The organism is Acetobacter sp., assembly GCF_047721705.1.
In the GTDB taxonomy this organism is placed as follows: Bacteria; Pseudomonadota; Alphaproteobacteria; order Acetobacterales; family Acetobacteraceae; genus Acetobacter.
Map to the genome: position 1 here is coordinate 1 of NZ_JBDNXK010000002.1, position 94,458 is coordinate 94,458.

The 94,458-nt window shown below is 57.4% G+C and carries 79 protein-coding genes and 1 riboswitch; of the genes, 54 read left to right on the forward strand and 25 right to left on the reverse strand.

Annotated elements, in window-relative coordinates; genetic code table 11:
- Positions 1-28: 28 nt before the first annotated feature.
- Together groL and ABF824_RS00425 are read right to left on the reverse strand one after the other, a co-directional pair.
- Entirely contained in the window at positions 29-1,672 is a 1,644-nt protein-coding gene (groL, locus tag ABF824_RS00420) for a chaperonin GroEL (protein ID WP_415485829.1), read from the reverse strand.
- A 56-nt stretch (positions 1,673-1,728) separates the two neighbouring features.
- On the reverse strand, positions 1,729-2,022 hold the full coding sequence (locus ABF824_RS00425; protein WP_010669365.1) for a co-chaperone GroES: 294 nt from the start codon (positions 2,020-2,022) through the stop codon (positions 1,729-1,731).
- Positions 2,023-2,314: 292 nt separating this feature from the next.
- Between ABF824_RS00425 and ABF824_RS00430 the strand changes: the two genes are divergently transcribed.
- Entirely contained in the window at positions 2,315-2,575 is a 261-nt protein-coding gene (locus tag ABF824_RS00430) for an usg protein (protein WP_415485830.1), read from the forward strand.
- 65 nt (positions 2,576-2,640) lie between these two features.
- Here the strand turns inward: ABF824_RS00430 and ABF824_RS00435 are convergent, their stop codons facing one another.
- On the reverse strand, positions 2,641-3,810 hold the full coding sequence (locus ABF824_RS00435) for an L-dopachrome tautomerase-related protein (protein WP_415485831.1): 1,170 nt from the start codon (positions 3,808-3,810) through the stop codon (positions 2,641-2,643).
- Positions 3,811-3,840: 30 nt separating this feature from the next.
- Positions 3,841-4,044, reverse strand: a complete 204-nt coding sequence (locus tag ABF824_RS00440) for a cold-shock protein (protein WP_415485832.1) — start codon at positions 4,042-4,044, stop codon at positions 3,841-3,843.
- A gap of 86 nt (positions 4,045-4,130) precedes the next feature.
- Here ABF824_RS00440 and arsC point away from each other — a divergent pair, with 86 nt between their 5' ends.
- Positions 4,131-4,487, forward strand: a complete 357-nt coding sequence (gene arsC / locus ABF824_RS00445; protein WP_415485833.1) for an arsenate reductase (glutaredoxin) — start codon at positions 4,131-4,133, stop codon at positions 4,485-4,487.
- A gap of 10 nt (positions 4,488-4,497) precedes the next feature.
- Here the strand turns inward: arsC and ABF824_RS00450 are convergent, their stop codons facing one another.
- Entirely contained in the window at positions 4,498-4,623 is a 126-nt protein-coding gene (locus ABF824_RS00450; RefSeq protein ID WP_415485834.1) for a hypothetical protein, read from the reverse strand.
- A gap of 22 nt (positions 4,624-4,645) precedes the next feature.
- Positions 4,646-5,107, reverse strand: a complete 462-nt coding sequence (locus ABF824_RS00455) for a flavin reductase (protein ID WP_415485905.1) — start codon at positions 5,105-5,107, stop codon at positions 4,646-4,648.
- A 181-nt stretch (positions 5,108-5,288) separates the two neighbouring features.
- Between ABF824_RS00455 and ABF824_RS00460 the strand changes: the two genes are divergently transcribed.
- Positions 5,289-6,347 (forward strand): enoyl-CoA hydratase/isomerase family protein, encoded by a 1,059-nt coding sequence (locus ABF824_RS00460; RefSeq protein ID WP_415485835.1) that lies wholly within the window; start codon positions 5,289-5,291, stop codon positions 6,345-6,347.
- Between the two features lie 17 nt (positions 6,348-6,364).
- Here ABF824_RS00460 and ABF824_RS00465 read toward each other — a convergent pair whose 3' ends face one another.
- Complete coding sequence (locus ABF824_RS00465) at positions 6,365-6,700, reverse strand: hypothetical protein (RefSeq protein ID WP_415485836.1); 336 nt, start codon at positions 6,698-6,700, stop codon at positions 6,365-6,367.
- 198 nt (positions 6,701-6,898) lie between these two features.
- On the opposite strand from ABF824_RS00465, the gene ABF824_RS00470 reads away from it, so the two are divergent.
- From ABF824_RS00470 to der, 3 genes are all read left to right on the forward strand, one after another.
- A complete protein-coding gene (locus tag ABF824_RS00470; protein WP_415485837.1) occupies positions 6,899-7,588 on the forward strand; it encodes a hypothetical protein in 690 nt (229 codons plus the stop codon).
- A 74-nt stretch (positions 7,589-7,662) separates the two neighbouring features.
- Complete coding sequence (locus ABF824_RS00475) at positions 7,663-9,054, forward strand: PQQ-binding-like beta-propeller repeat protein (RefSeq protein ID WP_415485838.1); 1,392 nt, start codon at positions 7,663-7,665, stop codon at positions 9,052-9,054.
- 49 nt (positions 9,055-9,103) lie between these two features.
- A complete protein-coding gene (gene der / locus ABF824_RS00480; protein WP_415485906.1) occupies positions 9,104-10,606 on the forward strand; it encodes a ribosome biogenesis GTPase Der in 1,503 nt (500 codons plus the stop codon).
- A gap of 100 nt (positions 10,607-10,706) precedes the next feature.
- Here the strand turns inward: der and ABF824_RS00485 are convergent, their stop codons facing one another.
- Positions 10,707-11,813 (reverse strand): radical SAM protein, encoded by a 1,107-nt coding sequence (locus ABF824_RS00485; protein ID WP_415485839.1) that lies wholly within the window; start codon positions 11,811-11,813, stop codon positions 10,707-10,709.
- Positions 11,814-12,224: 411 nt separating this feature from the next.
- Between ABF824_RS00485 and ABF824_RS00490 the strand changes: the two genes are divergently transcribed.
- Positions 12,225-13,535, forward strand: a complete 1,311-nt coding sequence (locus tag ABF824_RS00490; protein WP_415485840.1) for a lipopolysaccharide biosynthesis protein — start codon at positions 12,225-12,227, stop codon at positions 13,533-13,535.
- A gap of 2 nt (positions 13,536-13,537) precedes the next feature.
- Here ABF824_RS00490 and ABF824_RS00495 read toward each other — a convergent pair whose 3' ends face one another.
- Together ABF824_RS00495 and ABF824_RS00500 are read right to left on the reverse strand one after the other, a co-directional pair.
- Positions 13,538-14,536: a glycosyltransferase gene (locus ABF824_RS00495; protein ID WP_415485841.1), complete on the reverse strand. Its 999-nt coding sequence runs from the start codon at positions 14,534-14,536 to the stop codon at positions 13,538-13,540.
- A 40-nt stretch (positions 14,537-14,576) separates the two neighbouring features.
- Positions 14,577-15,608, reverse strand: a complete 1,032-nt coding sequence (locus ABF824_RS00500; RefSeq protein WP_415485842.1) for an ELM1/GtrOC1 family putative glycosyltransferase — start codon at positions 15,606-15,608, stop codon at positions 14,577-14,579.
- A gap of 237 nt (positions 15,609-15,845) precedes the next feature.
- On the opposite strand from ABF824_RS00500, the gene ABF824_RS00505 reads away from it, so the two are divergent.
- Positions 15,846-16,982, forward strand: coding sequence for a sensor domain-containing protein (locus ABF824_RS00505; RefSeq protein ID WP_415485907.1), 1,137 nt, complete (start codon positions 15,846-15,848; stop codon positions 16,980-16,982).
- A gap of 7 nt (positions 16,983-16,989) precedes the next feature.
- Here the strand turns inward: ABF824_RS00505 and ABF824_RS00510 are convergent, their stop codons facing one another.
- Together ABF824_RS00510 and ABF824_RS00515 are read right to left on the reverse strand one after the other, a co-directional pair.
- Positions 16,990-18,069 (reverse strand): glycosyltransferase, encoded by a 1,080-nt coding sequence (locus ABF824_RS00510; protein WP_415485843.1) that lies wholly within the window; start codon positions 18,067-18,069, stop codon positions 16,990-16,992.
- A 156-nt stretch (positions 18,070-18,225) separates the two neighbouring features.
- Positions 18,226-19,653, reverse strand: coding sequence for a helix-turn-helix domain-containing protein (locus ABF824_RS00515; protein ID WP_415485844.1), 1,428 nt, complete (start codon positions 19,651-19,653; stop codon positions 18,226-18,228).
- A 135-nt stretch (positions 19,654-19,788) separates the two neighbouring features.
- On the opposite strand from ABF824_RS00515, the gene aceA reads away from it, so the two are divergent.
- Together aceA and ABF824_RS00525 are read left to right on the forward strand one after the other, a co-directional pair.
- Positions 19,789-21,123: an isocitrate lyase gene (gene aceA / locus ABF824_RS00520; RefSeq protein ID WP_415485845.1), complete on the forward strand. Its 1,335-nt coding sequence runs from the start codon at positions 19,789-19,791 to the stop codon at positions 21,121-21,123.
- 75 nt (positions 21,124-21,198) lie between these two features.
- Entirely contained in the window at positions 21,199-23,427 is a 2,229-nt protein-coding gene (locus ABF824_RS00525) for a malate synthase G (RefSeq protein WP_415485846.1), read from the forward strand.
- 76 nt (positions 23,428-23,503) lie between these two features.
- On the opposite strand, the gene ABF824_RS00530 is transcribed toward ABF824_RS00525, so the two are convergent.
- The 3 genes from ABF824_RS00530 to ABF824_RS00540 form a co-directional block, all read right to left on the reverse strand.
- Positions 23,504-24,799 (reverse strand): MFS transporter, encoded by a 1,296-nt coding sequence (locus ABF824_RS00530; protein ID WP_415485847.1) that lies wholly within the window; start codon positions 24,797-24,799, stop codon positions 23,504-23,506.
- A gap of 75 nt (positions 24,800-24,874) precedes the next feature.
- Positions 24,875-26,572, reverse strand: coding sequence for an alpha-keto acid decarboxylase family protein (locus tag ABF824_RS00535; protein ID WP_415485848.1), 1,698 nt, complete (start codon positions 26,570-26,572; stop codon positions 24,875-24,877).
- A gap of 30 nt (positions 26,573-26,602) precedes the next feature.
- Complete coding sequence (locus ABF824_RS00540) at positions 26,603-28,474, reverse strand: hypothetical protein (protein WP_415485849.1); 1,872 nt, start codon at positions 28,472-28,474, stop codon at positions 26,603-26,605.
- Between the two features lie 138 nt (positions 28,475-28,612).
- Here ABF824_RS00540 and ABF824_RS00545 point away from each other — a divergent pair, with 138 nt between their 5' ends.
- From ABF824_RS00545 to cbiB, 5 genes are all read left to right on the forward strand, one after another.
- Positions 28,613-29,347: a TetR/AcrR family transcriptional regulator gene (locus ABF824_RS00545; protein ID WP_415485850.1), complete on the forward strand. Its 735-nt coding sequence runs from the start codon at positions 28,613-28,615 to the stop codon at positions 29,345-29,347.
- Positions 29,348-29,446: 99 nt separating this feature from the next.
- Complete coding sequence (locus tag ABF824_RS00550) at positions 29,447-30,577, forward strand: efflux RND transporter periplasmic adaptor subunit (protein ID WP_415485851.1); 1,131 nt, start codon at positions 29,447-29,449, stop codon at positions 30,575-30,577.
- The gene (locus tag ABF824_RS00555; protein WP_415485852.1) at positions 30,577-33,636 is read left to right on the forward strand and encodes an efflux RND transporter permease subunit; all 3,060 of its coding nucleotides are present in this window, start codon (positions 30,577-30,579) and stop codon (positions 33,634-33,636) included. The genes ABF824_RS00550 and ABF824_RS00555 overlap by 1 nt, the downstream gene beginning before the upstream one ends.
- Positions 33,629-35,086: an efflux transporter outer membrane subunit gene (locus ABF824_RS00560; protein WP_415485853.1), complete on the forward strand. Its 1,458-nt coding sequence runs from the start codon at positions 33,629-33,631 to the stop codon at positions 35,084-35,086. Before ABF824_RS00555 ends, ABF824_RS00560 begins: the two co-directional genes overlap by 8 nt.
- A 137-nt stretch (positions 35,087-35,223) precedes the next feature.
- Complete coding sequence (gene cbiB / locus ABF824_RS00565; RefSeq protein ID WP_415485854.1) at positions 35,224-36,159, forward strand: adenosylcobinamide-phosphate synthase CbiB; 936 nt, start codon at positions 35,224-35,226, stop codon at positions 36,157-36,159.
- Positions 36,160-36,162: 3 nt separating this feature from the next.
- Here the strand turns inward: cbiB and ABF824_RS00570 are convergent, their stop codons facing one another.
- On the reverse strand, positions 36,163-37,608 hold the full coding sequence (locus ABF824_RS00570) for a cobyric acid synthase (protein ID WP_415485855.1): 1,446 nt from the start codon (positions 37,606-37,608) through the stop codon (positions 36,163-36,165).
- 143 nt (positions 37,609-37,751) lie between these two features.
- A riboswitch (cobalamin riboswitch) is annotated at positions 37,752-37,990 on the forward strand.
- Between the two features lie 94 nt (positions 37,991-38,084).
- Between ABF824_RS00570 and ABF824_RS00575 the strand changes: the two genes are divergently transcribed.
- From ABF824_RS00575 to cobD, 5 genes are read left to right on the forward strand one after another with little or no spacing between them, the layout of a single operon-like run.
- A complete protein-coding gene (locus tag ABF824_RS00575; RefSeq protein ID WP_415485856.1) occupies positions 38,085-38,441 on the forward strand; it encodes a DUF1636 family protein in 357 nt (118 codons plus the stop codon).
- Position 38,442: 1 nt separating this feature from the next.
- Positions 38,443-39,507, forward strand: a complete 1,065-nt coding sequence (gene cobW, locus ABF824_RS00580) for a cobalamin biosynthesis protein CobW (protein WP_415485857.1) — start codon at positions 38,443-38,445, stop codon at positions 39,505-39,507.
- A gap of 5 nt (positions 39,508-39,512) precedes the next feature.
- Positions 39,513-42,752: a cobaltochelatase subunit CobN gene (gene cobN, locus ABF824_RS00585; protein WP_415485858.1), complete on the forward strand. Its 3,240-nt coding sequence runs from the start codon at positions 39,513-39,515 to the stop codon at positions 42,750-42,752.
- Entirely contained in the window at positions 42,749-44,059 is a 1,311-nt protein-coding gene (locus tag ABF824_RS00590) for a cobyrinate a,c-diamide synthase (protein WP_415485859.1), read from the forward strand. Before cobN ends, ABF824_RS00590 begins: the two co-directional genes overlap by 4 nt.
- Positions 44,060-44,076: 17 nt before the next feature.
- Entirely contained in the window at positions 44,077-45,156 is a 1,080-nt protein-coding gene (gene cobD / locus ABF824_RS00595; RefSeq protein ID WP_415485908.1) for a threonine-phosphate decarboxylase CobD, read from the forward strand.
- A 50-nt stretch (positions 45,157-45,206) separates the two neighbouring features.
- Here cobD and cobO read toward each other — a convergent pair whose 3' ends face one another.
- Positions 45,207-45,815: a cob(I)yrinic acid a,c-diamide adenosyltransferase gene (gene cobO / locus ABF824_RS00600; RefSeq protein ID WP_415485860.1), complete on the reverse strand. Its 609-nt coding sequence runs from the start codon at positions 45,813-45,815 to the stop codon at positions 45,207-45,209.
- Between the two features lie 253 nt (positions 45,816-46,068).
- Here cobO and ABF824_RS00605 point away from each other — a divergent pair, with 253 nt between their 5' ends.
- The 7 genes from ABF824_RS00605 to ABF824_RS00635 all read left to right on the forward strand — a co-directional run bounded on the left by ABF824_RS00605 (position 46,069) and on the right by ABF824_RS00635 (position 54,781).
- Entirely contained in the window at positions 46,069-46,704 is a 636-nt protein-coding gene (locus ABF824_RS00605) for a TetR/AcrR family transcriptional regulator (RefSeq protein ID WP_415485861.1), read from the forward strand.
- 41 nt (positions 46,705-46,745) lie between these two features.
- A complete protein-coding gene (locus ABF824_RS00610; protein WP_415485862.1) occupies positions 46,746-47,798 on the forward strand; it encodes an efflux RND transporter periplasmic adaptor subunit in 1,053 nt (350 codons plus the stop codon).
- Positions 47,776-50,895, forward strand: coding sequence for an efflux RND transporter permease subunit (locus tag ABF824_RS00615; protein ID WP_415485863.1), 3,120 nt, complete (start codon positions 47,776-47,778; stop codon positions 50,893-50,895). Before ABF824_RS00610 ends, ABF824_RS00615 begins: the two co-directional genes overlap by 23 nt.
- A complete protein-coding gene (locus ABF824_RS00620; protein WP_415485864.1) occupies positions 50,892-52,307 on the forward strand; it encodes an efflux transporter outer membrane subunit in 1,416 nt (471 codons plus the stop codon). The genes ABF824_RS00615 and ABF824_RS00620 overlap by 4 nt, the downstream gene beginning before the upstream one ends.
- 109 nt (positions 52,308-52,416) lie before the next feature.
- A complete protein-coding gene (gene hslV, locus ABF824_RS00625; protein WP_415485865.1) occupies positions 52,417-53,007 on the forward strand; it encodes an ATP-dependent protease subunit HslV in 591 nt (196 codons plus the stop codon).
- Between the two features lie 2 nt (positions 53,008-53,009).
- Positions 53,010-54,323, forward strand: coding sequence for an ATP-dependent protease ATPase subunit HslU (hslU, locus tag ABF824_RS00630; protein ID WP_415485866.1), 1,314 nt, complete (start codon positions 53,010-53,012; stop codon positions 54,321-54,323).
- A complete protein-coding gene (locus ABF824_RS00635; protein ID WP_415485867.1) occupies positions 54,323-54,781 on the forward strand; it encodes a SufE family protein in 459 nt (152 codons plus the stop codon). Before hslU ends, ABF824_RS00635 begins: the two co-directional genes overlap by 1 nt.
- A gap of 22 nt (positions 54,782-54,803) precedes the next feature.
- Here ABF824_RS00635 and ABF824_RS00640 read toward each other — a convergent pair whose 3' ends face one another.
- Positions 54,804-56,246, reverse strand: coding sequence for a PLP-dependent aminotransferase family protein (locus tag ABF824_RS00640; protein ID WP_415485868.1), 1,443 nt, complete (start codon positions 56,244-56,246; stop codon positions 54,804-54,806).
- A 78-nt stretch (positions 56,247-56,324) separates the two neighbouring features.
- On the opposite strand from ABF824_RS00640, the gene ABF824_RS00645 reads away from it, so the two are divergent.
- Positions 56,325-56,966, forward strand: a complete 642-nt coding sequence (locus tag ABF824_RS00645) for a pyridoxamine 5'-phosphate oxidase family protein (protein WP_415485869.1) — start codon at positions 56,325-56,327, stop codon at positions 56,964-56,966.
- Positions 56,967-56,970: 4 nt separating this feature from the next.
- Here ABF824_RS00645 and ABF824_RS00650 read toward each other — a convergent pair whose 3' ends face one another.
- The 5 genes from ABF824_RS00650 to ABF824_RS00670 form a co-directional block, all read right to left on the reverse strand.
- Positions 56,971-58,908, reverse strand: coding sequence for a response regulator (locus ABF824_RS00650; RefSeq protein WP_415485870.1), 1,938 nt, complete (start codon positions 58,906-58,908; stop codon positions 56,971-56,973).
- On the reverse strand, positions 58,905-60,683 hold the full coding sequence (locus ABF824_RS00655; RefSeq protein ID WP_415485871.1) for an ATP-binding protein: 1,779 nt from the start codon (positions 60,681-60,683) through the stop codon (positions 58,905-58,907). The genes ABF824_RS00650 and ABF824_RS00655 overlap by 4 nt, the downstream gene beginning before the upstream one ends.
- On the reverse strand, positions 60,680-61,780 hold the full coding sequence (locus ABF824_RS00660) for a response regulator (protein WP_415485872.1): 1,101 nt from the start codon (positions 61,778-61,780) through the stop codon (positions 60,680-60,682). The genes ABF824_RS00655 and ABF824_RS00660 overlap by 4 nt, the downstream gene beginning before the upstream one ends.
- A 278-nt stretch (positions 61,781-62,058) precedes the next feature.
- Positions 62,059-63,567, reverse strand: a complete 1,509-nt coding sequence (locus tag ABF824_RS00665; RefSeq protein WP_415485874.1) for a Ppx/GppA family phosphatase — start codon at positions 63,565-63,567, stop codon at positions 62,059-62,061.
- A gap of 194 nt (positions 63,568-63,761) precedes the next feature.
- Positions 63,762-65,384 (reverse strand): ABC-F family ATP-binding cassette domain-containing protein, encoded by a 1,623-nt coding sequence (locus ABF824_RS00670; protein ID WP_415485875.1) that lies wholly within the window; start codon positions 65,382-65,384, stop codon positions 63,762-63,764.
- A 316-nt stretch (positions 65,385-65,700) separates the two neighbouring features.
- Between ABF824_RS00670 and ABF824_RS00675 the strand changes: the two genes are divergently transcribed.
- Positions 65,701-67,446, forward strand: a complete 1,746-nt coding sequence (locus ABF824_RS00675) for an oleate hydratase (RefSeq protein WP_415485876.1) — start codon at positions 65,701-65,703, stop codon at positions 67,444-67,446.
- A gap of 73 nt (positions 67,447-67,519) precedes the next feature.
- Here ABF824_RS00675 and ABF824_RS00680 read toward each other — a convergent pair whose 3' ends face one another.
- Positions 67,520-68,278 (reverse strand): YoaK family protein, encoded by a 759-nt coding sequence (locus ABF824_RS00680; protein ID WP_415485877.1) that lies wholly within the window; start codon positions 68,276-68,278, stop codon positions 67,520-67,522.
- A 210-nt stretch (positions 68,279-68,488) separates the two neighbouring features.
- Here ABF824_RS00680 and ABF824_RS00685 point away from each other — a divergent pair, with 210 nt between their 5' ends.
- From ABF824_RS00685 to ABF824_RS00760, 16 genes are all read left to right on the forward strand, one after another.
- Positions 68,489-69,049, forward strand: coding sequence for a phosphate-starvation-inducible PsiE family protein (locus ABF824_RS00685; protein ID WP_415485878.1), 561 nt, complete (start codon positions 68,489-68,491; stop codon positions 69,047-69,049).
- A 69-nt stretch (positions 69,050-69,118) separates the two neighbouring features.
- Positions 69,119-69,274: a hypothetical protein gene (locus ABF824_RS00690; protein ID WP_010667872.1), complete on the forward strand. Its 156-nt coding sequence runs from the start codon at positions 69,119-69,121 to the stop codon at positions 69,272-69,274.
- 600 nt (positions 69,275-69,874) lie between these two features.
- Positions 69,875-70,300 (forward strand): NADH-quinone oxidoreductase subunit A, encoded by a 426-nt coding sequence (locus ABF824_RS00695; protein WP_415485879.1) that lies wholly within the window; start codon positions 69,875-69,877, stop codon positions 70,298-70,300.
- Entirely contained in the window at positions 70,297-70,932 is a 636-nt protein-coding gene (locus ABF824_RS00700) for a NuoB/complex I 20 kDa subunit family protein (protein ID WP_415485880.1), read from the forward strand. Before ABF824_RS00695 ends, ABF824_RS00700 begins: the two co-directional genes overlap by 4 nt.
- Positions 70,933-70,937: 5 nt before the next feature.
- Positions 70,938-72,698 carry an NADH-quinone oxidoreductase subunit C/D gene (nuoC, locus tag ABF824_RS00705; RefSeq protein WP_415485881.1) on the forward strand — a complete coding sequence of 587 codons (1,761 nt, stop codon included), beginning with the start codon at positions 70,938-70,940 and terminating at the stop codon, positions 72,696-72,698.
- Positions 72,685-73,176: an NADH-quinone oxidoreductase subunit NuoE gene (nuoE, locus tag ABF824_RS00710; RefSeq protein ID WP_415485882.1), complete on the forward strand. Its 492-nt coding sequence runs from the start codon at positions 72,685-72,687 to the stop codon at positions 73,174-73,176. The genes nuoC and nuoE overlap by 14 nt, the downstream gene beginning before the upstream one ends.
- On the forward strand, positions 73,173-74,477 hold the full coding sequence (gene nuoF, locus ABF824_RS00715; protein WP_415485883.1) for an NADH-quinone oxidoreductase subunit NuoF: 1,305 nt from the start codon (positions 73,173-73,175) through the stop codon (positions 74,475-74,477). The genes nuoE and nuoF overlap by 4 nt, the downstream gene beginning before the upstream one ends.
- Entirely contained in the window at positions 74,474-77,209 is a 2,736-nt protein-coding gene (gene nuoG / locus ABF824_RS00720; protein WP_415485884.1) for an NADH-quinone oxidoreductase subunit NuoG, read from the forward strand. Before nuoF ends, nuoG begins: the two co-directional genes overlap by 4 nt.
- The gene (gene nuoH / locus ABF824_RS00725; RefSeq protein WP_415485885.1) at positions 77,206-78,162 is read left to right on the forward strand and encodes an NADH-quinone oxidoreductase subunit NuoH; all 957 of its coding nucleotides are present in this window, start codon (positions 77,206-77,208) and stop codon (positions 78,160-78,162) included. Before nuoG ends, nuoH begins: the two co-directional genes overlap by 4 nt.
- Positions 78,163-78,187: 25 nt before the next feature.
- Positions 78,188-78,700: an NADH-quinone oxidoreductase subunit NuoI gene (nuoI, locus tag ABF824_RS00730; protein ID WP_415485886.1), complete on the forward strand. Its 513-nt coding sequence runs from the start codon at positions 78,188-78,190 to the stop codon at positions 78,698-78,700.
- 5 nt (positions 78,701-78,705) lie between these two features.
- Positions 78,706-79,206 (forward strand): NADH-quinone oxidoreductase subunit J, encoded by a 501-nt coding sequence (nuoJ, locus tag ABF824_RS00735; protein ID WP_415485887.1) that lies wholly within the window; start codon positions 78,706-78,708, stop codon positions 79,204-79,206.
- A 1-nt stretch (position 79,207) separates the two neighbouring features.
- A complete protein-coding gene (nuoK, locus tag ABF824_RS00740; protein WP_415485888.1) occupies positions 79,208-79,519 on the forward strand; it encodes an NADH-quinone oxidoreductase subunit NuoK in 312 nt (103 codons plus the stop codon).
- Positions 79,520-79,524: 5 nt separating this feature from the next.
- Complete coding sequence (gene nuoL / locus ABF824_RS00745) at positions 79,525-81,492, forward strand: NADH-quinone oxidoreductase subunit L (RefSeq protein WP_415485889.1); 1,968 nt, start codon at positions 79,525-79,527, stop codon at positions 81,490-81,492.
- On the forward strand, positions 81,489-83,000 hold the full coding sequence (locus ABF824_RS00750) for a complex I subunit 4 family protein (protein WP_415485890.1): 1,512 nt from the start codon (positions 81,489-81,491) through the stop codon (positions 82,998-83,000). The genes nuoL and ABF824_RS00750 overlap by 4 nt, the downstream gene beginning before the upstream one ends.
- Positions 82,997-84,454: an NADH-quinone oxidoreductase subunit N gene (locus ABF824_RS00755; RefSeq protein WP_415485891.1), complete on the forward strand. Its 1,458-nt coding sequence runs from the start codon at positions 82,997-82,999 to the stop codon at positions 84,452-84,454. The genes ABF824_RS00750 and ABF824_RS00755 overlap by 4 nt, the downstream gene beginning before the upstream one ends.
- Positions 84,455-84,499: 45 nt before the next feature.
- Complete coding sequence (locus ABF824_RS00760; protein ID WP_415485892.1) at positions 84,500-85,000, forward strand: CBS domain-containing protein; 501 nt, start codon at positions 84,500-84,502, stop codon at positions 84,998-85,000.
- Between the two features lie 210 nt (positions 85,001-85,210).
- Here the strand turns inward: ABF824_RS00760 and ABF824_RS00765 are convergent, their stop codons facing one another.
- On the reverse strand, positions 85,211-86,122 hold the full coding sequence (locus ABF824_RS00765; RefSeq protein WP_415485893.1) for a LysR family transcriptional regulator: 912 nt from the start codon (positions 86,120-86,122) through the stop codon (positions 85,211-85,213).
- Positions 86,123-86,241: 119 nt separating this feature from the next.
- On the opposite strand from ABF824_RS00765, the gene ABF824_RS00770 reads away from it, so the two are divergent.
- From ABF824_RS00770 to ABF824_RS00810, 9 genes are all read left to right on the forward strand, one after another.
- Positions 86,242-87,093, forward strand: coding sequence for a transporter substrate-binding domain-containing protein (locus tag ABF824_RS00770; RefSeq protein ID WP_415485894.1), 852 nt, complete (start codon positions 86,242-86,244; stop codon positions 87,091-87,093).
- Positions 87,094-87,170: 77 nt separating this feature from the next.
- On the forward strand, positions 87,171-87,476 hold the full coding sequence (locus ABF824_RS00775; protein ID WP_415485895.1) for a (2Fe-2S)-binding protein: 306 nt from the start codon (positions 87,171-87,173) through the stop codon (positions 87,474-87,476).
- Complete coding sequence (locus tag ABF824_RS00780; protein WP_415485896.1) at positions 87,473-88,999, forward strand: FAD-dependent oxidoreductase; 1,527 nt, start codon at positions 87,473-87,475, stop codon at positions 88,997-88,999. Before ABF824_RS00775 ends, ABF824_RS00780 begins: the two co-directional genes overlap by 4 nt.
- Positions 88,983-90,128, forward strand: a complete 1,146-nt coding sequence (locus ABF824_RS00785; protein WP_415485897.1) for an NAD(P)/FAD-dependent oxidoreductase — start codon at positions 88,983-88,985, stop codon at positions 90,126-90,128. The genes ABF824_RS00780 and ABF824_RS00785 overlap by 17 nt, the downstream gene beginning before the upstream one ends.
- Positions 90,125-90,838, forward strand: a complete 714-nt coding sequence (locus tag ABF824_RS00790) for an ABC transporter permease (protein ID WP_415485899.1) — start codon at positions 90,125-90,127, stop codon at positions 90,836-90,838. The genes ABF824_RS00785 and ABF824_RS00790 overlap by 4 nt, the downstream gene beginning before the upstream one ends.
- 2 nt (positions 90,839-90,840) lie before the next feature.
- On the forward strand, positions 90,841-91,524 hold the full coding sequence (locus tag ABF824_RS00795; RefSeq protein WP_415485901.1) for an ABC transporter permease: 684 nt from the start codon (positions 90,841-90,843) through the stop codon (positions 91,522-91,524).
- A gap of 30 nt (positions 91,525-91,554) precedes the next feature.
- Positions 91,555-92,370 (forward strand): ABC transporter ATP-binding protein, encoded by an 816-nt coding sequence (locus tag ABF824_RS00800; protein WP_415485902.1) that lies wholly within the window; start codon positions 91,555-91,557, stop codon positions 92,368-92,370.
- Between the two features lie 81 nt (positions 92,371-92,451).
- Positions 92,452-93,375 carry an arginase gene (rocF, locus tag ABF824_RS00805; RefSeq protein WP_415485903.1) on the forward strand — a complete coding sequence of 308 codons (924 nt, stop codon included), beginning with the start codon at positions 92,452-92,454 and terminating at the stop codon, positions 93,373-93,375.
- A 1-nt stretch (position 93,376) separates the two neighbouring features.
- Positions 93,377-94,447 carry an ornithine cyclodeaminase gene (locus ABF824_RS00810; RefSeq protein WP_415485904.1) on the forward strand — a complete coding sequence of 357 codons (1,071 nt, stop codon included), beginning with the start codon at positions 93,377-93,379 and terminating at the stop codon, positions 94,445-94,447.
- Positions 94,448-94,458: the final 11 nt, after the last annotated feature.

A 94,458-nucleotide genomic window follows, 5' to 3' on the forward strand; every position in this document is an offset into this window, starting at 1 on the left:
GCAATATACTGTGCCAGAACTGGCTGGATTAGAAATCCATGCCGTCCATGCCACCCATACCGCCGCCACCTGGCATCGGAGGAGCCTTCTTTTCCGGCTTCTCTGCAACCATGGCTTCCGTGGTGATCAGCAGACCAGCAACCGAAGCTGCGTCCTGCAGAGCCGTGCGAACAACCTTCATCGGGTCGATGATACCGGCCTCGACGAGATCCTTGTATTCACCAGCCTGTGCGTCGAAACCGAAGGTGTAGGTGCTGTTTTCCAGAACCTTGCCCGCGATGACAGCGCCGTCTTCACCCGCGTTGTGCGCGATCTGACGCAGCGGAGCCTGAAGAGCCTTGCGGATGATTTCACCGCCGACCTTCTGGTCTTCGTTGTGGTAGTGCAGATGGGCAAGAGCCGTGGAAGCGCGTGCCAGAGCCGTGCCACCACCCGGAACGATGCCTTCTTCGACAGCGGCGCGGGTTGCGTGCAGCGCGTCATCAACGCGATCCTTGCGCTCCTTCACCTCAACCTCGGTGGAACCACCGACGCGGATGACAGCAACGCCACCGGCGAGCTTCGCAAGACGCTCCTGCAGCTTCTCACGGTCATAGTCAGAGGTGGTTTCCTCGACCTGAGCGCGGATCTGGTTACAGCGACCCTTGATGTCGTCCGTGTTGCCAGCACCTTCGACGATGGTGGTGTTCTCTTTCGAGATATGCACCTTCTTCGCCGTACCGAGCATCGGCAGCGTCACGTTCTCGAGCTTGATGCCGATGTCTTCGCTGATGACCTGACCACCGGTGAGGATGGCGATGTCTTCCAGCATGGCCTTGCGGCGATCACCGAAGCCCGGAGCCTTCACAGCAGCGATCTTCAGACCACCACGCAGCTTGTTGACGACGAGCGTAGCCAGAGCCTCACCGTCGACGTCTTCCGCGATGATAACCAGCGGACGGCCGGACTGCACAACGGACTCAAGCAGCGGAAGGATCGGCTGCAGGGAAGACAGCTTCTTCTCGTGGATGAGGATGTACGGGTTGTCGAGGTCAGCCGTCATCTTCTCCGCGTTGGTCACGAAGTACGGGGAGATGTAGCCGCGATCGAACTGCATGCCCTCGACGACGTCGAGCTCGGTCTGGATGCCCTTGGCTTCCTCAACCGTGATCACGCCCTCGGAGCCGACCTTCTGCATGGCCTGCGAGATCATCTCGCCGATCTCTTTCTCGCCATTGGCGGAGATCGTGCCGACCTGAGCCGTCTCGGACGGAGACGTCACTTTCTTGGCGTTCTTCTTCAGCTCTTCAACGACAGAGGCAACAGCCTTGTCGATGCCGCGCTTCAGATCCATCGGATTCATGCCAGCAGCAACGGCCTTGTGGCCTTCGCGGACAATCGCCTGAGCCAGCACGGTGGCCGTGGTAGTGCCATCACCGGCCACGTCGTTGGTCTTGGACGCAACTTCGCGCACCATCTGGGCGCCCATGTTCTCGAACTTGTCGGCAAGCTCGATCTCTTTTGCGACCGACACACCGTCCTTGGTGATACGGGGCGCGCCGAAGCTCTTGTCGAGCACGACGTTACGGCCTTTCGGGCCGAGGGTCACTTTTACGGCGTCGGCAAGAATGTCGACACCACGCAGCATGCGCTGACGCGCTTCACCGCCGAACTTTACGTCCTTGGCAGCCATTGGGAATTCTCCTTGAAAATGAAAACGAACGTTTAAGGGGGATCAGAAGCCGGTGATCAGCCGGCGATCACGCCCATGATGTCGCTTTCCTTCATGATCAGCAGTTCTTCACCACCGATTTTGACTTCGGTGCCGGACCACTTGCCGAACAGCACGCGATCACCAGCCTTCACATCGAGAGCCACAACCTGACCCTGCTCGTTACGTGCGCCGGGACCAACGGACACGACCTCGCCTTCCATCGGCTTTTCCTTCGCCGTGTCAGGGATGATGATGCCACCAACAGTCTTTTCCTCGCCGTTCAGGCGACGGACCACCACACGATCGTGCAGGGGACGGAATTTCGTCATTATGGATTGCTCCACATTCTATCTTGGGGCGACGCCCTCGTTTTTTAAAGCAACGTCGCCGCGTGCCACGCGCTCTACGCCGCGGTGCGTTAGCACTCCCACCCCGGGAGTGCCATGTATGGAGATAGGTGGCCTCAATGGGAGTGTCAAGAACTGGCAGCACTTTCAGAGCTAGAGTGCTAATCTTCTGATTTACAAAGAATTTTCTTGAATTCGATATTTTTCATCATCAAAATTTTTTCTTAGACGCCTTGAGCCTTACAGGCGTCCGCGCATCATATCGGGAGGACGCATGAGCATCGCACGCCAGCTTCGCGACTATCGTCTTACGACGGCTGAAATCCTTTACAGGATGCCCGATCATCAGGCGCTACTACAGAGTTACATCTGGCAGGAATACGATATTCCTCCCGATTTCCCTGAGCTGAAGCGGTTTCTGGCCTTCTGGCACAAGAAGCTTGATGGACCGATCCATTCTGTTCGCGTGGTGCATATCCCCCTCATCACCGTGCCCACGACAGGCATGATCGGGACCGAATTCACGTTGCACTGAAGCCGCGATCAGCCTCTTTTCATGTCACCATGAAGGAGGCTGATTTTACAAAATCGTTATAAAACTCACGGAACATTGATCCTTACAATAATGTAAGGCAGTTCCTGCTTGTCCTCACCATTGTGAAAAGCTGGCAGGCGCGACCACTGCCCTACCGTGAGATAGAGCCGCCGGACGGTGTGTCCCGGCTTTCCGTCAATCGCCAGACTGTCTGGCGCAATCAGATGGGGATCATGGGCGATAAGAGAAAGCCGACCATCCGGTGTGCGGCGGATCACCCCATGCCGCTCCTCGTCCGCCATATATAGGCTGCCATCCGGTCCCGTGATGATTCCATCCACGACACCGACTTCCCCTTCATCATGGACTGCTTTTTTGAGAGCGTCCTCAGAGGCTGAAGGGTCCGCCAATAGGGCTGTCGGAGCGCTATAAAGGCGGCGAGAAGAAAAGGGCGACCAGTAGAGGCGAGAAGAATCCTTACTCAGCCCGATTCCGTTAACCCCTCCCTGCGGCATTGCGGGATGCTCGGGATCATAACGAAACAGTTGGCCATCGACCTCCATGACGTGTCCCGGCGCAGCGCTGACAGTCGCATCATCAGCCAGAAGACGGCGCGCCTGCCCACTGGCAATATCCAGCGCAATCAGCGCGGGATGCACGGTCTGGGACGTATCCGAGATAAAGGCGGTGCCTTCTTTCCCATGCGTCAGATCCACGCGGATGTCATTCACATGACTGTCGGGTCGCACCGCAGGCGCTTCCAGCGGATAACGACGCACAATGCGATTGGAAGCAGGATCGATCAGCAGAATGGCGGGAGTCTGCGCGCCCGTGACACCTGCCACGTTTCCCTCGTCGACAACCCAGAGACGTCCACGGGCATCAACAGTCATGCCCAGAGGTGATTTCATCTGCTTCTGGCTGTCAGAATTTGGAAACGGCCGCAGTATCGCGCCACCTTCCCAAAGGGCCAGCACCGGCCCGGGATGTGTCTGCGCGCTGGTCGGGAATGAGAGGATCATCCGACCATCCAGCAAGCGGGCTATACCGGATGGCTGTCGGTCATAAAAACGCGCAACAACAGTGACATTTCCAGAAGGAATGGACCCAAGTTCCACGCTGTCAGCCGCGTAGCCTGCCATCGGAGAAACTCCGATGCCTATCAGCCCGAACAGGAATGCTTTCAGAGCAAAAGAACGAAAAACATCCTGCCGGACCGTGTTGCAGGCCTTCATTACGCGATCTCCTGAAAATGTCAGCTTTGCTTAGATTTTCTTCAGATTGGTTGCTGCCTGCCGTCCCCGTTCATCAACGAGATCGAAGCTCAGACGCTCACCGTCCGCCAATCCGTTCCAGCCTGCCGCCTGCACGGCGGTGATGTGAATGAACACATCTTTCTCGGCGTCATCTGGTTTAAGGAAACCATAGCCTTTCGTAGTGTTGAACCACTTCACTGTACCAGTTGCCATGGTGAATTTCCTTTTCCACAGTGTTCGCCCAAACAGGACGCTGTGGCTATAAGACCCCCAGATCACATTCTTGTCGAGGATCGCTCATGCAGGCCACCCTCTATCACAACCCGCGTTGCAGCACTTCACGAAAGGCGCTCGCCCTTCTCGAAGAGCGGGGACTGGACATTTCCATTGTCGAATATCTGAAAACACCTCCGGATCGGCAAACAATCCTCCAGTTGGCACAAGCCAATGGCGGCGGAGCGAAAGCACTGCTTCGGACAAAGGAAGCGCTCGCTGGAGAGCTGGGGCTTCTGGAAGCGGACACAGCTGACGCAACGATCATTGATGCAATCGCCGCTCACCCCATCCTGCTCAATCGCCCCATTGTCGTCACGCCGCTGGGAACGCGTGTGTGTCGCCCGATAGAACGTCTGGAGGAGATTCTCCCGGCTTCCTGAAAGGAAGAACTCAGTCAGGAAGTGACCAGTCAAGCCACGCCATCAGCACGATGAACAGGAGGAGGCAGATGTGGGAAATGATCAGCGCCCGCACCGTTATGACGGGCACTTCCTGTTTTGGACGACAACTGGCCATGAAATTCTTTCTCCTGAAAGACTTAGGTTAGATCGGCGTGCGGCAGATGATGATAGGCGCGATTGAAATAAACCAATGCGGCCGCCGGATTGCCCAAACGGATTGCCTGAACTTTCCCGAATAACACGCTGTGGGTCCCAACCTCGACAATTCTGTCGAGAATACAGTCAATGGACGATACAGCCTCTTCCAGCGCGGGCGCACCGGTTTCTAGCGTCGTCCAATGCCCTGCTGCGAATCGCTCGATATTTTCCAGCGGTCCCGCGAAACGATTGGAAAGGTCCTGCTGTGCCGAAGCCAATACATTCACACACATGGGGCTCCCCTCATGGAACGCCTCACGCGCACGGCTGGAGCGCTTGAGACAGACCAGCAGCGTCGGCGGATCATCCGTCACAGAGCAGACAGCCGAAGCCGTAAAACCAACAGGATTCTCAAGTGTTCCCGTCGTCACCACCGTTACAGCCGCGCCAAGACGCGCCATAGCCTCCCGGAAAATCTGTCCATCAACGCTCAATCGACTATCCTTTTCTCACGCGCCTTTTCTCACGCGGTCGTGCTGTGCGCCATTACTTACAGGTGAGTGGTTAGCGATTAAAAGCATTGTGACAAGAACATATAAATCGCCCCTGAACACAGAGGCATCTCATCGCAAGGAACGCAGCATGACGGAAGCCCCGCCCCCCATCCGGCTGGAACGCTGTGGCTATGTCGGTCGGATCACCCTCGACACACCCCGCAAGCTCAACGCCATCGACGCCGCCATGGCTGAAGCGATCATGGCTGCGCTTGAGGACTGGCGGCACGATCCGGACGTGCGGCGGATCGTGATCGATTCGTCGTCCGAAAGGGCTTTCTGTGCAGGCGGAGACATCAAACGGCTCCATACTCTGGTCGCAGCGGGAGAAGCCAAAACCGCACATCACTGTATGCAGATTCCTTATCGGGCGATGCTGATGATCGCGCATTACCCAAAACCCGTGGTGACGCTGATGGACGGCATTGCCATGGGTGGCGGCATCGGTATCGGCGCCCATGCTTCACACCGCGTCGTCACCGAACGCTCTGTGTTGGCGATGCCGGAAAACATTATCGGCCTCACCCCGGATGCTGGCGGCTCGTGGCTTCTCGCCTGCGCCCCTTCCACGCATGGGCTTCGTTACGCTCTCACGGGCGAGCGCATGTCGGGACCACTCTCGGTCGTTATGGGATTTGCCGACACTCTGATCTCCTCCCACAAGCTGGATGCTCTTCGTAAAGCATTGAATGATTGCGCGACTGGAGAAGAAACCTCTGTTCTGCGTGACATGTCCGAGCCCATGAACAGCGCAACCGACGATTTGTTCGCCTCTGGATCAGACGACATTTACGCGTTGGGTGCGCTCGACCCGCACGACGGCATTCCTCAGCTGATCGACCGACTGAAAGACGTGGCAGGAAAAGAAGGATATGACTGGGCGACAAGCGATCTCGACGCCCTGGAACGCGCCTGTCCTTTTTCTCTCTGTGTCACCTGGCGCATGAGACAATTGCTTCATAGTGCGGCGCGCTCACTGGATGACGCTTTCGCTTTTGAAACACACGCCGTCGGTCATCTGATCGCCAGACCCGATTTCGCGGAAGGCATCCGCGCCCGCGTAATCGACAAGGACAACAACCCGCGGTGGTCTCCTTCCGCCATTGCCAACGTCAACTCCGCCGAGGTGGAGCACTGTTTCAGCTGAAACGCGACGCTAAACGGTCAATAGCTGTACTGACTGGAAGGCGGCGTGTTGGTGTAGGATTTGTTCAGGCGCACCGCGTTCTGTTCGGGCGTGAGGCCTGTTGGTCCTTCCGCCACTGACCGGGCGACATTCGGCATGAGATCCGGGCGGCTCCAGCAATCCACACCACTCCATCCCTGCGTGCAGTAAGGCTGTGGCGGCGGGGGCGTTTCCGGTGGAGAGCACCATCCTGCTCCCTTCAGCAGTTCCGCAGTGGAGCAGTCCCGCCCCATTGCGAAGGAACCAATCTGCGGCGGTGTGCATCCGGCCAGAAGCGGCAACAGACATAAAGCAAAAAGGCGGGTCTTGTGCATGAGCGCATCATGACGTCATCCCGTGAATAAAGACTTACTTTCGGAGGCTGAGGCACCGCCCTCTCACAACGGGTTTGCCGCCGCCTCTCCGCCCCGCTATTGTCCGAACACATTTTAAAGATTGCCGTTCCGCCTCGCCTCCCGGTTTTCATCGGAGCGGGAAAAGCCGTGATCTGTTGCAGGGAGTAACGACCGCCCGTGTCCGACGAGATTTTCAAGGAAGTGGATGACGCTCTACGACTTGAGCGCCTTCGCCAGAATGCGCGTCGATTCGCAGGAGCCGGGCTCGGAGCGATCATTGTCGTCTGTCTCGGTATTGCTGGCTGGGAATATCACCAGAACAGCCTGAGCAAAGCAGCCGAGCAACAGTCCGCCGCCTATATCAAGGCGCTGCACGATCTCGGCGCGGATACCTCTGTGGCCGGACTGAGCGTGCCCCTTACGAAAGAACAGGAAAAAGCCCTTTCCGCGCTGCAAGGCGTTGCGCAGAACGGCCCATCGGGCCTCGCTGCTCTTGCCCGCCTGCGGACAGCCTCGTCCGACGCCGCGCACGGCAAGCTGGCGGATGCCCTCACGCTCTGGGACAAGGTTCAGCAGGATCGTCAGGTTCCGGCAGAACTCCGCAATCTGGCGTCACTGCTCTGGTGTCAGTGGCAAATCGACACGGGTGATATCGCGGCCATCCGCTCCCGTCTGTCCGTGCTGACCTCCGAGAGTAAGCCTTTCGCTGCCTTGGCCAACGAACAGCTTGCAACACTGGACATCCGGGCGGGCGATATGAAATCCGCCAAGCAGCGGCTGACAGCGCTGTCGCAGGATTACAATGTCCCCAATGGAGTGCGCATGCGTGCTGGCGCCCTGCTCCAGACGCTGGACCAGCCCAGCTAGCCTACGCAACAGATATTCTGATCCGTAAATATTCCAGTTCAATCTCCACTTTGCTCACTCCGAGAGTTTCACCGATGTCCCAGTTTCCACTCAAGAGCCGACGCCGTTTTCTTCGCACGCTGCTGACGGGCGCGGCCGCCGCGCCGCTTGGGGCCTGCCATCTGTTCGATGATGACAAGAAACCTGTGCTGGTGGGACATCGGGTGCCCGTACTGCCCTCTCACGGTGGTCTTGTCGTAACACGCAACAAGGACGCGCTCGCCACCTCCATCACTCTTCCGCCACCCATCGCGCCGACAGAATGGCCTGTCAGTGGGCGTGTTCCCTCTCACATGGGGGCAAACTACGCTTGGAACGGGCTCAAGCATCGCTGGAGCCGATCCATTGGTCACAGCACATCCGAACCTGATTTTCTTGCATTCGCGGCCCTTGGCTCCAATGGTCAGAGCGTGCTTCAGGCGTCTCCCGTCATTCATGACGGACGGATTTTCACAGTGGATGCGGCGGGTGACGTGCGGGCCTTTACGTGGCCTGACATGAAGCATCTCTGGACCTTCAATCCGAAAACACGCCGGATGAAATCCAGCAATCTCGGGGGTGGCCTCGGGGTTGATGGCGATACACTCTATATCGTGGACGGTGTGGCGCAGACGGTTGCAGTGGACACCGCCACCGGCAAGGTGAAATGGCGCGTTGATCTCGACACGCCGGGCCGTTCGGCTCCCACCATCGCCAATAACCGCGTATTTTTCACAACGCTCGACGGCAGCCTTTTCGCCATCGATGCCACGACAGGCCATCGTCTCTGGGCCTATACGGCCAGTTTCGCACCAACCGTGATGTTCGGACAGCCAGCGCCAGCGGTGGTGAACGGCATCGTTCTGGCAGGCTTCGGCTCAGGCGATATCGTGGCACTTCGTGAAGAAAGTGGCGAAGTCGTCTGGAGTGACACGCTCGGCGCTGGCAATGGCCTGTCTTCTGCGGCCGATCTCGCATGTATCCGCAGCCTGCCCGTCGTGGCCAATGGCATCGCCTACGCCATGAGCGTCGCATCCTCGATGGTTGCTTTTGATATGCGCTCGGGCCGTCGCCTGTGGGAACGCGCCATTGCGGGTGCGAACCCCATCCTCGTCGTCGGGGACTGGCTGTATCTGATTTCACTCGACGGGCAGGTTGCCTGTATCGATCGCGTAAGCGGTGACGTGCGGTGGATCACGCAGTTGCGGCAATTCAAGAATGTCGACGCCAGAAAGGACGGCGTGGCGTGGACCGGGCCGGTCATGGGGAATGGCAAGCTGCTGTGCGTCAGCACACTGCCTGAGAACGGCATTGTATCTCTCGACCCAATAAGCGGGAAGATTCTCGCTATCGACACGCTTCCCGCCCCCACGACAGTGGAACCAATTTTCTCCGATGGCCAGATGCTGCTCATCGACAACCGAGGCTCTCTCAATTCTTATGGCTGAACGCAATCGTCCCGCACGTACTGGTGGAAAACGTGGACAGAAACACCAGATGCTGCGCCCAGAAGCACCGCTTCCCGCCTCCGGGCTGCCGACGGTTGTCATCGCCGGCCGTCCGAACGTGGGCAAATCCACGATCTTCAATCGGCTGACGGGTCGCCGCAATGCGCTTGTGGCGGATTTCCCCGGCGTCACGCGTGATCGCAAGGAAGGCGAAGCCCTTCTCCGTGGACGCACGGTGCGTGTGATCGACACGGCCGGACTGGAAGAAGCAGCGCCTGACACGTTGTTTGGCCGGATGCGTAATTCGTCCGCTCTGGCGGTCGAACAGGCCGACGTGGTGCTGTTCTGCGTCGACGCGCGCGCGGGTATCACGCCTGCCGACCAGCATTTTGCATCTTGGTTGAGGCGCCAGAACCGCAAAGTGCTGCTGGTCGCCAACAAGGCTGAAGGCAAGTCTGGCGCAGCCTCTGCCATGGAAGCGTTCTCTCTCGGGCTTGGCACACCGATCGCTATTTCTGCCGAACATGGCGAAGGCATTGCCGATCTGATGACGGAAATCGTCAATGCGCTTCCTTCCACAGCGCCTGTCCAAACCGAGCCGAAGCCGGCCCCCAAAAAGAAGGCGCCCCCAAAGGCCGAAGAGTCTGTTTCCTTCGCAGGTCTGATCGGCGAAGAGGAAATCCCCGAGGAATTCGCGGATGAAGCCGCATTCATTGAGGATGAAACGGCTGAACCGGGACTGCTGAGAATTGCCTTTGTGGGCCGTCCAAACGCGGGCAAATCCACGCTGATGAACCGCATCCTTGGCGAAGAGCGGATGATCACGGGTCCGGAACCGGGTCTCACGCGGGATTCGATCGCCGTTCTGGTGAAGGACGAACAGGGTGAGGTGCAGGTCGTCGATACCGCCGGCCTTCGCAAGAAGGCACGTATCGACGAACATCTGGAAAAGATGTCCACCTCCGCGACCATCGAAGCCCTGAAACGGGCCGAAGTGGTGGTGCTGGTGGTCGACGCCACGCTCGGTCTCCATGAGCAGGATCTCCAGATTGCCCGTCTGATCGAACGGGAAGGACGTGGCTGCGTTCTCGCGCTGAACAAATGGGATGCTGTCGAGGATCGGGAAGCGACACGGCAGGCAATTTACGACCGGCTCCAGACTTCCCTCGCCCAGATGCGCGGGATCGAGGTTGTCTCTTTCTCCGCCAAGACCGGCGCGAACATCCAAAAGCTTCTGCCAGCTGTGCGCCACACGGCGCGGATATGGAACAGTCGTGTGCCCACTGGCGAACTGAATCGCTGGTTCGATCTCATGCTGGATCGACACGCTCCGCCACTGGTGGGCGGTCGCCGTCTGAAACTACGCTATATCACGCAGGTCAAGACGCGGCCCCCGACTTTCCTGATTTTCGGAACGCGCGCGGAGCAGTTGCCTGAAGATTACAAGCGCTATCTGGTGAACGGTTTGCGGGAGACTTTTGGCCTTGATGGCGTGCCGATCCGTCTGCATCTGCGGGGCACGAAGAACCCCTATGCAGACGAACGTGACTAGACAGCCTCTTCTTTGATAACGCTGCCTTTTAACAAGGAATGGGGAATTGCTCTTCTTCATTCCTGTGAAGGCCATTGTTATTCAAAACTGATAAAAAGTTTTATCTTTGGCCGCTCCCCTTGCTAAGCCGATAAAGCAATACGGCCTCCTGCAGCGAGGAAGCGGCTGACTCCATCACATTACGATTGAACAGTGTCTTCAGAGCATCTGTCGGCTTGGCATGAGCCAGCAGATCAATCGCCCGGCTGGCAGCAAGTGGCGCATACATCAGAGCGCTGGAATCACGATAGCAGGACATCATACAATTGGTGCAACGCGTCCTGTCCTCTGGAAGCTCCGCGAAATCAAACACCGATCCCATCGGTTTATCCCATGCTTCGCAGCGCCAGACATTCAGGTTCCAGTCCATATAAAAATATTTATAGCCCCCCACACACGGGAAATGCTCTTTCTGCCCGCGTATGTGTCGCTGAATATCCTCCACGGATGCCGTCGGATTCAGAACAGGAAAGCTTTTTTTCATCTCCAGAATGTTGTCCAGCACTGCCACCAGCTCATCGTCAGTAAAGTCGATGAGGCCACTGTCCTCGTTGAACACCAGAGATGAAGAATCAAACGCCTCCCGCCGTGGATAGGAAAAGGTGACACCGCTGAATCCGAAAGAACCCAGCGTGTCAGGCAGCTTCTGGAAATCGACCAGACGCGACACGGTAACGGACGCCATGACAGGCACCCCAAACGTGCTCATGATGGCAATACCATCCTTGATCCGTTCAGAGACGCCTTTCAGACCACGATTCTTTTCATGCTTCTCCATGTCGTCGCTATCGATGGAGATGAAAAGTGTGTGCAAACCAGCTTTCGCCAAAGCGCGGGCATGCGTCGGCAGTGACCAGCCATTGGTGATGAGATTCGGCTTCATCCCCTCCTTTTGCACAGCGGAAATCATACGAAGGATGTCCGGATGCAGCAGCGGTTCCCCTCCCTGGAAATCCACGAAGGAAACCCCTCGCCGCGTCAGGATAGGAAGCGCCTGTATAAACTCATCGGCATTTATGAAATGCCGCGGTTTGCCCTTCATCCGTGATTTGGCAAATCCACAGAAATCGCAGTCGGCGTTACAATAATCTGTAACGGACACATCGATCGCAACGGGGAGCAGAGACGCCGTCAAAGCGGCGAGGCGGGAAACGGAAGATGATGACACAGTCACTGGCTCATTTTTCTCCCAACAGAAGGGTCAGAATTTGCCTTCTGTTACAAAAAGAAACTCTTTGTGTTACAACTCAAAAAAATGCATGAGGGATATGCCATCACATCTACATGCATGATCATTCCTGTTGTCCATGTCAGGGAAAAAGCGCAAAACCACTACAATGAGCGTTGCTTGACATCGGCAAGAAATCCGCAGCCAGACGCCAAAAACACTCTCTCGTGATGACAGAAAACCACGCAATGTCGCTCGGGACTTGACACTTTGCTCTCCTGTGAGCCACCCAACGGGACCACCAGACAAGGGGAAATCGCCTGACATCCCCGCCTCCAATGGCTCTGGCTGGTCAAGACCTTCGGGCCTTGCCCCTGTAACCAAAAACGCTTTGGTGGTCAGAAAGTTCTCATGTCCGGCCACTCCTTCGTCTTTCGTTCGATCTTCCGGAATGTCAGCGTGCTGGCGCTTGGTCGCATTGCCTCGGCACTCTGCAGCTTTGTCTATATTGCCTTTTCTGTACGTGCTCTTGGACTCACTGACTTCGGGCTGCTCATCCTCATCCATTCCCTGAGCATGACCGGTTCAACGCTGTCACGGATGCAGAGCTGGCAGACCCTCATCCGCTTCGGCAGCGAGGCCTATCGTAAAGACGATCACGCGCGCCTGAAAGATGTGACAGGCTTCTGCATTCGTCTGGACACTTATTCAGGACTGGCGGCTCTCATTTTCAGTCTGGTCGCCGTACAGATTTACGCGGCCTCAGCCGGTTGGTCCGCCCGCACCCAGACACTGGCTGATCTTTACGCCTGCGTGGCCCCGTTCATGTATACGGGATGGTGCAATGGCGTCCTCCGCATGGCGGGGAAATTTCATCTGGTGCCAATCAACGACGGCAGCACGGCAGTCGTGCGTACCGTAGGTGTGTTGATCGGCTATATCTTCCAGCTGCATCTGGCCTATTTTCTCGCCGTCTGGGCGGCCACGGTATTGCTTGATTACGGCCTTTTCGTTTTTTTTGGCCTGCGCACTCTCAAGCGTAAATGCAACTTCAGTTATTTCGAGTCATTCCGTCACTGGCGTTGGGCCGAAAACGGAATGTGGCGCTTTACATGGGGGGTCAGCGCCAATCAGACGCTTGGTTCAGTCTCCAACCATGTGGCGACACTTCTTGTCGGCAAAGGCCTTGGTCCGGCGGAAGTGGCGGTATTCCGTGTCTGTCGACAGATCGCATCCGGCATAGTCACCCCTGCCCAGTTGATTTCCCCTGTGCTCTACCCAGAACTTGTCAAAATGCGGGATCAGAAAGACTGGCGTGGGTTGAAACGGGTAACAGGACGCGTATTCGCCATTCTGCTGGCCATTTCAGCGGCTCTCCTCCTGACGGCTGCGATAGCAGGCAGAAAACTTTTCCGTCTGATGCTTCATATTCATGTGCCACACACATCTTTTTATATCGCCATCCTGCTCCTTGCCGCCGTTATGAGCCTGCTGATCGTTCCGCTGGAACCGCTCCTGATTGTCGTGGGACAACTCAAGCTGCTGGTCCGCGCCCGCACCATCATCACGCTGCTTTATTTCCCTGCCCTTTATTTTGCAGGAATTGACTACGGTTTGACGGGAGCGTGCATCGCAACGGCTGCCAGCAGTCTCGCCGTTTTCCTCACATGCGCGATCGGTGTGTGGCGGTTTACACGGAGCAGTCACACTTTTGAAAAGTGATCCTAGTTACTCAAACCTTCCCTGATGGCACGTGCAAGCAAACCAATACGCTGACGCAGAAAGCCGCCGGAAAGAAATGTTTTCGGAGCCCGCAATACAGTAAGACCCGCAACCTTCACTGTGCAGTAGCCGATAATATTGAGACGGTACAACCAAGGGCGCACCACAGAAGGACGTTCAAGCCATATCCTGTTTCTGACCGTATAAAAGACGCGCCTGTCTTCACTGCTTTTGGCCAACCAGGGATGCGGCATCTTTTTGCGATCACTCTGTGCGGTATTAGCCTGCCATGACTGATCGATATCGTGAAGACGACTTTCGGGACACAGCCATATGCAGCCGCCATTTTGCGGAATCTGTTGCGAAAACGCATAATCATCGAAGTAAAGATAAAACTCGGTCGGAGGCAATGTGATGCGATCCAGCCATGAGCGCGCGAACCAGATGCCGCCATAGGCTGCCACACCCAGTTCGATGCACCCGCCCTCCAGACGCGCACGACGCTTGCCGCCATTCCAGATATGCCCGATGTTGAAATCGAAAAACGCATCCGGCTCGATCCAGTGAAGAAATTTTCTGGCCACAACTTTCTGATAGGCGCGCTTATCAGCACGATAGCTCATTATCGCATTGTCGGCTGACCCACCGAGACGCTTCCATGCAGCTTCCAATGCCGCCAGAGCACCCTCTTGCGGCACTGTGTCGTCATCCAGCACCCAAAGGAAATCAACATTCTGTCGGGAAGCAGCTTCTTTCAGGCCGGCATGAAAGCCCCCTGCCGACCCCGTGTTCTCAGGCAAACGAACGATCTGTAGAAAATCCGCGCCCATTTCTTTCTGCAAAAGTGCGAGCTTTTTCTGAGCCGACAGCGGCGTTCCATTATCAACAATAATCGCGCTACCTGCCCCGCATTCCCGTGCCGCCGCCAATACCTGCGCCAGAAGATGCGTCCGTTCGCCATACGTCACTGTCACAACACAGGTGGTAAAAAACGCCATCATCAAATACTTTTCTTTCATTCAACCGCGTTTCTAAAAATCACTATAAAGAAACTTCCAGTCGTGCATTCTCATGTTTTTCAATTACAGTAAGAACCCTATCCCGGCACAAAACCAGTTCATTGTCCGGCATCGGATCAGTCCGGCGCCAGTCTGGTTCGGCAAGATCTGCCCCATTCAGGGCTCTGACCAATCCCTCTTGCAACAGAACCTCATGCCAGCGCAGAAAATCCGTTCCTCCAGCAAGCCAGCCTCGACGGATCAATGCATAGCGAAGCGCGGGAGCGGTACGATTGAAGGCGATTTTCAGCCTCTGCACTGGTGGAAAAAGTGGTTTCAGTCGATAGAGCCATGTCGGGCATCCACTGCGCCAGGCATCTGCGATCAGTGAAGCACTGTCGGCCGTTACCACCAGCCGGTTACTGCTTTCGAGAATATCTTTCAATCGCCGGAAATCGACAATCTCGGGGCAAGCCGCATAGCGTGACAGTAGCAGGGAACGAATATTTTCAGGCGTTCGTGGACCGGGAACAACTCGTAGAATCTCACCATTCAGACGAGCAAGTTTTTCTGCCTCATCCAGCATGCACACGACATCTTCCCGGTCATAGGCGAAATGACGCGTCGGTCCCCCTAGTAGAACTGTCGTGCTTCGCCCCGGCTGGGTTGGCCGTGGCATAACGAATGGATGCTGGAGACCTGCACCATTCAACGGCATGGTAAGCTGAATGACATTCCCCGCTGGCGGAAAATCATCCTGTGGCATGAGGATGATCAGATCCAGCCTCGACAGCGCAATCAACCGGGGACGACCAAACTGCACGATGCGCGGGCGACCCCCGAAAGTTTTCTGCAACAGCAAAGCCCGCGGCACAGCTGAACCGAAGGAGAAGATAAGCGCAGGTTCAGTCTCTGGAAGCGCGTTTTCTTGCGTAAACTGATACGGCAACCCCGTCGCCTGCGCGAGCGCTTCGCACTGACCCATCTCCCCTTTTCGACGGGTATCGACAATCAGGATTGAGGGCATGTTTTTTGTAATGGGCGTTACTCGCTGATCGTGCTCATCTGTTAACATGGATACAGCTTTATCAGGGTGATCCACGATATGAACCCGATCAAGTTCTGTTTCCCATTTCCCGAAAATTCTGACAAAACCGGGTTTAACCACGTTTTTCTCACAAAACCAGACCTCACGAAGAAGAAGCGCCTACAGCTGCTCTGGCGTGACAGAAGAACACGAACAGACTACATCGGGCGCATCGGTACCTGAGCCAGAAGCTGGTCGTATCTTCACTGGATGTTATGCCGAATGTTGAGAGTGGTCTTTCCCTTTATCGCTCAACCTCACCAGACACTGCACTCTCTGCCAATCGCCTTTGAAATGGCGCTACGCCATCCCGAAATCGACGTGCATGTCGCCTGCCTTACTCCTCAGCACCTCTCTTATATCCAGTCTCTTGCCGCACTGTATCCGCCTGCCTTCATCACATACGAATTGCTGAAGATGCCAGATTTTCTGCGTCGCAGAATTGAAAGCAGAGGCCCTGAACCGCTCACAAAACTTCTGGTTCTACTTCTGAACCGTTCGTATTTTTCACACTTTCAGGCGATTGTCGTGCCTGAACGGACCTCGCTGTATCTCAAACGCATGGGCCTCCGTAACGTCCGTTTCATCTGGACAAGGCATGGCGCAGGAGATCGGGCAATCGGTTTTGCAAAGGATGTAAAACTCTTCGATTTTGTGCTTCTTGCCGGCAAGAAAGTCGAAGAACGCCTTCTGGCTCAGGGGGCCATCAAGCCGGGTCATTATCATCGTGGCGTTTATGCGAAACTCGATATCGTGCGACGCATGAGGCAGGATGACAGCCACCTGTTTTCCAATGACCGGCCAACAATCCTTTACAATCCGCACTTTTCATCATCGCTTTCCTCATGGCCAACTTTCGGAGAGCGTATCCTTCAGTATTTCGCAAATCAGGATAAATACAATCTGATTTTTGCCCCACATTATCGGCTGTTCAATCATGACGAAGAAACAGGTGAGGCTCTGATCCGTCAGTTTGAGGATTATCCTCACATGCTGATTGATCCCGGCAGCACCCGTAGCATTGACATGACTTACACCATGGCGGCCGATCTTTATCTTGGCGACGTCAGCAGTCAGGTTGCGGAATTCCTGATCCGGCCCCGCCCCTGTCTGTTTCTCAATGCCCACAACGCCAACTGGCAAAACAATCCGAATTATGCGTTCTGGCATCTGGGAGAAGTCATAAACGATCCCCTGCTGCTGCCAGAAGCACTTGATCGCGCTTTCAGCCTGCACCCGCAGTTCGAGGCGCAACAGAAGGCTTATGTAGCCGAAACATTCGAGTTCCCCGATGACGGCCCGACCGCACCCGGCGCAGCCGACGCCATCGTCGATTTTCTCAGACGACCTTCACACGTCTGAAACCGCTTTATCTACCAACAATTTCCTCAACACGGCTCATCACATTCTTTCCCGTCTGCTCAAAGTGAGCCTCTCCGAAACGCTCCAGAACGACACGCCGCGCTTCCGCTCCCATTGATGATAGCGATTCCGGCTTTTCGAGCAGTTCTTGCAAAGCATTTGCAAAAGCCTCTGGATTTTCAGGTGGCACGATCCGGCCCGTCTTGTCCGTAATGGTGAATGGCATTTCTCCCGCCCTGGAAGCGACCACCGGCAGCCGCGCAAGCATTGCTTCGTGGGCTCCGAGACAAAACCCTTCCCACAGAGAAGGCTGGGTATAAAGATGCAGTCCAGCCAGAAAAGCAGGGGGATCACTCACATATCCGACAAGCCTTACAGGTAGATTATCCCGGGCAATCATGGCTTCCAGCCGCGCTCTTTCCTCTCCTTCGCCAGCAATCAGCACCTCAAAAAGCGGTAAAGTGCTTTTGCCATGCAACAATGAAATTGCAGCGCAAAGCGTGTCATAACCTTTCACAGGATGCAGCCGTCCCAGTGTGCCAATCCTGAGAGTTTCACCGGGTTTCCAAGGGGATGCCTGAGGAAAATCCTCATGTGCGCAGAAAATGGGCCAACGCAGGATCCGATCCGGCGCGATCCCCAATGTTCTTCGCGTCATCTGTTCGACACAGGCAGAGTCTGCAATCCACAAAGCAGACCGATTGCGAAGCAGCCGCAGAAGCCGCGCATTCATTGGCTTCAAGCGCGCCGAATGCTGCCAGCTCACCACGGGCACACGGAGAAATTTTCCCACAACTTGCCCGAGCAAAGTCGCGCGCGTGAGCGAGGTCCAGATCACATCAGGTCGATAGGCCGCCATCTCACGCTTCAACCACAGAAAGGCTGAAACATGATCCGTGCGGCTCCCTTCTCGGACATGGACACGCAATCCAGCGCGTTCCATTGGGGCAATCGCTTTGCCGTCACGCCGGGCCAAGGCAAATATCTCGACATGATGACCCAGTTTGCGCATCACGCCGGTCACGTCAGGAACCGGTAACGCTGCCCCTCCCCCTTCTACAGAATTGATGACATAGGCAATTTTCATGAGAATTTCTTACTTTCTGAATGCCATAAGTCTTCATGCAGGCAGGAAGTCTATTGCTCAAAGAGCGACTTCTGTCGGATAGCGCCTCAGGGTTACAGGCGCAATCGTACTAGCCTTCGGAAAAAGAAACTTTCATGACATTCACATCTCCTCACCTTATCCCACCTCATCAAATGGGATGGGGCGAGAGACACGCTGATTGACGTCCGGTGTCAGGCGGTGGGCAACGGGAGGAAAAGCGCGAGAACGACATTCAGTCCAGTCGCAGAGGTGACAGGAGATCCCGATTGGCGTTGGAGTGGATGTCAGATTGATAAAATCAGAATACACAATTTCATCTGCCCGTGAGATATCACACCCAATGGTCACAACATGCACCGGCCGCACTTCGCCCCACTGGGTCACAATGCCCGAAACAGTGCGAGCGACAGACAGAAATTTCATCCCGTTTGTAAATTCCGTGAGTTGAACCTGTATGTTTCCAGGAGTGGAAAAAGCCATGCAGGCGTTCCAGTTCGGACAGGGGTTGCCCTGTTTCGGGATGGGAAAACCGCAAGCGGAAAAACTTTTGGTGATGTTTCCAGCCGGATCCGTCCTCACGAAAAAAAACGATACACCTCTGGCGCCCGGCCTCTGCAAACTGGCTACTCTCTGCGCAGCCTGCTGATAGGAGACACCAAACTTCATGCAAAGAATATCAAGATCGTAACGGCAGGAAACCGCAGCTTCCAGAAAAGATTCGTAAGGCATCAACAGAGAGGCAGCCGCATAATTGGCCAGACCGATGTGCAGAAATGTTCTGGCCTCTTCTGAACTGGGTTTTTCCTCATCGATGATATTTTTTATGACATCTGCCGCTTCAAACAGCATCAACTGAAAGGCCATCTGGAAGCCACGACTTTCGCGAGGCAGCAGATAGGAGAGTGTCAATGTTTTATGTGCCGGATCATATTGCCTGAGCATATCATCGACCGGCTGCACCTGCACGATAACACCGTGTTTGAGGCGAAGGCGTGTCGCTATGGCATGGTTCAGTTCTGACTGTGGGATATCCGTGGAAAACCCAAGATCTTTTGCCATATCATGTCGCAGGATCTCAGCGGCGCTTTCCAGAGTGGGAAAGTAATTCAAACGCTCATCATAAATACGTCTGATTTCCTCCTTGGGCAGGATAACCCTTCGGCCACCCGGCAACGCCATTCCTTCTGCCTCATGTCGGGCAGCCAGCCATGCCTGATGCAACGCCAGAATAGCACGCGCTACATTCGGCTGAGCCGCAACGGCGGACAACTCATGTCCAGCCCCCTCCAGACTGGTGCCCAGTTCAGGGTGTGCAAGGGCTTCCCGCAATTGCGCTTCCAGCTTCTGTTCTTCCGTTCCGGACAGAACCTCGATACCGACATCCAATGTCCGGGCCAGCTTGATCAGCAGGGATGCAGTGATGCTGCGCTGATCATGTTCGATCAGATTGAGATAGCTGGCCGAAATTCCGAGACGCGTGGACAGTCCCTGCTGCGAGAGATTTCTCTCCTGCCTCAGGCGCCGGATAATATGCCCGATCCGTGTGGAGGAAGCCTTCACCATGACAAGTTTTACAAATACAGATTCTTAATTGTAAAGAAATTTACAACATTCATCTGCGATCTGCCTTTCTCTATAGAAATAAAAATCGAACTCATCTTAACTGAACATGTCGCACAAAAGAAGAAAGAGACGAACATGTCAGTCAGTGCCATTGAAAAATTCATCTCCGACCCGAAGAGATTCGCGGGAATCCGTCGCGATTTCACAGCTGCGGATGTGGCGCGTCTCTCTGGTTCATTCCGGATCGAGCATACGCTTGCCCGTATGGGAGCAGAACGGCTGTGGAAGCTTCTGCACGAAGAGCCTTACATCAATTCTCTGGGAGCCCTGACAGGCAACCAGGCGATGCAGCAGGTCAAGGCAGGGCTGAAAGCCATCTATCTGTCAGGCTGGCAGGTCGCTGCGGACGCCAATCTGGGGGAACAGATGTATCCCGACCAGTCGCTCTATCCCGCCAATTCGGTGCCTGCGGTGGTCCGGCGCATCAACAACGCCCTGCGTCGCTGTGATGAGATCGCGACCATGGAAGGGAATAAGGACAAGACCTACTGGATGGCGCCGATCATTGCTGACGCGGAAGCCGGCTTCGGCGGTTCGCTCAACGTGTTCGAACTGATGCGCTCCATGATTTCCGCTGGTGCGGCAGGCGTTCATTTCGAGGACCAGCTGGCCTCCGAAAAGAAATGTGGTCATCTGGGAGGGAAGGTTCTCATTCCGGTCTCCCAGCATATTCGGGTTCTGAACTCGGCGCGGCTGGGCGCTGATGTCGAAGGCGTTCCGACGGTGCTGATCTGCCGCACGGATGCGCATTCCGCTCAGCTTCTCACCTCCGACATCGACGAGCGGGATCATCCGTTCCTGTCGGGAGAGCGCACGCCGGAAGGCTTCTTCCGCATCAAGGAAGGTCTGGGCGTTGAATATGCGATTGCCCGCTCCCTCGCCTACGCGCCCTACGCCGACCTTCTGTGGTGGGAAACGTCCGAGCCCAATCTGGAGGAAGCGACGCAGTTCGCCGAAGCCATCCATGCCAAGTTCCCCGGCAAGCTTCTGGCCTACAACTGCTCACCGTCCTTCAACTGGAAGAAGAAGCTCTCCGAAAAGGAGATCGCCAACTACCAGAAGGAACTGGGCAGGCTCGGTTACAAGTATCAGTTCGTCACGCTCGCGGGTTTCCATGCCTTGAATTACTCCATGTTCAAGCTGGCGCATGGCTACGCATCGCACGGCATGGCGGCTTACTCCGAGCTACAGCAGGCCGAATTCGCGGCGGAAGCCGATGGTTACACGGCCACCCGCCACCAGCGCGAGGTCGGAACCGGCTGGTTCGATATGGTGGCCACAACGGCCAGCGGCGGCCAGTCCTCCACCACGGCCATGCATGGCTCGACGGAGCATGATCAGTTCCACGACAAGCCCCACGGCACGCCCGATAGCCACCAAACGAAACCCAGTCCTGAACTCACTGCGTGAGAATAGAAACTCTCTCAGCATCCGCACGCTGTCCTGCCTTTCATGAGGCAGGACAGTCTTTTCCGGAGACACACAATGACAACACGTATCCAGACAAACGGTCTCAACGTGCATCCCGCACTCCACGCATTCGTAGAGAAGGAACTGCTTCCCGACACCGGCGTGACTTCCAGGGATTTCTGGGCTGGTGTTTCCGGGCTTGTCAGAGATTTCTCGCCGAAAATCCGTGATGCGCTTCAGGAGCGCAGCCGTCTCCAGTCAGAAATCAACAAATTCCTGACGCAGCACCGTGACACCGATACGGAAACACAGACGCATTTCCTGCGCCAGATCGGCTATATCGAAGAGCAGCCGGAAACTTTCTCCGTGACGACCGGTAATCTCGATCTCGAGATCTGCCAGATCGCCGGACCGCAGCTGGTGGTGCCGGTGAATAACGCCCGTTATGCCCTGAACGCCGTCAATGCCCGTTGGGGCAGCCTGTACGATGCGCTTTATGGCACGGACGCCATCCCGCAGGACGCACCTCTCGCGCCGGGCGCCACATTCAACCCGCAGCGTGGTCGCGCCGTTGTCCGTCGCGTGCGTGTGTTTCTGGATGAAACGGTTCCGTTGGCATCCGGTAGTCATGACGAAGTTCGCCGTTATTACGTCCAGAACGGTAAGCTGTTGGCGCAACTGACAAACGGGCAGGAAACCGGCCTGAGCACTGTTTCGCAATTTGTCGGCTACACCGGTTCCGAGGAAAATCCAGAACGGATCGTGCTGGTCAATAACGGGCTGCATATAGAACTGCGCATCGACCGCTCCACACCTGTCGGCAGCACGGATCCGGCCGGTATCAGCGACGTGCAGATTGAGTCCGCTCTCAGCACGATCATGGATTTTGAGGACAGTGTCGCGGCGGTCGATGCCGTGGACAAGGTCCTTGTCTACCGCAACTGGCTTGGTCTCATGCGCGGCACGCTGCTGGCCCGCTTTGCACGTGGTTCATCCATTGTTGCGCGTGAAATGAACAAAGACAGACGCTACACCGCGCCTGATGGTTCAACGCTTTCGCTTTCGGGCCGCAGTCTCCTCCTAGTGCGCACGGTCGGGCATCACATGTTCACCGATGCCATTCTGGACGGGGATGGCCGGGAAGTGCCGGAAGGCGTGCTCGACGCCATGATCGCCGCCGTAGCTGCTCTCCATGACCTGCGTGGAACAAACAAAGGAGGAAACAGCGCGAGCGGATCCGTCTATATCGTGCGTCCGAAAATGCACGGATCGAAGGAAGTCGCGCTTTCACGGGAGATTTTCGCCCATATCGAAGACCTGCTGGCTCTTGAGCGCAACACCCTCAAAATGGGCATCATGGATGAAGAAAGACGCACCAGCATCAACCTGGCCGCCTGCATCCGCGAAGCGAAAGAGCGCGCATTCTTCATCAACACCGGCTTCCTCGATCGCACGGGAGATGAAATCCACACCTGTATGCGCGCCGGTCCTGTCGTTCGCAAAGGAGAGATGAAAAACAGCCGCTGGATCAAGGCCTATGAACAGCGCAACGTGGCGATCGGTCTGGCCTCCAACCTGCGGATTGGTCCCGACGGACATGGACAAGTCGGCAAGGGCATGTGGGCCATGCCGGATCGCATGAACGACATGATCGAACAGAAAGGCGCGCAACTACGGGCGGGTGCCAGCACGGCATGGGTGCCGTCGCCGACAGCGGCCACCCTGCACGCGCTGCACTATCACGCCACCGATGTTGCTTCTGTGCAGAAGGATCTTTCACAAAGACCGGCAGCACCTCTCGATGAGCTTCTGACGATGCCGTTGGCGGCAGGCGACGAGCGCTGGTCGGAAGAGGAGATCATGCATGAGCTGGACACCAACCTGCAAAGCATCCTCGGCTATGTCGCCCGATGGGTGGATATGGGGGTTGGCTGCTCGAAAGTGCCTGATCTCAATGATGTTGGCCTGATGGAGGATCGCGCTACGCTACGCATCTCGTCCCAGCATGTCTCCAACTGGCTGATGCATGGGATTGTCACCGAAGAACAGGTGGAACGTGCGATGGCCCGTATGGCCCGGCTGGTGGATGAACAGAACCGCGATGAACCGGGCTATGTGCCGCTTTCCACGCACCAGCACGGGCCAGCCTACCTCGCCGCACGGGATCTGGTGTTCGCCGGTGCTTTCCAGCCCAACGGCTATACGGAAGCGATCCTGCATACCCGTCGGCGGGAAGCGAAAGCGCAGCATGTGGAATGCGAACTACATCTGCATGAGGACACACCGCTGCGTTACGCAGGATAAGTGATCCAGTCGCAAAAGGGGCGATCAACCCATTGATACGGGTTGATCGCCCTCTTCATTCAGAAATCACACAAAATCAGTTTTTTCTGACAGCCCAGCCCGTCTCTTTCAGCGGAAAGGACAGCAGGATGGCTATGACAACACCAATGAGGAGCGGCAGGAACGCATGCTGGTATCCTTCCATTGTCAGATCGGTGCTTTTACCCATCAAGGCGGAAACCAACGGAGACATGATTCCTGTGGTTCCGAACACGAGGAAATTCATCACACCAGCGGCAGTACCCTTCACCTCCGGCGGATTGGCTTCCTTCATGGTCGAAAAAGGGATCATGGCGGCGCCAGATGCAATGCCCATGACAAGTGCAACCATGTATTTCGGCATGACGCCAACCGGCACGTAAACCGCACAGACGGAACAGGCGAGAAGAACGAGCGCGCCGCCGATGAGCACAGGCTTGCGACGGCCGATCTTGTCGGAAATCCAGCCCAGCAGCGGGCAGCCGATCACCCAGCCGATCGGAACCATGGACACATCGGAAGCCGCGAACGCCATGGATGTGTGTTCCCCACCGCTCAGCATGGAAGCACCCCAGCCAAGCGCGCCGATGGTTGTGGGAACGAACAGAAGCCCACCGATCAGACCCGCATACCAACTCTGAGGGTTGGAGAAGATGATTTTGAAAGGCTTGATCAGATTGCCCACAGTGAGGTCACCATGATGGTGGGCGCTGTCACCGGAATCGCGAGGCATGATGACCCACACAGCCGCGGCGAGCACCAGTCCAAGCACACCAAATCCCAGCCACACATGCGGCCATGCTACATGGAATGACCCATTGGGATCAATGAGCATGCGGGTTGGCTTGGACCCGAACGCAGCGCCTGCCATACCGAGACACTGTGTCAGACCAACGAAAAGAGCGAGTGTCCGAGCGGGAAGATAGCGGGCTGCGACATAGGATGAACCGACAAAGGCGCAGATCGCACCGATGGCCTGAATGACATAGCCACCGACGCCGGCGACTGCACTTCCCTGCGCAAAGATCAAGCAGCCCACAGCAGTGATTCCGATGAAGCCCGGCAGGATGGCATGCGCGCCATAGCGGTCCAGCAGCACGCCAACGACGAGCGCCATCAGAGCGTAAACAATGTAGTAGGATGCAATCATCAGGCCGAGATGGCTGTTGCCCCATGCGGCCGCCAATTCATGCTGCATGATGCCCGGCGCTGACCGGATTGCATATTGATAGAAATAGAACAGCGCACAGAGAAACCATGCCAATACGTAAAGCGGCTGGAGTTTCTGGGGCTGTCCGGCGGGGGCGGCAACTGGCTCGGCGGACGCGCCTGCAGGAGGTGCTGTTGGCGGCATGAAGTCTCCGTTGGAGATGATATTCAGACGAAACAGGCGACCCTGAGGCCGCCTGTCGAAGAAGGTCGAACCGACTTATTTCGCGGGTGGCCGACCGTTGGCAGTCGCCACGTGTCGTCCCCATGAAATGAGTTCGCTTGTGCAGTCATCACGAGGAATCACGCATTCGATCAGCACTGGTCCGCCTTTGTGGGCCACAGCGGCTTTCACAGCATCGTCAAGCTCACCGATGGAAGTGGCGCGGAAACCCTTACCCTTACCATCCTGTGCGTTGAACGTGTCGATGATACCGGCGTAATTCCAGTTCTTGATGTTGTTGTAAGGACCGTCGTGGATTTCCACTTCGATCGTGTAACCCGCGTTATTGATCAGGAAAATGATCACCGGCAGGTTCCGGCGCACCATCTGCCCAACTTCCTGCGCCGTCAGCTGGAACGACCCGTCACCGACCATGAGGATGTTGCGACGTTCTGGCGCAGCTACGGCGTAACCGAACATGGACGGTACGGACCAGCCGATATGCCCCCACTGCATTTCATATTCCACACGTGCGCCACGCGGAAGTTTCGTGCGGGCGACGTTGAACCATGAATCACCAGTCTCGCCGAAGATGGTGGTGTCAGACGTGACAATGGACTGAAGCGTGCGCTGGATATGTTCGCGCGTCAGTTTGCCATCTTTCTTTGCGTTTTCAGGCGCGGTTTCCGTCACACCACCACCGATACGCTTATATTCGACCATCGTGGCGTCTTTCTTTGCCTTGCCAGCAAAGTATTTCGTCACGCCATCCAGAACATCACGCAGGTGGATGTTGTCGAATGTCTGATCACCGACCTTCGTAATATCCTTATCGGCATTCACGACATTTGCGCCCCGGGGCCATGCCGTCCAGCCTTCGGTGGAATAATCGTTGAAGATACAGCCCAGTGCGAAAACACTGTCCGCCCAGTTGAAGATATCAGCGACTTTTGGCGAACTCGCGCTTCCCCAGAAGGTGCCGATATAGTTGGCATGATCTTCGGGGAAAAAGCTTTTCGCCGCGCCCATGGTTGCAACACAGCAACCCAGCGCATCAGCGAGACGAATGGCAGCCTCTTCAGCCCCTGCGGCACGAAGCTTGCTACCGACAAGAATGACTGGCTTCTGCTTGCTCTCGATGAATTTGGAAACAGCTTCAACAGCAGCTTTCAGCGTTTCCGGATCTGAAGCAGGTTCGTTCAGCAAAGAACTGATCGGACCCGGAGCACGACAAGGCTGAGCGGAAACATTGCAGGCGATTTCGATATAGGCAGGCTTCTTCTCGCGAAGCGCCGTCCGGATGGCATGATCGATCTTTTCCGGTGCATCTTCGGCAGAGATGATGGAAACAGCAGCACAAGTCAGTTCTTTTGCGATGCGCAGCTGGTAGCCGTAATCCGTAGTGCCAATGGTGTGATGCAGGATGTGACCGCTGGCGTGATCGTTGGAGTTAGGCGCGCCGGAAACAAGGATGACCGGCAGGTTCTCAGCGTAAGCACCACCGATGGCATTGAGGGCGGAAAGGGCACCAACACTGAAGGTAACGATACAGGCGCCAGCTCCATTGGCGCGTGCATAGCCTTCTGCCGCGAAACCACAGTTCAGTTCGTTCGAGCAGTAAACCTGTTCGCAATTCTTGTTTTCAAGAAGCTGGTCGAGCAGGACGAGATTGTAATCGCCAGCCACAGCAAAGTGATGCTTCAGGCCGATCTGGGCGAAACGTTCCGCGAGATATGTACCGACTGTATAAGACATGTCTTTTTTATCTCCTTGTGTCCCGACCCGTTATTGCTGGAAAGGCAGATAACGGAACGTGGCGTAAACCGTGTTTCCTGTCGTTGTCGGATTGACGCTGTCGCCAAAACCGTCATCGCCCTTGAAAGCGAATTTGCGGATGTAGGTGTATTGCAGGCCGCCCATCACGCTGCCGTAATGGCCGTCCAGAAAGTGCCACCATCCGCCGACAGTGAACGAGGCAAGTGTTCGGGTCTGCGCATTGCAGGTTCCGAATTCGATATCGCACCCGGCAAGATTCTGGTCGGTCACACCGTATCCATACTGGTTGCCATCAGCCGCGACGAAGCGCTTCTTTCCGGCAGCCTCGACACCGCCGTAAAGATACAGCAGCACCGATTTGTTAGGATGACCGATCAACCCGAGCGATCCCCTGATCTCGGGGATTGGAGCCATTTGGCCACGACTGTTAAAAGTTGTATCAGGAATCAGGGTCGGACCATATCGCCCGATCCCCTCGCCCGCGATCACATTTCCCGCGAGCTGTAGCTTCGGGGTCCCAAGCGGCACCGTCATGCCACCGCCAACACCGCCACCGAACCGTGTGTCCTTATGGGTGTGCGCCGCGCCCGGAGACTGGATTACGGAGCGGAACCAGCGCGCCAGACCAAACACTTCGTAGTGCCCGACAGACGTATCGACTGCCCCTTTAAGCACCACATCCGGCGCAGGATTATCCGTATAATTTGTTTCCGGATTAAGCAGTGCACCGCCGCTATTCTGATAATACACACGAGCACCGACTTTTTCGTTTCCCACAGCCGGCAGATAACCTCCTGAGGACATTGCCGAGGAAAAGCCCACGGTTGCCTGCGGATCTTCGATTGACAAGGAGAGCCAGTATTTTTCGGCCCAATCTTTTGTCAGACGAATCTGGGGAACGCGAGTGAACGTAATGCCGGGAATCTGGTTATTATCGGTGACAGCAGGAAGCTGTTCACTTCTGGCCAGCACTCCCTTGGCATAGTTCGTGGTCAGGCTCCATGCCTGCCCCATGAGAACATGGAAGCCCAACTCCTTGTCGGCAAACGTGAAATACCCCTGACGCAGTCGGGGAACATATCCACTGATCTGCACGCTGTTGGTGCTGCCACCAGAGCCACCAAAATCGGTTTCGATATAGGCCTGAAGACGAATGGCACTCGTCGGATTTGCTTCAAGCAATGTGGAAAAACGGCTAAGCTGGGCGGAAAGACGCTCTTCGCTCAACCCGTGGTTCGGACTATTGGCATAAGGGAAATTGTTCCACGCGGTCGCTGGACCACTCGCCAAGTCTGAATCACGCCAGATATTGGACAACTCAAGAAAGCCACCTAGCCTGACGGAAATATTACCAATACTGAACACTGGCGGCAGATGATCCACCTCCGTCTGGGTAATGGCCAGAGGGCTGGAGGAACTCAGATCGATTGATGAGTTCTTTTCTTCAGACGCCGCTGCAATTGGTTGGCCCCCATTGTCATCAGGCCCACCAAGATGAAGGAATGGCCGCGCACGCTGGGCCCGCTGAGGATCATCTGAAAAGAGAGGCTGCGGTTCGACGGGGGTGTTGTCAGAACTGGACGCAATGACGCCAACTCCGTGACCAGACATCGCACTGTTCGCATGAACCGCAGACGCACGGCCTTTAACAGCGTCTTTATGCGCTGAAACGATCCGACCAGGATGACGATGCTGCTCTATAACCAGCACTTTCTGTTCAAGTCGTTTGATCTGCTCCTTGATGGCCGCCAGATCCGCGTCATCGTCCGCTTTTGCCGGGGACACATATGCCACAGTCAGCCCCACCACCCCGGCGCACATTTTGGCAACACGGGATGACTTTTCCAGTCTGATGAAAGGATAGACAAAAAGTCGTGACATCGCGCGCTCTTGTAGAGGCAATGTCTTTGCAATGGTTTGACAAAAATCAAACGGAGAATAAATTTTTTTTTAGAATACCTGTTTTCGACAGTTTACCGCCGATCTCGCACAAAGAAGCAGCGGGAACTTTGTCCATCTATGCAAAAAATTTCAATCGGAAAATATCACATTTCTGCAACATATCCAGCCGCTCTGCATAAACATCCTTTGCTCCAAAAACATAATCCTCCCTCCCCTCAACAGCAAAACCCACTTTACAAACATACCGTCTGGACGGTATGTTTCAGTATGAGCCAAGGAACGAAGCGCACAAAACGACCCGAAGCCGTTAAAAGTGACGTCCTGAATGCAGCCGCCCGCATTCTGACAACTAAAGGGATTCAGTCTTTCACACTGGACCTCGTGGCGAAGGAAGCAGGTGTAAGCAAGGGTGGATTACTCCATCATTTCGCGAATAAGAAATCCCTGCTGGACGGTCTGTTTCTGCGGGAAATGGAGGTCTTTCGGGAGGACATCATTTCTTCCATGGCAAAAGATCCTGTGAAAGAAGGCCGAGCCGTTCGGGCTTATATAGGGCTTGGTCGGACGGAAACCCTACAAGACGATGCTCCGCCGTTATTACGGCACTTACTGGCGGTTATGCTTCTGGAACCCCAGTTCTGCACTGACTGGACACATCATTACTGGGAAACGATCAAATCAGTCGGATTGTTTGATGAGATCACCACTCCGGGCCTTTTGTCCTGCCTTGCTGCGGACGGTCTTTCACTCTGGAATATTCTGGGTGTGAACATCATTGAACAGACCTCCCGAGATGATCTGTACAAATTGATCGCGCAGTTAACATCTCCATCAAAAGAATCAGAACAATAAAATGTTCTTGTCACAATTAAAAATAACGGATTCCCGAAAACTCAACACCCAAGATTTTGACTGCACACATCCCGTCATCGTCATGGAATCTATCCTACGTTGAGAAATATCCGTTTCCCGGAATATACCATGTATTATCATTCATTTTCGAAATACTTACTACATTGTGCAGCTCTGGTGCCATTGCTTTACTGCACAGCGTGTAAACCAGCATCGAATACGTCAAAAAAGACGTCGTCCACACCCGTCGAAGCAATAAAAACAGTCGAGGAAAGGCAAAATCTTTCCATTTTTACCGGCACTTATAGTATGACGCGCAGCATGCCCCTTGCTTCCGCTCAGGCTGGCCGCATTGCCTCTACGTTGGTGACTTCAGGGCAGTTTGTCCGAAAAGGGCAAGCCCTTGTCACGTTTGATAACACGGCCGCACTTGAAGGCGTCGCGCAAGCGGAAGGTGAATTGGAAGCAGCCCACGCTGACGCAACACAAAGCGCACTGTTGTCCAAAAGAAGCCGTGGTCTGGATACCGTCGGCGGTCTGTCGACCGAAATGGTTGAAGCACGCGCTTTTTCGGCAAAGGCGTCCCATGGGAAAAGGAGTGCTGCCTTGGCGTCCCTGCATCAGGCTCAAATACAGGCAGCAGAAACCGTGGTTCGCGCACCCGAAGATGGGTTGATCACCAGCGTTTCAGGCGTTCCGGGTAGCGTGACAGACGCGGGAAGAGAAGTGGTGCGTCTGGCCTCAGGCGATCCAGAAGTGCGTATATATGCTTTATCGACTTCGCCCATGAAAGTGGGCGATGAAGCCTGGGTCAATACATTACCAGACCCCGCCCATCATTTCGTCCATGCGGTCATTCGTGAAATTGACGGTGCCGCTGATGTGACAAATCAGATGCGCGGTATCCGTCTCACACTGGATAAGCCTCTACCTGTCGCTGTGAACACTGCCGTCAGAGTAACCTTTACTTCTCCGCAAGATCGATTTCTCGCGCGTGTGCCTCTGACAGCACTGATCGACAATGAAAATGACACTGCCCATCTTTGGGTTATTACAAAAACCGACGAAAAATCACGGACTGTTTTACGCCAGGTGAATGTCATCGCTCTGCGAGGCGCAGATGCGCTGGTCAAGGGGCTTCAGTCTGGAGAAATAATCGTTGCCAGTGGTGCGGATACTCTCAAATCCAATCAAATTGTAAAAATAGCTGACCTGTTAAGTGAACAGTGATGATGGAACGATTTAACCTTTCACGGTGGGCGGTTCATCACCCGGCCCTTATCGGCTTTCTCATGGTCACGCTTTTTCTGGCGGGCGGCTATGAATTCAATCACCTAGGCCGCGCCGAAGATCCTGCTTTCACCCTCAAGAATATGATCGTTTCCGCCCAATGGCCGGGCGCGAGCGCCGAGCAGATGCAGAAACAGATCGCGGCTCCTCTCGAACAGGGGCTGCGCAATGTCGAGGCTATTGATACGCTCAGCACCTATTGCATCGCATCTGCTTGCGTCACGCAGATTTTTTTAAAAGATGACGAACTGAAGGAACGTGTCCCTGCCATCTGGCAACAGATCCGCAATAAAGTTTCGGATATCGCGCCAGATCTTCCTCCCAACGCTGTACTCGCGGCGAATGATGACTATGCCGATGTCTATGGCTACGTTTTTACGTTAACAGGAAGCGAAAATGCTACACTGGTCAAAACGGCAGAGGCCCTTCAGAAGACATTTCAACGCATACACGATGTAGGGAAAGTTCAGATCATTGGGGCAATGCCCCAACAGATCCATGTTGATGTGGACCCGCAGCAGCTTTCCACGACGGGCCTGAGTATCGACCAAATTTCTCAGGCCCTTCGTCAGCGCACAGGCCTGGCCCAGGCAGGCGTTGTGGATTTCACAACGGAGATTCCCTTAAGTGTCTCTGGAACGCTTGACGGGGTTTCGTCCATTGAGAATGCCCCTGTGCGAGGACAGCCCGGTATTGTACGGGTGCGTGAAATAGCAGAGGTTGGCAGGGATTATTCTGATCCGCCTCCTTCTCTTGTCCGTTATGGCGGCAAACCGGCCGTTGTTATTGCCGTTGCCATGACACAGGGCGGGGATGGGCTGACGCTCGGAAAATCATTACGTCAGGCTGCGGCGCAGGCGGCAGCAGAACTTCCCGCAGGCATGAAACTCACTCAGGTGGAAGACCAGAGTCTTGTCATACAGGAAGCGGTCAACACCTTTCTGATTAAATTTCTTGTTGCCCTGACAGTCGTTTTGCTGGTTGCTTTTGTCAGCCTCGGCTGGCGTGCGGGTATCATTGTTGCTCTCTCTGTTCCTCTGACACTGTCGGGGGTCGCTCTCTACATGGGCGCAAAAAATATTGGTCTGGACAGAATCTCTCTGGGTGCGCTGATTCTGTCTCTTGGACTTCTGGTTGACGACGCCATCATCAGCATCGAAGCCATGGTGGTGCAGCTCGAACTGGGCCGCAGCAGGGAGGAAGCCGCGTCCTATGCCTGGACCCATACCGCTTTCCCCATGCTTACCGGCACTTTACTGACAGTTGTCAGCTTCCTTCCGATTGGTCTGGCGAACTCGACAACAGGTGAATATGCGGGAGAAATTTTCTGGGTAAGCGGAGCGGCTTTGCTGTTCAGCTGGATTGTTGCGGTCGTCTTTATTCCATTTCTGGGGATGCATCTGCTCCCTGAACCGAAACGCGCGATGCCTGAAGACACCCCGTCCCCAACTCCCCGTCACAAGCTTTCAGAAAAATTCCAGAATATTCTTCACGAGACGCTACACCATAACCGCCTTGTCGTAGGGATCACCCTGCTTCTGGTAGCCATGGCTGCTGGCGGCATGTTTCTGGTGGATCAGCAGTTCTTTCCCCAGTCTGACAGACCTGAACTCCTTGTTGATGTAGCAATGGAGCCCGGTACGGCAATCGGGCGGACAAGCGCCGTTGTCAGTCGGTTGGAACACCAGCTTACTGGACAAAAATCACTCCGTCATATGGAAGCGCATATTGGTGATGGTGCGCCCCGTTTCTATCTACCTTACGGCCCCGCCACGCCGAGTTCCGCACACGCAACCCTTCTGCTCGTTGCCCAGAATATCCATGCCAGAGAAGAGCTGATTGGAAAGATCAATGCAATCACACTGCCTGTGGGGGTGCATCTTAATATTCAGCGTCTGTCACTTGGACCGACTGCCGATTTTCCCGTTCAATACCGTATCATTGGTTCCGATCCGGAACGCCTGCGCTCGATTGCCCGTGACGTGGAAGCTGTTTTACGCGACACAAATGGCGCTATCGCTGTTCAGTCGGACTGGGGTAATCGCACGCCGACACTGACTTTCGATGCTGACCCGGACCGTCTGGCGACATTCCAAACCGACCGCACGAACGTTGCCTCCCAACTGCAATCCGCACTTTCCGGCGAGATCGCGGGGGATATTCCTGATGGGCATCGACATACAGCCATCATAGTCCGTGCAAATGCGGCCTTCCGGTCTGATCCCGGACGGTGGACAGACATTCCCGTAAACACTGGCGCTGGTGTTGTGCCTCTGGGGCAATTAGGGGCGATAAGAACCACAAGTGCCTTTCCAATTCTTTGGCAGCGAAATGGCGAACTTTGCATGACGGTTCAGTCGAATGTCGAGAATGGCATTCAACCCTCCCGTATCGTACAGGTGGCAGCCTCCGGCATTGCCACTATCCAGACGCACCTCCCCGCTGGCTATCGGATCGAAATTGGTGGCGATGAGGAACTGTCCTCTACTGCTGATAACGCGATTTTTTCTCTTCTTCCCCTCACGGGCGCAGTGGTGCTGCTGCTGTTGATGGTTCAGCTACAAAGTCTGAGCCGCTCTTTGCTTGTTATTTTCTCGGCTTTGCTTGGACTGGTCGGGTCTGTAGGAGCCCTGCTTGTTTCCGGTGCTCCTTTTGGTTTTGTCGCATTGCTGGGCCTGATCGCTCTGGCCGGCATGATCATGCGCAACACCATTCTGCTGGTTGATCAGATTCAGCAAAACCATCGTGCAGGCATGCTCTCTGAAGACGCCGTTATCCACGCCACCATGACCCGCGCGCGTCCTGTTATCCTGACGGCCATCTCTGCCATGCTGGCTTTCATCCCTTTAAGCTTCAATGTTTTCTGGGGCCCTATGGCCATCACCATGATCGGTGGGCTGGCTGGTGGCACTCTGCTGACCCTGATAGCCCTGCCCGCCTTTTACACGCTCCTGTTTACCCAAGCGAACAACCAACCAGGGAACTCGCTCCATGCCTGATGTACGTTCCCTCTTCAGGTATGGAAGCAGGCTGCTCATTGCCCTCTCTGTCAGTCTGTCCAACTGCACGATGGGTCCGGATTTTGTGCCACCCAAGCCAGCATTACCAACCCAGTGGCAAAATAGCAGTCCCTCTGTCTCATCCCGCCCAATCACGCCCGAATGGTGGAAAATGTTCAATGACCCAGCATTGGACAGCCTTATGAGGCGGGCTGCGCTGGGCAATCCAGATATGGCAATGGCCATTGAACGGATTAAGGCTGAGCGTATTCAGCGCGGAGCGGTTTCCGCAGAAGGCATGCCAAAACTGAATGCACAGGCGAGTTACAGCCGCGAACGACTTGGCACCGCCGGTGTTGGCGATGTTCTGAAACCTCTCCTAGGGATTGGTTCAGATGAAGGTGGAAGCGGACCTGACGGTGTAACCTATTCCAATTACAGTCTGGGCGGTGCCGCATCCTGGGAACTGGATCTCTGGGGACGTCAGCGTCGTATGCAGGAGACCGCCGATGCCGAATACACTGCCGTGCAGGCTGATGGTGATGCCCTGCGTCTTTCCTTGCAGGCAGAAATTGCACGCACCTATTTTCAGTGGCGTTACCTTAATGATGCCTTGAACAGGACCGAGACGAAACTGGATATTGCCCAGAAGACCTTGAATATTGCCCACGCTGTGCAAAGTCGTGGACTTCTCGCACCCGTCGATCTAGATGACCAAAAAACCCTGTGTCACAGATATCTTGCTGAACGCTATGAACTCGATACGAAACGGGTTTCCCTTCAGCGCGCCTTGGCCACATTGGTTACAGGGCGCCCGGACACCGTGCTGCCGGAACTCTCCCATCCAGCACCTTTGCAAAGTCAGAAGATCCCGCATATCACCCCCGACATTCCTTCTGAAATCGCCAGAAATCGTCCTGATATCCGTGCAGCAGAGGCGCGTCTGCATGCTGCAACAGCAGCGATCGGTGTTGCCAAGGCCGATTTTTATCCACGTGTTCTTCTCACAGGGCAATTCAGCGTGGATGCCCTGACTGTCGCGCAACTTGGCTGGAACGCCCGCAACACATCGTTTGGTCCTTCCATTTCACTTCCCATTTTCAATGGGGGCCGCCTTTCCCGCCAGCTTGAACTCCGTCACTCGCAGGAACGCAGCGCGGGTATTGCCTATCAAATGACCGTCATGAACGCCTGGCGCGAAATCGAGGACATTCTCGCAAAACAACGTTTTTTCAACTCCCGTCATGAAGATCTTCTGCAAACACTGGAGGAAAAGAAAATGCACACCAATGCACAAAGGCAGCGCTACAATCATGGTGATGTCGCCAGAACCGATGTTCTTGCAACAGACCTGTCTGAATACGAGACAGAGGCCGACATTGATCAAGTCGTCATGGCGCTCCTCATCAATGATGTCGATCTGAGCGCGGCGCTGGGCAATCGTCGATGAGTCATTATGCCGGTTGATTAAATCCCGTGCCGTTAGCCGAAACGAGCACAAGCTGTTATCGCAAAAGACATCATGACAAATCTTTCCATCAATTTTCATAAAAACCCGCCGTGCTGATCAAGGAATCCGCAGCAGCAATGCTGATCGCCTTTGCGCTTGATGCCGCCGTTGGCTGGCCATCAGGTTTGTACAAACGTATTGGTCACCCCGTAACGTGGCTTGGCAGACTGATCGGTTTTGGAGATCACGCTCTCAATCAGGAACAATCCAGCAATCTTGCGCGCCGGAGCGCCGGCACATGTTTCGCGCTTTTCATCATACTGCTGGTCGCAAGCGTGACTCTGGACATAACCCGTTTACTGCCAAAAGATTTTACAGGCGTTATCCTGACCGGCGTGCTGGCATGGCCACTTGTGGCAACGCGCTCCCTGCATGATCACGTCGCCGCCGTGGCAAAACCTCTTGTTGCGGGCGATCTTGCTGGCGCACGATACGCCGTCTCCATGATCGTCGGTCGCAATCCAGACCTTCTGGACCGTGCTGGGATCGCGCGGGCAGCTGCGGAAAGTCTTGCCGAGAACACGGCTGATGGCATCGTCGCCCCCTTGTTCTGGGGCGTGCTATTCGGGCTACCGGGCATTGCTACCTACAAAGCCATCAACACAATGGACTCAATGATCGGCCATAGATCTCCCCGTCACGAGGCCTTTGGATGGGCTGCTGCCCGGATTGACGATCTGGCCAATCTGATCCCTGCACGACTGACGGGTTTCCTTTTCGCACTGGTCTCGCATAATCCTGCAACAACCGTGCAGATCATGCTGCGCGATGCCCATGCGCACCGTTCCCCCAATGCTGGCTGGCCCGAAGCGGCTTTTGCTGGCGCTCTCGGCATCCGTCTTTCCGGGCCGCGTGTGTATGACAATCGCATCGCGAACGAGCCGTGGCTGAATGGCACCGCACCAGACCCGCAAGCAGAAGATCTCTTACGAGGACTAAGACTATATCAACGAGCGATGATTGCTCTGGCCATCATACTGCTCGGAATCATTCTCTTTGTAGAAGCGATCTGATCTCTATCGTGCCGTTGCTAACAGTCCGCCAACATCACAATGCGCTTCGAGATGATCCGCGAGTGAGTCAAGAGTGCTTTCTACCGCATTGCCATAGTTCAGCATCGAGGATGCTGCCCCAAGCTGCCGCAGAAAGGCGCTGCGAAAAGCATCATCAGCGAACATGCCGTGAAGATAACTCCCCAGGATGCGTCCGTCAGAGGAAAGCGCGCCTTCCGGCTCACCGTTCACATAAGCGAAGGGGTGACAACGCGCCTCTCCCGTAGTCGTGCCGATATGGATTTCGTAGCCGGACATCGGCGCGCCAGTAGCAGCATGAACCGCCTTCACTCGTGAAAGACGTTTGTCCGCCTGCATTGTCGTAACAACATCGAGCAGACCTAGGCCGGGTGTGTCGCCTGCCCGACCTTCAAGCCCCTCCGGATCGTGGATCATCGTGCCCAACATCTGGTAGCCACCGCAAATGCCGAGCACATATCCGCCTCTCCGCACATGAGCCTGAATGTCGATATCCCAGCCCTGAGCACGCAACCATGCGAGATCCGCGCAGGTTGATTTCGTTCCCGGCAGAATGATGAGGTCCGTATCACCGGGAATGGCCTGCCCCGGTCCGATCATTGTGAGCGTGACCTGCGATTCCTGTTTGAGCGGATCGAGATCGTCAAAATTGGCGATGCGAGACAGGACCGGCACCGCGATCTTCAAAGGCCCGTCTTCGGCGGTTCTGCGCAGGTCCAGAGCGTCTTCCGCAGGAAGGCGTGCGGCATCGGCAAAATAGGGCACCACCCCGAAACCACGCCAGCCCGTCTGCTGTTCGATCAGCGTGTAGCCATCATCAAACAGGCTTGGGTCGCCCCGAAAGCGGTTTACCAGAAATCCGATAATCTGACCGGCATCCGCAGGATCGAGCACAACCTTGGTGCCGACAATCTGGGCGATTACTCCGCCTCGATCGATATCACCCACCAGCACGACAGGGACATCGGCTGCGCGAGCAAAGCCCATATTGGCGATATCATGCGCGCGCAGATTGACTTCGGCAGGGCTTCCCGCCCCTTCAACAATGACAAGGTCAGCACTTTTCCGTAGGCGTTCGAAACTCTCAAGAACGGGAGCCAGTAGATTCGGCTTCAGTGCGGCATAGTCACGCGCCTGCACGGTTGAGAGACGCCGCCCTTGAACGATCACCTGCGCGCCTCTGTCCGTTTCAGGTTTCAGGAGAACGGGATTCATGTCCGTGTGCGGCGCGCGACCACAGGCCAGCGCCTGAAGCGCCTGCGCCCGCCCGATTTCGCCGCCATCCTCGGTAACCGCCGCATTATTCGACATGTTTTGCGGTTTGAATGGCGCAACCGATATCCCACGTCGCAACGCAGCCCTGCACAGTCCCGCCACAAGCAGTGACTTGCCGACGTTCGAGCCGGTGCCCTGAATCATCAATGCGCGCATCAGTATCCCCGGTGGTCCCAACTCGTTCGCAAGACCCCACTCCTGTCGTGAAAAGCTGTCACACGCTGCTTTCGGACCACATTTAGCGGCATGTCAATGCGGCGACCGGACAGGCGTATCGCTTGACATGGAGCGCCCCTTGCAGCAACAGCGAGACGAATGGTTCCGCTCTGCAAGCATGTCTTCAGAGCGGCTAAGAGGGAATGTGAAAGGATATCCCGCAGGGATTTCCAAGACACAGCCGCCCCCGCGACCGTTACCGGAAAGATCGCCCAACGCCACTGACCTGTGTCGGGAAGGATGAGCGATCACTGGGATGCCTTCCACGAAGGGAGCCCTGAATCCGGGAGCCGGGAGACCTGCCACCAGAGAAACAACGGGCAGCCGGGGTGCGCTGCGACCGGCAGACAGTTCCGTTGCCGTATTGCGGTCATGGGCTGACCGCGGGCACCCCAGTTGCATATCAGGGCTGGGACATGACCGCGAAACTCTTCGTTTGCACAACCTGCCGCGCTGGCGAGCCTGTCACCGAGGGACAACCCGTCGCGGGCGCGCGCCTTTATGCCGCGTTGGCCGCTGCTCCCACACCTGAAAACGTCACCATCGTGCCTGTCGAATGTCTGTCGGCCTGTAGCAACGGCTGTGCCGTGGCGCTGAGCGCACCAGACTGCTGGAGCTATGTCTATGGTCGCCTCAGCGCGGATGACGCCGCCGACATTCTGGCGGGAAGCGTTGCCTACGCGGCCACCGCCGATGGGCTGGTGCCATGGCGTGAACGTCCGCAGATTTTCCGCAAGCAGAGCCTCGCCCGAATTCCTCCAATGGAGCGCTGAGATGATCGCAACCACGCCTTCGCTTGAAAAAATTCCTGTCACTGTCATCACTGGCTTTCTCGGCGCGGGGAAAACCACGCTCATCCGTCATCTGATGACCAACTCGCAGGGGCGACGGCTTGCCGTTCTGGTGAACGAATTCGGCACGCTTGGGGTGGACGGTGATATCCTCAAATCCTGTGCGGACGAGAATTGTCCGGCAGAAAACATCCTCGAACTGGCCAATGGCTGCATCTGCTGCACCGTCGCGGATGATTTCATTCCTACCGTCGAAAAACTGATGGCCCTGCCGCAGCGACCAGATCATATCCTCATCGAGACTTCCGGCCTTGCCTTGCCTAAGCCGCTGCTCAAGGCGTTTGACTGGCCGAGCATCCGCTCCCGTATCACGGTCGATGGCGTCATCACTGTCGCGGATGCGGAAGCCGTCGCCGAAGGGCGTTTCACCCCGGATCAGGAGGCCGTGGAAGCACAGCGACAGGCTGACGAAAGTCTGGATCATGAAACCCCTCTCGCCGAGGTGTTCGAGGACCAGCTTTCCTGTGCCGATATCGTGCTTCTGTCGAAGGCCGATCTTGTGGATCAGGCGTGCCTCGACCGCGCACGCGACACCATTGTCTCCCTCTCTCCGCGTCCGCTTCCGATTGTCCCCATGAGCGACGGAGCGATCGACCCACAGGTGATCCTTGGCCTCGGCGCGGCGGCGGAAGACGACTTAGCCTCCCGTCCCTCGCATCACGATGGCGAGGACGAGCATGAACATGAGGATTTCGACAGTGTTGTCATCGACCTGCCTGAAATCTCCGATCCGGAAACACTTGTCGCCGCCGTCCGCAGACTAGCCCGCGAGCAGCAGATCCTGCGCGTGAAAGGCTATGTCGCTGTCAAGGGAAAACCGATGCGGATGCTGTTGCAGGCCGTGGGCGAGAGAGTGCGCACGCAGTATGACCGCCCGTGGGGCACGCAGTTGCGTCAGACCCGTCTCGTCGTCATTGCCGAGCACGATCATGTCGACGCCGGGACGATCCGTGCCGCCCTGACGGACGGAACCACGCCGGAGAAATAATCACCGTGCATGTCATCTTCCGCGAAAGTCACGGTTTGGACGAGACAGAAACGCCCGTCGATCTCGGGCAAAGTCCGGCAGATCTTGTCGTGCTGTCTTTCTCGGACAGCGACCTGGGGGCTTTCGCGGCTGGCTGGCATGACGCCAACGGAACATTGCCCACCTTACGGTTGGCCAATCTGGCGGCTCTGCGACATCCCCTGTCCGTCGATACCTATATCGAAGCCACGCTCACACAGGCAAAAGGCATTCTCATTCGGCTGATCGGGGGAGCCAGTTACTGGCAATATGGACTGACGCAGGTCAATTATCTGGCCCGCCAGAAAGGCATTGCTCTGGCTGTGATTCCAGCGGATGGACGGGACGATCCGCGTCTCAGCGCCGCTTCCACTGTTCCGGAGAACACGCTCAAACGGCTGGCCACGCTCTGCGACATGGGCGGCGCGATGGCGGCCCGGGCAGCGCTGGTGGAACTGGCAGATGCCGCTGGCCTCGACGCAACGCCCGTGGTCGGATTACAGCCTCTTTCCGAATACGGATGGTACGATCCGAAGGAAGGTGTCATTAGCACCGTTCCTGATGGCGACGCACCGTTGGCCGTAATCGTTTTCTATCGCTCCTACCTGACGGCAGCGGACACCGCTCCAATCGACGCCCTGATCCACGCCATGCGCGAACGCGGCTTTCGTGCTGTAGGACTGTTCGCCGCCTCGCTGAAAGCACCAGAAGCCGCTGAGTGGGTTCGTCAGGCTCTGCACAACAGCCATGCCAGCGTCATCATCAATGCCACGGCGTTTTCCTCGCGCGGCAGAGATGGAACGTCCCCTTTGGATGCGCCAGGCTGTCCTGTGTTTCAGGTCGCCCTTTCCACCGCCCGGCGCTGTGACTGGGCTGCTTCAGATCGCGGCCTCTCACCCGCCGATCTCGCCATGCATGTCGTGCTGCCTGAAGTCGATGGACGGATCTTTGCCGGGGTCGTCAGCTTCAAATCCACGGATGTACTTGATCCTCAGCTTCAGTTCTCACGACAGATCCATCAGCCAGATACCGAATGCGTCGCCGCAGTGGCAGACCGTGTGGCGGCGTGGCACAGGCTCGCCATTACACCTCCGGCTGAACGACGACTGGCGCTCATCCTGTCCACTTATCCCGGCCGACCGGACCAAATGGCGCATGCTGTCGGGCTGGATGCGCTGGCCTCAACAGATACCATCCTGACTGATCTGAAACAGACCGGTTATACGGTATCATCAAATACGCAGACTGTTGCTCACGCTTTGCAGAGTGAAACGCAAAGCTGGCCATTGACAGCCTATCGCGCGGCCCTCGCGCGTCTCCCTGAAGAACTCCGTGCAGCGTTGGAAGCCGCATGGGGCAACCCCGAACACGATCCTCTCGTGCAGGATGGTAAATTTCATTTTCCTGCTGGGTGGCGTGGCAAGATGCTGATCGCCCTGCAACCTGAACGTGGCGATGTGCAGGAACGGGACAGCGATTATCACGATCTGCTTCGTACGCCACGCCACAGCTATGTCGCCTTCTATCTCTGGCTGATGAACCAGCAGTTCCACGCCCTCCTCCACGTCGGTGCCCACGGAACACTGGAATGGCTACCCGGCAAGTCGGTGGCTTTGTCCCCCGCCTGCTGGCCTGCGACATTGATTGGAAGCCTGCCCGTTATCTATCCTTTCATCGTCAACGATCCAGGCGAAGCCGCACAGGCCAAACGGCGGATCGGCGCGGTCACGCTCGGTCATTTGCCGCCACCCCAATGCGCCAGCGCTACACCGGAAGGTCTGTTGCGGCTGGAACGACTGCTCGACGAATATTCCACCGCGGAAGGACTGGACCCGGCCCGACGTGATCGTCTGATCACCACGATCCGCAGCGAGGCACAGGCCACGGGCGTGGAACAGGATCTCGGCATCCAGCAGGACGCCAGCGCGGCCGAAGCCATCGTGCGGATTGACCGTTTTGTCTGCGACATCAAGGAAAGCCAGTTCGGTGATGGGTTGCACGTCTATGGACAGGGTGCTGGTGAACGCGAAGGACTGCTCACCGCCTTGGCTGGCCGCAAGGTAGAACCGGGTCCGGCAGGTTCACCCTTTCGAGGCAGACGCGATGTGCTGCCGACAGGACGCAATCTCTATACGGTCGATCCACGCAGCGTTCCCAGTCGTGTCGCTTACGCACAGGGCGTGAAACTGGCGGAAGAATTGCTGCGTCGTCATCTACAGGATCACGGTGACTGGCCGCGAGGACTGGTCGTCGATCTGTGGGGCTCGGCCACCATGCGCACCGCTGGCGAGGAATTCGCCATGGCCCTGCATCTCGCGGGTGTGGCGCCACAATGGGACATCGATTCAGACCGTGTATGCGGCTTTGAGATTCTCCCACCTGCCCTGCTCGGTCGTCCCCGGATTGATGTGACATTGCGGGTTTCGGGCCTGTTCCGCGACGTTTTCCCCGGCATGGCGCAGATGTTTGAAACAGCGGCGGCAGCGCTGGCCGAACGGGATGAGCCTGTGGAGGAAAATCCATACGCTACCCGTGGGCCACGGGTTTTCGGCCCTCGCCCCGGTCATTATGGCATCGGCCTTGGAACGGCCCTCGAAGATTACACGCCCGAGGGCCGGAATGATGCAGGCGAGGCGTGGCTCAGTTCTTCGGAATGGACGATCGGTGCAAATGGCGACATCCAGCGCAACCGCGAAGCATTGGAGACACGCCTCCGGGCAACAGACAGCGTCGCCCATGTGCAGGATCTGGCCGAAACCGATCTGCTGCTTTCTTCCGATTATGCCGCCCATGAAGCTGGTCCCGCAGCCGCCATCGCCTTCCTTGGCGGAACGGCGCCAACTCTCTATCACATCGACGCAACAGAGACCGGCTCACCGCGAGCGCGCCTGCTCCGCGAAGAACTGGCGCGTGTCGTACGAGCGCGGGCTGGTAATCCAAACTGGGCGAGCGGCATGATGCGCCATGGTTTCCGTGGTGCAGCGGAAATCACGGCGACGCTCGACAATCTCGCCGCCTTCGCCCAACTGACGCGCGATGTGCCAGCCCATCTCTTCGATATTTATCATGACGCCACATTGGGGCGTGACGATCTGGTGACATTCATGGAACAGGCAAACCCCGGTGCGCTCGCCGCCCTACGGGATCGTTTCCGCGCACTTGCCGACGCAGGCCTGTGGGTCACGCGCCGCAACGCCATTGCCGCCAGCCTGAGAGACGATCCATGACCTGTCGCGGCCTCATCATTTCCGCGCCGGCTTCTGGCGCGGGCAAAACCACGATCATGCTGGGACTGCTGTCTGCGTTGCGGGCACGCGGATTGACGGTGCAACCATTCAAGAATGGCCCTGATTACATCGACCCTGCCTTTCATGCCGTCGCATCCGGGCGGTCTTCCCTCAATCTCGATAGTTGGGCCATGTCCAGGGAACAGCTTGCCGGTCTGATTGGCTCGCATACGGATGTGGACCTGATGATTGCCGAAGGGTCGATGGGACTTTTCGATGGTGTGGCGTCAAAAGGTGAGACGGGTAACGGCGCAAGCGCCGATCTCGCGGTGCTGACCGGATGGCCCGTGGTGCTGGTGCTGGATGTGTCCGGACAGGCTCAATCCGCCGCTGCCATAGCCCACGGTTTTGCAACCTTTTCACCCAAGGTCCGGCTGGCTGGCGTGATCCTCAACCGGGTTGCCAGTCCACGCCATGAAGCCCTGATCCGGAAGGGGATGGCGGAGGCCGGGCTACGGGTGCTGGGTGCCCTCCCCCGTCGTCAAAGCATGGCGTTGCCGGAACGGCATCTCGGCCTCGTGCAGGCGGAAGAGCAGCCGCAACTGGTGGCACTGTTGGGCGAACTGGGAGAGTTCATCAGCACGCATGTGGATCTGGAGCAGATTCATACATTGGCATCAGGCACTCTCGGTCATGACGCTTCTCCGGTTGCCATCGCGCCGCCCGGTCAGCGAATAGCGCTGGCGCGGGATGCTGCTTTTTCTTTTATCTATCCCCATCTGCTCGAAGGATGGCGTCGGGCCGGAGCAGAAATCTCCCTATTTTCACCTCTCGCCGACGAAACGCCTGATCCAGATGCAGATGCCTGCTGGCTGCCGGGAGGGTATCCCGAACTTCATGCTGGCCGACTGGCTGCAGCCGCCCATTTCCTTGAGGGATTACGACGTTTCGCTGCGAACAAACCGGTGCATGGCGAGTGTGGAGGCTACATGGCGATGGGCGCGGGATTGATCGACGCTCAAGGCACGCGGCACGAAATGGCGGGGCTTCTGGGCCTTGAGACCTCTTTCGGCACAAGACGGATGCATCTGGGTTACCGGCTGGCGACACTCTTAGCCCCCATACCCGGTTACGAAACTGGACAACACCTGCGGGGACACGAGTTTCATTACGCCACGATTGTCCAACAGCCCGATGATAAGCTCGCATGCGCCGTCGATGCCAACGGTGCTTCCGTTACCGAAGCCGGGTCACGGCGCGGGCTGGCCACAGGGACTTTCTTTCACCTGATCGCTCCTGCGACATGATGGAGAAAACAGACAGGATGGAAAAGAAGGATTTCCCGATAGTGTCTGATGAAGACATCAGTTTTCGACCGCTTTCCATTCCCGCGCATGGCGGACAGGTTCGCACGATCATGCGTCATTTTCCCGATGCACCACGTCCCTATATCGACCTGTCCACCGGCATCAATCCGAATGCTTATCCTTTCATCATGCCTTCCTTCCACAGCCTGACGCGCCTGCCCGAAGCGGATGAAGAGAAAGATCTGCGCGTGGCTGCGGCGATTGCCTATAGAGCGGCTGATCCAGACATGGTTGTAACCGGCCCGGGCAGCCAAAGCCTGATTTCGCTTCTGCCGCGCATACTGCCAGCCTCGCAGGCGTGCATCTGGGGCCCAACCTATTCAGGCCATGCCACTGCATGGAAACTATCGGGAAAAACCGTCGCGCAGGTTTTCGACTGGGAAAACCTCTGGCAGAAGGCAGCCCATCCGGGAACCGTCTGTATTCTGTGCAATCCCAACAACCCGGACGGGCGCATTGTCTCGCCGGCACTCCTAAAGGAACTGGCCGACCGCTGCGCATCGTACGGAAATCATCTTGTCATTGATGAGGCTTTCGCAGATTTCGATTGTGAAAGTCTGATACCGGCACTTCCGCATCCGGGCCTGATTGTGCTGCGCTCGTTCGGTAAGACTTATGGATTGCCGGGAATACGTCTGGGCTTTTTACTTGCGTCTCCAGACATGGCGGAACATGCTCGCAATCTGGTGGGAGCATGGCCTGTCAGCAGCATAGCCATTGCGGCCGGGAAAGAGGCCCTGCGAGACGATGATTGGTTGGAACAGGCGCGTCTTACGGCGTTACGTGCGAAAAAACGCCTTGTCACCCTTCTGGATCGGGCTGGCCTGCGCCACACCGGGCAAGCGAGCCTCTTCACACTTGTTCAGACGCATAACGCGGAAACCTTCTGGACCCACCTGTGCGAAAATGGAATCGTTTCTCGCATATTCGCCGAACGACCCGATACGCTGCGTCTGGGCCTTCCGGCGAATGAAGAAGCATGGACACGTCTGGAAACCGCGATTGAATACTGGCGAGAGCGGATGATGGCCGTCTGATACCAGAGTTTTTAAGATTTATTTCCGCTGCTTTTTCATATCAGAAAACCTCAGAACTCGATCCCTTCCTGCGCCCGCACGCCTGCCTTGAAGTGATGTTTCACCAACGTCATCTCCGTGACCATATCCGCCGCTTCGATCAGTGCCTGTTTGGCATTCCGCCCCGTCACCCAGACATGCTGACTGGCCGGGCGTCGGGCGATATCCTCCAAAACGCGATCCAGCGAAAGATAATCATAGCGCAAGGCAATATTCAACTCGTCCAGAATGACCAGATCGACATCGTCAGAAAGCAGTGCGGCCTTTGCTACTTCCCACGCCCGCTCACAGGCTGCGATATCCTTCTCCCTGTCCTGCGTCTCCCACGTAAAGCCTTCGCCTAGCGCGTGCCACTCCACCTGATCACCAAAACGCTCAAGCGCGTGACGCTCGCCCGTATCCCATGCCCCCTTGATGAACTGCACGACGACAACTTTCTTGCCGCGCCCCAGCATCCTGAGCGCCATTCCGAAGGCCGCCGTGGATTTGCCTTTTCCTCCGCCCGTATGAACGGCCAGCAATCCCCGCGTCTCGGTTTTTGACGCGACTTCACGATCCTGAACTGCCTTGCGCTTCGCCATCTTTTCCTTGTGGCGTGCGTTGTCGTCCGTCTGCGTCATGTCCTGCTTTCTCCTGCGTCAGGTCGTATTGCACCATTCAGGTGCCGAGCACTGCACTCCCGTATCGGAAAACAGGGCACTCTGACGAGTCATTGCACTTCAACCCGCCCTTTCACGTGAAAAATCGGCCTTCCCTCAATTATTCCTTTGCGAGACGATACCGTCTCGACTACTTAGCACACAAAGAGATCATGGCGTTTTCCGGAGGACTGACGTGGAGACAAAGCGGCGTGGGGGACGCCCGGACACCAGAATGTCCGAGGAACTGGATAAACTCATCCTTCACACGGCCAGTCGACTGTTTGGTGAACAGGGCTACGCCGCGACTTCGGTCGAACAGATCGCGGCCGTCGCCAAGGTCGGAAAGCAGACGATCTACCGGCGATACGCGTCCAAGGAAGCTCTGTTCAAAACAGTCATTACGGATCTTGGACAGAGCTTTCTGGCGGCTGCCACACCCTCGGATGATAGCGTTTCCCTCAATCCGCTGCTTGCCTTGCAACAGACAATGAGAAAGCTGCTGGATCTTGTTCTCGCCCCCGAGACGGTCGCCCTCAGTCGCACCTTTATTGGCGAAGCATGGCGGTTTCCCGATCTGGTGGAACATGCGGGAGCCAGCATATTCCTGCCCCTTGAACAACTGACGCATGAATTGCTGACAGCCGTGGAAAAAACGGGCTTTCTGAAACTTCAGGAAAGTCTGGAACTGACCAGCCGTGCCCTCACGGGCCTGCTGCTGGGCTGCCCGCATCAGCACGTACTGTTCGGACGGGACTTTCTTCAAACAGCGGAAGAACGTGATCGCTATCTTGAAATAAGCTGGCGCAACTTCATGACAGGTATCCTGTCGGAAAAAGGTCTGGCCGCGCTGGAAGGCAAATCCTCATGAAACATTCCATACGGCCATTTCCCCTTCTAGCGGTCTGCAGCATGGCCACGTTCCTGACCGGCTGTCACAAGAAAGCGCCTCCGCCAGAAGAAATCCGACCTGTTCGGTCTATGGTGATACGTCCCACCACGGCTTCCAACGATGAATTTCTGACTGGCCAGATCACGGCACATCGCACGGTGAACCTGTCTTTTCGTCTTGCGGGAAAGATAGTCGAACGCACCACTCAGGTGGGTGAAACCGTGCATGCCGGACAACTGCTCGCACGTCTGGATGATGCTGTGGCGCGTCAGGCTCTGCGCGCCGCCACTGGCGATGCTCTGGCAGCCAGAGCATCGTTGGCCCAAGCGACGCCCTTGCAGAAACGGGCCACCGCCCTCCTCCCTGATAACGCTATTTCCCGCAATGACTACGACGAAGCGATCCTGCGTTACCGCACGTCGCAGGATGCCGTGCAATCCACGGAAGCGCGCGAACGTATCGCCCGGGAAGAACTGGACCACACCCGGCTTGTTGCAAATACGGATGGGGTGATTACGGAACGCATGGCCGAGGTCGGTGAAGTGGTCGCGGCGGGGCAACCCGTCCTGCGGATGGCTGAAGCGGCCGGCCGGGATGCCGTGTTTGACGTCTCAGGCGAACTCCTGCGCGCCGGTCTGGAAACCGGCACGATCCTGACCGTCTGCCTTGATGCAAACCGTCACGTCTGCGTCGATGGCACACTTTACGAACTGGCCCCCGACGCTGATCCGTTGACACGCACCTACCGGGCAAAAGTGCTGCTGCGGAACCCGCCTGCCGCCATGACACTCGGCGCGGTGGCCGTCGGGCGTATTTCCGATTCATCGCGTCCCGACATTCATCTTCCCGCTGCGGCATTGACTGCACAGGACGGGAAACCGGCGGTGTGGATCATCGCACCCGATACGATGAGAGTCACACTCCGGCAGGTTGGCGTCACGCGTTACAGCGCTGATGATGTCACCATCACGTCTGGACTGAATACAGGTGAGCGTGTCGTCACCGCCGGTGTGCAGGCCCTGCACCCGAACCAGAAAATTTCCCTGCTGGATGATGCCGATGTCCGTCCCTGAAGAAAAAGAACGTCAGGGACTGAATCTTTCGGACTGGTCGATCCGCCACCGGGCGCTCGTCCTGTTCTTCATGATCCTGATCGCGGTCGCGGGTATCCGGTCCTATTTCAACCTTGGCCGGAACGAAGACCCCCCTTTTACCGTCAAGACAATGGTCGTTCAGGCCATGCTGCCGGGTGCGACTGTTGAGGAAACGACTCATCAGCTCACGGACAGGATCGAAAAGAAGCTTCAGGAGACGCCATATTTCGATTATGTCAAAAGCTATACCATTGCTGGCAAGACTACCATTCTGGTCAATCTCCTTGGCAGCACACCAAAGGCGCAGGTCGCAGATATCTGGTATCAGGTCCGCAAGAAAGTTGGGGATATCAAACCCTATCTGCCCAGCACGACGGTCGGACCGTTTTTCGATGACGAATTCGGCGATACATACGGCATCATTTACGCTTTTACCGCCGATGGTTTTTCGCACCGTGATCTGAAGGATTACGTCGAAACTGTCCGCGATGAACTGTTGCATGTGCCTGATGTCGCCAAGATCGAAACACTGGGTGCGCAGGATGAGAAAATCTATGTTGATTTCTCCAGTCGGCACTTAGCCCGACTTGGCATCAATGGCGCAATGATCGCTGCGTCTCTTCAGGCGCAGAACGCCCTTGTTCCCTCAGGCACGATCGACACCGGCAAGGAGCAGATCCTCGTTCAGCCGACAGGAAAGTTCAATTCTGTCGAAGATGTCGCGAACGTCACGGTCTATGCGGGCAACCGCAAGATACGGCTCGGCGACATCGCCACCATCACCCGCGGCTATTCCGACCCGCCAGAAACGATGTTCCGCGTAAACGGACATGATGCCGTTGGACTGGCGCTTTCCATGACCAATGGTGGCAACGTGCTGGCATTGGAAAAGAATGTCTCCGCGAAAATGGCGGAGCTTCATGCACGGATGCCTGTTGGCATTGAAGCCCACCTTGTCGCCAATCAGCCGGAGGTCGTGAAAGAGGCGGTCGGCGATTTCACGGAAGCCCTGTTCGAAGCGATCGCCATTGTGCTGGGGATCAGCTTTCTCAGCCTCGGTGGACGTGCGGGCACGGTCGTCGCATTCTGTATTCCCTTCGTGCTGGCCGTCGTTTTCACCTGCATGGAAATGCTCGGCATCGACCTGCAACGCGTCTCTCTGGGGGCGCTGATCATTGCGCTCGGCCTGCTGGTGGATGACGCGATGATCACTGTCGAGAGCATGGTCAGCAAGCTGGAAGAAGGCTGGAGCCTGACCAGAGCAGCGACCTTTGCCTATACATCCACGGCCTTTCCCATGCTGACCGGAACACTCGTGACGGTGGCCGGCTTCGTGCCGGTCGGTTTCGCCCATAGCGTCGCCGGGGAATATACTTTTTCCCTGTTCGCCGTGGTCGGTCTGGCCCTGATTGTCTCATGGTTCGTAGCGGTGCTTGTCGCCCCGCTGATCGGCGTGACCATTCTGCGCCCCAAGCCGAATGCTTCCAGCGAGACTGCCAAGGAACCGGCGAAGGAGCCGCCTAAAGGCAGGATCATGAGGTCTTTCGAACGCCTTCTGCTCGTCACCATGCGTCGTCCCCGCATGACCGTCCTGCTGAGCATTGGAGCCCTGCTTGTTGCGCTGGTTCTTTCGCCTCTCGTGCCAAAGCAGTTCTTCCCCGCTTCCGATCGCCCCGAGCTTCTGGTCAACCTTTCTCTCCGTCAGGGATCTTCCATCAAGGCGACAAGCGATATTTCGCGCAGGCTCGACGCCATGCTGCGGAACGATCCGGATATCGACCACTGGAGTTCCTACGTCGGGCGCGGCGCGATCCGGTTCTATCTGTCGCTCGACGAGCAGCTCCCGAATGATTTCTTCACCCAGACCGTCATTGTCGCCAAAAGCGCCGTCGCCCGCGAACGGGTGCGTCATCGCCTAGACGATAAACTGAGCCGGGAAATGCCAGAAGTCGTGCATGGCCTCTTCCCTCTGGAACTGGGGCCACCTGTCGGCTGGCCAGTGCAGTATCGGGTGTCCGGCCGCGATCCTGAGAAGGTCCGTCATTACGCTCAGGATGTGGCGCAGATGATGGCGGCAAGCGGCAATCTGCGGCTGATCAATTTCGACTGGGGCGACCCGGCGCGCAAACTGCGAATTGACGTCCGGCAGGAAGAGGCGCGCCGTCTGGGCCTCTCTTCCGCCGCCATCGCACTGGCCATCAATTCGACCGTCACAGGCATGAGCGCCACACAGATCCGAGACAGCATCTATCTCGTGGATATCGTTCTGCGTGCGAAAGAGGAGGAGCGTCTTTCCATCGAAAGCCTCCGCAATCTGGACATTCGCTTGCCCAACGATCTCACCGTGCCGCTCTCATCGGTCGCGACCGTTTCCTATGTGGAAGACTATCCGTTGATCTGGCGGCGTAACCGCCTGCCAACCATGACGGTTCAGGCGCAGCTTCGGGAAAAAGTTCAGGCTGATACGGCTGTTGCGGCACTGGCCAGCAAGATTGCCGATTTCAACGCCCATCTTCCTCCCGGTTATCAGGTAACCGTTGGAGGCACGGTCGAGGAAAGCGCGAAAGCCCAGAACTCGGTGATCGCCGTCATGCCTGTCATGGCGCTCATCATGATGGCTGTCCTGATGATCCAGCTTCAGAGCTTCAAACGACTGGCGCTCGTGCTCAGTGTGGCGCCTTTCGGGCTGATCGGTGTTGTCATCGCGTTGCTCGTCACCCAGAACCCGATGGGCTTCATCGCCCTGTTGGGACTTGTGGCTCTGGTGGGTATGATCATCCGCAACTCAGTCATTCTCGTTCATCAGATCGAAATCGAGCAGCAGGACGGCAAGACGGAATGGGATGCTGTGGTCGCGGCCGCCATGATCCGTTTCCGTCCCATCATGCTGACGGCCGTTGCTGCCATTCTTGGCATGCTGCCCATTGCCTCCAGTGTGTTCTGGGGACCCATGGCGGATGTCATCATGGGCGGACTGGCCGTTGCCACGGCGCTGACGCTAATCTTCCTCCCCTCCCTTTACGTCATCTGGTTTCGTGTGAAGGAGCCTTCAGCATCGGCAGGGACAGCATCATGAAACGATCTTTTCTTGTTCTTGCCCTGCTTCTACCGGGCTGCGCCTGGCTGGCGCCCGATTACAAACGGCCGACAGTGGACCTTCCGGAAAAGTGGAGTGACGCCAAGCCAGTTGTTCCACGGGATGACAGCGCATGGTGGCACCAGTACGGCGATCCGGTGCTTGACCAGCTGGAGGCGGACGCCGCGCAACATTCCGACGATATCGCGCTGGCCAAAAGCAGCCTGTTACAGGCGCAGGCGCAGTACAGCTACGCTTTCGCCAACCAGCTTCCTTCCCTGTCCGTTGCCGGAGGCGACGCCTACGGGCAGTTCGCCAACGGCAATGTCCGGGCACTCAACCAGAGTTTCCATTTTCCAAACAAGACCAGCAATCTGGGCTTTGTTGGCGGCGTCCTGAATTACGAACTGGATTTGTGGGGTAAAAACGCCAGCCTCAGCAATGCCGCCAAGGCTGGCGTCAAAGCCGCGACCTATGCCGAGGATGCCGCACGCCTTTCCGTGGCGGCAGGCGTGGCGAAACTGTATTTCAGCCTGCGCGCTCTGGATGACAATGTCGCCATCCTGAAAGACAGCGTGCGCACGCAGGACGAAATACTCGCTCTCGTTCAGCATCAGTATGATGTCGGCGCGGTGGATGCGTTGCTCCTTCAGGATGCTACGGAACGGCGGGACGCCATTCACGCCGCGCTCCCCGATATGGAGGATCAGCGCAACAACGCGGAAAGCGCTCTGGCTGTTCTGGGGGGGCGTTCACCGCGAGACATCGTGCAGACAGGTGTGACCAGAGGCAAAACTCTCGAAGACCTGACGATCCCTGAACCAACTCCTTCCGTGCTGCCATCCGAACTTCTTGAACGGCGACCGGATATCGCCATGCACGAACAGATGCTCATCTCCAGCAACTTCAACATCGGATACGCGCGGGCAGCTTATTTCCCGAGCATTTCCCTTGCTTCTCTGGCTGGGGTGAACAACATCGACATCGACAATCTCTATAAGGCGACCAGTCGTTCATGGACACTCGGTGCGGCCATGGCAGCGCCTGTCCTTGATTTTGGCCGGACAGAAAGCGGCGTAAAGCTGGCGAAAGCGAACAGGAACCAGCAGATCGTCCTGTATCAGCAGGCCGTGCGTGCCGCCTTCAAGGAAGTCAGGGATGCGCTGCTATCCCAGGGCACGGCCTCTGAACGGGATACAGACAACAGCAGCCGGGAAGCCGCCGCCCAACAGAAGCTCCGACTGACCACGCTCCGACTGAAACATGGTTACGCCAGCCAGTTGGACGTTCTCGCCGCACAGTCAACATTGCAGCTGGCAGAGCTTTCCAATGTGACAGCCCGGCTGCAACGTCTCGATGCGTCGGTCGATCTCTACAGAGCGATGGGCGGAGGCTTCCATACCGCCCATTGAGCGGACGGGAAAGATCGAGGGGCGCGGCTGCAAACGCGGCACATGCCGCCTGCCCTCCTGCCGCATGCGCCCTCTTGAGATTGCAGCCAAAAGGCTTATCTCTTGAGCCATGAACACATATCAGTCCTCCCCTCATGACCCTGTCGGCTGGCATGGCACCACCATCATCTGCGTGCGACGCGATGGGGAGGTCGCCATGGCGGGTGACGGGCAGGTTTCGCTTGGCTCGACCGTGGTGAAGGGCAACGCCCGCAAGGTCCGCCGGATTGGCCCGAAAAAGCAGGTTCTGGCTGGCTTCGCTGGCGCGACCGCCGATGCTTTCACGCTGCTGGAACGGCTGGAATCCAAGCTCGAACGTTTCCCCAACCAGCTTGAGCGCGCCTGCGTGGAACTGGCGAAGGACTGGCGGACGGATCGTTACCTGCGCCGACTGGAGGCAATGCTGATCGTCGCGGATGAGCAGGGCTCCTACACCGTGACCGGCAATGGCGACGTGCTTTCCCCCGAGGACGGCATCATCGCCATCGGCTCGGGCGGCAACTTTGCGCTCTCCGCGGCTCGTGCGCTCCTGCCGATCGACGGTCTAACGGCATCAGAAATCGCGCAACGCGCCATGAAGATCGCGGGGGACATCTGTGTTTACACAAACCATTCGGTGACGCTCGAAACATTGAGCGCGAATGACGGAAAGGCGGTCTGAGCATGACGATCAACCATTTTTCACCCGCCGAGACCGTCGCCGAACTCGACCGCTACATCATCGGCCAGAAGGACGCGAAGCGCGCCGTCGCCATCGCCCTGCGCAACCGCTGGCGGCGTGCACAGCTGCCGGAAGGTATGCGCGAAGAGGTTGTGCCAAAAAACATCCTGATGATCGGTCCGACCGGCTGCGGCAAGACCGAAATTGCCCGGCGCCTTGCCAAGCTGGCGCAGGCACCGTTCATCAAGGTCGAAGCGACGAAATTCACCGAAGTGGGTTATGTCGGGCGCGACGTCGAGACGATCATCCGTGATCTGGTCGAAAACGCCATCGTCATGCTGCGCGAAGTGCGTCGCAAGGATGTGCTTCAGCGGGCACAGGAAGCAGCCGAGGAACGGCTGGTAGGCATTCTGGCGGGCGAACATTCCTCGGCGGACACCCGGTCGCATTTCCGCAAGCTGCTTCGGGGTGGCTCACTGGACGACAAGGAAATCGAGATCGCCATCACCCCGGACCCTGCGGCGCAGGCCACGCCCGAAATGCCGGGCATGATGCCAGGTGCGTCGATGAATTTCGGCGACATGATGAAGAATATCCTCGGTCGCACGCCTCAGACACGTCGTCTGACAGTGGCCGCAGCACGCGAACAGTTGACCCGGGAGGAAGCGGACAAGCTGGTCGATAACGATGCTCTTAACCGGGATGCAGTCCAGCACGTTCAGGATAATGGCATCGTTTTTCTCGATGAGGTGGACAAGGTCTGCGCCCGTTCCGAAGGCGGTTTCCGAGGTGCTGATGTCTCGCGTGAGGGTGTGCAGCGCGACCTGCTGCCGCTGATCGAAGGCACGACCGTTTCAACCAAATATGGATTGGTGAAGACCGATCATATTCTCTTCATCGCCTCGGGTGCATTCCATCTCTCCAAGCCTTCCGATCTCCTGCCAGAGCTTCAGGGGCGTCTACCGATCCGCGTGGAACTCCAGCCTCTGAGCCGCGCCGATTTGCGGCGTATCCTCACAGAGCCGGAACATTCGCTGTGCAAGCAGTATATTTCGCTGATTGGCACGGAGAATGTGAAGCTGGAATTCACGGATGCCGCCATCGACGCACTGGCCGAATTGGCTGCTGATGTGAACGAGCAGATCGAGAATATCGGTGCCCGCCGTCTGGCGACCGTGATGGAAAAGCTGCTGGAAGATGTGTCCTTCACGGCATCCGAACATGAAGGGGAGACCATCGTCATCGACGCCGATCTCGTGCGTGAACGTGTCGCGCCCCTTGCCCGACAGGGTGATCTGAGCCGGTTTATTCTCTGATGCTGGACAAAGCTTTCGTTCGTCCGGAGGACGACACCGCCGCCGATGCTATTGAGGCCATCGGCGATGAACTGGCTCTGTTCGATGACTGGATGGACCGTTATCAGTACATCATCGAACTGGGAAAGAAGCTCCCTCCCTTCCCCAAAGAATGGGAAAACGATGCGCACCGCGTGCCCGGCTGCCAGAGTCAGGTCTGGCTGGAAGGCCGTGTGGACGATAACGGCGCCATGTATTTTGCCGGGGCGTCGGATGCGGCCATCGTCATGGGGCTCGTGGCGCTTCTGCTGCGCGTCTATTCCGGACGTGAACCGGAAGAAATCGTAGCGACGGACTCATCCTTCCTGAGCGATCTGGGATTGGTGCAGGCTCTTTCCACCAATCGCGGAAACGGAGTGGAAGCCATGGCCCGCGCCATTCGGTCCGCCGCTGCGCAGGAAATGGGAAAAACCGACTGACGGAGGAACGTCCGGAGCGGCTTCACCGCGCTCCGGACTGTTCAAGCACTCTCTGCATAATCTCTCGGAACGACTGAATATTCGCATCGGTTGCGTCCGCAAAACCGACGACCAGCCCTTCTCTTTTTTCCGCAAGGCACAACGCGGAGAGACGGGCTGGACGGAAGCCTTTCCGGGCCAGAGCGCCCATTGCGGCATTCTCCAGACCGCTCCGCATGAAAGTCACGGCAAGCTGGACACCACCATCCGGCGGACGCACCCGTACATCCGGCAACGTTGTGAGAGCGTGGTATAAAGCGTTCCCGCGTGCTTCATAGGTTTTTGCAATCCGTCGCAATTGGGCCCGGTAAAGCCCTGTCCGCATCGCCTCTGCCAGAGCAAGCTGGGCATGTAGTCCCGCCATCATGCCAAGATTGCGTAGAGCGATACGCAACGGGGCAACAAGAGAAGGCGGAACCGCCATCCAGCCAACACGCAAGGCTGGCATAAGAGTTTTTGCAGCCGACCCCACATAGATGACCTCATCCTGTTGGGCATAGGCAGCAAGAGCAGCGATTTCCCGACCGCGCCAGAGAAATTCACTGTCGTAATCGTCTTCCAGAACAAGAACCCCTGTCTGTCGCGCCTTTTCCAGAATCTGCATTCTTCTTGCGAAAGACAGACGTGTTCCCAAAGGATATTGATTGGAAGGCGTCAGATAGATCAGCCGTGCCTTCTCCGGCACCATTTCCGGAATCATCCCCTCTTCATCGACGGGAACGGGTGCCAGCTTCAATCCTGCTCCGAGAAAAGCCGTGCGGGCTCCCGGATAAGCCGGATCTTCTAGCGCAGCACACTCACCGGGATCTGTCAGGAGTTGCGCAATCAGTGCCAGAGATGCCTGTGTGCCTGTCGTGATCAGGATCTGCTCTGATGAAACACTTACGCCGCGATCCGAGAAAAGACGCTCAGCAAGACATTCACGCAGAGAAGCAATACCAAATGGCTCGTCATAACCGCACACATCTCCATGACGCTGGCGTGCCACACGCCGAAGAATCTGTCCCCACTCCGCTGCGGGAAACAATGTTTCGTCTGGCACACCGGGCGACATGCGCCCTTTGCTCACGGCATAACCCGGCGAACGGACATCGCTGGCCAGCGTAACTCCTCGATGCGAAATCATCACATTACGCGCGATGGACTGCTGTTTGACGCCTGTCTGGAGCGCAACAATTTCAGGCGCGGCTCCCGCATTTACATGAAGCACGCCTTCTGCCCGCAACAGGTCATAAGCATCATTGATCGTGCTGCGCGAAACACCCAGCATGTCTGCCGCCTTCCGGCTAGAGGGCAGTTTCGTGCCTGATGCGATCTGTCCGGCACGGATTGCCCGCAACAGATCACGATAGATCTGAACAGGCATGGTTTCGGGGTGAGCCGGATCAGGAAGCGTATAGGTTGGCAGAAAAACTGGTCTGGGCATTTCGTCTCAAACTGGACATCGCTCCAATCCAGTTCAGCATGTATCGAAGGAAGAAATCAACTTTCGCCGGAGACTGTCATGCGCCCCGATTATGCGCGCGCGCGCCAGAGCAAACGCGCTTCTTACGATGAAGCTACTATCCACGCCATTCTTGATACAGGGCTTGTGGGGCATGTCGGATTCATCGCCGAAAATAGGCCCATGGTCATTCCGATGGCCTACGCCCGCATCGGTTCCACAATTTATCTACATGGGGCTTCAAAAACACGCATTGCACTCCTGCACGATGCTCCTCTGAGCATGACGGTCACTCACCTGACAGGCATCGTTGCGGCGCGTTCGGCATTTCACCACTCGGTCAATTATCGCTCTGCCGTGGTTCATGGCACGGCACGCGCAGTGACAGGAGAAGAATTCGATCAGGCCCTGAACGCCATTACGGAACATCTTCTCCCGGGTCGCATTGCCGAACTTCGCCCCATGTCGGCGTTGGAACGCAAGGCGACAGGGGTAATCGCCCTCGATATCGCTCATGCCAGTGCGAAAATCCGCACTGGACCTCCGGTAGATGACGAGGATGATCTCGATCTTGGTTTATGGGGTGGTGTCATTCCCGTGGTTACAGCACTTGGTACAGCGGTGCAGGACGGACACACACCAGAAGATGCCATTCTCCCTGCATCCATTCCTGCCGCACGGCGAAAGTTCGCCGTCATATAAATAACTATTTCGCCGGGATGAGCTCTTCCACATTCGAGAGAAGAGCCTCCCGTGTGAACGGTTTGGCGAGAATATGCGCATCTGACGGAAGGATTGCCCGATCGGCAAAGCCGGTTACGAACATCACCCCTAGATCGGGACGTATGACGGCAATCCGACGGGCACATTCATCGCCATTCATTTCCGGCATCAGCAGATCCATCACCACCAGCCCGATATCGGGACGGTCCCGCACAAGTTCCAGCGCCTGTATGCCGCTATGGCATTCCAGCACCTTGAAACCCGCCTTCACCAGAAAACCGACGGTAACAGCGGCAACATTCGGATCATCGTCCACGACCAGAATACTGCGCTGGGTGCCATGTGTGAGGTGACTACCGACAGACCCCGAAGAGACTATTTTCCCCTGCCCCCCAGCATTCGCAGCCGGTAGCCAAAGTTCAATCAACGTTCCTTCACCGGGCGAACTGGCGACGCGGACATCGCCTCCATTACGCTGCACGAAGCCATAGACCATAGGCAGCCCAAGGCCGATGCCTGCCCCTACTGTTTTCGTGGTGAAGAATGGCTCGAAAATTCTCGCCTGCGTCTCCGGTGTCATACCTACACCGCGATCACGCACGCTGATCACCACATATTCACCTGGCGACAGCGGACGACCGGAGCGACCGACAATTGTCTGACCGCCCTTCGAAATCGGTGTCACCGTTTCTCCACGGGCGGAGATGATGATTTCACCACCTTTGGGCTGCGCATCTCTCGCATTCAGGCAGAGATTGACCAGCGCCACTTCAAGTAATGAAGGATCGGTGGAAGCCTGAGACAAAGCCTCTTCCGGTAATTCAAGACGCACGGGAATCGCACGAGAGCCACCGCCGCCAATGCTCTGCGCCAGCAATCCCTGCATCTGTCCCAGAAGCTGCGGCACATCGACTGCCCGGCGGGTAAGATCGCGGGGACGGCTGAAATCAAGCAGCTTCTGCGTCAACACCGCTCCACGCCGCGCCGCATCCATCGCGTTTGTGAACAGACGGGCGATGTTCGGGTCCGTGGGTGGCTGCAAATCCTGCACCAGTTCCAGCGAACCAAGTACGGCCGTCAGCAGGTTGTTAAAATCATGAGCGATGCCACCGGCCAGCGTGCCTATGGCCTGCATCTTGTCGGCCTGCCGCGCCCGCTTCTCCATCTCCATCAGATCAGTCACATCCTGATCGATCACCACAGAAGCACCTGCCTGCGGAGGACGCTCATGTGTCGCTGCAAGAGCTACACGGGAAATCCGATGCCAGTGTTCGCGCCCCTCCTCATCCACACGCTTGATGATCGGCGTTTCACCTTCTTCACCAGACAAACTTTCATCTTTTCCGGAAGTGAGTTCCGGCAAAACGTCCTGCTCAGTGAGACGGAGACATTCAGTAGGAGAACAGCCGAATGCATGTGCTGCGCGCGCATTGAGGCGCGTTATCCGGCCTTTCTCATCGATCAGCGCGAGGCCAAGCGGCAGGCTCTCAAACAGGCTCCTGAGAAGTGCACGCTCGCTGGCGAGCTCACGGCGTGTCCGGCAGGAGGCGGCAGCTTCCCGCACCATGGCCAATAGGCTTTCCGGCTCCCACGGTTTCGCCGCATAGAACGTGATGGCGCCGCGGTTCAATACATCGACGACCGTGTCGAGATCGGCAAAACCGGTCAGAAGAATTGTGCCCGCGTCGGACATCGCGCGTGCCCGGGCCAGCAGGGCATCTCCTGTCATGTCGCGCATACGCTGATCGGATATGATCACCGCAATGTCAGGATTGGCCTTGAGCAGCGCCAGCGCTTCCTCTCCGCCGGCAGCGGGCAGCACATCGAACTCGGCATCGAGAAGATCGGTGAGAGCAACCAGTATTTCCGGCTCATCATCGACAAGAAGAACACGGCTTCGGGGCACAATGCTGTCGTTCATATCACGTTCCCCGCCGCCGAAATCAGACCCATGTCTGGGCGGAACATTTCTGCATCACACTTACGTGATTCATGCTCATACGGCACGGCGATGGTGAAACAGGCTCCGCCTTCCTCTCCCGAAGACACGTCGATTACCCCTCCATGCGCCTGCACAATTCCATAGGCCGTGGCGAGGCCAAGCCCCGTTCCCTCGCCCACCGGTTTGGTGGTGAAGAAAGGCTCAAACACACGTTCACGCATGAGGGGAGGAATACCGGGTCCATTGTCGGAAATGACGATCACGTAGTCCTGCCCTTCCCCCTGCCGTGTCTGTTCGAGCCGCGTCGCAATACGGATGAAAGGCTGACGATTATCGTTTCCGGGAACCGTGGCAAGAGCATCCGCAGCATTGCTGATGACGTTCATGACAACCTGATGCACCAGCGCCATCTGGCATCGCAGAACGGGAGGCGCCTGAAAATCCCGCCGGACTTCCACCTGATCGACAAGTTTGGGAGCCAGCAGCGAGATGACCGTTTCGATCGCATCCGGCATGTCGACGTTTTCAAACGCGCCCTGATCGAGCCGGGTAAAGCGCCTCAGGCTGGACACAAGATCCCTCATCCGCCCCAGACCTAGTGCTGTAGCGGCCAGACGATCGCGCCCTTTTTCAAGAGCGACCTGAACCGCTGCAGTATCCCCCGCGTCCAATGCCGTCATTGCCCCTTCGAGCAGACGCGACACCGTATCTTCATGGGCGAGAACGAAAGCGAGCGGGTTGTTGAACTCGTGTGCAATGCCCGCCACCAGTTCACCCAACGACGCCATTTTCGCCGACTGGACGAGCTTTGTCTGCGCCTCGATCAACTTGTGGTTCGCTGAAGCCAGTTCGTCGTTCGCATGCTCCAGGGCGTCCGCCAGAACTGTCTTGGCGCGCGCACCTTCCATCGCGACGTCACGGGCCATACGTTCCGCTTCACTCCGCAGATTCTCGTCGAGCAGCACCTTTCGCCGGAGCTGGACACGCACACGCAGCATGAACAGCCCCATATCCCTGAGAACATCCGTGAGAAAATCGTCGACACCAGCGCGATAGGCATCGGCCGCAGACACTCCGCCACCTTCAGCAAAACCGATCAGCCGTGCAGGCGTCTGGGAGGCTATGAAGGTCCGGTGACGCAATCGGTCGAACATGCGGCAGAGCGCCAAACCATCATAATCGGCACTCGCAAGATCGATGATCAGGCAATCCACACCCGGAAACCAGAAATCTGGAGAAGCCAATGCGTTGGCGTCCAGCATCAGCACATCCAGCCCTTCTTCCCGCAACCGATGCAGGAAGCACGGCGGCTGGCTGGAGGTCGTGGCAACCGCGATCGTCGGGCGGCGGAAGCGCTCACGAAGCGCAGCCTGCGTCACCGTCTGCGCCCCGCGCAGAAGCCCGTTGATCCGCAGGATCAGCAGATCGGACGGAATGTCAGCCTCTACCACAGCGTCGATGCCAGCCAGAAGTGCTTCACGGCTGACCGCCTCATCCTCCGTGATGGCAATGATCGGCAGCATGCGCGTGGTGTGATTCAGGCGCAGATGGCGTGCAAGCTGGGCACCCGGCATACCCGGCAACGCCATATCCATGAGCACAATGGCTGGCATCTGTTCATCGAGGCTGTCCAGCACGTCTCTGGCATTTTTTGCCATCGCCACCATGAAGCCTGCTTTTTCAAGCGGCACGCGGCGCTGGAGGATCGCCCCCTCGTCCCCAACGAGCAGAATGAGAGGCTTGCTGTTACTCATCGCCCCTCCGTGGAAATCATCGCCGCCAGTTCCGCAACTGACCCCACGCCCTGTCCGGCCTCGGTCATCAAGGCCACCTGCGCAGATGTGGCGAATGGGCAGAAAGGCGGCTGTTCCAGCAGCGTCTGACCACCTGCCCGCCGCACAGCCAGCAGCCCCGCAGCGCCGCCTTTACCCATATGCCCGAACAGAACCACCAGCAGGGCTTTGGCCATTTCTGGTGGTGCCGACATCAGCAGGATGTCGAATGCGCTACTGCCCATGGACGCCGGAGCCAGTCCGGCAGGCAGATCCGGCATGCCGGCAACACACACGGAACCGTTTTCGCCCGTCACCAGACGCGGCATGGAGGCCGCATTCGCGACATTGACCCCACCTGCAATCAGTGGAGCGGCAGTTGTCAGATTGACCTTACGGGCGCCCTGTTCCAGCGTTTCGTCCAGCCATGTGACGAACGCCCCAAAGAGCGAAGGCGCAAAATCAACGGCCAGCAGCACGGGCAAAGCGGAAGGCAATACGTCCGAACTCAACAGACGCAATGCCGAGTTGAGCGCGCCTTTTCCCGCCACGAGCACCAACAGCCCAGCCTGATGCAGGACCGTAATTGTCTGAGTATCGGCCCTGTCATCTTCAGAAGACCGCTTACCAGCACCCCGGGCAATAGCCGTTATGCGGGAAATCGTTTCGGAAGACGCCAGATCCTTGCTGTCTCTGGAAATAATATCGAGTGCCCCCGACCTCAGGCACTCGAAAGCCGTGTCACAGTCCGCTCCATTCAGATCGGCCATGATAATAATCGGCACGGGCCGACGCAGCATAAGGGCGCGTGTCAGTTGCAACCCACTCATCCCCGGCAGGTCATCGCGGAGCAAAATGACATCGGGTGCCGCCTCACCCACACGCGTTTGCGCGTCCGAGGCGCAGGTCGCTTCCCCCACGAGCACACACTCACCTGACGTCGCGAAACTTTCCCGGAGGGCACCACACACAGACGCCTCATCGTCGATGACAAAGACTTTCACCGATGTAGCTGGAATGTTTCCAGCATCCGGCGTCGGCATCGACGGACAAGAGAAGATTTGTTCGCGTGTGGTCACCAGAGCCTCCTGCCGGGGAAATATGATCTCCAAACCGACTCGATATTGCCTCCGATGCGCTCCATCTCCTGCCGAAGGCTGGACATGACGACCGAAAGACGTGACCCGAAATTACGTCGGATCACCACCATACGGCGTCAACAGAAGGATCGATCTTCGCAAATGCGTGTACAGCACGCCCGCTCCCTGCATCCCGTTCCAAATGGTCCGACAGACAGGGAAAGGCATGTTTGATTTACACTAACACATCGTAAACAAACGGAAAGTATCTCTCTGCTTCAGGCAGGAAGAGAGCAGGCTCCCGCAGATATTTCCTCCATCTGCGTTTCAAGTCCCATCGCGTGTCCAAGCCGTTGCAGGCGCCGTTTGACCGCGTCACCGCGCATGGCAACTCGCGCGGATGTGAAGTACAGATAGAGTTCCTGTTGCCGTATCTCCAGCGAAGTGCCTTCGAGCAGCGATTCTGTGCCCCCACTCAAGGCCGACGCCAGTCGCAATGTCAGGCCGAGACGGTTCGCCCATGTGAACGCGTCTGCATCCAGAAGCGCCCGGGCAGGAGCCAGCCATTCCGCATCGGTCTCGGCTTCGTAACGCACTGCAAGAGCAAGCGCCAATGCGGCGCGGGACGAATGATCGATCCCCGCTCCCTGCATCCAGAGAATACGCAGGAATGTTTGTTCGGCGCGATATTCCGGATGGTCATGGCTCCCGACATCGGACAACCAGCAGGCGACATGACGCAACCGCCGCTGATGTGCCGTTTCATCCGGGAAAACCGAAAATGTCCAGTTGATCAGTGCTTCAGGAAGCGTCGTGCTGCGTCCGAAACGGAAGCACATCGACTGCGCGACGGCTTCCAGCGGGTCCTGCTGTTGCAGATGCGGCGCGACATTGAGGGCATACCACCCTTCCCGCAGTCCATCGACGCAGAACACAATCCGGTCCGGCTCAAGTCTCTTGAGCAACCGTCTGAGAACTGTCGCGGCAAACGGCACATCGTCGAGGCGTTTGCGGGGGGCGCTGGGCAACCGTTCCAGCACGCGCCGATTGCTCTGGATAAGCCAGCCGGTCATCTCCCGCGCCGTGGAAGGAGAAAGCGTGTAATAATGCAGGATATTGAGCGGGTAACTTGTGCGGGCGATCTGTAGGCGACCCAAAGCGCGGAACGCTCCTCCTACCAGATAGAGCGTCCGTCCTTTCATGCGATCCAGCCATTTAACATTGGCAAGGTCGCTATCAGTGATGGTTTTGGCCTTTGCAAGATCGCCATCAGCTCGATCACTGAGCCGGATCACACCAAGAGGAAGGGTGTCAGCATCATGCCGCCCTTCCGCATCGATACGGATCAGTTCGAGAGAGCCACCCCCGATATCCGCCACGATTCCATCCGCCTCCGGGATGCCGCACAGCACACCCAGCGCGGAATGATCGGCTTCTTCCACGCCTGAGAGAATGCGGATAGGCACATCAGGCATCACTTCACGCAGGGAAGCCACGAACTCGGGTCCATTGGACGCATCACGCACTGCGGCAGTCGCGAGAATCTCGAACGGATCGGCATTCATCCCACGCGCAATGGCGTGGAAACGGCGCAGGACGTTGACCGCCATCGCCATGCCTTCCTCGTTCAGCCGACCTGTCTGGGTCAGCCCACGACCAAGCCGGAGAACTGCCTTTTCATTGAAGATCGGCATCGGATTACGGGAGATGCCATCAAAAACGACCATCCGGACTGAATTCGAACCCAGATCAACAACGGCGGAGCGAGCCGGAGCGTCAGCCTGCATGCATGGTCTCCGTAAGGACGACGACAAACGACCACAACGCTTCCCGGCGGGCGCTGCGATCAGGGATGAGGCACGAAACGATGTGCCCAACCGCTATAACCGATGAGATGGAAATTACCCAGTGAAGAAATCCCGCTCTTTTCCATGGGGCCTCACCACTCTCGGCTCAGCCGTTTTTCCCACCTGTCCGGGTGTCATTCATGAAGTCCCGGCGCCTCACGCCCTGTCCGCGCGACATATTCCGTATAGCCGCCATCATACCGATGCAGGCCTTCGGGGGTCAGTTCCAGCACGCGGTTCGAGAGGGCTGCGAGAAAATGTCGGTCATGCGAGACGAACAGCATCGTCCCCTCATAATCCGACAGGGCCGCGATCAGCATCTCTTTCGTCGCAATATCAAGGTGATTGGTCGGCTCATCCAGAACCAGAAAATTTGGCGGATCATACAGCATCAGCGCCATGACCAGACGCGCTTTCTCACCCCCGGACAGAACCCGACAGCTTTTATCGACATCATCGCCGGAAAACCCGAAACCACCCGCCAGCGCGCGAAGGGAGCCCTGTCCCGCCAGAGGAAACGCATCATTCAGCATCTCGAACACCGTCCGGTCGCCATCGAGCAGGTCCATGGCGTGCTGGGCGAAATAGCCCATCTTGACGCTGCCGCCGAGCGTCACTGTCCCTGCATCCGGTTCGGTCGTTCCCGTCACCAGTTTCAGCAAAGTCGATTTGCCCGCGCCATTGACGCCCAGCACGCAACAACGCTCCTGCCGACGGATCAGCAGGTCCAGCCCCTGATAAATCACCCGACTGCCATAACGCTTGTCGACGCCGCGCAGATTGACCACCGCATCTCCCGATCGCGGGGCTGGCGGAAAGGTGAAAGACAATGCCTGCCGTCGCTTCGGTGGCTCAACACGGTCGATTTTGTCCAGCTTCTTGACGCGGCTCTGCACCTGCGCCGCGTGAGATGCACGCGCCTTGAACCGCTCGATGAAGGCGACCTCTTTCGCGAGCATCGCCTGCTGACGATCGAACTGGGCCTGCTGCTGCTTCTCGTTCAGCGCCCGCTGCTGCTCGTAAAACTCGTAATCACCAGTAAAACTGGTCAGAACGCCACCATCAATCTCGATCACCTTGTTGATGATCCGGTTCATGAAGGCCCGGTCATGGGACGTCATCAGCAAAGCGCCGTCATACCCGGCGAGAAACTGCTCCAGCCAGATCAGGCTTTCGAGATCAAGATGGTTGCTCGGCTCATCGAGCAGCATCACGTCGGGTTTCATCAGCAGGATGCGCCCCAGCGCCACGCGCATTTTCCATCCACCGGACAGACGCCCCACATCGCCGTCCATCATTTCCTGACTGAACCCAAGCCCGTGTAGAACTTCCCGGGCCTTACCTTCCAGCGCATAACCACCGAGTTCCTCGAACCGCGCCTGCACTTCGCCAAACCGCTCCAGAATGGCGTCCAGTTCATCGAACCGCTCCGGGTCCGCCATCGCGGCTTCCAGTTCCGCCAGTTCGGCCCCGATCTCGGCCACGGGCCCGGCACCATTCATCACCTCAGCAACAGCGCTTCGCCCCGACATCTCCCCGACATCCTGATTGAAAAATCCAACCGTTATGCCGCGATCCGTCAGCACCTGCCCTTCGTCGGGCTCCTCCTGTCCTGTAATAAGCCGGAACAGGGTGGTCTTGCCCGCGCCATTCGGCCCCACAAGACCGATCTTCTCCCCTTTCTGCAACGCAGCCGACGCCTCGATGAAAATCACGCGATGGCCATTATGCTTGCTGATGTTGTCGAGCCGGATCATGGAGCCTCAGGTCTGAAGGGGAGCGGAAAACAGTCGCGCCCTTATTACGCAGAGCGCTCACCCCGTAAACCACGGACATCCGCCTGTCGCTCGGACACAGGGCGCCTTCACTGTCATATTCTTGAGAGCGGCAAAACGAGCCTGCAAAAGCAGAAACGCCCGAGTGACTTGAAAAGATGTCATGCCTGAAATGTCGTTTTCGTGAAATTGACACACATCAACGACACCGATCCCCATGACGCCGTGTATACTAAGCAGAACTCTCTTTTCGTCATATCGATCGGGCCGCTATCGGCTCTGAAAGACACAGCACGCCATGAGATACGCCCACAGCAATTTCGAAGCCTTCGCCCGCCCGGTAAAACCGGAAGGCGTGGAAAACCGATCCGCGTGGATCATCGGCGGCGGACTGGGCGGCATGGCGGCGGCGGCGTTCCTGATCCGCGACGCCCAGATGACGCCTTCAAAGATCACCATTCTTGAAGCATCAGACGCCGACGGCGGAGCACTGGACGGCGCAGGCAATGCGGAAACCGGCTGGCTGATCCGTGGTGGCCGGGAGATGGAGGAACAGTTTCAGTGCCTATGGGATCTGTATCGTTCGATCCCTTCGCTGGAAGTGCCGGATGCTTCTGTTCTCGATGAGTTCTACCATCTCAACCGCGTCGATCCCAGCAGCAGCCCTGTCCGGGCGATGTGCGGAAAGGGCCAGCCTCTGCCGGATCGGGACAGCCTGACGCTGACCGGAAAGGCGCGGAGGGAGATCATCGCGCTCATTCTCGCTGATGAAGAGAAGCTCGCAGGCAAGACCATCACCGACATGCTGTCCGCCGACTTCATGAAATCGAATTTCTGGCTGTTCTGGCGCTCGATGTTCGCTTTCGAGCCATGGCACAGCGCGATCGAGATGAAGCGCTATCTCGCCCGTTTCGTGCATCAGATCCTCGGATTGAAAGATCTGCACACTCTGAAATTCACCAAATACAATCAGCAGGAATCCCTCAGCAAGCCGCTGGCCACATGGCTCACCGATCAGGGCGTCGTGTTTCGTCATGGGGTGCAGGTGACGAATGTCGCTGTCGACACTTCGGGTGGAAAGAAAGTCGCAACCCATATCGACTGGCGGGAAAGCGGCACGGAAGCTGGCGTCGATCTTGGTCCGAATGAGCTGGTTTTTGTCACCAACGGTTCGATGGTGGAAAATTCCAGTTGGGGCGACCATCATACCCCCGCACCGATTGATACGACCATCAAGGATGGCAGCATCTGGCAGTTGTGGTGCAACATTGCCATGCAGGATCCGGCGTTCGGGCGTCCGGACGTATTCTGCGGCGACACCACAAAATCCCGCTGGTTGTCAGCAACTGTCACAACACAGGATGCACGCATTCCCGACCTCGTGCATACGGTGACGGGGCGTGATCCGTTCTCCGGACGCACGGTCACCGGTGGCCCGATCACCATTCAGGATTCCGCCTGGCTGATGAGCTGGGTCGTCAGCCGTCAGCCACATTTCAAAGGCCAGCCAAAAGGCCAGATGGTGGCATGGCTCTACGGGCTGTTCAGTGATGTGCCCGGAAATTACGTCAAAAAGCCGATGCAGGAGTGCACCGGCGAGGAAATCACACGGGAGTGGCTGTTCCACATGGGCGTGCCCGCCGACCAGATCGACGACATGGCGGCGACGGGCGCGATCACGCATCCCTGCATGATGCCCTTCATCACAGCGCAATTCATGCCGCGTTCCCCCGGAGATCGCCCGAAAGTGGTGCCGGATGGCAGCGTCAATCTCGCCTTTCTCGGTCAGTTCGCCGAAACACCGCGCGACACCGTGTTCACCACGGAATATTCCGTCCGCACGGCGATGGAGGCGGTCTACACGCTACTCAATGTCGATCGTGCCGTGCCGGAAGTCTTTGGCAGCGTCTACGATATCCGCATGCTATTGCAGGCGGCGGCGGAATTGCGGGACGGGAAGAAGGTGCCCGCCTCCGGTCTGCTGCATCATCTGACGGATGGAACCGAGATTGATGATCTACTGGAGCGTTATGGGCTGATCTGAACGAACTTTTTCCATCTATGTAATGGCTGGATAAGTTCAACAAATCGCAGGCCGGGGGAGTATCGAAAGGAAATTACACATCCGAGCTGTTCTCCCGCGCCACAGTTCCTGCTGACGTCAGCACTTCTGGTCGTCGAACAGTGCCGGGAAGTGACAGACAGGCGAGCAAACCCGCGAGCAGCAGCAAAAAACGGCCAGACCACCACCCATAAAGGAACGCGCCAGCAATACCCCCAGCTGTAAAGGACACAACAATCGCCCCGTGCAGCCACAGCCGCTCCCGCGTGCGGGCAAGCTGCGCCAGATCGGCGGGATGACGAAAGGAATCCAGCCAGTCCGCCAGTTCGATGCCGACATCGGTCAGCATTCCCGTCATATGCGTGGTCCGCACGCGGGCGCCGGATATGCGCGTGACAGTGGCGTTCTGCAGTCCCATCAGAAAACTCAGCCCATAAGCCAGCATCACGCCGCGGTGTACGCCCGGCAGCAGAATATCCACCAGCGCCAGAACACCAAGCAGACAGGCCTCCAGCAGAATGCTCCACGCATAGACGGACGGAAGAACCCGCCGTCGCCCTGCATTGACCAGAAGTGTGGCCAGCACCGCACCTGCGACAAAAGCGCCGATCAAACCGATACAGGACATAAACAGACTCACATGTCCCGCATGTAGTCCCGTCGCCAAGGTGGAGACATTCCCCGTCATGTTGGCGGAATAGTACCCGACCGCCAGAAATCCGGCAGCATTGACGGCTCCGGCTACAGCAGCGAGCGAACAGCCAAGACGCCGGTCAACCACCGCATCCCGCTCCGCCCCTTCATGTACGAGCACTCCGCCCTCCTACGTTCCCCGCTCCGCCATACTCTTGCAAGCAGTTCACTATACCACGGCCATCGAAAGCGGGGGAAAGGAAGCAGACATACGCGCCTCTCATTCCCGGCTGGACCTGCCGCACGATGCCTGCGACACTTGGGACGAAGCGGACAGATTGTCCCAGCCCGCGCCCCAAAATAGACGCGCATTGATGAAGGAAAGTCGGAAATGGACGGTTCAGGGGACGGAAAAGAATCTCATGATCCCTTCTCGCGGGAAGCCCTGCGCCTCGGACGCAGCTTCCGGGAAATGAACCTTTACGAAGGGTTCGAACTTCTGATCATGCTGATCCTGACGGCACTGATCATGATCATTACGGCTATTGCGACGTGGAGCCTCACAAAAGAAGTCTGGCGCCTCGCATGGTTCGGTCAGATCAGCCCGGACAACGCACCGACTTTCCAGAGCGTGTTTGGCAATATTTTCACCGTCATCATCGCCCTGGAGTTCAAAAGCTCGCTCCGGATCAGTCTCTCACACAACAAGGACGTTGTGCGCGTCCGCACAATCGTACTGATCGCGCTTCTCGCCGTCTCCCGGAAATTCATTATCCTCGACCTCAACGAAGTACGTCCCATGGAAATGATCGCCTTTTCCGCGGCTGTGCTGGCGCTCGGCGTCGTGTACTGGCTGATCCGTGAACAGGACACGCGCGTCGCTGCCCAGGCCGCCCGTTTCTCTGCCGCCGAAAAAGCCCCGCACGACCAACCGTCTCACACACAGGAATAATTTCGCCTTACCGGACCGCCATTGTTCGTATACAGAACTGCACCCATTGAGAAAGAATCAGCAGGTATCATGAAACGCAACATCCTCATTCTCACGGCGTTCGGCATCCTTCTAACTGCGTGCTGTCCCAAGCCTGACCCGAACAACAGCCCCGTGGACGGCAGCATTTCCTGCAATTTCGATCATCTGCCCGGTGAGAAAACCACCTGCCCTCTGCACCACTGACGAGATTCAGCGTAAAGCCTGAAATATTTCGGCATGGACGGCAACTGTCTCGGGTTTTGCTCTGCTTCCCAAAGAATGCAACTTCTTTGATCCCTGTTTGTAAATTTTAAAGAAAGCAGGACAGCTTTCCGTCCAGAGGCGGCGGGGCTGGATGATGGACGGTTACACGATTTCCGCCACTCCTTCGCCTCAGATGTGCAGTGTCACTGGGACATTACGCACACCGAGGATTTGTCCAGAACATTCAGCGCGGCGCAGCCGCAATCTCGGTCTCCCTGCACTTCGAACAGGCCATTTCCAGTCGTATCCTGTGATTACTTTCTGTCCATACTCACCCGATACGAAAAACAGAAAATTGAGAGAAGAAAACTTCTCATAACAGGCCATCCCATTTCGTGAAAAACTTGCACGATGGAACCGCAACTTCCCTCTTCTTGCCGCGTATAGGCGACTGATAACGCATTCTGACGTTTCCTTCAGTGAACCGAATGCGTCAGAGGACACACTCCTCCTCGGACCGCAGCCGCCTGTCATCCGTCACGACCAACAGCACTACACAAATAGCCTCCGTTCAGAACAAACAGAAACGGAATTGCCAGTATGGAAAATGTTTCCAGTATATGGTCTATTTTTACCTATGCACTTGTCATAGGAATAGTGCTGGCCGGTATGATGGGGCTGTCCGCCATAACCGGCACCCGACGAAGCGGCAGAGCCATGGGTCGCTCCATGTCCATGCCTTTTGAGTCCGGCATCATACCCACGGGCTCAGCACATCTGCGGTTACCTGTGCAGTATTATCTGGTGGCCATGTTCTTCGTCATTTTTGATGTCGAAACCGCCATTCTCCTGACATGGGCAACCGTTGTGACCGAAGTGGGTTGGATTGGCTATGGCGCGGCGCTCGCCTTTATTGTCTTTCTGGCAATTTCCCTTGCCTATCTGTGGCGAGCCGGAGCGCTGGACTGGGGGCCGCAGGTTCACCCACGCCGTGTAATGGACACACGAAAGGACCTCGCATCATGAGTTGGTCTCTTTCTTCCCCCGGTGCGTCCAGAGACGCGCAGCCCTCACCCAGTTTCAGTGAAACTCTCCGCCGCAATCTGGTCATGGGCCGGTTGCAGGATTTTGTTTCATGGGGGCAGAAAAATTCGATCTGGCCGCTGAATTTCGGCCTGTCATGCTGTTATGTGGAAATGGCGACAGCGTTCACCAGCCGCTTCGACATCGCCCGCTTCGGGTCTGAAGTCCTGCGCGCCACACCACGCGAAGCGGACCTGATCGTTATTTCCGGCACCGTATTCGTCAAAATGGCTCCGGTTATCCAGCATCTTTACAATCAGATGCTGGAGCCGCGCTGGGTGATCTCCATGGGATCATGCGCCAATTCCGGCGGCATGTACGACATCTACAGTGTCGTGCAGGGTGTAGACAGTTTTCTGCCCGTGGACGTGTATGTGCCCGGCTGTCCTCCGCGTCCCGAAGCCCTGCTGGAGGGGTTGCTGCTCTTGCAGAAATCCATCGGCACACAGCGCAGACCCCTGAGCTGGATGGTCGGACCGCAGGGCGTGGAACCTGTGACACCGCCCAGTCTGCGCGATGAAAAGCGCGACCAGCGCCGGGCCATGCGCGACCTGCGCACACCCGACGGGATCTGACGCCCATGACGATGCTCCTTTCTCCCGCCCGTGAACAGAGTCTTGCGGAAAGAATTTCGGAGCATCTCCCCAACGGTTTGCTGGCTACACAGACTGGATGCGACGGGGTCTCCATCCTCTGGATCGCGGCGACCGATCTGCGCCCCACCTTTGCCGCACTGAAGGCTGCTGCATCCCTCATGCTGCTGGACCTGACGGCCATAGATGAACGTGATCGCGCCCACCGCGACGGGCAGCCAAAATCGGCATTCACGGTTGTCTATCACCTGATTTCGCTAGCCACCCGTACCGATGAAGTGCGGATCAAGGTGCCTCTCGACGCAACAGTCCCCACCCTCCCCACCATCTGTGATCTCTGGCCCAACGCCAACTGGTATGAGCGCGAGGTCTGGGATTTGTTCGGTATCCATTTCCAGAACCATCCCTCCCTGCGCCGTATCCTGACCCCGCCCACATGGACCGGGCATCCCCTGCGCAAGGACCACCACGCCCGCGCCACGGAAATGCCGCCCTACAGCCTGACGGAAGAACACGAAGCGCAGGAGCAGGACGCCCTGCGCTTCGACCCTTCCGCGTGGGGCATGCGGCGACACAGTGACCACAGCGACTTCATGTTTCTCAATCTCGGCCCCAATCATCCCAGTGTGCACGGCGTTTTCCGCATCGTGTTGCAACTGGAAGGAGAGCGGATTGTCGATGCCGTGCCCGATATCGGTTTTCATCATCGCGGCGCGGAAAAGATGGGAGAACGCCAGTCATGGCATACCTACATCCCCTACACCGACCGGGTGGATTATCTCGGCGGCGTCATGAACAATTTCCCCTATGTGATGGCGGTCGAGACGCTGGCCGGGATTACCGTGCCACCACGCGCACAGATGATCCGCGTCATGCTGGCGGAACTGTTCCGCATTGCCAGCCACCTCGTCTTCTACGGCACCATGGTGCAGGATGTCGGACAACTTTCGCCTGTGTTCTACATGTTTACCGACCGCGAGCGCGTGTTCGGGATTATCGAAGCGATCTGCGGCTTTCGCATGCATCCGGCGTGGTTCCGCATTGGCGGAGTGGCTATGGACCTGCCCAACGGATGGGAAGGACTGATCCGCGTCTTTCTCCACGATCTTCCTCTGCGGCTGGACGAATACGATGCGATGGTCATGCGCAATCCCATTTTCCGCGCCCGGACGAAAGGCATTGGCGCCTATACCACCGCAGAGGCAGTCGAATGGGGCGTTACCGGACCGGGGCTGCGCGCTACAGGGCTGGAATGGGATTACCGCAAACATGCGCCCTATGCCTGTTATGACCAGCTCGAATTCGACATTCCCACTGGTACTAACGGCGATTGTTATGACCGGATTGCCGTGCATGTGGAGGAAATACGTCAGAGCCTGCGCATCATCCGCCAGTGCGTGGACAACATGCCCGCAGGTCCGGTCAAAGCCGACCATCCACTGACAACCCCACCGCCCAAGGCGCGGACGATGCATGACATCGAAACCCTGATCCATCACTTCCTCAGCGTAAGCTGGGGACCAGTCATTCCCCCGGGAGAAGCTCGGGCCAGCATCGAAGCCACGAAAGGCGTGAACACCTACACTCTGATCAGCGATGGAGGCACAACGTCCTATCGCACGCGCATCCGCACACCGTCCTTCGCCCACTTGCAAATGATCCCCCTGCTCAGTCGCGGCATCATGGTGGCGGACCTGATCGCGATCCTGGGCAGCATCGATTTCGTGATGGCCGATGTCGACCGCTGATCTCCCCCTCCCAGCGCCCATGCGCGCGGAAATCCTTGCCCTTGCGGCGCAGGAACTGCACCCGCGCGGCGCGAGTGTCGCGGCCCTGCGGCTGGTGCAAGCTCACTTTGGATGGGTCAGCACCGCGCATCTGCGCGAAGTGGCCGATCTGCTGGGCATGTCGGCGGATGATCTCGATGGCGTCGCGACCTATTTCAACCTGCTGTTCCGCAGGCCGGTCGGACGACATGTCATCATGCTGTGCGACAGCGTTTCATGCTGGATCATGGGACGCGAACCGCTCTGCGTCCATCTGTGCCGAAAGCTCGGCATAAGGCCCGGAGAAACTACGGCGGACAACGCCATCACGCTGCTCCCCACCGTCTGCATCGGACACTGCGATCACGCTCCGGCCATGCTGGTTGACAACACGCTACATGGGGATGTGACCACTGAAAGCCTCGATCACCTGATCGATACGTTGAGGGACACGCCATGACGGCCGCCTCCGAACGTCCCCTGACCGCCATGATCGATCCTGCCGTGGGTCCGCCCGACTGCGCGGCATACGAACGCGCTGGCGGCTGGCAGGCCGTGCGACTGGCGCTGGGCACCCTTTCCCCGGCTGAGATCATAGACAGGGTGACACGCTCAAAGCTGCGCGGGCGTGGAGGCGCAGGCTTTGGGACCGGGCAGAAATGGAGCTTCGTACCCAAGGAACCCGCGTCTGAACGCCGCAAATACCTGATCGCCAACGCGGACGAGATGGAGCCGGGCACCTTCAAGGACCGCTGGCTGCTGGAAGGCAATCCTCTCCAGCTGGTCGAAGGCATGATCCTTGCCGCCTACGCCGTGCAGGCCGGGCATGGCATCATCTTCCTGCGTGGGGAGTATCAGGAAGCCTGCGTCCGCCTGCACCGTGCAATCGGAGAGGCAAGGCAGCAGGGCTGGCTGGGCGAGAACATTCTCGGCTTAGGCTTCAGCTTTGACATCCACGTACATTCCAGCGCCGGACGCTACATATGCGGCGAGGAAACCGCCCTTCTGACCGCACTGGAAGGTCGTCGCGCCACACCACGCAGCAAGCCGCCCTTTCCGCAGACCGGCGGCCTGTGGGGCGCGCCAAGCGTGGTGAACAATGTCGAGACGCTGTGCAACCTGCCCCATATCATCGCCAACGGACCGGAATGGTTCGCGGGCCTCGGGCTGGGCGAGGATGGTGGCACCAAAATCTATGGTGTCAGCGGGCGCGTAGCAAAGCCGGGCGCATGGGAACTGCCGATTGGCACTCCGCTGCGTCAGATCATCGAAGACCACGCAGGCGGCATGCGCCCCGGCTACCAGTTGCGCGCCCTGCTGCCCGGTGGAGCTTCCACCGCCTTTATCGACGCCACGGCCCTCGACGTCGCCATGGATTACGGATCGGTGGAAAAGGCGGGCAGCAGGCTTGGCACCGGCATGGCCATCATTCTGGACGATCGCACCTGCCCCATCGGCATGATCCGCAACCTTGAACATTTCTTCGCACAGGAATCCTGCGGCTGGTGCACGCCATGCCGTGATGGACTGCCATGGGTGGAGCGCCTGCTGGACGCGATTGAAGACGGGACGGGTCGTGATGAAGATTTGGAGCAGCTTGACCGTCATGCCCGCATGCTGGGCGCTCCGGGGCGGACCTTCTGCGCCCATGCGCCGGGAGCGATGGCGCCACTGGCCAGCGGACTGAAGCTTTTCGCCGCCGATTTCGCCGCCCACATCCAGCAGGGCCGTTGCCCGCATCAAGCCGGAGCAGGACCATGACCACCATCCGCATCGATGGACGGGATTGCCAGACCCGCAGCGACATCAACCTGCTTCAGGCCTGTCTGGAGGCGGGAGCCAACCTGCCCTATTTCTGCTGGCATCCCGAACTCGGCTCCGTCGGCGCTTGCCGGCAGTGCGCCGTCAAACAGTTCAGCGGGCCGGAGGACAGAAAGGGCCGCATCGTGATGGCTTGCATGACTCCTGTCAGCGAGAACGCCATTATCTCCATCGACGATCCGGAAGCCCGCGACTTTCGGGCCAGCGTTATTGAATGGATGATGGTCAATCATCCTCATGACTGCCCTGTCTGCGAGGAAGGCGGCGAATGTCACCTGCAGGACATGACGGTCATGACCGGGCACAACACCCGTCGCTACCGGTTTACGAAGCGGACCCATCGCAATCAGGATCTCGGGCCGTTCGTAAAACATGAAATGAACCGCTGTATCGCCTGCTATCGCTGCGTGCGGTTCTACCGTGATTACGCGGGCGGCGATGATCTGGCGGCCTTTGCCTCGCATGACAATGTCTATTTTGGTCGTGCCGAAGACGGCACGCTGCAAAACGCGTTCAGCGGCAATCTGGTGGAAATCTGCCCGACCGGCGTGTTTACCGACAAACCCTTTTCCGCCGTCTACACCCGCAAATGGGACATGCGGGGCGCGCCCTCAGTGTGCGTACACTGCGCAGTGGGCTGCAACACCATCATCAATGCCCGCGAGGAAACCCTCCGGCGTGTGCTGAACCGCTACAATGCGGACATCAACCGCTACGTGTTGTGCGACCGGGGGCGGTTCGGTCATGGTTTTGTCAATGCGCCGACACGGATCCGCACGCCGCTGCGCGCCATTGACGGACAGCAGGTGCCCGTCCCCATGGCGGACGTCCTGACCGCCTTCGCGCGTATGGCGACGAAGGGGCGGATTGTGGGCATAGCCTCACCCCGCGCAGCATTGGAGACCTGTTTCAGTCTGCATGCGCTGGTAGGGCCAGAGCGTTTTTCCACCGGCCAGACGCGACAGGAACAGGAATGCGTGGAACTGGCCCGTACCCTGCTCTCCCGGCATTCCGGCACTCTTCCCACCCTGCATGAAATGGAAAGTGCCGACGCCGTGCTGGTGCTGGGCGAAGACGTCTGCGTCACAGCTCCCCGGCTGGGTCTGTCACTACGGCAGTCGGTGCGACAAGCCTCTTTCCATACGGCGGACAACGCGAAAGTGCCACGGTGGATGGATGCGGCGGTCCGTACGTTGGGCAGCGAGTGTCCTTCCGCCCTGTATGTCCTGACTCCTGCGCCGACCGATCTGGATAATGTGGCTGCTGAAACCTTTCGCGCATCACCCGATGATATCGCACGACTTGGCTTTGCTATCGCCCACGAAATTGATCCCTCCGCTTCACCCGTCACGGATCTGACGCCGGATGATTCGGCGCGTGCCGCACGCATTGCGCAGGCGCTGATGGCAGCACAAAAACCGCTGGTCGTATCCGGCATGCAGTATGGCTCTCTGGCACTGATGCAGGCCGCCGCCAGTATTGCCGCAGCTCTTGCCCGCGTCACACCTGCCGCGGGCCTGTCGCTGGTTCTGCCGGAATGCAACAGCATGGGGCTGGCCATGATGGGCGGACTGCCGCTGGAAACAGTGATGGAACAGGCCCGGGCAGGCGAGATTTCCACCCTGATCATCGTGGAAAATGACCTGACGCGCGCCCTTGATCCCGCCGATGTAGCGGAACTTGTGGCGACTGTTCCCAACATCGTTGTGATCGACCATACGGTGACACCACTGTGCCAGCACGCCAGTCTTGTCCTGCCCATTGCGGCCTTCAGCGAATGCAGCGGCACACTGGTCAGTCAGGAAGGCCGGGCGCAGCGCTTTTTCCAGGCGGTCTTTCCCCCTGCCCCGATACAGGCCGGCTGGCGGTGGATACAGGCACTTGCCCGAAGCCTTGACTCGTCCATGCACCCCATAACGGGTCTGATCGACTGGCGGGATCTCGATGATGTTCTTGCCGCGCTGGCAACGGCATTTCCCGATCTGGCTGCGGCCGTTATAGCTGCGCCCGAAGCAGATTACCGTATCAATGGTGAGAAACTTCGCAGCCAGACCTATCGCGCCAGCGGGCGGACCGTCATCCGTTCCTTCGTCAGTGTGCGTGACCAGCCGCCACCCGCCAGCCCGGACACACCATTCAGCAGTTCAATGGAAGGAGCCTATGAACCGGACATGCCCGGCGCACTGGTTCCCTACTATCAGACGCCCGCATGGAATTCGGTGCAGGCGCTTAACCGTTTCCAGTCCGAAATCGGTGGGCCCATGCGTGGTGGTCCCTCGGGTATCCGGCTGTTAACCCCAGCGGAAAATCAAAACACGGAAGCGCAGCCCTACGCTTACAGCACGGATATTCCATCCCCCTATGTTCCACAGGCGGATACTGTGCTGGTGCTGCCCGATACACACCTGTTCGGCAGCGAGGAACTGAGCATGTTCTCGCCTCCCATCATGGCGCGATCCAGTGCGCCAACGCTGGGGCTGCCCGCCAGCGCGATCAGATCCGACCGTATGGTGCTGCATCTGGAAGATGGACCATACGTTTTGCCCGTGGAATTCGTGCCCGGTCTCCCCGAAGGCACTGTCCTATGCCCCACGCACAGGGTCGCACGCGCGTTCCGTTTCCCCCGCATGGCCCGGCTTGAGAGTTTGCCAGATGAAGGAGAACAATCATGACTTCTTCAGCACTCTTCACCATCATTCTTACTCCGCTTCTCCTCCTTGCCCTTGCGACCGTGCTGACATGGGTCGAACGGCGACTGCTGGGCTTATGGCAGGACCGGCATGGTCCCAACCGCGTAGGACCGGGCGGCATGTTTCAGGCCGTGGCGGACGGCATCAAGATCCTGTTCAAACAGGACTGGATTCCTCCCTTTGCTGATCGGGGTGTTTTCATTCTTGCTCCTGCTATCGGCATGATGACGGTCCTGCTATCCTTTGCCGTCATTCCGGTCACGATGGGCACGGGCATTGCTGGCGACCTGAATGTCGGGCTGCTGTTCATCCTCGCCATGATGGGGCTGGGTGTCTATGCGGTGGTGCTGGCCGGGTGGTCCTCCAACAGCAAATTCGCGCTGCTGGGCGGCATGCGGGCAGCAGCGCAAATGATCAGCTACGAAGTCTTCATGGGACTTTCGCTGCTGGGCGTGGTCATGATGGCTGGATCATTCAGCCTGCACGACATCGTGACGGCGCAGGCGGGGTTATGGTTCATCATCCCGCAATGCCTCGGCTTTGGTGTGTTCCTGCTTGCAGGCATTGCGGAAACACACCGTCTCCCCTTTGATCTTCCCGAAGGGGAGAACGAACTGGGCGCAGGTTTCCATACCGAATATTCGGGCATGAAATTCGGTATGTTCTTCATTGCCGAATATGCCGGGATCGTTTTGGTCTCAAGCCTTGTGACCACGCTTTATCTTGGAGGCTGGCGCGGACCACTGCTGCCCCCTGCCCTGTGGTTCATGATCAAGACCGGCGGCATGGTGGCGTTTTTCATTCTGTTGCGCGCAAGTCTCCCCCGCCCGCGTTACGATCAGTTGATGGCGTTGGGCTGGAAAGTCCTGCTGCCGCTTTCACTTTTAAATATCATGGCGACCGGAACTATTCTTATGTTGCGTGCGTCTTTGTAGCACGCCCGATGCAAAGGCATCTCCCATGTTCCATACATTGCGCACCCTGTTCCTGACGGCGCTGCATGCTTTCCACCGGCGCGCGACCGTGCAATATCCCGAACAGCAGCCCTATCTGCCGCCGCGTTATCGCGGACGGATCATTCTGTCGCGCGATCCCGATGGAGAGGAACGGTGTGTGGCGTGCAATCTGTGCGCTGTCGCCTGCCCGGTGGACTGCATCAGTCTGCAGAAAACCGAGACCGATGGGCGCTGGCATCCAGAATATTTCCGGATCAATTTCTCCCGTTGTATTTTCTGCGGATTTTGTGAGGAAGCCTGTCCAACCTACGCCATACAACTGACTCCCGATTTTGAGATGGGCGAATACGCGCGCCCCAATCTTGTTTATGAAAAGGAAGACCTGCTGATAAGCGGAACCGGGAAATATCCCGATTACAGCTTCTACAATGTCGCGGGCATCCCCATCCCCGGCAAGGAACGCGGTGCTTCCGAACGCGAACGCCCGCCAATCGATCTTCACTCCCTGCTGCCGTAACCATCATGCACGCTCTGGCCCTCCTTGCTGCCAGTGTGACCGCCATCGGGGCCATCATGATCATTACCCGGAAAGTCGCCGTGCATGCGGTGCTGTATCTGGTTGTGACACTGCTGGCGCTGGCGGCATTACTTGTGATGCTCGGAGCGTCCTTCGCGGCGATGCTGGAGATCATCATTTATGCCGGCGCGATCATGGTGCTGTTCGTCTTCGTCATCATGATGCTCAATCTGGGGCAACCGGACAGCGCGCGCGAAAAGGAATGGCTGCGTCCGCGCGCATGGCTGGGGCCGGGATTTCTGGCCGCTATCGTGTGTGCGGAACTTCTTTATTGTATCAGCCCTCTTTCCGAAGCCGTTCCTCCCCTTTCCTCCATTACGGCACATGATGTCGGGCTAAGCCTGTTTGGCCGCTATGTGCTGATGGTCGAACTGGCGTCATTCCTGCTTCTGGCTGGTCTGGTCGCGGCTTTTCACATCGGGCGCAACCGGGCTGAGGAGCGCTGACATGCCAGTATTTTCCTTCAACGACACCTTGCTGCTGGCCACCATCCTGTTTTCGGTCGGGCTGGCGGGCGTTCTCATCCGGCGCAACATGCTGTTCATGCTGATGTCGCTGGACATCATGCTCAATGCGGCCGCCCTCGTTTTCGTGGGCGCAGGTGCACGCTGGCATGACGCGGCGGGACAGGTGATGTTCCTGCTGATTCTCGCCCTCGCCGCCGTAGAAACGGCGGTGGGGCTGGCCATCATCCTGTGCCTACACGGCCGGGGACGTCCCACGCTCGATGCCGATACCGGCAACCTTTTGCAAGGATAAGGGCCATGGGCGAAATTCTGCTTCCCCTTCTCATCCTTTCTCCATTGGCGGCATCCCTGATCCTGTTCGTAACCGCCGGACGCATGAGCGCGTATGCCGTCGGGACGGTTGCCTGTGTGAGCCTAGGACTATCCGCCGTCATCAGCATCGTTCTGTCCGCCCTGCTTCTGTCCGGTCCAACGACAGGGATAATGCAGGTAACGCTGTGGCCATGGATGCATATCGCAGGATTTTCAGCCGATATCGCATTCATACTGGACCGGATTTCCATGGTCATGATCCTTGTCGTCACGATTGTGGGATTGCTGATCCATATCTATGCCGCACGCTATATGCGGGACGATCCGGGGATTGCCCGCTTTTTTGGCTGCATGACGCTGTTCGTGGCCTCCATGCTGGTGCTGGTGCTGGCGTCCGACCTGCTCTGCCTGTTTATCGGGTGGGAAGGCGTGGGGCTGTGTTCCTACCTACTCATCGGGTTCTGGTACGACAACCCTGTCAATACTGCTGCCGCACGCAAGGCCTTTTATATGACCCGCATGGGAGATGCGGCCTTGCTGTGCGGCCTGCTGCTTCTGGCCACGGCGACAGGTTCCCTGCACATCGGCACCGTTCTGGCGGCGATTACAAACGGGCAGATAACCCCGACCGCCCTAAACATGGCCGCACTTTTCATCCTCATAGGAGCCCTTGCCAAATCGGCGCAGATCCCGTTCCACACATGGCTGCCGGATGCCATGGCCGGACCGACACCGACTTCCGCCCTGATCCATGCGGCGACGATGGTTACGGCTGGAGTCTATCTGATTGCGCGACTGCATGACCTTTTTGCCTTGGCCGTCCCCGTCATGGCGCTTACGGCCATGCTCGGCGCGCTGACCATTCTTATGGGAGCCTGCACGGCGCTGGTGCAGTCCGATCTCAAGCGTATCCTTGCATGGTCTACGATCAGCCAGCTTGGCTACATGTTTCTCGCCCTTGGATGCGGCGTGTGGCAAGCGGCGCTGTTTCACCTAATGACCCATGCCTTTTTCAAGGCGCTCCTTTTCCTGACCGCGGGCGCGGTTATCGTGCGCACCCATCATGAACAGGATATTTTCCGTCTGGGCGGCCTGCGCCACACCATGCCGGGACTGACCGCCGCCTTTGTCATCGGAGCCTCCGCGCTAGCCGGTTTGCCCGTGGTCACGGCCGGGTGCTACAGCAAGGAAATGATCCTGTCGGGCGTATGGCCCGCCCATTTCCGCCTGCCCCATGAATTGATGCTGAGCGGACATTTCCTGTGGGGGATGGCCCTGCTGGGAGCCTTCCTGACCGCGCTTTATATTTTTCGATGCGTATTCATCGTTTTTGGCGGGAAGGCGGGAACCGCAGCGACAGGACGAACGTCACGTCTCATGACCATTCCCCTTGGCTGCCTGTGTGTCCTGTCCCTCTGTGGAGGCATCATTGAAATGCCCACGACATTTCCTCCCCTTCATCTGTTCAGCACCCTTCTTGATCCTGCGGCATCCCACTCACACGTGGATGAACCCGGCTGGCTGGTGCTGGCGGGTGCCGTTGTTCCGCTTGCCGGACTTGGCGTCGCATGGGTGCTGTGGGGACGCCCTTCACCCGTCATGCGCGAGATACCGGGACAGGCGGCAGTTATTCGCTTTGCCCGCACCGGCGAGGGTATCGACATACTGTATGACCGTCTGTTCGTGCAGCCCTTTCGTTTCCTGACGTGGCTGACGCGGCATGACATTCTTGATTACGCCATAACCGGAGCGGGACGGCTGACACGGACGGCCAGCACCTCGGTTCTCAGAGCGCGAACGGCTTTTCTGGGCACGCTGACCCTATGGGGGACCAGTGGCATAAGGTGGGCCGATCACCTGATGGGCCAGATACAAAACGGTCGCGTGCGGTGGTATGCAGCATGGATTGCCGGTGGGCTGTGCGTGGCTCTCACCATGGCGGTGCTGTCATGAATCCCCTTCCCGCCCTTGTGCTGCTGCCTGTCATAGGCGGTGGTCTGGCGTGGCTGGCTGAGCGCATTCGGCCTCATACCAGCGCACCCGCACGTAATGCATCGTGGTGGGTAATGCTGGCGACCCTGATTGTGGAAGCCCTACTGCTTGCAATGGTCACATTCAACCATCCGACCATTCGCACAGGGCCATGGCTTGAGCATTTTTCCATGCCATGGATTCCAACTATGGGGATCGCTGTCAGACTGGACATGGACGGTCTTTCGCTTTCACTGATCTGGCTTTCGCTGATCCTGTGCTTTCTGTGCGCATGCCTTGCCACCCGTCAGGTTACGGTCAAATCCGGCACATTCCATTTCCTTTTTCTTACGACGCTTACTGGTATTATCGGGACATTTCTGGCCACAGACCTGTTCCTGTTCTTCTTTTTCTGGGAACTGATGCTGGTGCCGATGTTCGTGCTGATCGCCGTATGGGGGCATGAAGACAGACAGCGCGCCGCTCTGAAGTTTTTCATGTTCACGCAGGGCAGCGGGCTGCTCATGCTGCTGTCCATCCTCGGCCTGGTCATTACGCATGATCGGGAAACCGGCGTGCTGACATTCGATTATTTCACACTGGCCCAGACACACCTGTCCCCTATCCTCTCCATGCTGCTCATGCTGGGATTCTTCATAGCCTTTGCCGTCAAGCTGCCGATCGTGCCGGTCCATGTCTGGTTGCCGGATGCGCATACTCAGGCGCCCACGGCTGCCAGCGTACTACTGGCAGGCATTCTTCTCAAAACTGGTGGATATGGCATGATCCGTTTCAATGTCATGCTGTTTCCCGATGCGGCCATGTATTTCGCGCCCGTCGCCATGGGGCTGGGCGTTGTCGGGGTTCTGTACGGGGCGTGGCTGTCCTGTGCACAGAATGATCTCAAGCGCCTGATCGCTTACAGCAGTATCAGCCATATGGGTTTCGTGGTGCTTGGCATCTTTACCGGTTCACGCATGGGAATGCAGGGAGCGATCATCCAAATGCTGGCCCACGGATTGAGCGCTGGTGCGCTTTTCCTGATCGCGGGTGCCATTCAGGACCGACTGCATACACGTGACATGCACCGTATCGGCGGCTTGTGGACAGCCATGCCACGCCTGTCCGCCATGGGGCTGTTTTTTGCCGTAGCGTCGCTTGGAATGCCGGGACTGGGTAACTTCGCGGGCGAGTTCCTCGTGCTGCTGGCGACATGGCATGTCAGCCCTATCATTGCGACAGCGACGACCGTGGGGCTGGTTCTGGCCGCCATTTATGCGCTGCGGATGGTCAATCGCGTCTTTCTGGCGGCTCGTCGGGAGGGTCAAATCCCCCTGAAGGATCTGCCCGTCCAGCAGATGGCGGTTTTCGCCTGTGCGATGATTTTTCTGATCGTGCTGGGTCTGCATCCACAGCCTTTCATGACGTTTTCCTCTCCCTCTTCCCTGTCCGTGATAGAGGCGACCGGTCAGGGAGATCATGCGCCATGATCGGACACGATGTTTTCCTGCCAACATCTTTGCCGGTGCTCTGTGTAGGGATCACGGTCATGCTCGCCGCAACGGCGTGGCGACGTTCGACGAACCGTAGTTTTCTAACCGGAATGGGGACACTGCTTCTGGCTCTTGTGTTTGTAGGGCACCATACCGGCACAGCACCGGATAATAGAGACAGCCTGTTCATTCAGGATCAATGGGCAAACTATACTGCCATCCTCATCATGTTTTCCAGCATGTGTATCCTGCTCATGTCGTGGCGGAATGACGCACACGACAGAACCAAACTGACGGATGAATATCCTCTGCTGTACATGCTGGGCACGCTTGGCGCACTGACCATGGTCTTCAGCGCGAATTACATGCCTTTTTTCCTGGGACTGGAAATCCTTGGTGTCTCGCTCATGGGACTTGTGACCTTCCGGCACTGCCCGGCCATGCAGGGTTATGAAGCAGCAATGAAATACCTGATCCTGTCAGGCATGTCTTCCGCCATTCTTCTGTTTGGTATCGGTCTGGCATACGGCGTTACGGGATCGCTGCGGTTCATGCCGCCCGCCGCAGCCGGAGATATTTCCCCTGCGCTGCCGGTTGTCGCCACGATCATGATCCTTGTCGGCATGTTTTTCAAGCTTTCTGCTGCTCCCTTCCATATGTGGCTGCTGGACGTGATGGAAGGCGCACCTGTTCCCGTGGCGGCGTTTCTGGCTGTGATTTCTAAAATTGCTATATTTTCTTCGCTTGTCCGTTATTTCGGAACGGGAAACCAGCTGTCCTTCCTCAACGACATCCTGTATGTTGTCATTATCCTGACCATTATGGGGGGCAACCTGCTTGCATTGCGTCAAACCAGCCTCACGCGTCTTCTGGCCTGCTCATCCATTGCGCATGTAGGCTACTTGCTGATTGCCTTTCTTTGCCCCGGCCGTCTGCAATCGGGGGCCATAACCATTTATCTTCTGGCCTATACAGCCAGTACATTAGGCGTCTTTGCGACCATGGCCGCCTTCGCAACGCCTGACGGGCCCGATGGCACGGTCATCGCGCAATGGAAGGGACTGTTTTTCACCCGCCCGTTTCTGGCTTCTTCCATGTCACTCATGCTGCTTTCGCTTGCGGGCATTCCACCAGGCATCGGATTTTTTGCAAAGTTCGAGATCGCGGCGACAGGAGTGGAATACCAGCGCAACCTGCTGCTGGGTGTGCTCATAATCGGCAGCATTATCGGGTTGTATTATTACCTGAACATCATCCGTGTCATGATGTCAGCGCCATCGCTGCCATCAGCCAGCCTGAATCGACATATGCGCCCGGAACTGATGGCGCTTGTCATCGTTCTCACAATAATCGTGGTGATTGGAGGGCTTTTTCCCGCCCGCGCCCTCCATCCTCTTCTTCCTGCTTTCCCCATCCCGTCTGAGACAGAGGACGAGATGACGATGCGTTGACAAAACTTCTTTTCGATTTCCCTAAAACATGGAAAGGATTTTCCCATGTCCTCTCATGTCTTTCACATTCTAGCGCAAAAAGGCAGCACGGTCATCACCGTGAAAGCAGATGACCCCGTTGTGAGTGTCGCCACCATACTAGCGCAGCATAATATTGGTGGTGCACCCGTTCTTGACCCTGATGAGCGCCTGGTTGGCATGGTCTCTGAAAAAGGGATCGTTCATGCGTTATCCGAACACGGTGCGAACATATCCACTCTGGCCGCAAAGGATATCATGACGAGAGATATGCCGACCGCAACACCTGATGACAGTATTTACGACATTGCCTGTCGCATGACATATTCCCGCAGTCGGCATGTACCGGTTCTGGAAAACGGAACGCTTATCGGGCTGGTCAGCATTGGAGATATTGTCAAACTTCGCGCTGAAAATGCCGAACAGGAAGCACGTGAACTGCAGGATTACGTGACAGGTAGCGACCATGCGGCCGTCCAGCCTCCCCATGAAGCGCCCCCCATGCAGTGCGGAGCAAAGCAAAACTAACCTTCGTAGAGGTAGTGGGGATTATGTAATTCTTGGTCTGCAATCATGCCAATGAATGAAAAATAATTGCTTTAAATCTCCAATCCCTGACCTGCCAGGCATGTTACGCTTGTCCTCTCGCTATAACGCACATCATAGCCTTTACCGCAAATAAATCGTCTGCACCGCCTACATTTCTATGCAACTTCATGTAAAAGAAGAAATATTTCTTTACGACCCATTATTCCGCAACATCAAACAATCCGTATCTCGTGCTGCCTTGCGAAGTTCTTCACACAGTATAGGCACGATCGGACGGGCACCATGCCCCATAAACTGTTCTATATAATAATTTCCCAGTCCCGGAATGGGAGGAATGGTTTCACAGACCGTCAACCCAAGCGCCTGCACCAGATTCTGAGATGCTGGCCAAGGCACTAGCGCCAAGGCGTGACTTTCCTTGATCATCATGAGCGCAAGAGGCGTTGTATCAACGGATTCAACTGTCAGGGCAGGATCATCGGCCATACCAGGATATCGCGTCAGCAACGTATTCCACCCGACAGCATGCGACCGCACATCCAGCAATCTGAAATCCGTTATGTCACTGGCATCTGTTATGGCCTCGATATCCGGTGCCTTGCCAACAACAACATGCGTGATACCCATCAGCCAGCCCGGATGTGAGAGCGTGGACATGCCATGATCAAATCGGATCGCGAGATCCGGTTCGGTGTGACGCTGTATGTCTTCTATGATGAGATCAATGCGAACCGACGGATGCGCCTGCTCGAAAGCGACCAGACGACGCGGCAACCAGCTCATGGCCATCAACTGACTGGCAACGAGAGAAATCCGCTCTTCATTTTTTCTTGGAAAAAGGGAAGCCGTCTTCGACTCAATGGCCCGCAAAGACACCTGCACAGTCGGTAGAAACTCGTTCCCCTCCACGGTCAATCGAACCCTGTTGGGATTTCTGACAAACAGCGGCTTTCTGAGATAGGTCTCAAGGGCAAGGATCTGCTGGCTGACCGCAGCCGCCGACATGTTCAACTCACGCCCCGCCGAGGCAAAACTCTGATGCCGTGCCGCCGCATCGAAAACGCGTAGCCAGTTCAGGGACGGAATACGGGATGGCTGCATCCATCAAGCTTAAGCTGAGCTTATGCTTTCTGCCAAGAAAAAATATGTTCCGATATCGCATTTAAAAATCTAATGAAGTTACGTAGTTTTTTGTCATACCCATCAACAGGAAATCATGAATGCCTCTTCGTGCGACCTGTCTTGCGATAGCAGGAATGTTCCTGACATGGTCGGGTTCCAGTCGGGCTGAAGAGTATTCGCGCACACTCACCATCGCCACGGAAGGCACCTATCCTCCCTGGGCTTTTGCAAAACCGGATGGTTCATATGCCGGTTATGAAATGGATCTTGTGAACATTCTCTGCCAGCGCATGAAGGTAACGTGCCGGGTTGTGACGCAGGACTGGAATGGCCTGATCCCCGGACTGCGCGTCGGACAGTACGACGCCATCATTGCATCAATGGGCGTCACGGAAGAACGCAGCAAGGTCGTTTCTTTTTCCATTCCCTACACACGCGCACCCAATGGCTTTCTGACAACAGCCACTGACCCATTGGCGCATCTGCCGTATAGAGAAAGCTCTTTCGATCTCACGCAGGAACCACAGACAGCACGATCGGCGCTGGACACCCTGAAAGCCGCCTTCGCTGGTAAGGTGATCGGCGTCCAGACAGGCTCCACAGCCGCCGTCTTTGCCGAAGCTTACCTTCAGGGGCTGACAGTCCGGGAATATCCATCTTTCGAGCAACTTGGGCTCGAACTGGCGGCCGGACGCATAAACATCGCGATTGCCAACGTCACAACCTTCAAAACCCTTATGGAAGCGGCTCTCAAGGGCTCCCTCGTGATGACGGGTCCGACATTTTCCGGCGGCGTTCTCGGGTCCGACACAACCAACATGGCGTTCCGTCCCGACGATGACGCCCTCCGCAACGCCTTCAATGCCGCACTTGCTTCCGTCAACAGGGACGGCACGAACCAAGCCCTGTCAGAAAAATGGTTTGGCACGGATATTTCGATCCATGACTGAAAAATTCTGAAGATTCCGAAAGATTTTCTCACGGACACCGTCCGGTCTCGCTTCCTCATTCCGATTGCAGAGTTAAGATGTTTTCTCCCATCGCACCACTCACGCACAGCATAACGGTTTATCTGGATGACCAGCCGATCCCCGCCAGCAAAGGGGAAAGCGTAGCCGCCTGCCTGCTGCGTGCTGGCGTGGCGTTCAACCGACTGACGCCCGTGTCCGGCGCGCCCCGTCTGCCTTATTGCATGATCGGTCAGTGCTTCGACTGTCTGGTGGAAATTGACGGCATCGGCAATCAGCAGGCCTGCCTGACAATCGTCCGCGACCGCATGCGGGTCCGTCGTCAGAATGGTGCCGCCGTCGCTCTGGAACACTCCGCACAATGACGCAGACAACCAACATGCGCCCCTCCGTGCCAATGGATGCTGACATCATCATTGTGGGATGCGGCCCGGCAGGCATGACAGCCGCCATCGAACTGGCCGACGCAAACTGCTCGGTCATCGTGCTGGACATGCAGCCGACACCGGGCGGTCAGATCTTCCGCAATCTGGAAGCCAACATTTCTCAAAAGAGCTCTGACAAACAGGAGCTTCTTGCGGCACTTGGCCCTGCCTACCGCGCCGGAGCGGACCTGATCCGACGGTTCCGCGCCAGCTCACGCATCGACTACCGCCCCCTGACAACCGTGTGGGAAGTCCGACCGGACGGGACAGTGGGCTGGATGCGCGGGATGGACGCAGGCTACCTCCGTGCCACCACTGTCATTCTGGCCCACGGCGCAATGGAACGACCCGTGCCTTTCCCCGGCTGGACCCTTCCCGGTGTCATGACGGCGGGTGCTGTCCAGACGCTCCTGAAAGCGGGCAATCTCAAACCGACAGGCAACGTCGTTCTGGCGGGAACAGGCCCTCTGCTGCTGTTACTGGCGACACAGCTTCACAAGCTGGGCGTGAAACCAACTCTCATCGCGCGCACCGACCGCTTTTCCGATAGTCTGCAGGCTATGCGTCATCTGCGCAGAAATAGCCTCCTTCCAGTGGTCAAGGGACTGGGATGGCTGGCACAGCTGAAACGCTCGGGTGTGCGCATGGTCTCCGGACTGTCTGACCTCGTCGCAGAGGGTGAACGGAAAGTCGAGGCTGTCAGCTTTACAGTCAAAGGACGAAGAGTGAGTCAGGCCTGCGATCTGCTGGTCGTGCATGACGGCATCGTGCCTGCCATCGATATTCCCAATGGAGCCGGGCTGGCACTGCAATGGGATCAGGCCAATGCCAGTTGGCGTCCGCGCACAACACCGGACGGCCTCGCCTCATCCGCCCTGCCGCCTGACCTTCAGCCGGAGCGCTGCGCTGTCCGCATCACGGGTGACGCCAGAAGGATCGGGGGAGCAGAGGCCGCGATCGCACACGGACGACTGACTGCACAGGCCATTCTCGCCGAACTTGGCAAAGGCAGCGGCATCTCCAGCAAGAGTCAGCAGGCCATTGACAGGACCCTGTCCGTCCGACCCTTTCTGGATGCAGCTTTCCCACCGGGTCTGTCAGCCAAACTGCCGGACGACAACACGATCGTCTGTCGTTGCGAGGAACTGACCGCCGGCGCTCTACGCGAGAAAATCCGCGCCGGATTTGGCAACATGGACGCCCTGCGCGGTGAAACGCGGTGCGGCATGGGGCCCTGTCAGGGACGCAACTGCATGATCACCGCAGCACGCCTGATCGAGGAAGATCGCGGTGCCTGCGGCCCCACGCCACCGGTTTTCAGGGGACGACCTCCGATACGCCCCCTCCCACTAGGGGCACTCGCCGGTCTGACCGGTCTGGACCCCAGCGCGACCGAGTTGCTGACACTGGAAGACAAACCTGAACACGATGTGGAGGCGACGAGCGATGTCCCGGCAGAGTGAAACCGCCCTTATCATCGGCGCCGGGCTTCAGGGCTGCTCGATCGCGCTGTTTCTGGCGAGAGCCGGATGGAACGTCACGCTGCTCGATAAAAATGTCGCGGGCCGACACGCTTCCAGCGTCAACGCGGGCGGGTTGAGAATGCTGATGCGCGACTGGCGGGAATACCCTCTCTCGCAGCGCGCCATGGAACACTGGGAACATCTTGACCGACTGGTCGGAGAAAAGGCTGCCAGCGCCTGTGAAGTGCGCCTCGGGGTCAGCCAGATCGGCCTTGCGCTTGATGACGCCGAGATGTCATGGGCCGTTGGCCGTGCTGAAGACATGAAAAAGCGTGGACTTAGAGAAGAAGAGCTTCTTTCACGCGAGGACGTGCGTGCCCTGCTTCCCGGCGTCTCTGACACCGCTCTTGGCGGTCTGATCTCCCGACGGGATGGTCACGCCAACCCGGCCGCCGCCACGCGTGCATTTCGGGAAGCCGCCTTCGCGGCGGGTGCGCGGATCGTGGAGAATTGCCGCGTGCTGGGGCTGGAGCGTGTCCGGGGCGGAGGATGGCGGGCGGAAACATCGTTTGGCCAGCATGAAGGCGGCGTTCTCATCAACTGTGGCGGCGCATGGGGAGCGCGAGTGGCGGCGATGGCCGGACAGACTCTGCCGCTCAAGACCGTCGCGCCGTCGATGATGGTCACGGCACGGACACAACCGTTTCTTACCCCCGTCGTCATCGGCATCGACAGGCCGCTCTCCTTCAAGCAGAGCGCCGTCGGATCACTGGTCATCGGTGGCGGCATTCTGGGAAAGCCGTGTCCTGATCAGGACACATCATTCACGGTCATGGACCGCATGCCGCAGAGCGCAGCGGCGACACTCGAAGCCTTTCCGGCGCTGGTGCATGTGCCGGTCCTGCGGACATGGACCGGGCTGGAAGGCGCAACGCCTGACGGGATTCCCGTCATTGGTCCCGGACAGGGCACACCGGATCTGTGGCATGTCTTCGGCTTCTGCGGGCATGGCTTCCAGCTTTCTCCGGCTGTCGGAGAGGCTGTCGCCAAATCCCTTATCAGCGGCACCCTTGAAGCCACGTTGGCTCCCTTTGACTGCGGACGCTTTGCCTCCAGAGTGGCCGCATGAATACCTTGTCCCTCACCCTTGTCGGTTTTGGGCCGGATGGCTGGGGCAAACTGCTGGTCATCGCGGCTGGCCTGACCCTGATCGCTGCTTTATGCAGCTTTACGATCGGTGGTCTGCTGGGCACAGCCGGAGCCACATTGAAACTGTCATCCACGCCCCTCCTGCGCTGGATCGGCACCTTCTACACAACCGTATTGCGGGGAATACCGGAAATACTGGTTGTTTATCTCTTCTATTTCGGCGGCTCGCTGGCGCTGACCCACCTTATGCATCTGGCAGGTTTTCCCGGCTTCTTCTCGCTGCCGTCCTTCGTGATCGGGGTTGTCGCCATCGGTCTGGTCTCGGGCGCGTATCAAACGGAAGCCTATCGCAGCGCCTATCTGCGCCTTGACCGAGGCCAGATCGAAGCCGGGAAGGCCTGCGGCATGAGCCGACCTGTTCTTCTGTGGCGTATCATCGCGCCCCAGACGCTTCGTTTCGCTCTGCCTGCACTCGGTAACATCTGGCAATCCGTCCTGAAGGAGACCGCGCTGCTGTCCATCATCGGCCTCGTCGAACTCCTGCGACAGTCAACCATCGCCTCCGGCGCGACCCGCCAGCCGCTTCTTTTCTATGGCGCTGCCGCGTTGCTGTATCTGCTCATAGGGCAACTCACAGGTTTCGGAATCAGGTCTATCGAAAAACGTCTTGGCCGATGCTGGGAGCGATAGAAATGGACTGGCCATTCCTTGCCCGCACCACAGCCGAACTTCTGACCGGCGTTCCACTCACCCTCCAGCTGACCGGCATCGCACTGTGTGCAGGCTTTGTCCTTGCCGCGAGTGTCGCCGCACTGGCGCACAATCGGCTTGCTCCTTTGCGCTGGCTGGCGCGTCTCTATGTCGGGCTGTTTCAGGGAACACCCTTACTGGTCCAGATCTTTATTATATATTACGGCTTCGGACAGATCGAATATCTGCGCTCCTCCTTCCTGTGGCCATTTCTGGCACAGGCTTACTGGTGCGCCATTCTCGCGCTGTCCCTGAACACCTCCGCCTATGGGGCCGAGATCATTCGTGGCGCCATCGCAGCGGTTCCCCGGAACGAGATCGAGGCCGCGCAGGCGATGGGCATGTCCGGTTTCCTTCTGCGTCGTCGGATCATCTGGCCGCAGGCCCTGCGCTATGGTCTCGCGAATTACGGCAACGAAGCGATCCTGCTGCTCAAGGCTACTTCCCTCGCCAGCGTCATCACGCTGATGGATGTGACCGGCATCGCCTACAGGCTGGTTTCAAAAAGCTACCGATCCGAGGAGATCTTTACCATTGCCGGCATGATCTATCTCTCGCTGACCTTCGTGATTGTCGGCTGCGTCCACATGCTGGAACGCTGGCTTCTTCCCCGTAACCGGGTCTGACCCACGCAAACGATCTTATCCGGAGTTTTCATGGACACGACCCAGCCACACATCATCCCAGCCAGCGCTGCCAAGACTGCGCCCGTCGTATCGACGCGACAGCTGACCAAGCGCTATGGCGCGCTGGAGGTGCTGCGCGGCATCGATCTCGACGCGCACGAGGGTGAAGTCATTTCCATTCTGGGCGCATCCGGTTCCGGTAAATCGACTTTCCTGAGATGCCTCAATCTTCTGGAAATCCCCTCCAGCGGCTCTCTGACTGTTCTGGATGAAAACATCAGATTTCGTCAGAAGGGGAATGAACTGCGCATTGCCGATCAGAAGCAGGTCAACCGGTTGAGATCGCAGGTTGGCATGGTGTTTCAGAACTTCTGTCTGTGGAGCCACAAGACGGTTTTGCAGAACGTGATGGAAGCGCCGATCCACGTTCAGGGGCGAAACCGGCAGGAAGTCAGGGATGAGGCGCAGAAAGCCCTCGACCGCGTCGGCATGCTGAACCGTGCTGACTATTACCCCAGCCAGCTTTCCGGTGGACAGCAGCAGCGCGTCGCCATTGCGCGCGCTCTCGTCATGCAGCCGCGTGTACTGCTGTTCGACGAACCGACCTCAGCACTGGACCCGCAGCTGGTGGGAGAAGTCCTGAAAGTCATGCAGGATCTGGCCGCAGAAGGCCGAACAATGCTGATTGTGACACATGAAATGGCTTTTGCACGGGATGTCTCAAGCCGGATCGTTTTTCTGGAGCAAGGCACAGTGCGCGCGCAGGGAACGCCGCAAGCCCTGTTTCAGGGCGGCATGGACGAACGATTTGACCAGTTTGTCAGCCATTTCATGCGCAAGACCTGACATACTGAATCGAGAGAGACGGACAGGCCCGGCCTGTCCACACTTTGCGGTCAGCGACCATGAACAGGAAAAGGAAATGATATGAAAACATGCCAGATTCTGGGCATCCCGACACAGAGCGGAACATCCGAACGAGGATGTATCATGGGCCCCACAGCCTTTCGCATCGCGGGCCTGCCGGAAATTTTGCAAAACCTTGGATGGGAAGTGACCGATGTGGGAGATGCTGTGCCAGCACAACCTCCGGCCGTCAGTCACCCCAATCCCGCCGTGCGCAATCTGGATGCGATCATAGCGTGGACTGAAAGCGTGACCCGCCGGGCCTACGAGATGGCCAGCACATGTGATCTGCCGATTTTCCTCGGTGGCGACCATTCCATGTCTGCTGGCACAATCCCCGGCGTGGCGTGCAGGGCGCAGGAACTGGACCAGCCGCAATTCGTGCTGTGGCTGGACGCTCACACCGATCTGCATACCCTCCACACGACCACGAGCGGCAATCTGCACGGCACGCCTGTCGCCTACTTTACGGGACAGCCCGGCTTCGAGGGTTTCCCGGTTCCCGCCGCACCCGTCGACCCTCGCAATGTCTGCATGATGGGCATCCGCTCGGTCGATCAGGCTGAAAAACGCCATGTGGCGGCCATTGGTATGACCGTCTTTGACATGCGCACGATTGATGAACAGGGCATTGTCGCACCGCTGAACAGTTTTCTTGATCGTGTCAGACACGCCAACGGTCGTTTGCATGTCAGTCTCGACGTGGACTTTCTCGATCCCGAAATCGCCCCTGCCGTCGGCACGACCGTCGCCGGAGGGGCTACGTTCCGGGAGGCGCACCTCATCATGGAAATCCTCCATGACAGCGGTCTCGTCACCTCTCTGGATCTGGCGGAACTCAACCCATTCCTCGACGTACGCGCCAAGACGGCACGTCTCATGACCGATCTCGCAGCAAGTCTGCTGGGTCGACGCGTTCTCGAACACAAGACAAGGACTTATTGATATGTCGTCCTCTGCTCCTACCCCCTCACACCTCGCTTTTGTGCCGTTTGTCTCGGTTGAGAACATGATGGCGCTTGTGCATCGCATCGGTATCGACACATTCCTGCGGGAACTGGCTGACTATCTTGAAGCCGACTTCAAGCGGTGGCCGGAATTCGACAAAACCCCGCGCATTGCAGCGCATTCCGCTGAAGGCGTCATTGAACTGATGCCCACAAGCGACAGCAGTCTCTATGGCTTCAAATATGTGAACGGCCATCCGAAGAACATGAAGGAAGGCCTGCAGACCGTTACCGCTTTCGGAATGCTTGCTGACGTCAGCTCCGGTTATCCTACTCTTCTTTCAGAAATGACCATCCTGACGGCGCTGCGCACGGCGGCAACGTCCGCCATGGCGGCCCGGCATCTGGCTCCGGCCAATTCACGCACAATGGCCATTATCGGAAACGGCGCCCAGTCGGAATTCCAGGCCATCGCGTTCCGTGAACTGGTCGGCATCCGCGCTCTGCGTCTTTATGATATTGATCGTGCCGCTTCGGAAAAATGCGCCCGCAATCTGGCAGGCATGGGTTTTGACATCACCATCTGCGACACAATCGAAGCGGCTGTAGAAGATGCGGACATCATCACAACTGTCACCGCAGACAAGCAGTGCGCCACGATCCTGACCGACAACATGGTCGGTGCAGGCGTCCATATCAACGCTGTCGGAGGCGACTGTCCCGGCAAGACCGAACTCCATCGGGACATCCTGTTGCGGTCTTCTATTTTTGTGGAGTATCCGTCACAGACCCGTATCGAAGGCGAGATCCAGCAGCTTCCGGAAGATCATCCCGTGATCGAACTCTGGGAAGTCATCGCCGGCAAAACAGCAGGACGGACAGGGAAAAGCCAGATTACCCTGTTCGATTCAGTCGGTTTTGCAATCGAGGATTTCTCGGCGCTCCGCTACGTTCGCGACAAGCTGGAAGAGACCGGATTGTTTGAAAAGCTGGACATGGTGGCGGACCCCGATGATCCGCGCGATCTGTTCGGCATGCTTCAGCGTTCCAAAATGGCGGTTGCCTCCTAACCATCAAGGAG

Excerpts from the sequence above, each read along its gene's own strand:
- arsC (WP_415485833.1), top strand. The coding sequence starts at position 4,131 with ATGCAGGCCACCCTCTATCACAACCCGCGTTGCAGCACTTCACGAAAG.
- ABF824_RS00570 (WP_415485855.1), bottom strand. The coding sequence starts at position 37,608 with ATGCGCGCATTGATGATTCAGGGCACCGGCTCGAACGTCGGCAAGTCA.
- ABF824_RS00685 (WP_415485878.1), top strand. The coding sequence starts at position 68,489 with ATGGACGGTTCAGGGGACGGAAAAGAATCTCATGATCCCTTCTCGCGG.
- ABF824_RS00560 (WP_415485853.1), top strand. The coding sequence starts at position 33,629 with ATGCCTGATGTACGTTCCCTCTTCAGGTATGGAAGCAGGCTGCTCATT.
- ABF824_RS00450 (WP_415485834.1), bottom strand. The coding sequence starts at position 4,623 with ATGGCCAGTTGTCGTCCAAAACAGGAAGTGCCCGTCATAACGGTGCGG.
- der (WP_415485906.1), top strand. The coding sequence starts at position 9,104 with ATGCTGCGCCCAGAAGCACCGCTTCCCGCCTCCGGGCTGCCGACGGTT.
- ABF824_RS00655 (WP_415485871.1), bottom strand. The coding sequence starts at position 60,683 with ATGAGTAACAGCAAGCCTCTCATTCTGCTCGTTGGGGACGAGGGGGCG.
- rocF (WP_415485903.1), top strand. The coding sequence starts at position 92,452 with ATGAAAACATGCCAGATTCTGGGCATCCCGACACAGAGCGGAACATCC.
- ABF824_RS00670 (WP_415485875.1), bottom strand. The coding sequence starts at position 65,384 with ATGATCCGGCTCGACAACATCAGCAAGCATAATGGCCATCGCGTGATT.
- ABF824_RS00490 (WP_415485840.1), top strand. The coding sequence starts at position 12,225 with ATGTCCGGCCACTCCTTCGTCTTTCGTTCGATCTTCCGGAATGTCAGC.
- ABF824_RS00760 (WP_415485892.1), top strand. The coding sequence starts at position 84,500 with ATGTCCTCTCATGTCTTTCACATTCTAGCGCAAAAAGGCAGCACGGTC.
- ABF824_RS00610 (WP_415485862.1), top strand. The coding sequence starts at position 46,746 with ATGGCCACGTTCCTGACCGGCTGTCACAAGAAAGCGCCTCCGCCAGAA.
- nuoI (WP_415485886.1), top strand. The coding sequence starts at position 78,188 with ATGTTCCATACATTGCGCACCCTGTTCCTGACGGCGCTGCATGCTTTC.
- ABF824_RS00590 (WP_415485859.1), top strand. The coding sequence starts at position 42,749 with ATGACCTGTCGCGGCCTCATCATTTCCGCGCCGGCTTCTGGCGCGGGC.
- ABF824_RS00460 (WP_415485835.1), top strand. The coding sequence starts at position 5,289 with ATGACGGAAGCCCCGCCCCCCATCCGGCTGGAACGCTGTGGCTATGTC.
- ABF824_RS00780 (WP_415485896.1), top strand. The coding sequence starts at position 87,473 with ATGACGCAGACAACCAACATGCGCCCCTCCGTGCCAATGGATGCTGAC.
- nuoK (WP_415485888.1), top strand. The coding sequence starts at position 79,208 with ATGCCAGTATTTTCCTTCAACGACACCTTGCTGCTGGCCACCATCCTG.
- nuoJ (WP_415485887.1), top strand. The coding sequence starts at position 78,706 with ATGCACGCTCTGGCCCTCCTTGCTGCCAGTGTGACCGCCATCGGGGCC.
- cobD (WP_415485908.1), top strand. The coding sequence starts at position 44,077 with ATGGAAAAGAAGGATTTCCCGATAGTGTCTGATGAAGACATCAGTTTT.
- ABF824_RS00640 (WP_415485868.1), bottom strand. The coding sequence starts at position 56,246 with ATGCCCAGACCAGTTTTTCTGCCAACCTATACGCTTCCTGATCCGGCT.
- groL (WP_415485829.1), bottom strand. The coding sequence starts at position 1,672 with ATGGCTGCCAAGGACGTAAAGTTCGGCGGTGAAGCGCGTCAGCGCATG.
- hslV (WP_415485865.1), top strand. The coding sequence starts at position 52,417 with ATGAACACATATCAGTCCTCCCCTCATGACCCTGTCGGCTGGCATGGC.
- ABF824_RS00545 (WP_415485850.1), top strand. The coding sequence starts at position 28,613 with ATGCAAAAAATTTCAATCGGAAAATATCACATTTCTGCAACATATCCA.
- ABF824_RS00425 (WP_010669365.1), bottom strand. The coding sequence starts at position 2,022 with ATGACGAAATTCCGTCCCCTGCACGATCGTGTGGTGGTCCGTCGCCTG.
- ABF824_RS00675 (WP_415485876.1), top strand. The coding sequence starts at position 65,701 with ATGAGATACGCCCACAGCAATTTCGAAGCCTTCGCCCGCCCGGTAAAA.
- ABF824_RS00440 (WP_415485832.1), bottom strand. The coding sequence starts at position 4,044 with ATGGCAACTGGTACAGTGAAGTGGTTCAACACTACGAAAGGCTATGGT.
- nuoF (WP_415485883.1), top strand. The coding sequence starts at position 73,173 with ATGACGGCCGCCTCCGAACGTCCCCTGACCGCCATGATCGATCCTGCC.
- cobO (WP_415485860.1), bottom strand. The coding sequence starts at position 45,815 with ATGACGCAGACGGACGACAACGCACGCCACAAGGAAAAGATGGCGAAG.
- ABF824_RS00530 (WP_415485847.1), bottom strand. The coding sequence starts at position 24,799 with ATGCCGCCAACAGCACCTCCTGCAGGCGCGTCCGCCGAGCCAGTTGCC.
- ABF824_RS00525 (WP_415485846.1), top strand. The coding sequence starts at position 21,199 with ATGACAACACGTATCCAGACAAACGGTCTCAACGTGCATCCCGCACTC.
- ABF824_RS00620 (WP_415485864.1), top strand. The coding sequence starts at position 50,892 with ATGAAACGATCTTTTCTTGTTCTTGCCCTGCTTCTACCGGGCTGCGCC.
- aceA (WP_415485845.1), top strand. The coding sequence starts at position 19,789 with ATGTCAGTCAGTGCCATTGAAAAATTCATCTCCGACCCGAAGAGATTC.
- ABF824_RS00775 (WP_415485895.1), top strand. The coding sequence starts at position 87,171 with ATGTTTTCTCCCATCGCACCACTCACGCACAGCATAACGGTTTATCTG.
- ABF824_RS00700 (WP_415485880.1), top strand. The coding sequence starts at position 70,297 with ATGAGTTGGTCTCTTTCTTCCCCCGGTGCGTCCAGAGACGCGCAGCCC.
- hslU (WP_415485866.1), top strand. The coding sequence starts at position 53,010 with ATGACGATCAACCATTTTTCACCCGCCGAGACCGTCGCCGAACTCGAC.
- ABF824_RS00690 (WP_010667872.1), top strand. The coding sequence starts at position 69,119 with ATGAAACGCAACATCCTCATTCTCACGGCGTTCGGCATCCTTCTAACT.
- ABF824_RS00465 (WP_415485836.1), bottom strand. The coding sequence starts at position 6,700 with ATGCACAAGACCCGCCTTTTTGCTTTATGTCTGTTGCCGCTTCTGGCC.
- ABF824_RS00510 (WP_415485843.1), bottom strand. The coding sequence starts at position 18,069 with ATGAAAATTGCCTATGTCATCAATTCTGTAGAAGGGGGAGGGGCAGCG.
- ABF824_RS00430 (WP_415485830.1), top strand. The coding sequence starts at position 2,315 with ATGAGCATCGCACGCCAGCTTCGCGACTATCGTCTTACGACGGCTGAA.
- nuoC (WP_415485881.1), top strand. The coding sequence starts at position 70,938 with ATGACGATGCTCCTTTCTCCCGCCCGTGAACAGAGTCTTGCGGAAAGA.
- ABF824_RS00575 (WP_415485856.1), top strand. The coding sequence starts at position 38,085 with ATGACCGCGAAACTCTTCGTTTGCACAACCTGCCGCGCTGGCGAGCCT.
- ABF824_RS00455 (WP_415485905.1), bottom strand. The coding sequence starts at position 5,107 with ATGGCGCGTCTTGGCGCGGCTGTAACGGTGGTGACGACGGGAACACTT.
- ABF824_RS00810 (WP_415485904.1), top strand. The coding sequence starts at position 93,377 with ATGTCGTCCTCTGCTCCTACCCCCTCACACCTCGCTTTTGTGCCGTTT.
- ABF824_RS00790 (WP_415485899.1), top strand. The coding sequence starts at position 90,125 with ATGAATACCTTGTCCCTCACCCTTGTCGGTTTTGGGCCGGATGGCTGG.
- nuoG (WP_415485884.1), top strand. The coding sequence starts at position 74,474 with ATGACCACCATCCGCATCGATGGACGGGATTGCCAGACCCGCAGCGAC.
- ABF824_RS00795 (WP_415485901.1), top strand. The coding sequence starts at position 90,841 with ATGGACTGGCCATTCCTTGCCCGCACCACAGCCGAACTTCTGACCGGC.
- nuoE (WP_415485882.1), top strand. The coding sequence starts at position 72,685 with ATGTCGACCGCTGATCTCCCCCTCCCAGCGCCCATGCGCGCGGAAATC.
- ABF824_RS00750 (WP_415485890.1), top strand. The coding sequence starts at position 81,489 with ATGAATCCCCTTCCCGCCCTTGTGCTGCTGCCTGTCATAGGCGGTGGT.
- ABF824_RS00540 (WP_415485849.1), bottom strand. The coding sequence starts at position 28,474 with ATGTCACGACTTTTTGTCTATCCTTTCATCAGACTGGAAAAGTCATCC.
- ABF824_RS00645 (WP_415485869.1), top strand. The coding sequence starts at position 56,325 with ATGCGCCCCGATTATGCGCGCGCGCGCCAGAGCAAACGCGCTTCTTAC.
- ABF824_RS00665 (WP_415485874.1), bottom strand. The coding sequence starts at position 63,567 with ATGCAGGCTGACGCTCCGGCTCGCTCCGCCGTTGTTGATCTGGGTTCG.
- cobW (WP_415485857.1), top strand. The coding sequence starts at position 38,443 with ATGATCGCAACCACGCCTTCGCTTGAAAAAATTCCTGTCACTGTCATC.
- ABF824_RS00770 (WP_415485894.1), top strand. The coding sequence starts at position 86,242 with ATGCCTCTTCGTGCGACCTGTCTTGCGATAGCAGGAATGTTCCTGACA.
- nuoL (WP_415485889.1), top strand. The coding sequence starts at position 79,525 with ATGGGCGAAATTCTGCTTCCCCTTCTCATCCTTTCTCCATTGGCGGCA.
- ABF824_RS00515 (WP_415485844.1), bottom strand. The coding sequence starts at position 19,653 with ATGGTGAAGGCTTCCTCCACACGGATCGGGCATATTATCCGGCGCCTG.
- ABF824_RS00800 (WP_415485902.1), top strand. The coding sequence starts at position 91,555 with ATGGACACGACCCAGCCACACATCATCCCAGCCAGCGCTGCCAAGACT.
- ABF824_RS00605 (WP_415485861.1), top strand. The coding sequence starts at position 46,069 with ATGTCCGAGGAACTGGATAAACTCATCCTTCACACGGCCAGTCGACTG.
- ABF824_RS00785 (WP_415485897.1), top strand. The coding sequence starts at position 88,983 with ATGTCCCGGCAGAGTGAAACCGCCCTTATCATCGGCGCCGGGCTTCAG.
- ABF824_RS00615 (WP_415485863.1), top strand. The coding sequence starts at position 47,776 with ATGATGCCGATGTCCGTCCCTGAAGAAAAAGAACGTCAGGGACTGAAT.
- ABF824_RS00755 (WP_415485891.1), top strand. The coding sequence starts at position 82,997 with ATGATCGGACACGATGTTTTCCTGCCAACATCTTTGCCGGTGCTCTGT.
- ABF824_RS00635 (WP_415485867.1), top strand. The coding sequence starts at position 54,323 with ATGCTGGACAAAGCTTTCGTTCGTCCGGAGGACGACACCGCCGCCGAT.
- ABF824_RS00695 (WP_415485879.1), top strand. The coding sequence starts at position 69,875 with ATGGAAAATGTTTCCAGTATATGGTCTATTTTTACCTATGCACTTGTC.
- ABF824_RS00475 (WP_415485838.1), top strand. The coding sequence starts at position 7,663 with ATGTCCCAGTTTCCACTCAAGAGCCGACGCCGTTTTCTTCGCACGCTG.
- ABF824_RS00765 (WP_415485893.1), bottom strand. The coding sequence starts at position 86,122 with ATGCAGCCATCCCGTATTCCGTCCCTGAACTGGCTACGCGTTTTCGAT.
- ABF824_RS00435 (WP_415485831.1), bottom strand. The coding sequence starts at position 3,810 with ATGAAGGCCTGCAACACGGTCCGGCAGGATGTTTTTCGTTCTTTTGCT.
- nuoH (WP_415485885.1), top strand. The coding sequence starts at position 77,206 with ATGACTTCTTCAGCACTCTTCACCATCATTCTTACTCCGCTTCTCCTC.
- ABF824_RS00650 (WP_415485870.1), bottom strand. The coding sequence starts at position 58,908 with ATGAACGACAGCATTGTGCCCCGAAGCCGTGTTCTTCTTGTCGATGAT.
- ABF824_RS00495 (WP_415485841.1), bottom strand. The coding sequence starts at position 14,536 with ATGATGGCGTTTTTTACCACCTGTGTTGTGACAGTGACGTATGGCGAA.
- cbiB (WP_415485854.1), top strand. The coding sequence starts at position 35,224 with ATGCTGATCGCCTTTGCGCTTGATGCCGCCGTTGGCTGGCCATCAGGT.
- ABF824_RS00500 (WP_415485842.1), bottom strand. The coding sequence starts at position 15,608 with ATGTTAACAGATGAGCACGATCAGCGAGTAACGCCCATTACAAAAAAC.
- ABF824_RS00535 (WP_415485848.1), bottom strand. The coding sequence starts at position 26,572 with ATGTCTTATACAGTCGGTACATATCTCGCGGAACGTTTCGCCCAGATC.
- ABF824_RS00555 (WP_415485852.1), top strand. The coding sequence starts at position 30,577 with ATGATGGAACGATTTAACCTTTCACGGTGGGCGGTTCATCACCCGGCC.